This window comes from Mesorhizobium sp. M1307, assembly GCF_040318155.1.
GTDB lineage: Bacteria > Pseudomonadota > Alphaproteobacteria > Rhizobiales > Rhizobiaceae > Mesorhizobium.
The window spans coordinates 57212-170444 of the sequence record NZ_JAMYLR010000006.1 but is presented as its reverse complement, the minus strand read 5'-3'; the positions used below and the strand labels follow the sequence as shown (position 1 = coordinate 170444).

The window sequence follows — 113233 nt, the reverse complement described above, 5'->3', positions numbered from 1 at the left end:
GGTGATGCGGCCATAGTCGGGGATGAAATTATGCTCGGGATCTTCCGTGGTGATGCGGCACTGCAGCGCGTGACCGTTGAGCCTGATGTCCTTCTGCGCCGGCACGCCCGATTCCGCCGTGCCGATGGCAAAGCCGTCGAGGATATGGATCTGCGCCTTGACGATGTCGATGCCGGTCACCTGTTCGGTGACGGTGTGCTCGACCTGGATGCGCGGATTGACCTCGATGAAATAGAATTTTTCGGTATCGGCATCCTGCAGGAACTCGACCGTGCCGGCGCCGATATAGCTGGTCTCGCGCGCGATCCTCAGCGCGTAGCCGCAAAGCTCCTCGCGCTGTGACATTTCGAGGTAAGGCGCCGGCGCCCGCTCGACCACTTTCTGGTTGCGGCGCTGGATCGAACAATCGCGCTCGAACAGGTGCACGGCGTTGCCATGCGTGTCGCCCAGCACCTGCACCTCGACATGGCGCGCGCGCTCGATCAGCTTTTCGAGATAGACCTCGTCCTTGCCGAAAGCCGCCTTCGCCTCACGCTTGCCTTCCATCACCTCGCGCGCGAGATCGGCCTCGGAGCGGATGGCGCGCATGCCGCGGCCGCCGCCGCCCCAGGATGCCTTGAGCATCACCGGGTAGCCGATCGTCTTGGCGAGTTCTTTCACCGCCGCCATGTCATCCGGCAAGGGATCGGTAGCGGGAATTACCGGCACACCGACTTCGATTGCGAGATTGCGGGCGGCGACCTTGTTGCCCAGCCTGCGCATCGTATCCGGCTTTGGCCCGATGAAGATGATGCCGGCCTTGGCGCAGGCTTCGGCGAATTCCGGGCTTTCCGACAGCAGGCCGTACCCTGGATGTATGGCATCGGCGCCCGATAGCCTGGCGACGCGGATAACCTCCTCGATCGACAGATAGCTTTCGATCGGCCCCATATCCCTGGCCAAATGCGGCCCGCGCCCGACCTGGTAGCTTTCGTCGGCCTTGAAGCGATGCAGGGAGTATTTGTCCTCCTCTGCCCAGATCGCCACGGTTTTGAGGCCGAGCTCGTTTGCCGCGCGGAAGACGCGGATGGCTATTTCGGAGCGGTTGGCGACAAGGATCTTCGAGATTGCCAAGGACAGGGCTCCGGACGCGGGGAAGGGAACTGCCGGACATGATTAGCGCGAAAATGCTGCAGTGCAAACAAAAATGGATACGTCACTAAACCGATTTAAAATCTTGCGCCCATGCGATGAAGCAAAAGACAAATGAAAAATGCCCGGCGCGAGGCGCCGGGCATTTTTTGGGCTGCAGGCGTTTGCCGGCTTATTGTTCGAAGTAGGTGTACTTGCCGTCGTCACCCTTCTTCCAAGTGTAGATGACGTAGTCGGGACGGGTGATGTCGCCCTTTGCGTCATAGCCGATGTCGCCGATGGCGGTCTTCCACGGGCCACTCTTCTTGATCTCTTCCGCAACCTTCTGCGCGTCGTCGGAAGAGCCGACCTTGTTGGCGGCGGCGGCGACGATCTGCAGCGCGGCGTAGGAGTAGAGCGTATAGGCTTCAGGCTCGAAACCGGCGGCGCGGAACTTCTCCACGAGTTCCTTGGCGTTCGGGTTCTTGCGCGGATCGGGAGCGAACGTCATCAGCGTGCCGTCGACGGCATCGCCGGCGATGGAGGCCAATTCGTTCGACACGATGCCGTCGCCGGACATGAACTGGGCCTTGAGACCCTGATCGGCGAGCTGGCGCATAATCAGGCCGGCCTCGGTGTGCAGGCCGCCATAGTAGACGACGTTGACGCCGGCATCCTTCATCTTGGCGATCAACGCCGAGAAGTCCTTGTCGCCGACATTGATGCCCTCATACATGGCTTCGGTCACGCCATCAGCATTGAGTGCCTTCTTGGTTTCGTCGGCGAGACCCTGGCCGTAAGGCGTCTTGTCGTGGACGACGGCGATCTTGCCGTCCTTAAAGTGCGCGGCGAGGTAGTCGCCGGCAACCTTGCCCTGCTGATCGTCGCGTCCGCAGGTACGGAACGTGTTCCACAGGCCCCGCTCGGTCAGCTTCGGGTTGGTAGCGGAAGGCGTGATGACGAGAATGCCGTTCTCGGCATAGACCTCTGACGCCGGAATGGTGACGCCCGAATTGAAGTGGCCGACGACATATTTGACGCCATCGGCGACAAACTTGTTGGCGACCGAGATGCCCTGCTTCGGATCCGACACGTCGTCGCCGACCTCGATCTTGATCTGCTCGCCGTTAATGCCGCCAGCCGCGTTGATATCGGCGGCAGCCTGTTCGGCGCCCTTCTGCAACTGCGCGCCGAATGCTGCGTTCGGGCCAGTGATCGGACCGGCAACGCCGATCAGGATGTCAGCCCACGCGCTGCCGCTGAACGCGACAAGCGCGATCACGGCGACGGCGGACAAGAGTGACTTTTTCATGTAAAACGCTCCCATTTACCGAGTGGGCGTGGATGTTTCTTTCATGCGATGCCCACTCTTACTCGCAGAAAAGGTACTTTGCCGATTTTCAGGCACTTGTCACGCCGATTCATCCCCGAGACGACGTTAATGATGAACGTCACCTTTTGGTTTCCAGCTCAAAAGCGATGCTCTTTCATAGAGCCAATTATACTGCGTTACCATCTGATTGGTGCGCGTGTATTGATAACCGACGAAACCCAATATCATCAGCACTATGGTGTCGACGACATAATAATGCAGCGAGAACATCGTGCCGCCGAACAGCGCGTGGTGAATGAACCTGACGGCGATGCCCAGGCCTAGGATATAGGCGAACAAATGCCCAAAGCCGCGCCATGTCTGGGCACTGGCCTTGCCCGTCATCCACACTGCCCACCCGCCAAGCAGGCAGGTGACGAAGAAGAATTGCCAGATCGAGGGTTCCTCATAGAGAATGCCCTGCATGATTGATGTCTCCTGAACTCAGTGGTGACCGCCTTCGAGATAGGCGGCGCGCACTTCCGGATTGGCAAGCAGTTGCTTGCCGGTGCCGCTCATCGTCACATTGCCGTTGACCATGACATAGCCGCGCGTGGCGAGCTTTAGCGCCCCGAAGGCGTTCTGCTCGACCAGGAACACGGTCAGCCCCTGCGTGCGGTTCAGCTCGCGAATGGCGTCGAAGATCTGCTTGACGATCAGCGGCGCCAGGCCAAGCGACGGCTCATCCAGCAAGAGCAGCTTCGGCCGGGCCATCAGCGCGCGGCCGATCGACAGCATCTGCTGCTCGCCGCCGGATAGCGTGCCGCCACGCTGGGCAGTGCGTTCCTTGAGGCGTGGGAACAGCGTGAACACCTTCTCGACGTCCTCGTCATAATGCTCGAGGTTGTCGAGGCTGGCGCCCATTTGCAGGTTTTCCATCACCGTCATGCGCGGGAAGATGCGCCGACCCTCCGGCGACTGGGCGATGCGCATGCGCGCGATCTCATGCGTCGGCAGTTGGGTGATGTCGGTACCGGCGAATGTGATGGTACCCGCGCGGGCGCGGGGAGCACCGAAGATGGTCATCATCAGCGTCGACTTGCCGGCGCCGTTGGCGCCGATCAGCGCCACGATCTCGCCCTGGTTGACGGTGACGTCGACGCCGTTCAGCGCCCTGATATTGCCGTAGTAGGTCTGGACGCCCTTGATATCGAGCAGCGTTGTGCCGGCCATCATTTACGCCCTCCACGCCGATTGGAGGTGCCGGGAGTTTTCGACTTCGCCGGAGCCTTGCCCGGCTTTGCCGTGGAAGATTTCGCGGCCAATTTGGCTTTGGCCGGCGATCCGGACTTTGCAGCAGCGCTCGACCTTGCATCGATCTGGCCGGCCTTCGAAGCGCCCTTTGACACGGTGACGCGCTCGCCCTCGCTGTGGCCGACCGTGTCGGTAACCGGTCCGGCGAGATACGAAGACGATGTGCCTGGGCCGTGGGCGGCATCCGGACCCGTATCCAATTGCTCGATGACGTCTTCGTCGCCGACTTCGCTCAGCACTGTCTCGACCTCCTCGTCGTCAACACCGAGATAGGCGGCGATGACGCGCGGATCGGTCCGCACCGATTGCGGACTGCCGTCGGAGATCTTGCGCCCATATTCGAGCACCACAACGTGGTCGGAAATCTGCATCACCACGGACATGTCGTGCTCGATCAAAAGGATCGACGTGTTTTTCTTGATGTCCATCAGCAGCGCATTGAGCGCCGCCGATTCCTTCGGATTGAGGCCGGCGGCCGGCTCGTCGAGACACAGAAGTTCGGGGCCGGTACACATGGCGCGCGCAATTTCGAGGCGCCGCTGTGCGCCATAGGGCAGATCGCCGGCCGGATCGTCGGCGCGTTCGACAAGATCGGCCTTCTCCAGCCAGTGCCTGGCCAGTTCGACCGACTCCGCCGAGGCCTGCCTATAGCCGCTGAAGCCGAACAGGCCGAGAATGGTATAGCCGGACGCCTTCATCAGCTTGTTGTGCTGGGCGACGAGAAGGTTCTCCAGCAGCGTCATGCCCGAGAACAAGCGGATGTTCTGGAACGTGCGCGCCACCTTGGCGCGCGCCGGGATCTCATGGTTCGGCAGACGTTCGAGCAGGAAGCTGGAGCCGTCGCGCCGGTTGAGCGTGATCATGCCTTCGGACGGTTTGTAGAAACCGGTGATGCAATTGAACACAGTGGTCTTGCCGGCGCCGTTCGGACCGATCAGCGCGGTGATCTCGCCGCGCTTGGCCTGGAAGGACAGGTCGCCGATGGCGACGAGACCGCCGAACTTCATCGACAGATGCTCGACCTGGAGGATGGCGTCGGTCACGGAGGGGCTCGCGTTCATCAGCCGTGCCCCTCCTTGGTGAAGGACCCCGACACGGCCCTGCGAACCTTGAGGAAGGCTGTCGGTTCACGGCTGCCGACGAAGCCGCGCGGCTTCCACAGCATGACGATGACCATCGCCATGCCGAACAACAGCATGCGATAGAGTTCCGGGGTGAAATCGGGGCCGAATATCCGCTTCAGAAAATCGAGTTCACGCAGCGCTTCGGTGCCGCCGATCATCACCAGCGCGGCGACGGCGATACCGACCAGCGAGCCCATGCCGCCGAGCACGACGATGGCGAGGATAATCGCCGATTCCAGGAAGACGAAGGATTCCGGGCTGACGAAGCCTTGCCGTGCGGCGAAGAACGAGCCGGCGAAGCCGCCGAACATGGCGCCCGTGGCAAAGGCGGTGAGCTTGGTGGTGGTGGTGTTGATGCCGAGCGAGCGGCACGCGATCTCGTCCTCGCGCAGCGCTTCCCAGGCGCGGCCGACCGGCATGCGCCTCAGCCTTATTGTGACGAAGGCGGTCAGCAGGCAGAGCCCGAGGATCAGGTAATAGAGGAAGATCTTGTAATAGGCGCCCGATTGGGCAATGCCGAACACCTTGGCGATGTAGTTGGGGTCCGAGACATTGAACGATATCAGGCCGAAGAATGAAACCTTCGGGATGCCGGATATGCCGGCCGAACCGTTGGTCACTTCGCGCCAGTTGATGATCACCAGCCGGATGATCTCGCCGAAGGCGAGCGTCACGATGGCCAGATAGTCGCCGCGCAGGCGCAGCACCGGGAAGCCGAGCATGACGCCCCAGAACGCAGCCATCAGGCCGGCGGCGGGCAGCAGGATCCAGAACGACAGGCCGAAATGCGTGCCGAGCAACGCGTAGGCGTAAGCACCGACCGCGTAGAAAGCGACATAGCCGAGATCGAGCAGGCCGGCGAGGCCGATGACGATGTTCAGTCCCCAGGCCAGCATCACGTAGATCAGGATCTGGATGCCGAAATTGTCGACCCATTTCAGCGAGCCCTGGAAGCCGCCCACCATCGAACCCGTATAGAGAGCAAGCACCAGCACGACGATGATCGGATAGAGCGCCAGCGCGGTTATGCCGAGCGCCGAAAAATGGGCATGGATGAAGGCACGGAAATAGTAGATCACCCAAGCCAGCGCATAGATGATCGCTAGCGCTCGCACGAAACGTGCATAACCTGCAAGATCCGGCCCCACCAGCCCGTCAAGGGAGCTGGCCAGAAGAATCAGAACGACCGCAATACCGATCGCCGCGAAGAAATATGGTAACCGGAAGAACCGCGTCGCCACACTGTCTGGCAGCAGGCCGGTGGCGACATCGGCGATCTTCTGGTTGGCCATGAAAGGCTGGCCATAGGCGACGTAGAGGAACCGGCCGATCATGGTGGCGATCACCACGGCGGCGAGCAGGCCCCAGCGCTGCACCAGGATCAACTCGTTGGAGATGTTCTGGTCGGTCTTCAGGCCGATGAACAGCACGAACAGGCCAAGCGCGACGGCGCCGGCATAGAGCGCTTCGCGAAAAGCGCGCTGGACCGGGGTGGCGACGACGGTGCTTTCCGGAGACACGGTAACCGCCATGATCTCAGACCTTTTCGACTTCTGGCCGGCCGAGAATGCCGGAAGGCAGGAAGATCAGCACGATCGCCAGGATCGAGAACGCCGCGACATCCTTGTAGTCGATCGAGAAATAAGCCGACCACATGCTCTCGATGAAGCCGATCATCAGCCCGCCGAGCACGGCGCCGGGCAGCGAGCCGATGCCGCCGAGCACCGCGGCGGTGAACGCCTTCACACCGGGCGTAAAACCGTCGGAAAACACCACCACGCCGTAATACATCAGGAACAGCGTGCCGGCGACGGCGGCAAGCGCGGCGCCCATGATGAAGGTGATCGAGATGGTGCGGTCGACGTCGACGCCGAGCAGTGCCGCCATCTTGCGGTCCTGCTCGCAGGCGCGCTGCGCCCGGCCGAGCGAGGTCTTGTTGACCAGATACCAAAACAGCGCCAGCAGGACTATGGTGACCAGGACGATGATGATCTGCTTCAGCGACACGCTGATGCCCGCGATCGAATAAACCTTGGAGACCATCGGCGGGACGGGCTTGTTGCGCGGCCCTTGCGTGACCTGGACGAAATTGGACAGGGCAATCGACATGCCGATGGCGGTGATCAGCGGCGCCAGCCGGAACGAACCGCGCAGCGGCCGGTAAGCCACTTTCTCGATAGTCCAGTTGTAGAGGCCGGTCAAAAGCATCGCCACGATCATCATGATCAGCAGCGCAACGACGATCGGCACCGAATAGAACAACGCACCGAGGATAAGGAAAACGATGAGGGCGGTGAAAGCGCCGACCATGAAGATGTCGCCATGGGCGAAATTGATCATGCCGATGATGCCGTACACCATCGTGTAGCCGATCGCAATCAACCCATAGATCGATCCCAGCGTCAGCCCATTGATAAGCTGCTGGACAAAATACTGCATGCTGTCGTGGCTCCCCTGGAATGTCGCCCATGCAGACGCATTCCTTTTCGTATTGCCCCTAGTCGTAAAGTTTCGAGCCCGGATTGCAACGTGATTTTTCAATCGCCATGGGTGTTTTCGTCGCACGCCATCGGATTGCCCGTTTTTTCCTATCCGGCCCCTGGACCATCGCGGACCCTACCATTGGCCTAACGCAATGTCTTTGACGATTCAATCGCAGCATGCGCTCCATTTCGAAGAAATCGCCGTCAAAATAAGTTGATGAGCGGGATCGTTGCGCCGTCGAAGGCAATCCGTTTGCGCTCTCTTTCTTTCCCCTGCGTCAGCGTTTTCTCTATTTGACGACGAAGCCGTGCGCGAACGGGTCGCGGTCGTCGATGAAGATCGTGTTCAATCCGGTCATCCGCGCCCACCCGCCGATCGACGGAATGATTGCCGGCTTGCCGGCGACGGTGACCTCTTTCTCGACCCTGCCCTTGAACAACGAACCGATGATCGATTCATGGACGAAGTCGTCGCCGACCCCAAGCTTGCCCTTGGCGTGAAGCTGCGCCATCCGCGCCGAGGTGCCGGTGCCGCAGGGCGACCGGTCGATTGCCTTGTCGCCGTAGAAGACGGCGTTGCGGGCATCGGCTTGCGGGTTGGTCGGCGCGCCGGTCCACAATATGTGCGACAGCGTGTTGATGCCGGGATTCTCCGGATGCACGAAAGTATATTTTTCGTTGAGCCGCTGCCGCACCACCGGGCTCCAGGCGATCAGTTCGCCGGCCGAATGGTCGGCCATGTCGCGATAGGTCTTTTGCGGTTCGACGATGGCGTAGAAATTGCCGCCATAGGCGACATCGACGCTGATCTCGCCGAGCCCGGGGCATTCGACCGTCAGTGCCTCGGCATAGAGGAAGGAAGGCACATTGGTGATGCGCACCTCCTCGACATAGTCGCCGACTTGGCTGTACTCCGCTACGACCAGGCCCGCCGGCGTATCCAGCCTGAGCACGCCCGGTGTCTTCGGCTTGATCAGCCCATGCTCGACGGCAAAAGTTACCGTGCCGATGGTGCCGTGGCCGCACATCGGCAAGCAGCCCGAGGTTTCGATGAACAGGATGGCGATGTCGCAATCTTCACGCGTCGGCGGATAGAGGATCGAGCCGGACATCACGTCATGGCCGCGCGGCTCGAACATCAGCCCGGTGCGGATCCAGTCATATTCGGCCAGGAAATACGCTCGCCGCTCCATCATCGTTGAGCCCTTGAGCAAAGGCCCACCGCCGGCGACCAGCCGCACCGGATTGCCGCAGGTGTGGCCGTCTATGCAGAAGAAGGAATTCTTGGCCATGCCGGCTCCCAACTGAATGTCTTCGAACTCAAAACCGTTGCGGGCTGAACGGGCCGAGATCGAGCGATGGATTCTGCCCGAGAACGAGCTCGCGGATCAAGCGCCCGGTCGCCGCAGCCTGGGTCAGGCCGAGGTGACCGTGGCCGAAACCATACACCACCGACGGCGTTTGTTGCGACCGCCCGATCACCGGCAGCGAATCCGGCAGCGACGGCCGGAACCCCATCCATTCGCGTCCATTGGCCGGATCCAGTCCCGGCAGGAATTTCTGCGCCTTTTCGAGCAGCGCTTTCGAGCGCGCATAATTGGGCGGCCTCTCAAGGCCGCCGAGTTCGACCGCGCCGCCGACGCGCAGGCCCGTCTCGAGCGGCGTGATGACGAAGCCATGCCCGGAGAAGATCAATTGCCGCTTTACGTCGAAGGCAGTCTTCGGCAACGTCGTGTTGTAGCCACGCTCGGTCTCCAGCGGGATTCCGTCGCCGAGATGTCTCGCCAGCAGATGCGACCAGGCCCCGGCAGCGATGACGACGTGCTTCGCCCGTCGCCGCGTGCCGTCGGCCGTTGTCAAGATCGCGCCGTCCTGTCCCGCCTTGACACGCTCGATCCGGGCCCTTTCGAACCCGGCGCCCAACCTCTCGGCATAGGCCCACAAGGCCTTTCCAAGCAGCTTGGGATCGGCAACGGTTTTCCACCCCGGCACGAACGTTCCCTTGACGAAGCGCGGCGACAGACCGGGCTGCAGGGCTGTGAGAGCGCTCCCCTCGACATGGCTGAAGCCGATGCCGAAGCGCTGCCTTGCCGCCCAGCCGGTCAGCGAGGCCTTGAACTCGGCCTCGCTGTCGTAGAGTTCGAGCGAGCCGTCCTCATGCAGCATCGGCCGTGTGCCGGAACGGTCGAGCAAGCCCATCCATTCCGCCTCGGCGAGCTTCATCATCCCGGCCTGCGCGGCAAGGCCGGCTTCAAAGCGGTCGCTTCGGCCGGCGCGCCAGAAGCGGACCAGCCAGGGCAGCAGCTTCGGCAGATACGCGGGTGGGATGCTGAGCGGGCCGAGCGGGTCGGCGAGCCATTTCGGCAACTGCTTGATCATGCCCTTGTGGGCGAGCGGCAGCACATCGGAGAAGGCAAAGGCAGCGGCATTGCCGGAGCTGGTTTCCTCACAGATCCCCGTCCGATCGAAGATCGTGACGTTTCGCCCCGCCTCGGCCAGAAAGGCGGCGGCGCAGATGCCGATGATGCCGCCACCAATGATGGCGACATCGAGCGTAGCATTATCATTCATTGCCATGCGCCGCGCTGCACATCTGCAAATGCCTTCAAAGCGACCGGATCAGAATGTCGGCAGCTCTGGCCGCACCACCAGCGCATCCCTGACGATCTTTTCGACTGCCTTGCGCCGCTCGCCCGACAATGGCTGGCGCGGCATGCGCACGCGGTCGTTGGTGTTGATCGCCAACACTTCGGCGAGCTTGATGTTCTGCACCAGATAGGTCGAGACGTCGAGGTCGAGCAGCGGCCGGAACCAGCGGTAAATCTTCAACGCCTCCTCGCGGCGGCCCTGTCTCATCAGCTGGTAGATGGCGACGGTCTCGCGCGGGAACGCGGTGACCAGGCCCGCCACCCAGCCGATGGCGCCGACCGACAGCGCCTCGAAGGCGAGATTGTCTACGCCGGTGAACAGGTCGTAGCGGTCGCCGAGGCGGTTGATGATCTCGGTCGAGCGGCGGATGTCGTCGGAGGACTCTTTTATGGCGACGAAGCGTTGGTCCTTCGCCAACTCCTCCATCTGGTCGACGGTGACGTCGACGCGGTAGGCAAGCCGGTTGGAGTAGATCATCACCGGCAGGTCGCCGGCCGCGGCGACGGCGCTGAGTGCCGCGACCGTCTCCTCGGCATTGGTATGGTAGATCGGGCTCGGCACCACCATCAAACCATTGGCGCCTTCCTTGGCGGCGCGGCGCGCGATCGCCGCCGCCTCGCGTGTACCGGCCTCGTTGACCGTCAACAGCACCGGTTTGTTGCCGGCGATCTTCTGCGCGGTCTTCAGCACCGCGATCTTCTCGTCGTGCGACAGCATCGGGCCTTCGCCGAGCGACCCGCAGACGATGATGCCGTCACAGCCGGCCTCCATCTGCAGCGCAAAGCAGCGCTCCATCTCGGCATGGTCGAGGCCGTCGTCCTCGGTGAATTTGGTCGTAACGGCGGGGAAGACTCCGGCCCACATGTCGATCGCTCCATCTGATATATCAGCCGTATATTTCTTAAGAAGCCGGCTGTCAACGTTGAATCTGATGTGATATATCAACAATATATCAGGAGATGTTCGCATTGGTATATGACAGACCTGGCTCCGAGCCGGCGACCGCGAAGGCCTACCGCAGGCTCGAGCACATGATCGTAACTCTCGAACTGGCGCCGGCGAGCTTCATCACCGAGGGGGCGCTGATCGACAGGCTCGGCCTCGGCCGCACCCCGGTGCGCGAAGCGATCCAGCGGCTGGCCTGGGAGGGGCTGCTCGAGGTCCGGCCGCGTGCCGGCATTGCCATTGCCCCGCTTCACCCTGGCGACTGGCTGCGTGTCCTCGACGCCCGCCGTGGCGTCGAGGTGGTGCTTGCCCGCTCGGCCGCCCGCTTCGTCACCCGCGAGGCCGCCGACCTGTTTCATGACGCAGCGTTGGCCATGCAGAAAGCGGTGATTTCGGAAAATGTGTTTTACTTCATCCAGGCCGACAAGGCGCTCGACGAGGCGCTGGCGCTGGCTGCCGACAACCCGTTCGCCGCGCGCCTGGCGGCACCCTTGCAAACCCATAGCCGTCGCTTCTGGTTCCGCTACAAGGCCGATACCGGATTGGCCGAATCCGCCGAGCATCATGTCGCGCTGATCCGTTCGATCCTCGCCAGCGACGAAGAGGCCGCGGCCAAGGACGCCAAGCGGCTGATGGCGCTTTTGCGCGGCCATGCCGAGGCGGCTGCTACGCGCTGAGCCTGCCATTTCGTCATGCGCCCTGGCCGGGCAGGGGCATCACGTTTTCCCAATTGTCGCCGGCCGCGACGATGCAGCTTCTGCCGGCGATATCGGTGACGACGATGGTCCAGGTTCCGGTCTCGGCGACAAAGACTTCCATGACCGCCTCATGACCGATCAGCCCCAAAGCAAACTGCCTTTCCTGGAACTTCTCGCTCAAATGGGCGACGAGCTCGCCATGTTCAACGCAGTATTGATATTGCGCGCCTGCGGTGTTCGTACCCACCGCCAATGCGCCAGCAAGAACCAGGGTTTTCACCCATCTCAACAGCGATTTGCGTGCCATAGGGCACCTCCTTTGCCATCACGTTCCGGCAAAGGAGGGGTTTGACGGCCTCATTTTGCCGGAGCGATTCAGGCCGGTTCCGACGTCATCATCATCGCGTCGTTCCTTTCTGTGTTCCGGTCTGCCATTGGTGGGAACGATTCCAGATGTTCCCATTATGTTCTCGATATATGGTATCGGCAATGGAAAAGCGCAAGCAGGCGCCCAAGCGGGCGCCTGCAGATCCGTTTTACGGCTGTCGCCGAAAAGAATGGGCCACAGGCTGCGCGGCCATGCCGAGGCGCGCAGACCCGTGATAAATCGTTCAGGTGCCTGGCAGCGCCGCTATCGTCATCGCGCTTTCCCAGCCTTCGCCGACTGAAATCACGCAGCTTTGACCTTTTGTGTCGCTGGCGAGGATGGTCCAGGTGCCCTTGTCGGAAACGAAGACTTCAAGCACCACATTCGGATTGACGACGCCGACCGCGCTTGGGTTTTCATGAAACTTCTCGCCGAGCGCCTTGACCATATCGGCGCGAGCCGCGCATTGCTCGGCAGCCATTGCCGGGACGGCGGAAAGGGCCATCGCAGCGCAAGCTATAGTCGCCATGAGACGTGTCATCTGACACCTCCTTTGCGCCGGACATATCCCCCGGAGCCGTCACCAGCGCCGTTGGTTGATCTGCCAGCGTCTCCTTCGCGGCAGGACTGCAACCTAAGAAGATTGCTGCCTTCTTGGTTCCATCACATTAGTGTTCATGCCGATGAAGACCGCGACAAAAAGGCCCGAGCTTGGTGCCCGGGCCTTTTCTTGCTTTCTGCGATTTGGATCAGTTCATCGTCGGAATGCCGAATTCGGCGCCATCCTTCACGCCGGCCCGCGCGCCCAAGCCGAAGGCGAGGACGCGCAGACAGAAAACCGTCCGGCTAATTCATCGTCGGGATGACGAACTCGGCGCCATCCTTCACGCCGGCCCGCGCGCCCCAAGCCGAAGGCGAGGACGCGCAGACAGAAAACCGTCCGGCTAATTCATCGTCGGGATGACGAACTCGGCACCATCCTTCACGCCGGACGGCCAGCGCGACGTTACCGTCTTGGTCTTGGTGTAGAAGCGGAACGCGTCCGGCCCGTGCTGGTTGAGGTCGCCGAAGGAGGACGCCTTCCAGCCGCCAAAGGTGTAGTAGGCGATCGGCACCGGGATCGGCACGTTGATGCCGACCATGCCGACCTGAACCCGCGAGGCGAAGTCGCGCGCCGCGTCGCCGTCGCGGGTGAAGATGGCGACGCCATTGCCCATCTCGTGCTCGTTGGCGAGCTTGATTGCGTTCTCGTAGGTCGGTGCGCGAACGACCGAGAGCACCGGCCCGAAGATCTCTTCCTTGTAGATGCGCATGTCGGCGGTCACATTGTCGAACAGGCAGCCGCCCATATAGTAGCCGTTCTCGTAGCCCTGCATGGAAAAGCCGCGGCCGTCGACGACCAGCTTGGCGCCTTCCTTGACGCCGGTGTCGACATAGGACTTGACCCGCTCCAGCGCCTGCGCCGTCACCAGCGGGCCGAAATCGGCGGAAGAATCCGTCGACGGACCGACCTTCAGGCTCTCGACGCGCGGCACCAGTCTTTCCATCAGCCGGTTGGCGGTGTCGTTGCCGACCGGGACGGCCACCGAGATCGCCATGCAGCGCTCGCCGGCCGAGCCGTAGCCGGCGCCGATCAGCGCGTCGACGGTCTGGTCCATGTCGGCATCGGGCATGATGATCATGTGGTTCTTGGCGCCGCCGAAGCACTGCACGCGCTTGCCGGCCGCGCAGCCGCGCGAATAGATGTAGTGGGCGATCGGTGTCGAGCCGACGAAACCGATGGCCTTGATGTCGGGATCGTCGAGGATGGCGTCGACCACTTCCTTGTCGCCGTTGACGACATTGAGGATGCCCGCCGGCAGACCGGCCTCGATGAACAGTTCGGCAATCCGCATCGGCACGCCCGGATCGCGCTCCGACGGCTTGAGGATGTAGGCATTGCCGCAGGCGATGGCCGGCGCGATCTTCCACAACGGGATCATCGCCGGAAAATTGAACGGCGTGATGCCGGCGACGACGCCGAGCGGCTGGCGCATCGAATAGACGTCGATGCCGGGGCCGGCGCCATCGGTGAACTCGCCCTTCATCATATGCGGCGCACCGATGCAGACCTCGACCACTTCGAGGCCGCGCTGGATGTCGCCCTTGGCGTCGGCAATGGTCTTGCCGTGTTCGCGCGCCAATATCTCGGCCAGCGCGTCATACTCCTTGGCGACCAGCTCGAGGAACCGCATCAGGACGCGTACGCGTCGCTGCGGATTGGTCGCCGCCCAGCCGGGCTGTGCGGCCTTGGCGTTTTCGACCGCCGCGCGCAATTCCGCCTGCGAAGCCAGCGCCACCGTGCCGCGCACCGTGCCGTCCATCGGCTGCATGACGTCCTGCTTGCGGCCGCTGGTTCCGGCGACGCGCTTGCCGCCGATGAAATGACCGTATTCGATCATGGTCTCTCTCCCTGGTTCGTGATGAGGCATTGTCCGCCTTTGCGGGAGCGATGGCAACGCGAGCGAAAACGCAACCGTTGTGCGGAGAATAGATAGCGGTTGACGGCAGAGCATCAATTCTCGCAAATAGGAAGAATGCAGGTCCCCAGCAGCAAGGATTGAGATTGAGTTCCTTCACCGCCCCCCTCTGTGCTGCCGGACATCTCCCCCTCAAGGGGGGAGATTGGCTGTCACGCCCGCCTTCGGAAATCTTCACCGCGGCAAGAAAGACGCCTGCGGCGAAACTGCCAATCTCCCCCCTTGAGGGGGAGATGTCCGGCAGGACAGAGGGGGGCACGAAGGAACGCGGTTTTGATCGTTATCGCCAGGACCACCCTCATGAACTGGGATGATGCCCGTATCTTCCTTGCCGTAGCGCGGGCCGGCCAGATCCTCGGCGCCGCCAGGCGGCTGGAGCTTAATCACGCGACCGTCTCGCGCCGCATTGCCGCCCTCGAGGATGCGCTCAGGACAAAACTGTTTCGCCGGCTTACCACCGGCAGCGAGCTGACGCCGGCGGGCGAGCGTTTCCTCGAGATTGCCGAACGCATGGAGGGCGACATGATCGCCGCGCGCTCGACCGTTTCAGGCGAAGGCGACGACGTCTCGGGCACCGTTCGCATCGGCGCGCCGGACGGCTTTGGCGTCGCCTTCTTGGCCAGGCGCCTCGGCGCGTTGACCGCTCTGCACCGTGAGCTCACCATCCAGCTGGTGCCGGTGCCACGCTCCTTCTCTTTGTCCCGGCGCGAGGCCGACATTGCCATCACCGTCGAACGGCCGACGGAAGGCCGCCTGGTGGCGGGAAAGCTGGTCGACTACACGCTCGGCCTGTTCGCGTCGCGGGCCTACGTCGACACCCATGGCCTGCCCGGAACCGCCGCCGAGCTAGGCCAGCATACGCTGATCGGCTACGTGCCGGACCTGATCGTCAGTCGCTCGCTCGACTACGCGGCCGAATTCAGCGCTGACTGGCGCACCAGCTTCGCTATTTCCTCCGCGCTCGGCCAGGCCGAAGCAGTGCGTTCCGGCGCCGGCATCGGCATCCTGCACACCTTCGTTGCCCGCTCGATGCCGGAGCTGGTGCCTCTCGATATCGTCGCACCCATACGCCGCGCCTACTGGCTGGTCTATCATGAATCGGTCAGGCCGCTGCGCCGCGTTCAGGTCGTCGCGAGCTTCATTACCAAGGCCGTCGAACGGGACAGGGGTTTGTTCGCGTGAGCCTGCCGGCCGCTGGCTGTCTTAGCTGGTGGGCGTCTTACTTGGCGTATCGTCCGGGCCCGAGATCGCCGACGTCGATCTCGGGCACCCGGCTGGAGATGATGTCGGCCAGAACTTTGGCCGAGCCGCAGGCCATGGTCCAGCCGAGTGTGCCATGGCCGGTGTTGAGATAGAGATTGGAGAAATCGGTGCGGCCGATCAGCGGCGGCCCGTCCGGTGTCATCGGCCGCAGTCCGCACCAGAAGGTCGCCGATCGCATGTCGCCGCTGCCCGGAAACAGGTCGCCGACCGAATGTTCGAGCGTGCGCCGCCGCGATTCGTGCAGCCGCAGGTCGAAGCCGGAAATCTCCGCCGTGCCGCCGACCCGGATACGGTCGCCGAGCCGGGTGATCGCTACTTTGTAGCTCTCGTCCATCACGGTCGAGACCGGTGCGGCGGCGGCGTCCTTGATCGGCAGGGTGATCGAATAGCCCTTGACCGGGTAGACCGGGATGGGCCGCTTCAGCATGCGCATGAACCGTGCCGAATAGCTGCCCATCGCCATCACATAGGCATCGGCGACCATCCAGCCCTTGCTGGTGCTGACGTTGGTGATGCGATCGCGCTTCTTGACGACGCGCCGTATCTCCGTGTCGTATTCGAAGGTGACGCCGCGTGCCGCGCAAAGCTCGGCAAGCCTGTCGGTGAACATCTTGCAGTCGCCGGTTTCGTCGCCGGGCAACCGCAGGCCACCGACGAATTTTTCGCGCACGCCGGCCAGCCCAGGCTCGGCCGCAATGCAGCCGTCGGGGTCGAGGACCTCGTAGGGGACGCCATAGGCCTTCAGCACCTTGACATCGCCGCCGACGCCGTCGAGCTGCTTTTGCGTTCGGAAGAGCTGCAGCGTGCCCTTGGCGCGCTCTTCATAGGCGATGCCGGTCGCCTCGCGCAGCGCCTTCAGCGTGTCGCGGCTGTACTCGGCCAGCGGCACCATGCGCGCCTTGTTCAGCGCGTAGCGTTCAGCCGTGCAATTGCGCAGCATCTTGACCAGCCATATCCACATATGCGGATCGAGGGCCGGTCGCACCACCAGTGGACCGTGCTTCATCAAAAGCCATTTGATGGCCTTCAACGGAACGCCGGGCCCGGCCCAGGGCGAGGCATAGCCGGGCGAGATCTCGCCGGCATTGGCAAAGCTGGTTTCCAGCGCCGGGCCTTTCTGGCGATCGATCACCGTCACCTGATGACCGGCCTCGGCAAGAAAATAGGCGGTGGTGACCCCGATCACGCCGCCGCCCAGCACGAAGATCTTCATCGTTTGGTTCTCCGCGGCGGCATCTCGTCGGGATTCGAGACCGGGATCATCGCCGCCTCATGTCTGCCGGATTCTGTGGCGTCAGCCAAGTGCCGATGCTTAGGGAAAAGACATGCGTGAGGACAACAACCTTGCGTCCTAGCCATTCACATATCGCCGGTGGAAACGGTGGCCGAGGCTGGTCAAGACCTCATAGCCGATGGTGCCGGCTTGGCCGGCTACCTGGTCCACCGTCTGCGACGACGGTCCGATGAGTTCGACGAGGTCGCCGGCCTTCAGCCTGCCGGGCGGCAATGCGGAAATGTCGAGGATGATCGAATCCATCGAAACCCGGCCGACGAAGGGCAGCCGCACATTTTCGAGCCAGGCGGAGGAAGCGGCCAGTCGATGCCAGCCATCGCCATAGCCGAGCGAAATCGTCGCCGCGGCAAGCGGAGCCTTGGTGTGGAAAGTGTGACCGTAGCCGACACCGGCGCCGGCCTCCAATATCCGCGTCTGGATGACCTTGGCTTGCAATCGCACCACCGGCAGCATCGGATTGTCCTTCGCCGGCGTCGGATTGACGCCATAGAGAGCGGCACCCGGACGAACGAGGTCGTAGTGATAGCGCTGCCCGAGAAAAATGCCTGATGAATTGGCAAAGGAAGCCGGCGCTTCCGGCAGCATCCGGCGCAGCCGTTCGAATTCCAGCCGCTGCCGCTCGTTGGCCGGCTGCTCGGGTTCATCGGCGCAGGCGAGATGGCTCATCACGAACGTCAGTTGGACACCGTCGAAAGCCTGCGGATCCTGCGCGACTGCCTGCACCTCGGATGGCGTCATGCCGAGCCGCGACATGCCGCTGTCGACCTGGAGGGCGGCCGGCAACTTACGGCCCACCCGCCCGGCCATCTCGCGCCATGCCGCGAGTTGGCTGACGCTGTTGAGTACGGTGCAAAGCCCTGCCGCAACCGCTTCCCTTTCCGCACCCGGCGGAATGCCGTTCAGCACATAAATGGCCGGGTCTGAGCCGAGCGCCTTACGCAGCAAGATGCCGCCGGCCAAATGCGCAACAAAGAAAGTATTACAGCCCTCACCCATCAGCGCCGCCGCCACCGGCGCCGCGCCAATCCCGTAACCGTCGGCCTTGACCACTCCAGCACAGCCGACGCCGCCCAGCCGCGCCTTCAGCCGCCGGTAGTTCTCACGGACGGCGCCGAGATCGATGGTCAGGATCGCCCCTGCCGCGGCTTCGCTGATCGGTTCGCCCAGGGTGACGGTCGGCGGAAGAGATTTGCTGGAGATGTTGTTCATGCCGACCTGTTTTAACGGAAGGCCGGCGGCTACGCCACCAGGTGCCGGAACGCCGCCACCACGTCTTCGTAGACCTTGCGCTTGAACGGCACGATCAGGCCCGGCAATTCCAGCATCGGCCGCCACGCCCACCGGTCGAACTCGGCCTTGTGGCCACCCGGCGGCGGAAAGATCGCGATCTCGCTTTCGTCGCCGTGGAAACGGAAGGCAAACCATTTCTGCGTCTGGCCGCGATATCGTCCCTTGAAGGCGACGCCGACCAGATGCGCCGGCAGGTCGTATTTGATCCAGTGCGGCGCCTCGGCCAGCAGCGACACCGAGCGCATGCCGGTCTCTTCGTAAAGTTCACGCGCCGCCGCGGGCAGCGGCTCCTCGCCATCATCGATGCCGCCCTGCGGCATCTGCCAGAGCTGCGTCGTTCCAGCGAATTCGCTGTCCGGCTCGGCAATGCGACGGCCGACCCAAACCAGGCCGGCTTCATTGAGGACCATCACCCCTACGCAGGGCCGGTAGGGCAGCGTCTCGGGCTCAACGAGCTTGTTCTTTGCCATCTCAGCCTTTTTCCGGATCTATGGCCACCGCCGAAACCGGCACGATCTCGATGCCACGCTTCTTGGCCTCGGTCACCCAGGAAGACACGGTATCCACCGTCAGGTCGAAAGCCGAGCCGATGCCGACGGCAAACCCTTTCGCCCGTGCCGTCGCTTCCAGCCCATCCAGTTTCTTCAATATGGCGCCGCGGTCCTGCACCGCATCGATCGCCGTATCGCCGCCGACGAACGGCACGCCGTCCTTCAGCGCCAGTTCGGGTGCCAGGCTGCGCGCCGACGAACCGTCGTCGACATAGGCCAGACCACGCTTGCCAAGCTCGGCCATCAACGGCCCCATCGCCGTCGCGTCGGCCGAAAAGCGGGCGCCCATATAGTTCATGACGCCGGTGTAGTTGGTCGTTCGCGACAGCGCCCAGCGTAAATTCTTCAAATTCTCGTCCGGCGTTGCAGCCACGGTCAGCGTGTTACGGCCGGGATTGACGTTCGGATAGTCGAACGGCTCAAGCGGTACCTGCATGATGACCTCATGGCCGCTCTGCCGCGCCACCTGCATCCAGCGGCCGATGCTGTTGCCTTGCGGCGCGAAGGCCAGCGTCACTTCCGCCGGCAGCTTGGCTATGGCTGCCTGCGTGCCGGTCTGCGACACGGCAAGCCCGCCGATGACGAGCGCGACGCGTGCACCGCGAGCCCCGGACCACGGCCGCGCATAGACATCGAACGGGCGCCTGCCGTCGGCGGCGCGGATCGGCAACGGACCGGTTTCGCTGGCCTCGACCAGCGCCTTGTCGGGAATGTGCGCGATCCTGAGGTTCTGGCCGATCGTCGAAGGGTCGCGAATGACTATGGCCGCCTCGGGTGGACCGTCGCCCCCCTCGGTCTGGACATGGATGATCTGCGGACCGCCCGTCTTCGGCCCGCTTATGTTGGCCCCGCTTGCGTTGCCTGGCGCAGCCATTTCGGGCGTCGCCTTGGCGGGCGCGGCGGCGGTATCCGCCGCCGGCGTCTTCGGCGTCAAAACGGCTACTTCTTGCAGCTTCCGGAACGGCTTGTCTCGCAAGGCGATCGCGCTGGAGACGCCGACCACGGACAGCACGACAAGCGCGGCCGCGACCGCACCGGCGCTGATCCCGCTGCCTGAGCGCGGCAGCCGGATCGCCTGTCCGAGAGGTCGTTCTATGTCCTTGCCGATATCAGCCAAGCCCGCACCCCCCGGCGCGCATCCCCGAAGTAAACCTTCTCCGGAGGCGCAAAATCCAAAATGTCGGCGCGTCCCCTTGCTTCACTGGACGCGCAGCATGCCGGCCGCGGCCCCCGAATCAAACTGCCGGAGCCTCGCGGCCCCGGCAGCATCGCATCGCTTCGCTCAGGCAGCCAGACCTGTTTGGCCCGGCTTGCCCGCCCTTACTGGTTCAACACGGCCTTTTGCGGATTCGGCGGGAACGCCGGATCCGTCTTCTGGCCGCGCAGCAGCTGCTCGGCATAGATGAGCTGCAAATCGTCCTTCGGTTCCGGCGGCACATAGGCTGCCGAACCCGAACCGGTCGTGCTTTCGTCGGCGCCCTTGATATGGCCCTTGAGGTCCGATTCGCCGCGCGTCAGGTCCCTGCCCTGCAGTTCGGCCGGCAGCGGCTGGTCGACCTTGATGTCGGGCGTGATGCCCTTGCCCTGGATCGACTTGCCGGACGGCGTGTAATAGAGCGCCGTCGTCAGCCGCAGCGCCCCGTTCTCGCCAAGCGGAATGATGGTCTGCACTGAACCCTTGCCGAAGGACTGCGTGCCGACCACCGTGGCGCGGCGCAGATCCTGCAGCGCGCCGGCGACGATTTCCGAGGCACTGGCCGAGCCGCCATTGACGAGCACGATCAGCGGCTTGCCGCCGATGTCGTCGCCGGCCCGCGCGTCGAAGCGGGTGACGTCCTTCGGGTCGCGGCCGCGCGTCGAGACGATCTCGCCACGGTCGAGGAAGGCATCCGACACGCTCACCGCCTGGTCGAGCAAACCGCCCGGATTGAGGCGCAGGTCGAGCACGTAGCCCTTGAGCTTGTCGTTCGGCACCTGCTTCTTGATGGTGTCGATGGCATTCTCGAGGTCGTCATAGGTTTTTTCGGTAAAGGAGGTGATCTTCATGTAGCCGATGTCGTTTTCGACCCGGAACTTGACGGCCTTGACCTTGATGATATCGCGCACGACGGTCAGTTCGATCGGCTTGTCGGCGCCCTGGCGCAGGATGGTGAGCTTGATCGGCGTATTGACCAGCCCGCGCATCTTCTCGACAGCGTCGTTGAGCGTCAGGCCGCGGACCTCCTCGCCGTCGATCTTGGCGATATAGTCGCCGGCGAGCACGCCTGCCTTGGCGGCCGGCGTATCGTCGATCGGCGTGATCACCTTGACCAGGTCGTTCTCCATGGTGACCTCGATGCCGAGGCCGCCGAATTCGCCCTTGGTCTGCACGCGCATGTCCTGCGCTTCTTCGGCATTCATGTAGGAGGAGTGTGGGTCGAGCGACGACAGCATGCCGTTGATGGCATTTTCAACCAGCGACTTGTCGTCGGGCGGCGTCACATAATTCGCCCGTACCCGTTCGAAGATATCGCCGAAGATCGCCAGTTGCTTATAGGTCTCGGAGCCCGCAGCCTTCGCTGTCGAGCCGGGCGCGCCATAGACCAGGCTCATCGCCGATGCACCCATCAGCGCACCGGCAAACAGAAGCGACAGTTTCCGCATCATTCACGTCCTTCCAGAAAAACGGTCCGCCCACCATGGGGCCGGATCGACGGGTTTTCCATCCTTGCGGAACTCGACATAGAGCTCCGGCGTGGCATTTCCATTCTTCGATGCCGAGGTGCTCGCCACCCGGGCCTCTCCCATCGCGCCGACCGGCTCACCTGCGAGCACCGACTGGCCAGACGCGACGCTGATTCTGCTCATCCCCGCCAGGACGACATGATAGCCGTCACCCGCATTCAGGATCAAGAGTTGACCGTAAGAGCGGAAAGGCCCCGCATAAAGCACATTTCCATCCGCCGGCGCTGTGACGATGGCTCCCGATTGTGTCGCAACCATGTCACCGAGCATCACCGCGCCGTTACCGTCGTCGGCCCCGAAGCGCCGCTTGATCCTGCCGGTGACCGGCAGCGCGATTTGCCCTTGAAGCGCGGAAAACGGCGCGGCAGCGGTGAGCCTGTTGCTCTCCGGCACCGGCAGCGAGGCCAATTCCGTCGGCGCCGCAGCCGATACCGGGCCCTTGTCGGCGTCGGCCGTCTTTTGCTCGGCTGCCTTGGCCGCATCCGCCGCCTTGCGGGCTCTGTCGGCCTCGAGCGAGGCGATCAGTTCTTTCAGGCTGCCGGCCTTGGCCGCCAGCGTCGCGGACCGCTGCTTTTCGGCGGTCAGCGCGGTTTGCGTATCGGCGGCGAGCTTCTGCTTGGCTTCGAGCAGCATGCCGAGCCGCTTTTTTTCCGCCGCCTGCTCGCCGACAGCTGCCGTCAGCCGCGCCCGCTCGGCCTCGATCGAGGCCGTCACCCGCGACTGCTCCTTGAGGTCGGCCAGCAACATGTCGGTCTGCTGGCGCAGTTCCGGCACCACGGCACCGAGCAGGATGGCGCTGCGCACCGACGACAATGCGTCCTCCGGCTTGACCAGGATCGCCGGCGGCGGATTGAGCCCCATGCGCTGCAGCGCGCCGAGCACTTCGGCCAGAACGTCGCGTCTGGCGGCCAGTGAGGCGCGGATCTTCTGCCCCTGCGCCTTCAGCCCTTCCAGCTTGCCGCCAATGTCCTCGATGTCCTGGCCGAGCTTCTGCTCGGTCATCGCCGACTGGATCAGCGCCGCGGTGATCGAGGCGTGGTCCTTCTTGACAGCCGCTATGTCGGCGGCGAGCTTGGCCAGCCGCTCGGACGACAGCGTGATCTCTTTCGATACTTTTTCGTATTCGGCGCGGCTCTGGTCCGGGTCGGGCGCCAGGTCGAGCGTGTTCTCGGCCCGCGCGACGCCGAGCGAAAGCGCGATCGTCGCCACGGCGATGCCGTAGCGCACGCGCCAGGAGCCCGTTCGTGATTTCCAGTCTTCAGACATTGAAGCCCAACTCTATGCGCGGCTTCGTTAACGAACCATCAACCATGTTCGAGCCCCGGCCGTCATCGACAAACCCCATGAGGCCAAACTGTCGATGAGCATTGGGGCAAAAATCCGGGCGGCTGGCATCAATTCGCCGACGGAGCCGACTTCATGAACGATGGTAGGGGTGACCGGAAAGGATCGTGGCCGCCCGGTAAAGCTGCTCGCCCAGCATCACGCGGACCAGCTGATGCGGCCAGGTCAGCGCGCCGAGCGACACCGTCAGATCAGCCAGGTCGCGCAGTGACTGGTCATGGCCGTCGGCGCCGCCAATGGCGATCACCAGCGCCTTGCGCCCGCCATCGCGCAGCGAACCTATGCGGCCGGCGAAATCCTCGGAGGAAAGGTTCTTGCCGCGCTCATCCAGCAGCATCAGCGCCGTGCCCGGTTGCAAGTGCGTCTGCAGCTTCTGGCCTTCCTCGCGCCGGCGCTCATTGGCCGTCTGCGCGCGACCTTCGGCAATCTCGACGATCCCGGCGAATTCGAGGCCTACGGCAGGACCGCTCCTGGCAAAACGCTCGAAATAGCGGTCGGCCAACTGCTTCTCGGGGCCGGCTTTCATTCGGCCCACGGCATGAACCGTAATCTTCATCCCTGCCTCGAAGAGCCGCTGATGCATGTCGGACAACGACATGCATCAAGACGAATACGGCTCAGTGGAGGGTCTCCTCCTCGAGATCGGGCGCCTGCCACATCTTTTCGAGATTGTAGAAGTCGCGGACCTCGGGACGGAAGACATGGACGATGATGTCGCCCGAATCGATCAGGACCCAGTCGGCGCCAGCCAGCCCCTCGACGCGCGCAGTGCCGAGCCCGGCATCCTTGAGCGCCTTAAGGAGATGATCGGCAACAGCCGAGACATGACGGTGCGATCGGCCAGACGCGACGACCATGTAGTCGCCGAGGCTCGATTTCCCCTGAATGTCGATTGAGACGATGTTTTCGGCCTTGGAGTCTTCCAGACTGGCAAGGACTGTCTTGATGGCGCGGGACACGGCGTCGTTTACGCTGATCCCGGCCGGCGAAGGCACGATGTCGGCCTTCTTCCGCAGTGCTGTTCTCAGTGTATTTCCTTTCGCAGCAAGAACAACCAAATCACCTCTGAAATCAGGTGACACTGCTTAGATAGGCAGAGTTAGGTTGCAGTTTCAAGACACCGCTCGCAAGCAGGCACCCGGCAGCGGCCGAATATCCGGCTTTTCGGGCCAGAAAATCGGAACCGCCTCGCCCCGCAGCGGTTATCGGCTCATCCACGAACCGGAATCCCGACATGCCGATCGATCCCCACAACGCCCTCCTCACCGTGCAATCCGGCCTGGCGCAACTCAGCACGCTGATCGTCTCCTACTCGCTTTCGGCGGTCGGCGCCGTCATCCTGCTGGTCATCGGCTACATCGTCGCCGGCCTCGCCGAGCGTTCGATCTATGCCGGCCTCGGCCATATCAGCGGCTTCGACGAAACGCTCCGCCATTTCTTCTCGCAGGTCGTCCGCTACGCCATCCTGGGACTGGTCGTGATCATGGTTCTCGGCCAGTTCGGCGTGCAGACGGCTTCGATCATTGCCGCTATCGGTGCCGCCGGCCTGGCCATCGGCCTGGCGCTGCAAGGCACGCTGCAGAACATTGCCGCCGGCATCATGCTCCTGGCGCTGCGGCCGTTCCGCATCGGCGAATATGTCGAAGTCGGCGCGATATCCGGCACCGTCGAGGAGATCGGGCTGTTTGCCACAACGCTGAGGACGGTCGAAGGCGTCTACGTGCTTGCACCCAACTCGACCCTGTGGAACCAGCCGGTCCGCAACTTCACCCGCAACGGTGTGCGCCGCGGCGACATCACGCTCAGCATCGGCTCCTGGAACGACATCGATTTTGCGCAGAAGACCATGCTCGGTGTCGCCGCCGCCGACCGGCGCGTCAGGCGGCAGCCGGCGCCGATCGCCTTTGTCGCGACTGTCGGCGACAGCACCGTCGCCATCACCTTGCGCTACTGGACGGCGGCTGCCGATTTCTTCGCCGCCCAGATCGACCTCACCAAGAGCGTCAAGCAGGCGTTCGATGCCGAGGGCCTTTCGGTCCCGGCGCCGGCACCGAAAGCGCCTCAGCCGGATGCCTCGGCCACGCGGCAATAGAGCATTTGAAACCAGCTGGAGGGTGTTCAAAGTCCTTCGCGCCGGCGCTGATCTTCGGGCGCGAAGGCGAGATCGACAGGCAGCGGCGCCTGCGCCGTCATTGGCGCGAAACTGCCGGTCTCGGTGGCGGGCACCGGCCGGACCATGACGACGCGCCAGAGAACGAACAGGCAGTAGGCGGTGGCAATGACGATTGCCACATAGATGAAGGCCTGCGTGCCGTAGACGGCGGAAAGTCCGGTCACAATGCCGGGTACGACGAAGCCGGACAGCGACCAGGCAAACAAAAGCGAGCTCGACAGCGCCACCATGTCGTCCTTGCCGGCGCGGTCGCCGGCATGGGCGCTGGCAAGCGAATAGATCGATTCCGAGGCGCCGTCCCAGACCACATAGATGACGAGCAGCGCCGCCAGCGCGCCGCCGTCGAAACCGAGGGCAAACAGGCCCGCCGCGGCGGCAAGCGCAGACGCCGCGATCAGCACAAAGCGCCGGTCGGTGCGGTCGGAAATCCAGCCGAGCGGGATCTGCAGGATCAGCGTGCCGACTGGCATTGCCGAAAGCAGCAAGGCGACGTCGGCCTGGCTGTAGCCCTTGGCTGTGGCATGGATCGGCGCAAAGCCCGAGATCGTCATCGACAGGCCGCCGACGGCAAGCATGCCGGCAACGCCGACCGGGGAGATCCGCCAGGCGCGGCTAAGCGCCACGGAAGCCGCTTGCGGCGCCGGTGGCTGCGCGAGCCGCGTCAGCCCGACGGGAAGGATCGACAGCGCGGTGAAGGCAATGCCGATCAGCGGCGCGTCGGCCGCGCGGATATCGATCAACGCCAGCGTCGAGTAGCCGACGCCGAGTCCGGCGACATAGGCAACGTAGAAGATAGCCATGACCCGGCCGCGGATGGCGTTGGCGACGACATCGTTCAGCCAGCTCTGCGCGACAATGAACAGGCCGCATATGGCAAAGCCGTAGAGCGCTCGTGCAGCGATCCATGGCAATGGGTGCGGCCCGGCGCCGACCGCGGCGTTGGACAGCACGATCAGTGCCGACAGCACCATGAACACGCGGGCATGGCCGACACGCCGCACCAGCGGCCCGGTCAGGATGCAGCCGGCAAGGCCGCCAGCCGAAAGGCCGGTGACGATCAGCCCCGCCCATGTCGGATCGAAGCCCTCGGCGCCGAGCCGGACTGGGATATAGGCGAACATCAGCCCATTGCCGACGGCGATCAGCGCCATCGACAAGAGGATGCTGGCAATGGCGATCGACGGCGCCGGCTGCCGTAGACCGTTCTTGTCCTGGTCGCGCTCGAGAATCGTCATGACCGAGGATCGCCCATCAAGCAGGTCAAGGCAGCGGCAAAAGCGACATCACCGGACTTGCCTTCTCCCCTTGTACAGGGGAAAAGGAGGCTCCTATCCCTTTGCCACCTTGCGGATCGCGCTCGACGACAGCGACGAACGCGGGCCGTGGATGAAGGTCCAGGCCGGCGCCGTCATGCGGGCGAGCCGCGGTGCGTCGCCCTCGTCGACGCGAGCATAGTCGAAGGTCTTGGCGACCACCGACGACAGGAACGACAGCGTCGCACCTGGCCGGTCGACCACCGCGATCGGGAACGTCATGACGATGCGGCGCCAGCGCTGCCAGCGGTGGAAGTCGCGAAGCGAGTCGGCGCCCATGATCCAGACAAAATCGACGCCCGGGTTACGCGCCTTGACCAGCGCCAGCGTGTCGGCGGTGAAGCGGACGCGGTGGGCCGCCTCGAATGCGGTGACCTTGATCTTCGGGTTCTTCGCGATCTTTTCGGATAGCTGCAGCCGCTCGGCCAGCGGCGCCAGGTCTCCGGCATTCTTGAGCGGATTGCCGGGCGTCACCATCCACCACAGCTGATCGAGCGCAAGGCGTCTGAGTGCGATCTCGGCGACCAGCGCATGGCCGGCATGCGGCGGGTTGAACGAACCGCCGAACAGCCCGACCGCCACGCCTTTCCCGGCATGCGGCATGTGCAGATAGTGGGAGGATACGGATTCCTTACCCTCCCCCTTGTGGGGAGGGTCGATCCGCGAAGCGGAGCGGGGTGGGGGTGTTGCAGAGTTCAGCGTCGCACCCCCACCCGGCTCGCGATGCTCGCCACCCTCCCCACAAGGGGGAGGGTAAGACCGGCGCTCAAGGCCTCACCTGTCCCGACCCGCGTACGCGGTATTTGAACGAGGTCAGTTGCTCGACGCCGACCGGCCCGCGTGCATGCATCTTGCCGGTGGCGATGCCGATCTCGGCGCCCATGCCGAACTCGCCGCCATCGGCAAACTGGGTCGAGGCGTTGTGCAGAAGGATCGCCGAATCGACCTCGTTGAAGAACCGGTCGACCGCTGTGGCGTCCTCGGCGATGATCGCCTCGGTGTGATGCGAGGAAAACGTCTCGATATGCTCGATGGCGCCGCCAATGCCGTCGACCAGCTTCACCGCAATGATGGCATCGAGATACTCGGTCACCCAGTCTGCATCGGTCGCGGGCTGGGCATCGGCATATAGCCTCAGCGCCTCGGCATCGGCATGGATCTCGCAGCCTGCCGCCCGCAAGGCCTCGAGGATCGGCACCAGGTGCGTGCCGGCGGCGGCACGGTCGACCAGCAGCGTCTCGGTAGCACCGCACACCCCGGTGCGCCGCATCTTGGCATTGACCGCGATCTTGACCGCCATGTCGAGATCAGCCGATCGGTCGATATAGAGATGGCAGATGCCCTCGAGATGCGCGAAGACCGGCACCCGTGCCTCGTTCTGCACACGCTCGACCAGGCTGCGGCCGCCGCGCGGAATGATGACCTCGAGATTGCCGGAAAGTCCTTTCAGCATTTCGCCGACGGCGGCGCGATCGGTGGTCGGCACCAATTGTATGGCATCCTCCGGCAGCCCGGCTGCCTTCAGCCCCTCGACCAGGCAGGCATGGATAGCGGCGGAAGAATTCGCCGAATCCGAGCCGCCGCGCAGGATCACCGGATTGCCCGCCTTGAGGCAGAGCGCGCCGGCATCGGCGGTCACGTTAGGCCGGCTCTCATAGATGACGCCGACGACGCCGAGCGGCGTGCGCACCCGTTCGATATGCAACCCGTTCGGCCGGTCCCATGCGGCAATGACATCGCCGACCGGATCGCGTAACCCGGCGATCTCGCTGATACCGTCTGCCATGGCGCGGATGCGGGCGGGATCGAGCTTCAGCCGATCCATCGACGCTGCCGATAGGCCAGCCTCCCTGCCATTTCTGATGTCGATGGCATTGGCGTCGAGGATGTCCTGCTCATGCCGAAGGATCGCCTGAGCCATGCCGAACAGCGCCGCGTGCTTGCGCTCGGCCGCAGCTATGGCCAGCGGGCGGGCCGCGGCACGCGCGCGGCGGCCGATATCGGCCATCAGCGCCACGGTATCATCCCGGGATTTTTCATGCAGCGTCAGCATGGCTCATCCTCCGCTATGTAACCTGGTCACCGACTACTTGCTCGCCACCGGCATGGCTCACCACAAGATCGTCGCGGTGGATCATCGCCGAACGCGCCTCGTAGCCGAGCACGGTTTCGATCTCGGCCGTCTTCAGGCCAGCGATCCTTACGGCATCGGCGGCATCATAGGCAACCAGCCCGCGCGCGATCTCGCGGCCCTCGGGCGACAGGATCGCCACCGTGTCGCCACGCGCAAAATTGCCGCTGACCAGTTTGACGCCGGCCGGCAGCAGCGACTTGCCGGAGAGCAGCGCGCCGATGGCGCCGGCATCGACGGTCAGCCGTCCTGCAGGTTCGAGCTGCCCGGCGATCCAGGTCTTGTAGCCCTTGACCGGATTGGCGCTCGGCCGGAAGAAGGTGGCACGCTCGCCGCGCTCGATTGCCAGCAGCGGCGACAGCCGCGTGCCCGATGTGATGATCATGGCGGTGCCGGCGGCGGTCGCGATCTTGCCGGCGTCGAGCTTGGTGCGCATGCCGCCGCGCGACAATTCCGAAGCAGCGGCACCCGCCATCGCTTCGATGTCGGGAGTGATGCGGTCGACGACCTGAATGAATCGAGCTTGCGGGTCACGCGCCGGCGGTGCCGTGTAGAGCCCGTCAACGTCGGAGAGCAGCACCAAAAGGTCGGCGCCCATCATAGTGGCGACGCGCGCCGCCAGCCGGTCGTTATCGCCATAGCGGATTTCGGAGGTGGCCACCGTATCGTTCTCGTTGATGACCGGCACCGCCTTCATCTTGAGCAGTGTCGAGATCGTCGCCCGCGCGTTGAGATAGCGGCGGCGCTCTTCGGTGTCGCCGAGCGTCAGCAGGATCTGGCCCGATTTCAAGCCATTCTTGCCGAGCGCATCCGACCAGGCGCCGGCTAAGGCGATCTGCCCGACGGCAGCAGCAGCCTGGCTCTCCTCGAGCTTCAGCGCCCGCTTGCCGAGGCCGAGGATGGTGCGGCCGAGTGCAATCGCCCCGGAAGACACGACGAGAATTTCGGCGCCGCCACTGGCCAGCACGGCGATGTCGTCGGCAAGCGAGGCCAGCCAGTCGCGCTTCAGGCCCGTCGTGCGGTCGACAAGCAGCGCCGAGCCGATCTTGACGGCAATGCGCCGATAATTTTTCAGCGATTGCGCGGCCATGGCTATGCGTTCCAGCGCGTCTCGACCGGCGCGGCGACGGCTTCGCGTGCCTCCGCCACCACCCCCATCAGCGCGCGCAGCACCGCCTCGACGCCCTCGCCGGTGACGGCGGAAAGCAGCATCGGCGCGCGGCCGGCGGCGCGTTTCAGCGAGGCGGCTTTCGCCTTGCGCGCGGCGGCATCGAGTATGTCGACCTGGGAAAGCGCGACGATCTCGACCTTGTCGGTCAACCCGTTTCCATAGGCGCCGAGTTCGGCGCGCACGGTCTTGTAGGCCTTGCCCGGATTTTCTTCCTGCGCCGAGACGAGGTGCAGAAGGACGCGCGTGCGCTCGACATGGCCAAGGAAGCGGTCGCCGATGCCGACACCTTCATGCGCGCCTTCGATCAGGCCCGGAATATCGGCAATGACGAATTCGCGACCGTCGATGCGGGCCACGCCAAGGCCCGGATGCAGCGTGGTGAAGGGATAGTCGGCGATCTTCGGCTTGGCCGCGGTGACCGCCGCCAGGAAGGTCGACTTGCCGGCGTTGGGCAGCCCGACAAGGCCGGCATCGGCGATCAGCTTCAGCCTGAGCCAGATGTTGAGCTCTTGGCCCGGCAGTCCGGGATTGGCGCGGCGCGGCGCCTGGTTGGTCGAGGTCTTGAAGTGCTGGTTGCCGAAACCGCCATTGCCGCCCTTGGCCAACAGAAAGCGCTGGCCGACGACCGTCAGATCGCAGATCAGCGTCTCATTGTCCTCGGCAAAGACCTGTGTTCCGGCCGGCACTTTCAGCGTTACGTCGGCACCCTTGGCGCCGGTCATGTTGCGGCCCATGCCGTGCGTCCCGGTCTTGGCCTTGAAATGCTGCTGGTAGCGATAGTCGATCAGCGTGTTCAGCCCATCGACCGCCTCGACCCAGACATCGCCGCCGCGACCGCCGTCGCCGCCGTCCGGGCCGCCGAACTCGATGAACTTTTCGCGCCGGAACGACACCGAACCGGCGCCGCCGTCGCCGGAGCGGATGTAGACCTTGGCTTGATCGAGAAATTTCATCGGATTGTATGGTTTCTGCTATTGGCTTTGCGGGATTGCTCTAAACCAAGGCGGGTCGAAGGGCGAGGGCCGTTTTTGCTACTGTAACGTCGCGCGTAGCTCTGGACGCGTACCATTTGGTTGACCCTTGCCGAAAAATCGATCCTCGGCTTTCCAAGCGCGAGATGTCGGAATGAAGCTGGTAACTTACAATATCCACTACGGCGTCGGCCTCGACGCCCGCTATGATATCGGCCGTATCGCCGATGCCGTGCGCGGCGCCGACGTGATCGCGCTGCAGGAGGTCACCCGCGCTAACCCGAAGAATGGCGGCCGCGACATGGTGGCCGACCTCGGCGAGGCGCTGCCCGACTATTTTGCCGTCTACGGCAGCAATTTCGAAGCCGACGCTGGCTCGCGCCTGGAGAACGGCCGCGCCATCACGACCACCTTCCAGCTCGGCAACATGGTGCTGTCGAGGACGCCGATCCATCTGTCGCGCAATCTCCTTTTGCCGCGCAGCCGCAGTGTCGAGGCGATGAACTTCCAGCGCGGCGCGCTGGAGGCGCTGATCGAAACGCCGCTTGGTCCGATCCGCTTCTATTCCACCCATCTCGACCACCGCAGCCCGGTTGAACGCCTGAGCCAGATCCGCTTTCTGCGCCAGCGTCTGTTGAAATACCCGCTCGAGGGCGGCGGGCTCTCCGGCGTCGCCGAGATCGGCTTGCCGGACCTGCCTTGTCCCGACGCCTTCGTCGTCATGGGCGACTTCAACATGCTGGCTGGATCGCCGGAACATGTCGAACTCGCCGGCCAGCCTGACCATGAATTCGGCATGCCGGTGACCGCCGACCTCGCCATCGATGCTGCCACGCGCCTCGGCGCCGCCGGCGCCGATCTCGTCACCTGGGTCGACCCCAAGCGGCCGGGCGATACCAGCCGCTACAAGCGCATCGACTACGTCTTCACCAGCGCCTCGCTTGCCAAATCGCTGAGGCGCCTGTGGGTCGACCGGCAAGCGGCCGGTTCGGATCACTTGCCGGTCTGGCTCGAGATGACGTGAGCCGCATCCATCAAAAATGCACCCAGTTCCGCAGGCTGGTCCAGGTCTTGCGATCGAGACGGTAGCGCTCGACCGGCACCTGACCGGCAACGATCGAGTTCAGCATGCCCTGGCCGGCATACTGGAAGCCGCATTTGTGGATGACCCGGCGCGAGGCCGGATTGATAACCCGCGTCGAGGCGTGCAGCACCTGGATCGTGGTTCTCTGGAAGGCAAGGTCGACCAGTGCGTGCGCTGCCTCCGTCGCGTAGCCGCGTTTCCAGTACGGCTCGCCGATCCAGTAGCCGAGCTCCAGCCCACGATCCGTGGTGTTGAGCCCGGCACAGCCGACGAAGGTCTCGGTGCCGGCCAGCGTCAACGCATAGGCGATTCCGGCCCGGCGCGATGCAGTCATGGCCAGGAAAGCGCGTGCCTCCGCCTCGCCATAGGGATGCGGCATGCGAGCCAGCATTTCCGCGACATGGCGGTTGTCGGCGAGCGCCACCAATTGCTCGATGTCGCTCTCACGCGGGGGCCGCATGACTAGCCGCTCGGTGATCAGGACCGGGCAATCTATCGCGTAACTTTCGTCGTCTGTCGCTTCCGCTTCGGCAACCATATCAAAGTCCTCCAGGCACAAGAAAAAGGGGAGATGGAAACCCATCTCCCCTGATCCATTTCCTGGCTTGGCCAGACACCGGTTCCCGAGATGGGTGCCGGTGTTCTCGTGCGGAACCGGCTACTCCGCTGCCTTCGTCATCGGGTTCACCGATACGTAGGTTCGGCCATTGGCTTTTTTGTTGAAGGTGACTGCGCCAGCTTCGAGCGCAAACAGCGTGTGGTCCGTGCCAATGCCGACATTGGTGCCGGGATGCCACGTCGTGCCACGCTGACGAATGATGATGTTGCCCGGAATCACGGCTTCGCCGCCGAACTTCTTCACGCCGAGCCGCTTGGAATGGGAGTCGCGACCATTGCGCGACGATCCGCCAGCTTTCTTGTGTGCCATCTAACTACTCCGATGCGCCGCGAGGCGCCTAAACGATCTTATGAACGCGTTCGCGTTCCGTTTCAAGTCCGATCCGGCGACGATTGCGCCGGTTCGTTCTACTTCTTCGCCAATTCCTTGGCCTGCTCGCGCCAGTCCTTGATCTGGTCGGCGCTGAACGGCATGTGCTCGTCGATCTTGGCGACGTCCTTGTCGGACAGCTTGGCGATCTGGGCAAAGGTGGTGATGCCCTGTTCGTTGAGCTGGCCGGCGGCGACCGGGCCGATGCCCTTGATCACGGTCAGGTCGTCCGGCTCGCCTTTCGGCGCCTTGAACAACGGCGCGGCGGCTTCGGCAGCCTTGTCCTCGGTCGTCTCGGCTTTGGCTTCCTTCTTCGGCGCAGCCTCTGCCTTCGCTGCTGCCTTCGGCGCGGCTTCAGCCTTCGCCTCGGTCTTGGCGGCGACCTCGGCCTTGGCTTCGGTCTTGGCGGCGGCCTTCTTCGCCGGCTTGGCGCCACCCAGCAGGATTTCGGCGATCCTGACGGTGGTCAAAAGCTGGCGATGGCCGATCTTGCGGCGCGAATTCTGCCGACGGCGCTTCTTGAAGGCGATGACGGTGCGGTTCTTGCCTTGCTCGACGACTTCGGCGGTGACCATCGCACCATCCACGAACGGCGCACCGAACGTGACGTTTTCGCCTTCGCCATGCGCGAGCACATTACCGATCTCGACGATGTCGCCGACATTGGCTTCGAGTTTTTCGATCTTCAGGAGATCGTTGGCGGCAACGCGATACTGCTTGCCGCCCGTTTTGATGACTGCGAACATTTTTTGCCTTTCGCTGTTCGGTCGGCCTTGATGAACCGCTTCAGGCGGTTCGGCCGTCTTTTTGTCAGTCTGCGGGTTCAAAAAACAAGCGGCGCGGAAGACCCCTCCACGCCGATTGCGCGCTGTCCCTAACCGAAGGTCCGGCTTGAGTCAAGGCAAGCGCCGCGGGCAAGCTGCGAATGGGTTAAGCCCAGACCTTGCAAATATCGAGCAACGGCCACCGGAGCCTCGAAGAAGCATGGACAGAAGCTGCGGCGCCGGGGCAGATTGGCCCTTGTAACCTGCCTGTCCAGCCGTTATCTAGTGCGCCGCGCCGGCAACGGCGGACCATGACCGCGGAGAGGTGGCAGAGTGGTCGAATGCACCGCACTCGAAATGCGGCATGGGTGCAAGCCCATCGGGGGTTCGAATCCCTCCCTCTCCGCCACTTCGGAATGTGTCCATTCCGGACCCATAGGTAACAGCATCTCTCATCGCGCCGGTAATGGCTTAAGATGGCACGCTATGCAGCCTTCCGCCGCAATTGGCTCACGCTCAGCCACACCGCCGAAACCAGGAAATACAGGGCGCCTACTGCGGCATAGCCGGCCACGTTGGAGATCGATGGCGGCATCGGCATCCGCGTCTGCGCGATGAAAAACGTGCCTGCCAGTGCTGATTGCCCTCCGCTCAGGATCATCGCCCACTGCGCACCAGAGCTCTTCCAACGGCGGACGGCGGTGCCGAGTTGAAGCAGGCCGGACAGGATCGCCCATAGGCCGAACACGCCGAGCACCCAATTCATGCTCATCTTCAGCGCAACAATGACCGCGAGCGTTGTCGCCACACTGACCACGACGTTGATGGTCTGGGTGCGATTCTGTCCCAATCCTCCGCTGCGCGATGCGTCGACAAAATTGGCCAGGGCATCCCATGCAGGATAAGCCACGAGCAAAACCGCCGCGACCACCCCGGAATGCTGTCCCACCATAAAGGCAGCCGCCACCCAGACAGCCGAGAATGCCGTCCGAGCGAAGTAATAGAGCTTGAGCCATTGTTCCTGGCTGGCGCGGGAAAGATCGCCATCGTGAATCGTCATTGGATCATCCTTTCGACTAGTAGGTAGGGCTCTCGACGAATGTCGCAGAGTGATTGCTATTATGGTTAGTTGAGATCTAGGCCCGCATCCGGGGGGAAGCGCGGAGCCGCTCCAGGAGCGGGCCTGTCACGACGCCGAATATCTTCGGATCGCCATAGGCCCGTGCTGAAAGCATCGCGCCGTGAACGGTCGCCATGAACGCTTCAGCCTCGGCACGAGGGGTGCTCATCAGTCGAAATTGGCCGTGCCGCACGCCGCGCTCCATCACCGATGTAAGCCACCCTGACAGCGAGCGGAAATGCGCCCGGACCTCAAGGCTAACTTCCTCGGGCAGCACGGGGAGCTCGCTTGCCAACAGCGCGCAGATACAAAACGGGGCGCTGGCGTTCGCGATGCAGGCTTCCCAATACCCGGCATAGATCCGCAACTGTTCGAGCGGATCGGATTCGTGAAGTTCGACATTTGCCATCCCCGCTTCAGTTTCTTCGCGATACCGCGCAACCAGCGTCCGAACCAGATCGACCTTGCTTGGGAAATGGTGATGAATGCTCGCCTTACGGATCCCGACCACTTCAGCAATGTCGGCATAACTGAAACCGTTGTAGCCGCCAGCCACGATCAGTGAACGTGCACAAGCCAGGATGTCGTCAGAGGTGGTAGACAAGTTGCTCATGCTTTTACCTACCTTCTGGTAGGATGGCAGTCAAGCCTCCTTGCACCGCGAGTAGCGTGAATTGCGTGGCTATGGCGTAGACCTCATTCGATCTTCATTGTTTTCGGCCCGCCATCAATTCAAAAAGCTCCGGGTGTTTGTCGATCGAGGTAGCCATCCCACTTCGAGGACGAGGCAACACCCTCCGGCCGACCGGACCACCGCTAATAGCCGTGCGGCACTAGGCGTCTGCACCGACTGCGCTATCTCCCCATCGTTAGCTTGTTCTATCGCTGGTTGAAGACTGGGAGGTTTCCATGGATCGGCGACTATTTTTGACAGGAATGTTTGGCATTGCCGGGGCCGCGGCCCTTGCAAGCACAGTTCGGCCAATCAACGCAGTGGCCGGCGTTCCAACTGCCAGAAGCGGCATTCTCGATGAACTCGAGGCGCCGGATGTCGAGACCTTCGACGACGACGAAACTCAAGCAGAGTTGCAACCAGTCTATCATCGCCGGTGGCACCGGCCGCGCCGGCGCCGCCGGCGCGCTTGGAGAAGGGTCTGTCGCGTTTACTGGCGAAACGGCTATCGGCGCAGGCGGTGCTTCCGCAGGCGCGTCTGGGTCTGGTTTCGATTCTAGCAACTGGCCGGCTTGAACCCTGGCCATCGCGGCCGGGGTTTTCGCCTCAGGCGGCCGTTAGCGCCCTTAGGGAGCTTTCCTAAGGGCGCGGAGAAAGCTGACGGTGTTTGCAGGTTTCAGAGCCACCAGCCTACGACTGGACGATACGACGATTTTCGCAAGGGTCGGAGGCACCGGTCCGCCGCTGCTGCTTCTTCACGGTTTTCCAGAAACGCATCTGATGTGGAGGGATATCGCCGCAGCCTTGGCGCCCCGCTTCACGGTGGTCGCCGCCGACCTTCGAGGCTATGGGCAAAGCGGATGTCCGATTTCCTCTGCCGATCATAGCCCATACGCCAAGCGCGCCATGGCCGGCGACATGGTTCAAGCCATGAAGCAACTAGGGTTTGAGCGGTTCATGATTGCCGGGCATGATCGCGGCGGGCGGGTTGCCTATCGCCTGGCGCTGGACCATCCCGACAAAGTGCTCAAAATCGCCGTCCTCGACATCATCCCCACCGCCGCAACATGGGATCGGGCGGATGCCAGACTGGCGCTTGGCTTCTGGCCCTGGAACCTTCTTGCCCAGCCGGAGCCCCTGCCGGAGCGTCTGATCGGCGCGGCTCCCGATGCTGTCGTCGACGATGCAATAACGCAGTGGGGATCGTCAGCGAAAATGGTCTCCAAAGAGGTCCGGAACGCCTATGTTGATGCGCTTCGCGATCCCGCGCATATTCATGCCATCTGCGAAGAGTATCGCGCCGCTGCGACGATCGATCGTGAACATGACGCGTTGGACCGCGCAAACGGTCGTCGCATCGACTGTCCGCTACTGGCGCTATGGAGTGGCGAAGGCGCCCTGGAGAACTGGTATGCGCGAGAAGGCGGGCCGCTGGCCATCTGGAGGAAATGGGCCGACAGAGTGGCAGGACGCGCTGTCCAAGGCGGGCACTTTTTCCCGGAAGAGCACCCCGACAAGACGGCAGCGGCTCTCTCGGAATTCTTTGAAGACAAACAGGTCGGTCAGCACAGAGTATTGTAGAGGTCACATGCTTCAGTTACGCGGAACCTCGCGAGTGCTTCGCGGCCCTAGATCGAGAACCCTCCGAAAATCCGCCCGTCCGGCATCAATGTGCTTGATAAGGGAATGAAGGCGATCTCCACGGCCACGCCTCTGATATGCAGCCTCATGTTTGTCGGAAGTTGCGCATCGCCTTTGCCGGCATCCTTTGATGCTGCGAAATACGACAAGATGAGTTGCGTCGAGCTCAACGTGGCGATCGGCGCTGTCGCCGACGAAATGTCGGCGACAGCCATCGCTCGTGGCAAAGTCGTCCACACCAACATTCCGGGCTGGCTGTTGGGAGGGCAGCGTGTCGCCTCGACCGTAGCTGCCCGCCAGAGTGCGAAGATCGAGCACTTGCGGCAGCAGGAGGCTGCGATTGCAGCGGCGAGACGAAGCCGGTGCTAATCGTCTCTTAGCCGTTCGATAAAACGCCTCTTATGGATATGCCGATCGCGGACCGCCTGCAGCCTGCGAGCAAAATCGTGGGTCGTGCCACATTCCTCGGCAATTGCCTTGAGGTCGAGCAGAAGGCTGGCGGCCTCATCGTAGCCGGGAGGGTTGCGGCGTTCGATCTCGCTCTCCACCTCACGCCAGACGCTTTCGCCGCGCCGCGAGAGCGCATCGAGCCGAATACGGCGGGCGCGCGCCTCTTCCGCCGCCTGCCGTTTTCTTTCAGCCTCTCGTTGCTCCTCCTGCGCGCGCTCGCGGGCCTGACGGATCGCCTCGGCACGGGCTCGCAGTTCGACGGCCGAGCGCGGAGCGACGGCGGGTCGAGCCGCCGAGGTCTGCAACGCCTGGCGATCCTGAACGAGCGCCCGCAGCTCGCTTGCTACATGCGAATCGCCCTCCATGGGCCGATGATTCTCATAGCCTTCTCCGCTTCGGCCTTCGCCTTCATCTGGACCGCCTCGTTGCGAGGTTCAATTTGATTGACGGAGAGGCTTTCGTTTTGTAAGACTCACTCTTACAACTTGTTACTTTGGGTGTTGAGGAAGTCTGCCCATGAACGATTTGCCGAGACTATCGAACATCGAGCACGAGATTTTGGAACTGCTCCGATCCGGCGAGAAATACGGTCTGGAGATGGTGCGTGCCTCTGCTGTGCTGAAGCGCGGTACGGTCTATGTCACACTTGATCGCATGATGGCCAAAGGCTTCGTAACTTCGCGCGCAATCCGCAATCCTAATGAACCGGGAATGGCGCGTCGAGTCTACTCGATCACCGCTCTTGGTCAGCGCGTCTTGAGAGCTAGGCAGGCTGCTGAAGCTGCTTTTGCCTTGGGGGCACCGGCATGAGATGGATTAGGGGAATCGTCGCAGCCGTTGCAGTGGTCGCCTTCGCTATGGCCTTCGTTGTTTCGACTAATAGTGTGCCCTCAGTTCGAGTTGTGGAGGTCGCGCAGTTGGTATTGTTTGTGGTCGTGATGGGAGCGGCACTTGTCTCCGCTATCTTCCTAATTCGGGATCGACAAAGGATTGCAGCAGAAAACCTTGAGCTTCATATTCGCGTCAACGCTCTGAGCGCTTTACATCGGGACTTAAAGCCAGCCAATTTGCGACTAAAGGGTGGACGGCCTGACGAGATCACGTCAGTTGATTTTCACATTAACATTGCGACCGAATTCCTCGCCGAGCCTCGTATCAAACTCGATCGCGCTCCAGCCGAACGCCTAGTTGGCCTCTTGCGGGCTGTATTCTCCAGGCGAGCCTTCGAGGCAATCTTCTCGCAGATCGTTATTGACGGGCGAGAAGAGTATTTCGAAGCGTTGTCGATGGGTCGCACACACTTGGCTCGCTGGCGTTTGACGCAAATCTATCTGATTGTGATATTCACCGCTCTTACATGGACAAGCGTTTCAATAACCCAAAAGGCCATCCAAATTTGGCGTGTCGGCTGAGCAGGCTCGTGCACTGGAGAGCGCTGATCGCAAGCCTCCTCATCCCGATTATTGATCAAGTCGCTTTCTGGATCGGAAAATAACTATCAGCCATGTCAGCGGCCCCTTTGAGATGAGGTTCGAGGTTTTTTAGGATGATATGGCCGCAGAGAGCCACCGCTCGATTGGCGAAGGCGGAGTATTCAGCGTTCGGTCCAACTCTCCCCTCGTGAAATATCACGCTGGGATATCCATAAACGTCGTCCCACTCCTTTTTCAAATCTGAGAGACCCGACTTTTCCAGCACTCTAAGTACACCTTGGCGAAGGCTTAGACGATGCGAGTGGTTCATGATCGTTTTCACGACTTCCTCTGTTTCAGTCTGCGATAGTTTTGTGTCCCTTTTAGCCACCTCAGCCGCATGCGTGATAAGTTGCTTTTGTCCAAGGCTCCATTCCTCTTGTTGGCCAAGGCCCTCAACGGTCGAGAGTGCCAAAACCAATTGCGCGAGAGGCTCCGGATTCATAAATGCCGCATTCAACAAGAGGACAGCCTTTTCAAAGGAGTCTGGCAGCTTTAAAGACTGATCGATAATCAGTTGGCCAATGTTAGGCAGAAAGGGATCGGGCTGCGTGCGCACAACGCCTGTCGCAGACACTTTGAACAGGCCCACTGTCCCGTCATCCACATAAACGTCAATTCCATGGACATCAGAGCGACGGTCCTTTCCATCTACTGCTTTCATTGCGGCGAGAATGTCTGCACTCATCTGACCCGAACCGCGGTCGTGCCCAACATCTATGCCTAATCTTACAAACAGGGACGAAATTGAGGTGGCTATCTTAAGCTTTTGCCCAAATTCCTTGGCTTCCTCCTCAGATTTAAAACCACTCACTCCGACGACCAACCAATAGCTTTCGGAGATAAGCTCCTCCTTGTTAAGGCCCGTCAGCGTGGCAGTCCTTCCACTGATCTCAAACTCATGTTCGACCTTCTCAAGGGCAAGCATCTTGGCAACACGAAAACGGAATCGCACCTTAATACCGGGCTTCCACTCAATTGCACCTCCCTGAATGCCGTCCAAGACTATAACTATAACTATAACTATAACTATAACTGGAACTTGGCCGGCACCAGCAAGGTAGTCTGCTGTTCCAGCAAAACGTTGGCGAAGAGCGACATATCTTCAGATCGATCCAGCGGATTGATGCGCAGCGATCGCGCCGAGGAATATCTCGCCGAAATCCTTGAGCTTGGCGGCGCCGACGCCGTTGACCGCGGCGAAGGCGTTCAGGTCACGCGGGCAGCGTTCGGCCATATCGATCAGTGTACGATCCGAAAAGATCACGAAGGCCGGCACCTGGCGTTCCCGGGCAAGACGCAGCCGTACAGCCTTGAGCGCGGCCAGCAGCGCCGAATCCAGACCTTCCGTGCCTGCTGCGGTATGCTCAGGACGTATCTTGCCTCGCGACGACTGGCGCGCGTCCACGCGATACCGGAACGAGGCCTCGCCCCGGGCCAGCGCACGGCCCTTCTCGGCAATGGCGAGGCCGCCATGGCCGGCTGAGTCCAATGTCAGGAACCCTCCCGCTACGAGCTGGCGGAGCAGCGACAGCAAGAAACTCTTTTTATGCGCCACACCGGTGCGGAAGCTGGCAAGCCTGTGGTGGTTCCTGTCCAGGACCTTCTCGGTCTCATGGCCGAGCAGGACATCGACGACATGGGCGACGCCGAAGCGCTCGCCGGTCTGTGCGATCGCCGCCAGGATGATCCGCGCCTCCGCCTCGCCATCCGCATGCGGCGCCTGATCAAGGCAATTATCGCAATTGCCGCAAGGCGAGGCGTTTTCGCCGAAATAGCCAAGCAGAATCTGGCGGCGGCACTGCGTCGTCTCGCAATAACCGATCAGCGTTTCGAGCCGGCCATGCGCGCGCCTTTTGTGCTCAGCCGGTGCGTCCTCGTCTTCGATGAAAAGCCGGCGCATGCGGATATCGCCGAGACCGAACAGCATATGTGCCTCGGCCGCCCGCCCGTCGCGGCCCGCGCGCCCGATTTCCTGGTAATAAGCCTCCAAGCTGCCCGGCAGGTCGGTGTGGAAGACATAGGCGACGTCCGGCTTGTCGATCCCCATGCCGAAGGCGATGGTCGCCACCATCACCACGCCGGACAAGGTCATGAAAGCGTTTTGATTCGCTTCACGCGCGTCCTTGCTCATGCCGGCATGATAGGCGAGCGCGCGTACGCCGCTGCGCTCGAGGAACGCCGCCATCTCTTCGGTCTTTTTGCGTGACAGGCAATAGACGATCCCGCTGCGGCCCGCATGGCGCTGCACGAAGCCGAGCAGTTGGCGCTTGCTGTCCTGCTTGGGCTCAATGCCTAGCTTGATGTTCGGCCGGTCGAAGCCGAGCACCACGGTATCGACGCGCCCGTCGAACAGTTGCGCGGCAATGTCGGTGCGCGTCGCCTCGTCCGCCGTCGCCGTTAGTGCAATGATCGGCACATCGGGGAAGATGCCGCGCAGCCGTGACAATTCTTCGTATTCGCGCCGGAACGCCGGTCCCCATTGCGAGATGCAATGTGCCTCGTCGATGGCGATCAGCCGGACATCGAGCTTGGTCAATGCCTCGAGCATTCGCACCGTCATGAGCCGCTCCGGTGCAAGATAGAGCAAGCGCGTCTGGCCTGCCGCGACGCGGCGCCATGCAGCGACATTGGCATCGCGGTCGAGCGAGGAATTGATCGTATCGGCCGCCACACCGGCAAGGCGCAATGCGGCGACCTGATCCTGCATCAGGGCCACCAGCGGCGAAACGACAATGGTGAGCCCGCCCAGCACCAGCGCCGGGACCTGGTAGCAGAGCGATTTGCCGGCGCCGGTCGGCATGACAGCCAGCACATGATGCCCGGCCAGTAGCGCCTCCATCACGGCCGCCTGGCCGAGACGAAAGTCATCGAAGCCGAATACATCCCTGAGGACGCGCCGCTTGGAATCCTCTGTCGGGATGCTCGCTGCTACCTGCATTACAGAACTTTCGGGGATACGACCTGCCGAAATTCCCCGGCGAATCGCCAGGTGATTGCCTGGACAGCAGATTCGAACATTTATCGACCCCTCTGATCCTGTCCGCGGCACCGCCTGAGGCGAACTTCTCACTCATTGGCCGATATGAGGCCGTCGTTCCAGCCCCTATTCGCTTTGACTGTGAATATCGCACCGCTTCGGAGCGGTTAATCCTATCTTCACCATCATTCGGCAGGTTCAGGTTCTGCGGTGATGTTTTGAGTACCGCGGCGCCACAAGCGCCCAGGCAACACGCCCGCGTCTCTCCGGAGGCGCGGGTTTTTTCGTTCCGAGAACCGGCTACCTGATCTTCAGGCCCGCAGCTCAGTCGAGGAAATCGGCGCGGTGCGGCGTAAAGCTGTCGACCAGCCGTCCCGCCTGCAGCGCCTTGACGCCATGGACAAGGTTGGAAGGAACGATGAAGCTGCTGCCGGTTTCCAGGATCTCGGTCCTGCCGTCGATGGTGACTTCGAAGCGGCCTTCGGCGACATAGCTCGCCTGGACGTGCGGGTGCGAGTGTAGCGCGCCGACGCCACCCTTGTCGAAACCGAATTCGACCATCATCAGCTCATCCGTGTGCAGGAGCACGCGCCTGCGGTTGCCATCCGGCGTCGGCGTCCACGCAGCCTCGCCGGCATGCGAGAAGATTTTGGTTCCGGTCATCGCCAAACTCTCACCTTTTGTTATTCATCGTGCCAGCCAGCCGCCGTCCACCGGCACCACCGCGCCGTGCATGTAGTTGGACGCCGGCGCCAGCAGGAAGACGGCTGCGTCGCCGATGTCTTCCGGCGCGCCCCAGCGGCCGGCCGGAATGCGCGCCAGGATCGAAGCGCTGCGGTCGGGATCGGTGCGCAGCGCCTCGGTGTTGTTGGTCTCGATATAGCCCGGCGCAATGCCGTTGACGTTGATGCCCTTTGCCGCCCATTCACATGCCAGCAGGCGGGTGATGCCGAGCACGCCGTGTTTGGAGGCGGTGTAGGAGGCGACGCGAATGCCGCCCTGAAAGCTCAGCACCGAAGCGATGTTGACGATCTTGCCACGCCGTCCAGATTCGGCAAGCACGCGCCTGGCAAAACTCTGGCTGAGGAAGAACACCGTCTTGAGATTGACGCCCATGACGCCGTCCCAGTCGGCTTCGGTGAGGTCGACCGCGTCGGCACGCCGGATGATGCCGGCATTGTTGACCAGGCCATCGAGCGGCCCCGTATCCGCCCAGACGCGGTCAAGCATCGCCTGGGCGGCGGCATCGTCGCCAAGGTCGCAGAGGACCGCCTCGAAGCGGCCGCCGACAGCCGCAATCTTCTCCGCCGTCTCGTCCATCGCCGACCGGCCGACGCCGGCGACCGCGCCGCCTGCGCGCGCGATCGACACGGCGATGCCTTGGCCGATGCCGGTATTGGCGCCGGTGACGAGGATGCGCTTGCCGGCAAGGCTGAAGGCCGAGAGATCGCTCACTTGAGCTCCTCCATCGCCACCAGGTCGACATCGGTATAGTCGACATTATCGCCGGCCATCGCCCAGATGAAGGCGTAGTTGGAGGTGCCGGCGCCCGAATGGATCGACCATCCCGGCGACAGCACCGCCTCCTCGTTGCGCATGACGAGATGGCGCGTTTCGTCCGGCTCGCCCATGAAATGAAACACCCGCGCCGCCTCCGGCAGATCGAAATAAAGATAGGCTTCCATGCGCCGGTCATGCACATGGCATGGCATGGTGTTCCAGACCGAACCGGAGGCAAGCTGCGTCATGCCGACGACAAGCTGACAGGTCTTTACCCCATCGGCATGGATGAACTGGAAGATCGAGCGCTCGTTGGAGGTTGCCTGGCTGCCGAGATCGAGCCGCTTGGCATCGCCGATGCGGATCAGCCGGTTGGGATGGCTCTGATGCGCCGGCGCGCTGAGCAGGTAGAACTTAACCGGCTCAGCCAGATTGGTCGCAGCGAACGACACCTCATCGGTGCCCATGCCGAGATAGAGCATGTCGCGTGCCTGCAGCTCGTAGGATTGACCGCCGGCTTGCACGACGCCTGCCCCGGCGATGTTGACGATGATCATCTCACGGCGGTCGAGAAAATTCTTGGTCCCGGTCGGCTTGATCGCCTGCAGCGGCAGCGGTGTGCCGGCGGGCATGGCGCCGCCGACGATCATGCGGTCGTAATGGGTGTAGGTCAGGCTGATGCTGCCGGGCCGGAACAGGCCTTCGATGAGAAAATTGTGTCGCAGCTCGTCCGTGCCCATCACCGCGGCAGAAACAGGGTCGATGGCGAAGCGGGAGGTGAAATCGGTATGATTGTCGGTGTGATTCATTGCTGTCCCATGGGGCTGCCTCAATTGCTCATTCGGTTGCCGCGGCCTTGACCGAGTCGGCATAAAAAATCTGGCGCGCGTGCAGGCGCTCGCGATAGCGCTGCTGGCTGGCACCGAGATGCGCGCGCATCGCCTCCCGCGCCGCTTCGGCATCGCCTGCCGAGATAGCGTTGAGGATCATCAGGTGTTCGCGCTGCAGGCCGCGCTGGTAGGCGTCGGACTGTGCGAACTCGGTCGACCAGGGCGAGGTCACATCGCAAGGAATGGCGCGCCGGCCGAGCACGTCGAGCATCTCGACATAGAACGGATTGTTGGTGGCGCTGGCGATTGCGCGGTGGAAGGCAAGGTCGGCCGGTCCAGTCGGCTCGCTGTTGAGGAGCAGCCGTTCGAACTCGAAAAAGGCTTCCTGGATTGCCGCTTCCTGCGCGGCGTTGCGCCGGATGGCGGCGAGCCCGGCGGATTCGATCTCGATCGCCAACCTGACTTCGAGCACGTTGAGGGCAATCGAATCCTTGCTGCCCATCTCCGCTGCCAGAGCACCGAACGCTGTCGAGATATGTTCGGTGACGAAAACGCCGGCGCCCTGGCGCGGCTCGACCAGGCCGTCCGCGGCAAGCTTGGCCAGCGCCTCGCGTATCACGGTGCGGCTGACCCCGAAGGTTTCCGTCAGCTGGCCCTCGGTCGGCAGCTTTTGCCCAGGCTGGATCTCGCCCGCCTGCAGCTGCTTGCGGATCGCCGCGACGACGGTTTCCGAAAGCTTCGGTCTTCGTTCGACGCGGAGCCCGACGGCAGTGTCCGATGCCATGTCGCACCTCCTATTTGAAGACGCTCGGCAGCCATAGCGAAATGGCCGGAATGTAAGTGACGAGCGCCAGCACCACGAGGCCTGCGCCATAGAATGGCCAGATCGAGCGCATCGATTCCCAGACCGATATCTTGCCCACGGCACACGCCACGAACTGCACTGCGCCCACCGGCGGCGTGTTCAGCCCGATGCCAAAATTGAGGATCATGATGACGCCGAAATGCACCGGATCGACACCGTAGGCCTGCGCCACGGGCAGGAAGATCGGCGTGCAAATGATGATCGTCGGCCCCATGTCCATGAACGTGCCGAGGAACAGCATCAAGAGGTTGAGCAGCAGAAGCACGACCAGCGGATCGTCCGAGATCGCATTCATGGAGGCGATGAGCGCTGCCGGCACTTTCAGGAAGGCCATCAGCCACGAGAACGCCGCCGCCATGCCGATGATGAGCAGCACCATGGCCGTGGTGCGCACGGCGCCATGGGTGGCATGAACGAACCCTTCCCAGGTCATCTGCCGGTAAACGAAGACGGTCACGAGCAGCGCATAGATGACGGCGATACAGGAACTCTCGGTGGCGGTGAAGACGCCCGATCGCACGCCGCCGAAGATGATCGCGATCAGCAGCAGGCCGGGCACGGCGACGGCGAAAAGATGCGCGACCGCGCTGAAGCCCGGAAACGCCTCGGTCGGATAGCCGCGGGAGCGCGCGACGATATAGGCGGTGACCATCAGCGACAGGGCCAGCAGCAGGCCCGGGATGATGCCGGCCGTGAACAGGTCGGCGATGGAGATCTTTCCGCCTGCCGAGATCGAGTAGATGATCATGTTGTGCGACGGCGGCAGCAGCAGCGCGATCAGTGCCGCCATCGACGTGACGTTGACTGCGTAGTCCGCTCCATATCCACGCGCCTTCATCTGCGGGATCATCAGGCCGCCTACCGCCGCTGCCTCCGCAACCGCTGAGCCGGAAATGCCGCCGAACAGTGTAGCGGTTGCAATGTTGACCTGGCCGAGGCCGCCGCGCAAATGGCCGACGAGCGAGCCGGCGAAGGCAACGATCTTGCTGGCGATGCCGCCGCGCACCATCAAGTCGCCGGCGTAGATGAAAAACGGAATGGCCAGCAGCGAAAAGACGCTCATGCCGGAATTCAGGCGCTGGAACACGATGAGCGGCGGCAGGCCCATATAGAGGACGGTGGCGAGGCTTGCAACGCCGAGGCAGAAAGCGATCGGCGTGCCGATAAGCATCAGCAGGGTGAAGACGCCGAAGAGAATCCACAGTTCCATGGCGTCAGACCTTCACGTTGGCGGTGTCGAGTTCGGCCGCGACTTCGGCCGGCGGCAGTTCATCGAGGGCATCGTCGATCGGCGCGCCGGAGAGGCGAAGCACGATGCGCTCCAGCGTGAAGAGCACGATGAGCGCGCCTCCCGCGACAAGCGGGACGTAGTCCCAGCCCCCCGATATGCCGAGTGACGGCAAGACGGAGCCCCAGGTCAATGCGACCAGCTGGCTGCCATACCAGATCATGCCGATGCCGAAGGCGAGCGCGACAATATCCGAAATCATCCGCAGCCAGCGCTTGCCGCCTTTCGGCAGCACGTAGAGCAGTACGTCGAAGCCAAGATGGTAGTTCTCGCGCACGCCGACGGCAGCGCCGAGGAAAATGAACCAGCTCATCAGCATCACCGAGCCCGGCTCGGTCCAGCTCGGCGAGCGGTTCAGAACATAGCGGCCGAACACCTGCCAGGCGACGAAGGCGGTCATCAGCACCAGCCCGATGCCGGCGATCGACAGCGCCGCCGTGCTGACGCGCGACATCACTTGCGCGACGCCGGACAGGAGCGGTGTTGGTCTTGGGCTGGAAGTCACCGGTTTTCTCCCCAGGAGGATGGCGGCGCGGAATGTCCGCGCCGCCGCTTGATCACTGCACGGCCTTGATGGCTTCGACCATCGCCTTCAGCTTGTCGTCCTTGACGTGCTTCTCATAGACCGGCCCCATCGCGTCGATGAAGGGCTGCTTGTCCGGCGTCGTGATCTGCGAACCGGCCGCCTCGACCTTGGCGCGCGATTCCTTGACCTTGGCGGTCCACAGCTCGCGCTGCTTGGCGACGCTCTCCTTGGCGGCCGCCTTGAAGATCGCCTGGTCTTCCGGCGTCAGCTTGTCCCAGCTCGACTTCGCCATGACGAAGGCTTCCGGCACCATCGTGTGCTCGTCGAGCGAATAGTACTTGGCGACTTCCGCATGCTTGGCAGTGTCGTAGCTCGGAAAATTGTTCTCCGCGCCGTCGATCACCCCGGTCTCGATCGCGGAATACACCTCGCCATACGGCATCGGCGTCGCGTTGGCGCCGAGTGCCGCCACCATGTCGACGAAGATGTCGGACTGGATGACGCGGAACTTCATCCCGGCCATGTCGGCTACGGTGTTGATCGGCTTCTTCGAATTGTAGAAGGAGCGCGAGCCGCCGTCGTAAAAGGCGAGCAGCACCAGCCCGACCTGGTCGAACGCCGCCGCGATCTGGTCGCCGATCGCCCCGTCCATGACCTTGTGCATATGCTCTTCCGAACGGAAGATGTAGGGCAGCGAGGGCACGGTGGTCTCCGGGATGAGCCCGTTGAACGGCGCCATCGAGACGCGGTTGAGATCGATCACGCCGGTACGCACCTGCTCGATCGTGTCCTTTTCCTCGCCGAGTTGCGCGGAAGGATAGATCTCGATCACATAGCGGCCGGCCGTGCGCTCCTTCACCAGCTCGCCGAAATATTTGACCGCCTCGACCGTCGGATAGCCATCCGGGTGGGTGTCGGACGAGCGCAGGACCGTCTGGGCGCTTGCCGTTCCGGCCAGCAGTGCGGCGGCAACTAGCGTAGCTCCCGCCAGTCTTGAAAAATGCAGCATTGGTTTCCTCCCGTTTGAACGATGGCGGCAAGCGCCGTTAGAGCCGGTACGCCTTTTTCGCGAGCGTATAGGCAAGTTCCTGCGCCAGCTCGTGCGCCTCGTGCTCGCCGAGCCGATGCTCGGCGACGAGACGCGCCAGATATGCGCAATCGACCCGGCGCGCCACATCATGGCGGGCCGGTATGGATGGAAAGGCGCGGGTGTCGTCGTTGAAACCGACGGTGTTGTAGAAACCGGCCGTTTCGGTGGTCATCTCACGGAACCGGCGCATGCCTTCGGGGCTGTCGTGGAACCACCAGGCCGGCCCGAGCTTCAATGCCGGGTAGACGCCGGCGAGCGGCGCCAGCTCGCGCGCATAGCTGGTCTCGTCGAGGGTGAAGAGGATGATGGTGAGGTCGCGCTCCAGCCCGACGCAGTCGAGCAGCGGCTTCAGCGCCGTCACATAGTCGGTTCGCGTCGGAATATCGAAGCCTTTGTCCCTGCCGAACTTCCGAAAGATAGCCGGCGAATGATTGCGCCAGGAGCCGGGATGGATCTGCAGGACCAGCCCGTCGTCGCGGCTCATCTTGGCCATCTCGGTCAGCATCTGGGCGCGGAACAGCTTTCGCTCGCGCTCGTCGTCCGAGCCCCGGCGGATGCGGTTGAACAGCTCCTGCGCGGCGGCATCCGAGAGATTGGCGGTTTCGGCCGTCGGATGGCCGTGATCGGAGGAAGTCGCGCCAAAGCTCTTGAAGAAGGCGCGCCGCTGGCGATGCGCATCGAGATAGCCGGCCCAATTGCCGGTGTCGCAGCCGGTGATCTCGCCAAGCCGGTCGAGATTGGCCGAGAACCCTTCGAAGTCGGGATCGACGATCGCATCCGGCCGATAGGCGGTGACGACGCGGCCCTCCCAGCCGCTGTCGCGGATCATCTGGTGCCATCTGAGATCGTCGAGCGCGCCTTCGGTCGTTGCGATGACTTCAATGTTGAAGCGCTCGAACAGCGCTCGCGGGCGAAAATTCTCCCACTGCAGCAAGGTCGAGATCATGTCGTAATGGCGGTCGGCGGTTGCGGCCGTCAACGGCTCGTCGATGCCGAACAGGTGGGCAAGCACATGGTCGAACCACAGCCGGGTCGGCGTACCCCGGAACAGGTAATAATGCTCGGCGAAGCGCCGCCAGATCGTTCTGCCGTCGGTTTCCACCGGCGAGCCGTCAAGCGTCGGCACACCAAGCTCCTCAAGCCGAACGCCCTGGCTGAACAGCATGCGGAAAATGTAGTGGTCCGGCACGATCAGCAACTGCGCCGGATCGGGAAACGCCTCGTTGAGCGCATACCAGCGCGGATCGGTGTGGCCGTGCGGGCTGACGATCGGCAGGTCCTTGACCGTGGCGTAGAGATCGCGGGCCAGCGAAAGCGGGCGCGCCTCGTCGGCGGCAAACAGCAAATCCGGATCCGTCAATGCGGCCACGCAAATCCTCCCAATCCGGACATCGGTAGGGTTGAAAAGAAATAATGTCAACATACAAAAACTGGGTTGTTGTATGATGACTTTTCGACGGCCATTGCCCATTGTGCGTGACGGCATCGGGTGTTACGCCGCCTGCCAGCAGTGACCCAACAATCTCGATCAGACACGTGGCGCAATGACCAATAGACGCCTTTCCAACAGCACGCTGAAGGCACTGCCGGCTTCGGTCGCGGCCCCGCGCTACGACCGCGGCGGCGTCGCACCTGGCATCGTCCATCTCGGCGTCGGTGCCTTCCATCGCGCCCACCAGGCGGCCTATGTCGACGACTGCCTGGCGGCGGGCGAGGCGGACTGGGGCATTGTCGGCGTGTCCTTGCGCAGTCCAGACACGCGCGACGCACTGGCGCCGCAGGATGGCCTCTACGCGCTGGCGATCAGGAGCAGCATCGGCGAAGAGCTACGCGTCATCGGTTCGATCCTGTCGCTGCTGGTGGCGCCGGAAGATCCGGCTGCGGTGCTCGCCGCTCTGACAGATCAGCGCACCCGCATCGTCACGCTCACGATCACCGAAAAGGCTTATCTGAGAGCAGCCGGCGGCGGTCTGGACAGCACCCATCCGGACATCGCCCATGATTTGGCTAACCCGCAAATGCCACGGACGGCGCATGGTTTCCTGACCGAGGCGCTGTCGCGCCGCCGTGCCGCCGGCATCCAGCCTTTCACCGTGCTCTGCTGCGACAACCTTCCGGCCAATGGCGCCACGCTGCACCGCCTGCTGGTCGAATTCGCCGCACTGCGCGATGCCAGGCTCGCCACTTCAGGCGATGCCAGGCTCGCCACTTCAGGCGATGCCAGGCTCGCCGCACACATCGCCGACGGCGTCGCCTTCCCGTCGAGCATGGTCGACCGCATCGTGCCGGCGACCACCGATGCCGACCGGGCGCGTATCGCCGTCGAGCTCGGCGTCGAGGATGCCTGGCCGGTGATGACCGAGCCGTTCTGCCAATGGGTGGTCGAGGATGATTTCCCGGCAGGCAGGCCGGCCTGGGAAAAGTTCGGCGTCACCATGGTCGGCGACGTCGGGCCCTTCGAGGACATGAAGCTGCGGCTGCTCAACGGTTCGCATTCGGCAATCGCCTATCTCGGCCTGCTCAGCGGCTACGACACGGTCGACCGCGCCTTTGCCGATCCGGCGATCCGGCAATTCGTCGACGGACTATGGGCCGAGGCCATCCCGACGCTGCCGCAGGACGCCGGGCTCGATACGGCCGGCTACACGGCCCAGCTCGCCGAACGCTATTCGAACACCGCGCTCGCCCATCGCACGGCGCAGATCGCCAATGACGGCAGCCAGAAGCTGCCGCAGCGCATCGTCGCCTCGGCCCTCGATCGACTGGGCGCCGGTGACCCGCCCGCGCATCTCATGCTGGTGGTGGCGGCCTGGATCGCCGCTTGCGAGGCGCGCGGCAAAACCTTGCCGGAAGCCCATTTTGCCGACCCGATCGACGCTCGGCTTACGGCGCTCGGCAGCCGGCCGGCTGATGAAACGGTGACAGCGATATTCGATCTCGCCGGCTTCGCCAAGGACCATGCCCACCGCATGACACTGATCGATCTGACGGCAGCCCATCTCGAGCGCCTGCGGCGGGGCGGCACTGCCGCAGCTTTGGCGGCGCTTGGCATAGGGAGTGAGAAGCCATGAGACAGACCTGGCGCTGGTTCGGGCCGGACGATCCGGTGACGCTTGCCCATGTCCGTCAGGCCGGCGCCGTCGGCATCGTCAGCGCGCTGCACCACCTCAACGACGGCCGCGCCTGGCCGGCAGACGAGATCGCCAGGCGCAAGGCCGAGATCGAGGCAGCAGGGCTGACCTGGGACGTGGTCGAGAGCATCGTCGTGCACGAGGACATCAAGACCCGCAGCGGCGACTGGCGCAGCCTGATCGACAATTACAAGGCCTCGATCCGCGCCGTCGCCGCCGCCGGTATCAACACCGTCTGCTATAATTTCATGGCGATCACCGACTGGACGCGGACGGACCTCGATTACCCGATGCCGCATGGCGGCACGGCGCTGCGCTTCGATGTCGTCGAGCTCTGCGCCTATGACGTCTTCATCCTTGAGCGAGAAGGGGCGGAGGCCGATCACCCACCGGCCCGTATCGAGGCCGCGCGTGTGCGACTGCAAGGGATGAGCGACAGCGACAAGGCAAGGCTGGAGCGCAACCTGATCGGCTGGGTCCCGGCGCGCGAATTCATCTTCGATCGGGCAAGCTTCCGCCGCGCCCTCGACCTCTACAAGGACGTCTCCACCGAAGGCCTGCGCGAAAACCTGTTTGCCTTCCTGCGCGAGATCGTGCCGGTGGCCGAAGAGGCCGGCGTCAGGATGGCGATCCACCCCGACGATCCGCCCTTTTCGCTGTTCGGCCTGCCGCGCATCGTTTCCAACGCCAATGATGCCCGCGCGCTGCTCGACGCGGTCGCTTCGCCGGCCAACGGGCTGACGCTGTGCACCGGCTCGTACGGCGCGGGCGCGCAGAACGATCTGCCGGCAATGGCCAAGGCCTTCGCCGAAAACATCCATTTCGCCCATCTGCGCAACGTCACCAAGGAGCCAGACGGCTCCTTCCACGAAGCCGAGCACCTCGACGGCGACACCGACATGGTGGCGGTCGTGTCGGCGCTGATTGGCGAAGAGCGGCGGCGCAAGGCGGCAGGCAGGGCGGACTGGCAGGTGCCGATGCGTCCCGACCATGGCCACGCCATCGTCGACGACATCGGCAAGAAGGTGAACCCCGGCTATTCCTGCATCGGCCGCCTGAAGGGCCTCGCCGAACTGCGCGGCGTGATGCGCGCAGTAGAGGCACTGGCGGTGTGACCAGCCCCCTTCTCCCCTTGTCTTGTGGGAGAAGGCAAGGGGCGCCTGTTAAGCCGGCAACAGCGCACCTTCGAGCGTGGTGAGCTGGTTGAGGAACTGCTCGGCCTTGCTGCGGGTCTGATCGTCCTTGGCGTCGGCGGCGTCTTCCCTGGCCTCCTGGATGCGGCGGGCAAGGTCGGCGCGGTCGATGTCGCCGACGGCCACAGCCGATTCGGCGAGCAGCGTGCAGCCGGCCGGAACGATGTCGGCAAAGCCGCCGAACACCACATAGCGCTCTTCCTTGCCTTGCGCGGTCTTCAGCGTAACGACGCCCGGCTTGATTGTGGTCATGACCGGCGCGTGATGCGCCATGACAGTCATTTCGCCTTCGGCGCCCGGAATGATGACGGATTCGACCTGCTCGGAAACCAAGAGGCGCTCCGGCGAGACCAGTTCGAATTTGAAAGCTTCAGGCATGATCAGTTTAGCGACTGGTGAATGGTGAATGGTGAACGGTCAGAAAGAATGACCTTCACTCAGCCCCGATTTCCTGTCCGCTACTCCCCATTCACAATTCACTATTGACCATTCACCATCAGGCCGCTTCGGCGGCCAGGCGCTGTGCCTTCTCGACCGCTTCCTCGATGCCGCCGACCATGTAGAAGGCGGCCTCCGGCAGATGGTCGTAATCGCCGTTGCAAAGGCCCTTGAAGCCCTTGATGGTGTCGGCGAGGTCGACCAGCTTGCCCGGTGCGCCGGTGAACACTTCGGCGACGAAGAAGGGCTGCGACAGGAAGCGCTCGATCTTGCGGGCGCGGGCCACGGTCTGCTTATCCTCTTCCGACAGCTCGTCCATGCCAAGGATGGCGATAATGTCCTGCAGCGACTTGTAACGCTGAAGGATCGACTGCACCTGGCGGGCGACCTGGTAATGCTCTTCGCCGACAACCATCGGGTCGAGCATGCGCGAGGTCGAATCGAGCGGATCGACGGCCGGATAGATGCCCTTTTCCGAAATCGCGCGGTTGAGCACGGTCGTCGCGTCGAGGTGGGCGAACGAGGTCGCCGGTGCCGGGTCGGTCAGGTCGTCGGCCGGCACATAGATCGCCTGCACCGAGGTGATCGAACCCTTGGTCGTCGTGGTGATACGCTCCTGCAGCGCGCCCATGTCGGTAGCCAGCGTCGGCTGGTAGCCCACGGCCGAAGGAATGCGGCCGAGCAGCGCCGACACTTCCGAGCCCGCCTGCGTGAAACGGAAGATGTTGTCTACGAAGAACAGCACGTCCTGGCCCTGGTCGCGGAAATATTCGGCGACCGTCAGCCCGGTCAGGCCGACGCGGGCACGGGCGCCCGGCGGCTCGTTCATCTGGCCATAGACGAGCGCGGCCTTGGAGCCTTCGCCGCCGCCCTTCTTGTTGACGCCGGACTCGATGAACTCGTGATAGAGATCGTTGCCTTCGCGGGTGCGCTCGCCGACGCCGGCGAACACCGAGAAGCCGCCATGCGCCTTGGCGACGTTGTTGATCAGTTCCTGGATCAGCACCGTTTTGCCGACGCCGGCGCCGCCGAACAGGCCGATCTTGCCGCCGCGGGCATAGGGGGCCAGCAGGTCGAGCACCTTGATGCCGGTGACCAGGATCTGCGCTTCCGTCGACTGCTCGACATAGGTCGGCGCCGGCTGGTGGATCGAGCGCATCTCGATGCCGTCGACCGGGCCTGCCTCGTCGACCGGCTCGCCGATGACGTTGATGATGCGGCCGAGCATGCCCGGGCCGACCGGCACGGTAATCGGTGCACCGGTGTCATAGACGTCCTGGCCGCGGACCAGACCTTCGGTCGAGTCCATGGCGATGCAGCGCACGGTGTTTTCGCCCAGATGCTGGGCCACCTCTAGCACCAGGCGATTGCCGACATTGATCGTCTCAAGCGCGTTCAGGATCGCCGGCAGATGTTCGCCGAACTGGACGTCGACAACGGCGCCGATGACCTGGCGAACCTTGCCTGCCAGGCCGGTTTTCTTGATGGTGGCGGCCGGCGTATTCACAGCGGCGGCCTTGGTTGCTGCCGCCTTCTTGGCCGGAGCGGCCTTTGCTGCTGCCGGAGCCTTCGCTGGTGCCGCGGCCTTAGAGGCTGCCGTCTTGGGGGTCGCTGCTTTCGCCATCGTCTTTACCCTTTTCGTCTCTTTGTTTCTCACACGCTTGAGGTCGATGACCTCCTTGTGGGCGTGCCTAGAGCGCCTCGGCGCCCGAAATGATTTCGATCAATTCCTTGGTGATCTGCGCCTGCCGCTGGCGATTGTAGGTGATCGACAATTTGTTGATCATGTCGCCGGCGTTGCGCGTCGCATTGTCCATGGCGCTCATCTTGGCGCCCATCTCGCCGGCAGCATTCTCGAGCAACGCGCGAAAAACCTGCACGGAAATGTTGCGCGGGATGAGATCGGAGAGGATCTCGCCCGGCTCCGGCTCGTATTCGTAGACGGCGCTGCCGCCGTCCTTCACTTCCGCGCCAGCCGCAGGCGCGCCCGCCGGGACAATTTGCTGCGCCGTCGGGATCTGGCTGATCACCGACTTGAACTGCGAATAGAACAGCGTGCAGATGTCGAAGCCGCCTTCGTTGAACAGGTGGATCACCTTCTTGGCGATGGCATCGGCATTGACGAAGCCCAGCGTCTTGACCTCGCGCAGGTCGACACGCTCGATGATCAGCGCCCCGTAGTCGCGGCGCAATATGTCGAACCCCTTCTTGCCGACGCAGATGATCTTGACCTGCTTGCCGTCGGCCAGAAGCTTGCGGATGTGGTCGCGGGCAAAGCGGGCGATCTGCGAATTGAAACCGCCGCACAGACCGCGTTCGGCCGTGCAGACGACAAGCAGATGCACGTCGTCCTTGCCGGTGCCGGTCATCAGCGCCGGGGCATCGCCGCCGCCGCCGATCGCCTGGGTGATATTGGCCAGCACCGCGCCCATGCGCTCCGAATAGGGACGCGCCGCTTCCGCCGCTTCCTGCGCGCGACGCAGCTTCGCCGCGGCGACCATCTGCATCGCCTTGGTGATCTTCTGCGTCGCCTTGACCGAGGCGATACGGTTACGAAGGTCTTTTAACGAAGGCATGCTTCAAACCTGATCCCGTCCGTCCTGCTCAAGCAAAGGTCTTGGCGAAGGCGTCGATTTCTGCCTTCAGCCTGGCGCGCAGATCGTCGGACAACGCCTTCTCCTTGCGGATGCCGTCGAGCACGTCCTTGCCGGCCGAGCGCATATGCGACAACAGACCATGCTCGAACTTGCCGACCTGGTTGATCGTCAGCTTGTCGAGATAGCCGTTGACGCCGGCGAAGATCACCGCGACCTGCTCCTCGACTTTGAGAGGCGAGAATTGCGGCTGCTTCAACAGCTCGGTCAGGCGCGAGCCGCGGTTGAGCAGGCGTTGCGTGGCGGCATCGAGGTCGGAGCCGAACTGCGCGAAAGCAGCCATTTCGCGGTACTGCGCGAGCTCGCCCTTGATCGACCCGGCAACCTGCTTCATCGCCTTGATCTGCGCCGAGGAGCCGACGCGCGACACCGACAGGCCGACATTGACCGCCGGACGGACGCCCTGGAAGAACAGATTGGTTTCCAGGAAGATCTGGCCGTCGGTGATCGAGATGACGTTGGTCGGGATATAGGCCGAAACGTCGTTGGCCTGCGTTTCGATGATCGGCAGCGCCGTCAGCGACCCGCCGCCGTTTTCGTCGTTGAGCTTGGCGGCGCGCTCGAGCAGGCGCGAGTGCAGGTAGAAGACGTCGCCGGGATAGGCCTCGCGGCCCGGAGGACGGCGCAGCAGCAGCGACATCTGGCGATAGGCGACGGCCTGCTTCGACAGGTCGTCGTAGCTGATCAGCGCGTGCATGCCGTTGTCACGGAAATATTCGCCCATGGTGCAGGCGGTGAACGGCGCCAGGAACTGCATCGGCGCCGGATCGGAGGCGGTCGCGGCGATGATGATCGAATAGTCGAGCGCGCCGCGCTCTTCCAGGACCTTGACGAACTGCGCCACCGTCGAGCGCTTCTGGCCGACGGCGACATAGACGCAGTACAGCTTTTCCTTCTCAGGGCCGTTGTCGTGCACCGATTTCTGGTTGAGCATGGTGTCGAGGATGATCGCGGTCTTGCCGGTCTGGCGGTCGCCGATGACCAGCTCGCGCTGGCCGCGGCCGACCGGGATCAGCGCGTCGATGGCCTTGAGGCCGGTCGACATCGGCTCGTTCACCGATTTGCGCGGGATGATGCCGGGCGCCTTGACGTCGACGCGCTTGCGTTCGGTGGCCTGGATCGGGCCTTTGCCGTCGATCGGGTTGCCGAGCGCGTCGACGACGCGGCCGAGCAGGCCCATGCCGACGGGCGCATCGACGATGGCGCCGGTGCGCTTGACGGTGTCGCCTTCCTTGATGTCGCGGTCGGCGCCGAAGATGACGACGCCGACATTGTCGGCTTCGAGGTTGAGCGCCATGCCGCGGATGCCGCCGGGGAACTCGACCATCTCGCCGGCCTGGACATTGTCGAGGCCGTAGACGCGGGCGATACCGTCACCGACGGACAGCACCTGGCCGACTTCGGAGACCTCGGCCTCCTTGCCGAAATTCTTGATCTGGTCTTTCAGAATTGCGGAAATTTCCGCGGCGCGGATGTCCATCAGCCGACCTCTTTCAGTGCAAGCTTGAGCGAATTGAGTTTGGTTTTGAGCGACGTATCGATCTGGCGCGAGCCGATCTTGACCACCAGTCCGCCGAGCAGCGACGGATCGACGGTGACCGTGATCGCCACATCCTTGCCGGCGACGCTTTTCAGCGCTGCTTTCAGCTCGGTTTCCTGGGCAGGCGTCAGCGCATGCGCCGAGGTGACCTCGGCGGCGGTCTCGCCGCGGTGTTCGGCGGCGATCTGGCGGAACGCCTTGATCATACCGGGCACGGCAAACAGCCGGCGATTCTGGGCAACGACGCGCAGGAAATTGCCGGTGAGGCCGGCGATCCCCGCTTTGTCGGCGATCGCGGCGATCGCCTTGGCCTGGTCCTCGCTGGAGAAGACAGGGCTCCTGATCAGCCGCGAAAGGTCAGCGCTGCCTTCGAGCATCGCTTCGAAACTGTTGAGGTCGGCCTCGACGCTGGCGACCGAATTGGTCTGCAGCGCGAGTTCGAACAGCGAACCCGCATAGCGTTCTGCGACACCTGAGATTGGCGATGACGATTGGGCCACGGACCGTCTTTTCTCTTGTCTGACAGGCCGCAGATTGTTGGCGCGAGCAAAAACTCTGGCTAAATCTTTGACCTTACTGCATTTTTCCAAGCACGGAGGCGCGGCTTCCGCTATCCCCGATCGAAAGTCGATTGCCGTCTAGCACAGGCATTTTCAGACCGCAATGCGTCGTCCGGCATGGTTTTCAGGCACTATTGTCGCATCCGCCGGGCGAGTTCAGCAACCAACCCCGGATTGATCCCTGATTCAGGGCAAAAAGCCGAAGGCGAAGGCCAGAGGCAGCGCCGCCAGCACCAGCTCGACGACGATGGATGCCCAGTTGAACGGCGTGTTGGCGCCGTCCGACATCATCGACAGCAGCCGGCCGAAGGCGGTGAACAGCCAGGAGAAGCCGAGCGCCATATAGAGCAGCGGCTGCGCCAGGAGGATGCAGCACAGGCTGAGGCCGAGATAGAAGCCCGACATCCGGCCGCGCCCCTCGGCGATCGCCGCTGCCTTCTCCGGTCTGACCTGCAGCCGCAGGATCCGGAAGGCCAACCCTGGCGCCAGGAACAGCAGCAGGCCGAACAGCAAGGTCACCACGGCACTCGACCATGCCAGCCACTCGCCCTGGCTCATCGGCCACGGAAACGCAAATTCCATGTTGTCCCCTCGTAAATGGATATTCAAAATTTCGGGCATTCTAACGAAGCAAGAGACATACGCCAGATGGGCATCGGCAATTTACGGAAGCCTATCCTCTGAGCCCCTTCACAAAAAGCTCTGCGGGTCGATGTCGACCTGGACGCGTACCGAACCCCGTATCTTCGGTCCCTCAGCCAGCATGGTGCGGATGAATCCTTGCATGTCGGCGCGCCGTTCGCCCTGGATCAGCAGGCGAAAGCGATGGCGCCCGCCGATCAATGATAGCGGCGCCTCGGCCGGGCCGAGCACGAACAGGTCGCTGGCCTGCGGCGCGGCGCGGCGCAGGCCGCGGGCGTGCCCTTCGGCTTCCGCCCGGGTCGCGGCGCTGACGATGACGCCGGCCAGCCGACCGAAGGGCGGCAGCCCCGCCCGCTCGCGTTCGGCGATCTCACGTTCGTAGAAGGCCTCGGCATCGCCGGAGACGATCGCCCGCATTACGGGATGGTCGGGCTGGAAAGTCTGCAGCAGGCCAAGGCTCTTCTTGCCGGTGCGGCCGGCGCGGCCGGTCACCTGGCTGAGCAGTTGGAAGGTGCGCTCGGCGGCGCGCGGGTCGCCATTGGCAAGGCCGAGATCGACATCGACCACACCGACCAGCGTCATGTTGGGAAAATTATGGCCCTTGGCGACGAGTTGCGTGCCGATGACGATGTCGGCCTCGCCATTGGCGATGGCTTCAAGCTCGAGCCGCAGCCGGCGCACGCCGCCCATCAGGTCGGACGACAGTACGATGGTGCGGGCATCGGGGAAATGCGCGACGACCTCCTCGGCGATGCGCTCGACGCCTGGCCCGCAGGCGACCAGATGATCGAGCGTGCCGCATTCCGGACAGGCTTCGGGCCGGCGTTCATTGTGCCCGCAGTGGTGGCAGACGAGCTGGCCGCGAAAGCGGTGCTCGACCAGCCAGGCCGAGCAGACCGGACAGCCAAAGCGGTGGCCGCAGACGCGGCAGAGCGTCAGCGGCGCATAACCGCGCCGGTTGAGGAACAGCAGCGACTGTTCCTGTTTTGCCAGTGTCTGCCGCATTTGTCCAAGCAACACCGGCGACAGGAAACCGCCGCGTGCCGGCGGCGCGCGGCGCATGTCGATCGTCTTGAGATCGGGAAGTGCCGCCTCGGCAAAGCGCGCCGAAAGCACCGCCCTGCTGTAGCGGCCCCGGCTGGCATTGACCCGGCTTTCGACCGACGGTGTCGCCGAGGCGAGCACGACCGGAAAGCCGCCGATATGGCCGCGCACCACGGCCATGTCGCGCGCATTGTAAAAGACGCGATCCTCCTGCTTGTAGGCGGGGTCGTGCTCTTCGTCGACGACGATCAATCCAAGCTCCCTGAACGGCAGGAACAGCGCCGAGCGCGCGCCGGCGACGACCCGCACGCCGCCTTCCGCTACCTGCCGCCAGACCTTTTCGCGCATCCTTGGCGGCAGGTCCGAGTGCCATTCCGCCGGCTTGGCACCGAACCGCTCCTGGAAGCGTTCGAGGAAGGCATGGGTCAGCGCAATTTCCGGCAGCAGGATCAGCACCTGCTTGCCGCGATCGAGCGCGGCCGCAACCGCCTCGAAATAGACCTCCGTCTTGCCGGATCCGGTTACACCATCGAGCAGGGTGACGCCGAATGTGCCGGTCGCGACATTGGCGCGCAGCATCTCGGCGGCATCGCTCTGGTCAGGCATCAGTGAAGGCACGGTGTAGCCGGGATCGGGTGCTGCGACCACCGGCCGCGGGGGTATCATCACCGTCTCGAATACGCCCTGCGCCCTCAGCCCGTCCACCACCGTCGACGACACGCCTGCCGCATGCGCCAGGCCGGATCGCGTCCAGGCAAGTCCGCCTTCGGCCGTCTCCAGCACGCGCGTCCTCGCCTCCGTCATCCGGTCGGGCTTGGCGAAGGTGCGCTGCAGCCCTTCGATCCACGGCTCCGGGTCGAACGCCTCCGGCGCCCTGAGCAGCATGCGCGCCACCATGCCGGGCGGCGACAGCGTGTACTGCGCCACCCAATCGACAAAACGCCGCATCGCGCGGTCGATCGGCGGGCAGTCGAAAACCTGCTCGATCGGCCGCAATTTCTTCGCGTCGACCTTTTCGACGGCGCCGTCCCAGACGATGCCGGCGACCTGGCGGGGCCCAAGCGGAACGCGCACGATCGAGCCCGGCACCACGCGCATGCCAGCCGGCACGGCATAGGTGTAGGGGCGCTCGGCGGGCATCGGCACCAGCACCGGTGCGGCCGCGACAAAGGGCGAATCTTCGATCATGAGGCGTGACCTTGCCCCGACTTTGGTCTAGATCAAAGTCCGACCCCGAATGTGCATGACGTGCACATGAAAAATCTTCAGGAGACCGCCATGAAATTTTTTGTCGACACCGCCGATGTCAAGGAAATCCGCGAGCTGAACGATTTGGGGCTGCTCGACGGCGTAACCACCAATCCGTCGCTGATCCTGAAATCCGGCGGCAAGATCGCCGACGTCACAAGAGAGATCTGCGAGATCGTCAAGGGCCCGGTCTCGGCCGAAGTCGTCGCCACCGAATACAAGGACATGATGGCGGAGGCCAAGATCCTGGCCAGGATCGCCGACAATGTCTGCATCAAGGTGCCGCTGACGCTCGACGGCCTGCGAGCCTGCAAGGACATCCGGTCGGACGGCCGCATGGTCAACGTCACGCTGTGCTTCTCGGCCACCCAGGCGCTGCTCGCCGCCAAGGCCGGCGCCTCCTTCATCTCGCCCTTCGTCGGCCGCATCGACGACAGCGGCTGGGACGGCATGGAGCTGATTGCCGATATCCGCACCATCTACGACAATTATGACTTCCAGACCGAGATCCTGACCGCTTCTGTGCGCACCGTGAACCATGTCAAGCAGGCGGCGCTGATCGGTGCCGATGTCATCACCGCGCCGCCGGCGACGCTCAAGGCACTGGTCAAACACCCGCTGACCGACAAGGGCCTGGAACTGTTCCTCGCCGACTGGGCAAAGACCGGGCAGAAGATCGGCTGAAGCGACTATCCTACGAACAAAAAAAAGCCGAGCAATCGGCCTTTTTTTGCAGATTGCGCACTCCGGAAAGACCTAGCTTGCCGCCGGCTTGCCGTGCTTGATCAGATCCTGGGCGATCGACAGCCGCAGCACATCTGCCAGCTCGCGCGCCGCACGGTTCTCGGCGTCGATCTGGGCCCGGTATGACGCGAATTCCTGGCGCGGCCTGTCGTATGACGACGGAATCGAGCGCTTGCCCCTCGCTATGACCGTGCCCGTCTTGGCATCGCTGAGCACATAGTTGGCGGTCAGCGTTACAGTGCCGGCGGTCGGCTCGTCCTCGTCGGTCGTGACCTGCTCGATTGCCGCCGATTCGACGAGTTCGGAGACGCCGAGATCAAGCGAATAGACCGGCGAAGCCGGCTCGCCGGCGCCCTGGCCGAGCGCGAAGATCAAATTGTTGCGGACCTGCTGGGCGTAGCGGGTCTTGACCGGCTTGACCGAGATCGATGCCAGCTCGGCAGCGGCGCCGACCTGCGAGCCGGCGATCAGCGGCGCGCTCGAATAGAGCGGCCGCACCGTGCAGGCGGAAACCAGCGCCACCGAGGCGAGCAGCCCGCAAAGCACGACACGGCGCAGCGTCAGCTCTGTCTTTCGCGGCTCAGGCAACGACATTGACGATCCTCTGCGGCACAATGATCACCTTGCGCGGCGCCTTACCTTCGAGCGCTTTCTGCACGAAGTCGAGAGCCAGAACCGCTTTTTCGACCGCACCTTGGTCCGCGTCGCGGGCAATTGTCAAATCGCCGCGCTTCTTGCCGTTGACCTGGACCGGCAGCACGATCTCGGCGTCGACGACAAGCGAGGCATCGTAGTCCGGCCAGGGCCGTTCGGCGACAAGGTCGGTGCCGCCGAGCGTCTGCCAGCACTCCTCGGCCAGATGCGGCATGACCGGCGCGATCAGGTGCACCAGGATCTCGACGGCCTCACGGCAGGCCGCTTGCAGCGCCGGACCGGCTTTGCCCTCTGCCGCCTCGTTGAGCGGCACGGTCAAGGCATTGGCGAGCTCGTAGACGCGGGCGATGGCGCGGTTGAAGGCGAGCTTTTCGATATCCTCGCCGACCGACTTCAGGATCTTGTGCGCGGCCTTGGACACTGTCCCGGCCTCGCCGTCCTTCGCCGCCTCTGGCCGGACTCCGGCGAGCGATTCGGCAGCCGTCGACACCAGGCGCCAGATGCGCTGGATGAAGCGATGCGCGCCGGCCGCACCCTCGTCGGTCCATTCGACATCGCGCTCGGGCGGCGAGTCCGACAGCATGAACCAGCGCGCCGTATCGGCGCCGTAGCCGTCGGTGATCTCTTCCGGATTCACCGTATTCTTCTTCGACTTCGACATTTTTTCGAGCGGACCGATCACCGCCTCTTCGCCGGTGGCGATTTCGAAGGCGCGGCGCTTGCCGTCGGCGTCTTCCAGCCTGACCTCGCTTGGCGCAAGCCAGCGGCCGTTCGAGGCGCCGCCAACCCGATAGGTCTCGTGCACCACCATGCCTTGCGTGAACAGGCCCCTGAACGGCTCGGCGAGATCGACATGGCCGGTCTCGCGCATGGCGCGGGTGAAAAAGCGCGAATAGAGCAAATGCAGGATCGCATGCTCAATACCGCCAATATACTGGTCGACCGGCAGCCATTCAGTCGCGGCCTCGGGGTCGGTCGGATTGTTTGCCCACGGCGCCGTGAAGCGCGCGAAATACCACGAAGAATCGACAAATGTGTCCATCGTGTCGGTTTCGCGCCGCGCATCCTTGCCGCAACGCGGGCATTTGACGTGCCGCCATGTCGGATGGCGATCGAGCGGATTGCCCGGCCGGTCGAACTCGATGTCGTCCGGCAGCTTGACCGGCAGGTCGGCCTTCGGCACCGGCACCACGCCGCAATCCTCGCAATGGATCATCGGGATCGGGCAGCCCCAATAGCGCTGGCGCGAAATGCCCCAGTCGCGCAGGCGGAAATTCACCTTGCGCTCTGCCATCGGCCGGTTGCCGATGGTCCTTTGTTCCAGCAGCTTTGCCACCTCGTCGAATGCCTGATCCGGCTTCATGCCGTCGAGGAAGCGCGAATTGATCATCGCGCCATCATCGACATAAGCCTCGTCGATGACCTGGAAGCTTCCTTGATTCTCGCCTTCCGGCATCACCACCGGGATGACCGGAAGGCCGTATCTGTTGGCGAAGTCGAGGTCGCGCTGGTCATGTGCCGGGCAGCCGAAGATGGCGCCGGTGCCATAGTCCATCAGCACGAAATTGGCGACGTAGACGGGTAGCGTCCACCTCTCGTCGAACGGATGGACGACGCGAATGCCGGTATCGAAACCCTTCTTCTCGGCCGTCTCCAATGCCGCCACCGAAGTGCCCATATGGCGGACTTCGTCGATGAACTTTGCCACCGCCGGATTGTCCTCGGCGGCCTTTTTGGCCAGCGGATGGTCGGCCGCAATCGCCATGAAGGACGCGCCGAAGATGGTGTCGGGCCTGGTCGTATAGACTTCGAGCTCATGCTCGCCGCCGACTGTCTTGGCCAGCGGCCAGCGGATCAGCAGCCCTTCCGAACGGCCGATCCAGTTCGCCTGCATCAGCTTTACTTTTTCCGGCCAGTCGTCGAGCTGATCGAGCGAATCCAGCAGATCCTGCGCGTAATCGGTGATCTTGAAGAACCACTGCGTCAGCTCGCGCTGTTCCACCAGCGCGCCTGAGCGCCAGCCGCGTCCGTCGATGACCTGCTCGTTGGCAAGCACCGTCATGTCCTCCGGATCCCAGTTGACCTTGGAGGATTTGCGCGTCACCAGCCCCTTCTCGACGAAATCGAGGAACAGCATCTGCTGGCGGTGATAGTAGTCGACATCGCAGGTGGCGAACTCGCGCGCCCAATCGAGCGACAGGCCCATGACCTTGAGCTGCTCGCGCATGGCGGCAATGTTCTGATAGGTCCAGTCCTTGGGATGGACCTTGTTCTGCATCGCCGCGTTTTCGGCTGGCATGCCAAAGGCGTCCCAGCCCATCGGGTGCAGCACGTTGAAACCCTTGGCCCGCTTGTAGCGCGCCACCACGTCGCCCATCGTATAGTTGCGGGTATGGCCGATATGGATGCGCCCCGACGGATACGGGAACATCTCCAGCACGTAGTATTTCGGGCGCGGGTCGTCATTGTCGGCTTCGAACAGCTTCTTGGCGTCCCAGGCCTTCTGCCATTTGGGCTCTGACGCGCGCGGATTGTATCGTTCGGTTGCCATCGGGTGTTTTTCACTTAAAAGCATGCGCGAGCCGCCGGACAATGCCCGGGCGGCTCAGGAAATGTCGTCGCGGTGTTCACCATGGATTGCCGGACCCGTCAACTGCGGCGATCCGGCGAAAAGCCAAACACAGGCAGGATATAGGCATGGCGAGCGCCGTCGAACAGCTTTTCACGGTCAAGGCAAGGATCGCTGCCGCCGAGCGCGAGGCAGGCCGCGAGGCCGGAGCGGTGACGCTGGTCGCAGTCTCGAAAACCTTCGACGCCGCCGACATCCGCCCGATTATCGAGGCCGGCCAGCGCGTCTTCGGCGAAAACCGCGTCCAGGAAGCACAAGCCAAATGGCCGGTGCTGAAGGAGGCATTTTCCGACATCGAGCTGCATCTGATCGGTCCGCTGCAATCGAACAAGGCCAAGGAAGCGGTGGCATTGTTCGACGTCATCGAAACCGTCGACCGTGAAAAGATCGCCGCAGAGCTGGCCAAGGAGATCGCCAGGCAAGGCCGGTCACCAAGGCTCTATGTCCAGGTCAACACCGGCTCCGAGCCGCAAAAGGCCGGCATCGAGCCGCGCGAGGCTGTCGCCTTCGTGGCCCGTTGCCGCTCGGTTCACGCCCTCGCCATCGAAGGGCTGATGTGCATTCCGCCGGCCGACGAGAACCCCGGTCCGCATTTCGCGCTGCTGGAAAAGCTTGGGCTCGAGGCCGGCGTCGACAAGCTCTCCATGGGCATGTCCGGCGACTACGAAATCGCGATCGCCTTCGGCGCGACCAGTGTCAGGGTTGGATCGGCGATTTTCGGCGCCAGATGAGGCGCAGCCGACCTTAGGCCACAGGCTGACATTGACTAAGCCAGCGTATAGAAACGGAACGTTTCGTTCCTATATCGGTCGAGTTATTCTCAACCCGTTTGGAGCCACCATGCGTTACAATCAACTTGGAAATACGGGGATGTTCGTCTCCGAACTTTGCCTCGGCACGATGACGTTCGGCGCGGCCGGCGAGAATGCCCAATGGGGCCTGATCGCCAGCCTCGACCAGAAGGGCGTCGACGAGATCGTTGCCCGCTCGCTCGCCGCCGGCGTCAATTTCTTCGACACGGCGGATGTCTATTCCTTCGGCGCCTCGGAACGGCTTCTCGGCCAGTCGCTCAGGAACCTTGGCGTCAACCGTCAGGACGTGATCATCGCCACCAAGGTTCATGGCGCCATGGGCGGCGGCCCGAACCAGCGCGGTTCCTCGCGCGGCCACATCATGGATTCGGTCGAAGGCAGCCTCGAGCGGCTGCAGCTCGATCACATCGATCTCTACCAGCTGCACGGCACCGACACGGTGACGCCGATCGACGAAACGCTGCGGGCGCTCGACGACCTGGTTGCCGCCGGCAAGGTCCGCTATGTCGGCGTCTCGAACTGGCAGGCTTGGCGCATCGCCAAGGCGCTGGGTATTGCCGAGCGCAAGGGCTTTGCCCGCTTCGAGACCGTGCAGTCGTATTACTCGATCGCCGGCCGCGATCTCGAGCGCGAAATCGTGCCGCTGCTCAACGAGGAGAAGCTCGGGCTGATGGTCTGGTCGCCGATGGCTGGCGGCCTGCTCTCCGGCAAATACGGACCGGGCGCCCCCGGCAATGGCGAGGGCCGCCGCGCCAGCTTCAATTTCCCGCCGGTCAATGAGGACCGTGCCTGGGCAGCGGTCGCTGTCATGCGCGAGATCGCCGTCAAGCACGGCGTCAGCGTCGCCACGGTGGCGCTCGGCTATGTCCTGGCCAAGCCATTCGTGATGAGCGTCATCATCGGCGCCAGCCGCATCGAGCAGCTGGAACAGAACCTTGCAGCCACCGAGTTGCAGCTCGATGCCGATGATCTTGTTCGCCTCGACGAAGTCAGTGCCCTGCCCGCCGAATACCCCGGCTGGATGCTGGAGCGTCAGGCGGCCGGCCGGCGGCCGGCGCCCTTTGTGCCGAAAAAGTAGTTCAATTTACCTTCGATTCGATGCTTCGGGAGCCGGCAGGCTCCCGATCTTTTTTTGGGCTCAAGTCAGCCGGACAGTCTCGACCAAAAAGTCCAAAAACGCCCGCACCCGCGCCGGCAAATACTTGCCTTGGCCGACATAGACGGCGTGGGTGAGTTCCTCGTCGCCGGGATTGAACTCTTCCAGCAGCGGCAGCAGCCGGCCGGCGGCAATGTCGGCCTCCACATGCCAGCGTGCCAGCCGGGCGATGCCCGCCCCCGAGAGCGCCATCAGCCGCATCGCCTCGCCGTCGCTGACCAGCGTATTTCCGATGATCGACAGGGTGATCGGTTTGCCGGCCGCGTCGATAAAAGGCCAGCCCTCGAGGTGACGAACGAAACGGAAGCCCATCCGGTTGTGACGATCGAGGTCGGCGGGCGTCTTGGGCGTGCCACGCGCTTCGAGATACGATGGCGCCGCAACGACGACCACCCGGCTCTGCCCGAGCTTGCGCGCCACCAGCCGTGATTCGCCGAGCGGCCCGGCGCGGATGGCGACGTCAGCGCGCTCCTCCATCAGGTCGATGACATCGTCGGTCAACACCAGATCGACCGAGATTTCGGGGTAGCGCTCTAGGAAACGCGGCAAAAGCGGGATCAGCCGATGCTGCCCGAAAGGCACGTAGCTGTTGATCCGCAGCCGGCCACGCGGCGCGGCACCCGCCGCTGCCTCGCGCTCGGCCGCCGCCATGTCGGCCAGGACGCGCACGCCGCTGTCGAAGAATGCCGCCCCCTCCGGCGTCAGTTGCAGCTTGCGCGTCGAACGGCTGACCAGCCGCGTACCAAGCCGCGCCTCCAGCCGCGCGATCAGCTTGCTCACCGCCGACGGCGTCATCCGCAACGCGCGGGCAGCGGCTGAAAAGCTGCCCGCCTCGACGACGCGGACGAACACTTCGATCTCGCCGGAGCGATTGATGTCGGGCCTGGCCATTGGTGAATCTATTTCACAGACGATGTGCCCGATGCAAGGCTGGTTCACAGCACATCGCGGCACGATCTTCCGGATCGGGGCGTGGGAGGACACGGCGCCCGTCGTCAAAACTGGTCGTCATCGAAGTGGGAACCGCCATGCCCCTTGCTCTTTACGCTCTTGCCGCCGGTGCCTTTGGCATCGGCGTCACCGAATTCGTCATCATGGGCCTGCTGCTCGACGTCAGCACTGATCTCGGCGTCTCGATCTCGGCTTCCGGCCAGCTGATTTCCGGCTATGCGCTGGGCGTCGTCATCGGCGCGCCGCTGCTGACGATCGCGACCGGCCGTTGGCCGCGCAAGACCGTGCTTCTGGCGCTGATGGCGATCTTCACGCTGGGCAACCTCGCTTGTGCGCTTGCCCCAGACTACTGGACGCTGATGGGTGCGCGCGTACTGACCGCCTTCGCCCACGGCACCTTCTTCGGCGTCGGCTCGGTCGTGGCGACCGGACTGGTGGCGCCCAACAAGAAAGCCTCGGCGATCGCCCTGATGTTCACCGGCCTGACCATCGCCAACATCCTCGGCGTGCCCTTCGGCACATGGCTCGGCCAAGCCTTCGGCTGGCGCGCGACCTTCTGGGCGGTGACCCTGGTCGGCATCGCCGCCTTTGCCATCATTCTGCTGCTGGTGCCGCGCAGCCGAACAGAGCCTGAGAAGAGCAATTTGCGCGCCGATCTCGCCTTGCTCGGCCGCACGCCGGTCCTGCTTGGCTTTGCTACCACCGTGCTTGGCTATGCCGGCGTCTTCGCCGTCTTCACCTACATCGCCCCGTTGCTGACCGAGATCACCGGTTTTGACGAGGCAGCGGTGTCGCCGATCCTGCTGGTCTTCGGCGGCGGCCTCATCGCCGGCAACCTCGCCGGCGGCAAGTTCGCCGACCGCTGGTTGGTACCGTCCGTTCTCGGCAGTCTCGTCGTGCTGGCGCTGGTGCTCGGCACCATGACCTTCGCCCTGCACAGCCAGGTCATGGCCGTTATCTATGTCGGCCTGCTCGGCGCCGCCGCCTTCGCCACCGTCGCGCCGCTACAGTTATGGGTGTTGCAGAAAGCGCAAGGCGCCGGCCAGAGCCTAGCTTCATCCTTCAACATCGCCGCCTTCAACCTCGGCAATGCGGCCGGCGCCTGGCTCGGCGGCGTGGTCATCGCCCATGGTCCCGGCCTCGGTGCCGTCACCTGGGTCGCGGCGCTGTTGCCACTTTCAGCGCTTGCCGTGGCGGCGTTTGCGCTGCGTCTCGACCGAGATCCTGTCCTCGCTACACCGGAAATCGCGCGGTCATAGAACGCAAACCTCAACCAATCTTTGAAACAGCCATCCTTCCACAAGGAGCAAACCCATGGATTATCGAAATCTTGGCGCATCAGGCCTGAAGGTCCCGGCGCTCTCGTTCGGCGCTGGAACCTTCGGCGGTTCAGGCCCGCTGTTCGGCGCCTGGGGCAACAGCGATGCGACGGAAGCACGGCGGCTGGTCGACATCTGCCTTGAGGCCGGCGTCTACCTGTTCGACACCGCCGACGTCTATTCGAATGGCGCTTCCGAACAAGTGCTCGGCGCTGCCATCAAGGGCCGCCGCGACGCCGTGCTGATCTCGACCAAGACCTCGCTGCCGATGGGCGACGGTCCCAACGATGCCGGATCGTCACGTTCACGCCTGATCAAGGCCGTCGAAGACGCGCTGGGGCGCCTTGGCACCGACTACATCGACCTGCTGCAACTGCACGCCTTCGACGCAGCAACACCGATCGAGGAGGTGCTGTCGACACTGGACAGTCTCGTGCGCGCCGGCAAACTGCGTTATGTCGGCGTCTCCAATTTTTCCGGCTGGCAAGTGATGAAATCGCTCGGCCTGGCGGGCAGATACGGCTATCCCCGATACGTCGCCCATCAGGTCTTTTACTCGCTGGTCGGACGCGACTATGAATGGGAGTTGATGCCGCTCGGCCTCGACCAGGGTGTCGGTGCGCTGGTGTGGAGCCCGCTCGGCTGGGGCCGCCTGACCGGCAAGATCCGCCGTGGCCAGAAGCTGCCTGAGAAAAGCCGGCTGCACGACACGGCAAGCTTCGGACCGCCCGTCGAGGATGAGCATCTCTATCGGGTCGTCGACGCGCTTGATGTTGTCGCCGAGGAAGCCGGCAAGACCATACCGCAGATCGCCATCAATTGGCTGCTGCAGCGGCCGACCGTCGCCTCCGTCATCGTCGGCGCGCGCAACGAGGAGCAGTTGCGCCAGAATCTCGGCGCCGTCGGCTGGTCGTTGACAGCCGAGCAGATGAAGAAGCTCGACACGGCAAGTGAGGTCACCGCACCCTATCCGTATTTTCCCTATCGCCGGCAGGAGGGTTTTGCCCGGCTGAACCCGCCCGCAGTCTGACGCTCCAAAAGCTGGGCGGCGGCTCCCAGGCTGCCGCCCGCCCGGCTAATGCAGAACGAACTCGCCGTCGACCTTGCGCCATTCGTTCGGCGCGATCAGCTTCTGGTGCGTGTAGCTGACCGAATGCAGCGGGCCTTCGAGCTTGGCCTTCCAGAACTCGATGAAACGGATCAGCACGGGAAATTTCGGGGCGATGTCGTAATCCTGCCAGATGAAGCTCTGCAGCAGATGCGGATGATCTGGAAAATGATAAAGAATCTTGGCCGTGGTCAAGCCATAGCCCTTGAGCATCAGGTCCATTTCGGAATGGTCGCGCATTGCGGTCCCCTGGTTGATTCTCCTTCCTCCCAGGCTGAAATTGTGCACCCCATTTGCTTAATCGTCTATTGATATTTCTATGATCGAACCAGATTCCTCCCGCAAAAACATGCGCTTAGCAGCCGCCTCACGAGAGTGCTGACACGACCCGGCAAAGCACCTGCGGCATCCCGCCGCGCGAATCCAACGTCTAATGTTGCCGTCGCGGCCGAACTGTTAATAATGCGCGCGAATTCGCGGCCGCATCGCCGCGATCCTGCCGGCAGTCAAGCCGGCGGTTTGGTTTTGGGGAGGAAGGCGAAGAAATGTCCGATGTTCATGTCCATCGCGTCCAGCCGGCGTGGAAGAAGAACGCGCTGATTGACAACGACACCTACCTGAAATGGTACGCCGACAGTGTCAAGAACCCGGACAAGTTCTGGGGCAAGCACGGCAAGCGCATCGACTGGTTCAAGCCCTACAGCAAGGTCAAGAACACGTCCTTCGACGGCCAGGTCTCAATCAAATGGTTCGAGGATGGCCAGACCAACGTTTCCTGGAACTGCATCGACCGGCATCTGAAGAAGCGCGGCGAACAGACCGCCATCATCTGGGAAGGCGACAATCCCTACGACGACAGGAAGATCACCTATAACGAGCTTCACGCGCATGTCTGCCGCCTCGCCAATGTGATGAAAAAGCACGGCATCAAGAAGGGCGACCGCGTCACCATCTACATGCCGATGATCCCGGAGGCCGCTTATGCGATGCTCGCCTGCACGCGCATCGGCGCCATTCATTCGGTCGTCTTCGGCGGCTTTTCGCCGGATGCGCTGGCCGGACGCATCGACGACTGCAAGTCGACCTTCGTCATCACCGCCGACGAAGGCCTGCGGGGCGGCAAGCCTATCCCGCTGAAGGAGAACACCGACAAGGCGATCGAGATCGCCGCCAAGGCCGGAACGAAAGTCGAAAAGGTCTTGGTCGTGCGCCGCACCGGCGGCAAGACCGGCTGGGCCGCCGGGCGCGACGTCTGGTACCATGACGAGGTCGCCACGGTTAAGGCCGAATGCAAGCCCGAGAAGATGAACGCCGAGGACCCGCTGTTCATCCTCTACACATCCGGCTCGACCGGCAAGCCGAAGGGCGTGCTGCACACCACCGCCGGCTATCTCGTCTATGTCTCGATGACCCACCAATATGTCTTCGACTATCATGACGGCGATATCTACTGGTGCACCGCCGATGTCGGCTGGGTCACCGGCCACAGCTATATCGTCTACGGGCCGCTCGCCAACGGCGCCACCACGCTGATGTTCGAAGGCGTGCCGAACTACCCGTCGCAGTCGCGTTTCTGGGACGTGATCGACAAGCACAAGGTCAACATCTTCTACACGGCGCCGACGGCGCTGCGCGCGCTGATGGGCGCCGGCGATGCCCATGTCACCAAAACGTCGCGCAAGTCGCTGCGCGTGCTCGGCACCGTCGGCGAGCCGATCAATCCGGAAGCCTGGGAGTGGTATTTCAACGTCGTCGGCAACGGCAAGGTGCCGATCGTCGATACCTGGTGGCAGACCGAGACCGGCGGCATCATGATCACGCCGGTTCCGGGCGCCACCGACCTCAAGGCGGGTTCGGCGACGCGGCCCTTCTTTGGCGTCAAGCCGCTGCTGGTCGATACCGACGGCAAGGTGCTCGAAGGCGAAGCCAGCGGCAATCTTTGTATTGCCGACTCATGGCCGGGCCAGACGCGCACCGTCTATGGCGATCACGACCGCTTCGTGCAGACCTATTTCTCGACCTACAAGGGCAGATACTTCACCGGCGACGGCTGCCGCCGCGATGCTGACGGCTACTACTGGATCACCGGCCGCGTCGACGACGTCATCAACGTCTCCGGCCACCGCATGGGCACCGCCGAGGTCGAATCGGCGCTGGTTTCGCATGGGAAGGTCTCGGAGGCCGCCGTCGTCGGCTACCCGCACGATATCAAGGGCCAGGGCATCTACTGCTATGTCACGCTGATGGCCGGCGAAACGCCAAGCGAGGAATTGCGCCAGGAGCTCGTCGCCCATGTCCGCAAGGAGATCGGCGCCATCGCTTCGCCCGACAAGATCCAGTTCGCGCCCGGCCTGCCGAAGACGCGTTCCGGCAAGATCATGCGGCGCATCCTGCGCAAGATCGCCGAGGATGATTTTGCCGCGCTCGGCGATACCTCGACGCTGGCCGATCCGGCGGTCGTCGACGACCTTATCGCCAACCGGCAAAACAAGAAGGGCTGATGCAACCCGCATTGGGCGCCGTCACCGAGCTTTGGCGCTATCCCGCGAGCTCGCTCGCCGGCGAGTTTCAGCAGGCGATCTCCGTCGACTGGCATACCGTCGAAGGCGACCGCCTGTTTGGTCTTGTCGATACCTCGACCGATGAAATCGCACGGCCCGACCGCGAAGCGAAATGGCACAAGGTGCCCCGCATCCGCACCCGGCTGTCGCAGGCCGGCAGGCTGGAGGTCGCCATCCCCGACGGACGCTGGCTTTCGGCACCTGGCGCGCAAAGTGACCGCGCCATTTGCGCCTATCTCGGCTTTGCGGCTTCCATCCGGCCGTTCCGTCGGGAAAATGCGGCTCCGGATTACGCCGGCCCTCTGCTGACGGAACGCTACGTCAAAGCCCCTATTCATCTGCTGACCACCGCCTCACTGGCGCGTTTGAAAGTGCTGCATCCAGAGGGCACCGCCGACGCGCGCCGCTTCCGCCCCAACATCGTCGTCGATATGCCGGAGGTCGAGGGATCGTTCCCCGAGACGGAATGGATCGGGCGCAAGCTGGCAATCGGCGACCTGCTCCTGACCATCTCCGAGCCGTGCCGCCGCTGCGGCTTCACCATCATTGGCCAGGACGGGTTCGACCACGACCCGGCAATCCTGCGCAGCCTGGTCCGCCACAACGCCCATAACCTCGGCGTCTACTGCACCGTCGATCGACCGGGCCGCGTCGAGATCGGCGCCACGATGCGCCTCCTGTAGCTATCGGTACAAATCCGCCCGCGTCGGCGGCAGGCCGCTCGGCCCACGCGCGCGCCTTGTGGCGACGGTCTGGAAAACCTGCGCCGATGCGCGTTCGAAGGTAATCGAGCAGCCGGTGAGATAAAGCAGCCAGAGCCGCGCCTTGGCTTCGCCGACCTCGGCGATAGCTTCGTCGAAGCGTGCGTGGAGGCGCTCGGCCCATAGCCTGCAGGTGCGCGCATAGTGCTCGCGCAAATTTTCGACGTCGTAGACGAGGAAGCCGTGCGCCTCGAGATTGCCCAGCGTCATGCCGATCGTATCGAGTTCGCCGCCCGGAAAAATGTATTTGATCAGCGCCTTGAATTCCGGCCCCTTGCGCAGCGTCTTCTTCAAGCTGCCCTTGTCGCGCCGGGTGATGGCGTGGTGCAGATAGATGCCGCCCGGCTTGAGCAGGCGATGGATCCTCGAGAAATAGGCCGCATGGTTGGCAAGCCCCAGATGCTCGAACATGCCGATCGACGAGATCTTGTCGAAGGAGCCGGACAGCTCGGCATAGGACTTTATCTCGATGGTGATGCGGTCCTCCAGCCCCTCGGCGCGGATGCGTTCACGGGCGAGCTCGGTCTGTGCTTCCGATAGCGAGACGCCGTGGCCGACGACGCCATAATTCTTCACCGCATGGATGAGCATCGCTCCCCAGCCGCAGCCGATGTCGAGCAATCTATCGCCGGGCTTCAGCCGAAGCTTGCGGCAGATATGGTCGAGCTTGTCTCTCTGGGCCTGATCGATATCGTTGGCGAAATCCTTGAAGTAGCCGCAGCTATAGACCATGCGCTCGTCGAGGAAGAGCCGGTAGAATGCGTTGGAAATGTCGTAATGATGCTGGATCGCCTCCTTGCTCGAACCGCTGACGAAAGGATTGCGGCCGGAAAGATCGGTTCGCGTCGTCATCTGTTTTCGCGAAAACAGCACCGCCGGCAGGTCGCGCAGGATCGCCAGCTTCGGCAATGTCTTGAGCTTCGTCCTGAGCTTGCCCTGCGTGGGCAAGGCGTAGAAATCGAACAGCGATCCGTCTTCGACGTCGACCGCCTTGGCAATCCACATCTCGATCAGCGTCGATAAAGAGGGCCGACGTACGATCTGCCAGACGATGTCCTGGTCGTTGATGGTGAGCACCGGGCCGGCAGCCGGGCCGATCCGCTCGCCTGTCCACAGCCTCACCGCAAAACCCGGCTTCAGCGTCTCGATGACCGTCCGAACAATCCGGGCCGCTCTCTCGGCTGCCTCCATCCCCGTCCTCCCTTACCCGGCAAAATAGTGGCCCGGAACAATAGCGGCTCGATCTTGCCTGCCCGATCGGCCGGCCGCAAGCCGCTTGGGTGCGCAAGCACGGTTGTTCAGGATTTTCGGGTGCCGCGCCTTGCCATTTGCCGGATGACACCCCATCATGAGGAAGTGTTCAACAAATCGAAAGGAGGTGATCCGATGTCGAGTGATTTCGTTTTCCAGAACGTGGCCTCAGCGGATCGCACTTTCGGGAAGCAGTCTTCCCGCTAAGGCGCGAGATGCGCGGCTGGCGACCAGGGTCGCCGCCAGGAGCCGCGCCATGGACGGAAACACGGAAGGTCGCCGGCTTCGCGAGAAGCGGCGGCCTTTTCCTTTTTGGGCTGTTGTCCCCTATTTGGTTACGGTTAACATCTCGACGTTGCGCGCTATATCCTGGAAAGCCTGGTTGAGTTCCGTTCCATTGGCCGCCTGATAAAAGTGCTTGATCTTGGCGGTGTCCGGGCTCGCGCAATCCTGGAGCGTCGCCTTGGCATTCGTTTCGTTTAGGTCAAAGCCAATGGTGAAGACCTCGATGCCCTTGTCGCGCATGGCAGCGCAAAGTGTCTTGGCGGCCGTGCGGGTCGGCTCCTTGCCGGCGTCATTGTAGACGTCGCTCACCGTGCTCGCATCGAAGTAGGACAGGTTGAATTCGCCGTCGGTCATCAGGATCGCAATCTTGGCAACCTTCTTTGGATCCATCTTGGCCGGCCGCTGCGAAGTCCTCATGATGCCCCCCCAGTTCTCCGAGAGCATGTACCAGGTCCACTGCACGCCGATATGGCCGGCGGTGCCGCCGGAGGCGACGAAATTCTTGATGACCGTCTTGAGCGCCGTCGCATCCGCTGTCAGCGGCATCAGCGCGGCGCTCGGGCAGGCGGCGGTGCCGGTTTGCCACGCGAAGGACGACAGCAGGTAGTCGCGGTTGACCATGCTGGCGTCGGGGCCCGCGTCCGAATATTGATAAATCCCCTTGCGCTCGGTGGCGCAATTATCGGGACGGATAAAGCCCGAGACATACTGCACGGCGTCATTGGCCGGCGCCTGTTTGCGTTGACTGGCGGTGGTTTCCACATAGACGCTGGTGGCGGCAAGTGTACCGGCATTCACCGAATTGGCATAAGGCACGATGGCAACCCGCACACGTGGCTTGGCAGGGTCCTGGCCGCCCAGGAAACTGTCGACGGCATTCGCCGCGGCCGCCCGTAGATCGATGATTTTCTGGCCGGCCATCGACCCGGTCACGTCCAGCATCATCGCGACTTCGATCTGCTTGTCCGAATAGAGCGCCGTCGTCGATGCGGGGACGCGTTGCATGCCACCCGTGCTGAAAAGCGGGAAATAGTAGTTGACGTTGACATGGACGTCCGCCTGGACAGTCTTGGCTGTCCTGTCGACAACCAGATTGTCGAGGACGATCTGGTTGTCCTGGAGGATACCCGCCGTGCTGTTGGCATCGAGAAAGGCCTGCACCGATTTGCCGGCGTCGGCCTCGCTGATGACGCCGGTTGTCAGGTCGCGGGCCGTCGAGGTGACCGCTGCATCGACCACGCCTTGCAGGCTCGATTTTACATTGTAGAGTTGGGACACGTTGACCGCAAAGCCGACACTCAGTGCCAGCACTGAGCCGATTATCCCAAACAGGACCGCGAAATTTCCGCTGCGATCCCCGGCAAAGCCGCCGATCGTCTGAACAAGACCCCCGAAACGCCGCATTCCTTCCGCCTCCATTCGCTACAGCCTGCAGCTGTCCGAACGCGCATTGCAGGAATCCGGCCGGATCGCGCCGCCAGGCCCGGGAAAGCGACCGGCCCGCGATCAGGTCATTGTTTCCAAACGGTTTCGAGCGGCGGCAGGGTAAACAGCGGGTAAACGAAAGCTGCGCCGGCACGGCTTTGTTGACAAAGCGCTTACCACGAACAGGCTCGCAATTCAGGACGACTGGACTGCGTCCCAATCCGGTACAGACGAGATGTATCGAACCGGTTCAGCACGATCGCGGTGGCGGGAAATGGAAATACGGACTGTGAATGTGTCCCGAAAGACTAGGCCAGCATCCGTGCGCTGACCGTCTTGTCGACGCCACGATAAGGCGGCTTGAACAGATTACCTTCCTGCTCGTGCGTCCAGACCTTGAACAGGGTGAGCCGATGCGGGCCAAAACTGTGCAGCAGCGGCACGTCGGTGGCATCGCGGCCGCGGGCGATGACGACGCGGCCGATCCTCGGCACATTGTGGCGAGGATCGAAAGTGTACCACCTGCCGTCGAGGAACACTTCCACCCACGCCGAGAAATCCATCGGCGCCGGATCGGCGGGCACGCCGATATCGCCGAGATAGCCGTTCACGTAGCGGGCCGGGATGTTCATGCAGCGGCAGAGCGTGATCGCCAGATGGGCAAAGTCGCGGCAGACGCCGACGCGTTCCTCATGCGCCTGCGCCGCCGTGCGGGTCGAGCGCGCATAGCCGTAGCCGAAGGACAGGCGGTTGTGGACATAGTCGACGATGGCCTGCACCCGCGCCCAGCCCGGCGGAAGCTGGCCGAAAAGTTGCCAGGCCAGGTCGCCGAGATGGTCGGTCTCGCAGTAACGGCTGCCGAGCAGATAGCCGAGCACCTCGTCCGGCAATTCGGCAACCGGGACTTCCCTGGCCAGCGTGTTGACTTCGTCCGTCTCGCCGCTGTCCTCGACCACCGCGTCATAGAGGATGCGAAAGCTTCCGGCCGGTGCCGTGAAGCGGCGGCAGCTATTGCCGAAAAGGTCGTGGTAGACCCTGGTCGGGACCGACGGCGAGGTCAGCACGCGCGTCTGCCGCTTGATGTCGGCCTGGCGATCCCTGTGGATATCGAGCAATGAAACGACCGGCGTTGCTGCAACGCATTCAATGGCAATTTCATAGCCGAGCCGAATCAGCATCGCCCTCCCCTACGATCGTCATGGAAGATAGTGCCGATCAACGCGGGACAGTGCGTGGCGGTTCCTTGTGGTCGTCAAAAACGACGCCTCGCGGCTTCCCATACGGACGCGGCAACGTTACGGTCGATTGACACGCGTCTTTCGAAATAATCCCTCCAAGATGACCCCGGGAAACCGATGTTTGCAGGCAGAAAATTCGCGGCCTTCCTGTTCGATATGGACGGCACGATTCTCAATTCGATCGCCGCGGCGGAAAGGGTCTGGGCAGCGTGGGCGCATCGGCAAGGTCTTGACGTCGCCGCATTCCTGCCGACCATCCACGGCGTGCGGGCGATCGAGACCATCGGCCGGCTGGCGCTCCCAGGCGTCGATCCTGCCCGCGAAGCCGATTCGCTTTTGCAGGCCGAGGCGGCCGATGTCGAGGGCATTCGCCCGATTGCCGGCGCCGCGGCCTTCCTGGCGTCGCTGCCGCCTGGAAGCTGGGCGATCGCCACTTCGGCACCGCGCGAGCTCGCCCTGCTGCGCCTGCAGGCCGCGGGTATTCCGGCTCCCGCCGTGATTGTTGCGGCGGAGGATGTATCGCGCGGCAAGCCGGCGCCCGACTGCTTCCGGCTGGCGGCCGAACGGCTCGGCGTCGATGTGGGCGACTGCCTCGTCTTCGAGGACGCGCCGGCCGGCATAGCGGCGGCCGAAGCCGCGGGCGCTGCAATCGTGGTGATCAGCGCCACGCACCGGCATCCGTTGGAGACGCCGCATGCCACCATCGCCGGCTATGACGCGATCGGCATCGCCGTCGATTCCAGCGGCTGGATTGCCATCGGAGTGGAGCGGGCCGCGCTGCCTGTTTGACTAGCACCCTGCTTGCGCTAAAAGTCGCTGGTCAGGCCCTTGACCTCCCAGTCGCCATAGCGGCCAGGCTCCTTGCCGCCGCGCCCGCCGATCTCCCTCGGCAGCGTGGCTTCCTGCTCGCGATATTTCTCCCGCCGGGCCTCGGCCTCGACTAAGGCGCGCCTGGCTGCCGGGGTCAGCGGCTTTTGCGGCGAGCCGTTAGCATGCGTTTGGCTGGTTTTGTCGATCATGCGATCTTCCGCTAGATTGAAACAGGCCCCGATTGAAACGGGAACCGCTGTTTCCCATCATATAGCGATGGGCCCACAAGGATCGATCCCTTTGTTGGGCCAAAATGGAGCAGACGATGAACACCCTTCGCACCGCCATGCTTTTGGCCGCAATGACGGCCCTGTTCATGGGCGTCGGCTATCTGGTCGCCGGATCCGGCGGCATGATGATTGCCTTGCTGATCGCCGCCGGCACCAATTTGTTCAGCTATTGGAACGCCGACAAGATGGTGCTGTCGATGCACCGTGCGATCGAAGTCGACGAACGCAACGCGCCTGAATATTACGCCATCGTGAAGGGTCTCGCGCAACGTGCCGGCCTGCCGATGCCGAGAACCTATCTCATCGACAATCCGCAGCCCAATGCCTTCGCCACCGGCCGCAATCCGCAAAATGCCGCTGTCGCCGCCAGCACCGGCCTGCTCGAGCGGCTATCGCATGAAGAAGTCGCGGCGGTGATGGCACACGAGCTCGCCCATGTGCAGCACCGCGATACGCTGACCATGACGATCGTCGCCACCTTTGCCGGCGCAATTTCGATGCTCGGCAATTTCGCCTTCTTTTTCGGCGGCAACCGCGACAATAACAATTCCTTTGGCATCGTCGGCGTGCTGGTGGCGATGATAGTCGCGCCCCTGGCCGCCATGATCGTGCAGATGGCGGTGAGCCGCACCCGCGAATATGAGGCCGACCGGCGCGGTGCCGAAATCTGTGGACACCCGCTGTGGCTCGCCTCGGCACTTGACAAGATCGCGCGGGGCGCCGAACGCATCCGCAACCCGGATGCCGAGCGCAATCCGGCAACCGCCCATCTCTTCATCATCAATCCTCTTTCCGGCGAGCGCATGGACAGTTTGTTTTCCACTCACCCGAGCACAGAAAACCGCATCGCCGCGTTGCAGAGGATGGCGAGCGAAATGGCCGGCGCACCCGAAGCGGCCACGACGTCAAGGCCGGCGCCGGAAGGGACCGGGCAGCAGCCGTCTGGTCCGTGGGACAGGGCCGCGCGGCCCGAGAGGCCGCCTGAGCCGGCCAAGCCGAGACCCAATCCCTGGGGACGCAATCCGACCGGACCCAAAGGTCCGTGGTCGTGACGAGCGCGACAGACAAAAAAGGCGGGATCTCGCTGGCGGAAATGCGCGATCTTTGTGCAAGGCACTGGAACCCTATCGGCATACCGATGGCGAGCATAGCAACATCAAGTGATCTGGGCTTTCGCCCACTTCCTGAAGATGAATATGACACCTATCTCCGCCACATCGTCCGACTTGTCGGGGATGGTGCATCTCCAAAGCAAGTCGCGGACTATGTCGGCACGGTTGAAAAAGACTACATTCAGGTGATCTCCCCCCTAGGAAGCAAAGAAGATTTTGTCAGCGCCATATTTAAACTAGTCAACCGATCGCCGACACAATGAGGCCAACTCACAGTGAGGCTTCAGAAGCTCGCGGTCTCGCCGCGCGCAAGGCAGCCGCGCGCCTGCTTGCCGCCGTCATTGACGCGAAAACGCCGCTCGACGGGCTGACCGACCATGAAAACGGCCATCCACAATACAAGGCGCTCGACCTGCGCGACCGCGCTTTGGTGCGCGCCATTCTGGTCACCGCCCTGCGCTACCGCATGACCATATCAGGCCTTTTGGCCCGTCGCCTGGAAAAGCCGCTGCCGCCCAACGCCACGGCGCTTTCGCACATTTTGCATGTGGCGGCAGCGCAGATCCTGTTCCTCGATGTTCCCGACAGCGCCGCCGTCGACCTCGCCGTGACACACGCCAAGTCCGATCCGCGCACGGCGCGCTTTTCCGGCCTCGTCAACGGCGTGCTGCGCACGCTGGCGCGGGCCAAGCAGGACGAGCTCGCCGCAGCATTTGCCGCTACCGACGAGGCGCCAAAATGGTTTTCCGACCGTTTGAAAACAGTCTACGGCCTCGACAAGGCCCGGCAGATACTGCTCGCCCATCGCCATGAGGCACCGGTCGATTTCTCGGTCAAGTCGGACCCGGCGCTGTGGGCCGAACGGCTCGGCGGCTTTGTCTTGCCGACCGGCACGGTGCGGGTGGAAAAGCTCAGCGCTTCCGTGACCGAACTGCCCGGCTTTGGGGAAGGCGCCTGGTGGGTTCAGGATGCAGCGGCCAGCCTGCCGGCCCGGCTGTTCGGCGACATCAATGGTTTGCGAATCGCCGACCTCTGCGCCGCGCCGGGCGGCAAGACCGCCCAGCTGATCCTCGCCGGCGCCCACGTCACCGCGCTCGACATGTCCAAAACGCGGCTGGCACGGCTGACGCAGAACCTCGAACGGCTCGGTCTGGCCGCCGAGATCGTCCAGGCCGATCTGCTCAAATACGAGCCGAAGGACCTCTTCGACGCCGTCCTCCTCGACGCACCTTGCTCTTCGACCGGCACGGTGCGGCGGCATCCCGACGTCCCCTGGACGAAGACGGTGGCCGACGTCGAAAAACTGGCCGACCTGCAACGCCGGCTGCTTGCCCGCGCCGTCACCCTGGTCAAGCCTGGTGGACGCATCGTCTTTTCCAACTGTTCGCTCGATCCGCTGGAAGGCGAAGAGCTCTATCGCGACTTTCTCGCCGGCAATGCGGAGATTGTCGACGACCCGCTTCGGCCGGGTGAGATCGCCGGCATCGACCCGTTTCTGACGCCGCAAGGCACGTTGCGCACCACGCCTGCCGATCTGGAGCTAGGCTCGCCGGGCCGCTCCGGGCTGGACGGCTTCTTCGCCGCCCGCATGCGCAGAGCCGGCTAAGGGCCGATCCTGAAGCGCCGTCCGGCTTCTTGGGGCGAGGAGGCATGGAAAACAGGCTGAACGGCCCCACTGCCGCGGAATTCGCCTTCGCACAAGTTCTTGAATCATATAAACTTGTGCTTGGGTGAGGACGATCAGGAGGGGTTTTGGCAATCGCTGCCGGTAACACGACGCGTCTGTGGACGCTTGTCGCGAGGGAGTTCTGGCGCAAGACGCGCCGGCGCTTGCGCGCCGGGCCACTCTATCGCTGGCGCTACTCAGGCCGCACGCCGGAGCGCGTCCTGATCGCCCCACCGGACCTGCGGCTCGCCGATCCTCAGATCGCGCTCGAGATCTATTACGGCCGCTATCCGCTTTCGGGGCATCTGGTCGAGACCGGCGGCAAATCGCCCTTCCAGATCGACGTGCCCAATCCCGGCTGGCAAAAAACGCTGCATGGCTTTCGCTGGCTGCGCCATATGCGTGCCGCCGGTACCGAGCTCGCCGCCGCCAACGCCCGGGCGTTGGTTTCCGACTGGATTGCAATCCATGGCAGCCATATTTCCGGCGTCGCGTGGGAGCCCGGCACGACGGCCAAGCGTGTCATTGCCTGGCTGCAGCATTCCTCGATCGTGTTGCAGGGCGCCGAATTTCCGTTCTACCGCGCGTTCTTGAAATCGCTCGCCGTCCAGATCCGCTATCTGCGCGCCATGGTGCGCGAGATGCCGGACGGCAAGGACAGGCTGCGCGCCCGCATTGCGCTGGCCTTTGCCGCTTTGTCGCTGCCGGCGCCGGCCTCGGCGCTACGCGGTGCTACCCGCAATCTCGCCGAGGAGCTCGACCGCCAGATCCTGCCTGACGGCGGCCATATCTCGCGTAATCCGATGACCGTGCTTGAAATCCTCGCCGACCTTCTCCCGTTGCGCCAGACATACGCCAATCAGGCCGAGACGCCGCCGGCCGCCCTGATCGGCGCCATCGACCGGATGCTGCCGGCACTGCGCTTCTTTCGCCATCAGGACGGCAGCCTTGCCCGCTTCAACGGCATGGGCGCCACCATTCACGACCGTATCGCCAGCATCCTGCATCACGACGACACCGCCGGCGCACCGTTGCTGCACGCGCCGCATTCGGGTTATGAGCGCCTGTCGATGGGCGGTGTCACTGTGATCGCCGATACCGGCCCGCCGCCCCCCGTCGACGTATCCAATGCCGCTCACGCCGGATGCCTCGCCTTCGAATTGTCGTCGGGCCGCCAGCACTATATCGTCAACGCCGGAATAGACACTTATGGCGCCGCCGAGTTCCGGCCGCTTGCCCGAGCCACCGCCGCCCACTCGACCGCCACCATCAACGACACGTCGTCGGCGCGCTTCAATCACTCCTTGCGCGTCAACGACCTGCTCGGCACGCCTTTGATCGGCGGGCCTCAGCATGTGCCTTGCAAGCGCACCGACCAGAAGGGCAGCCAGGGCTTCATCGCCCGCCATGACGGCTATGTGGCGCGCTTCGGCTTCCTGCATGAGCGCGAGCTGAAATTATCGACCGAAGGCAATGTGCTTGCCGGCAGGGACCGTTTCCTGCGCCCGGGCGGCGCTTCTATCCGCAACAATGGCCGTGACTTCGTCACGGTGCGTTTCCATGTCCATCCCGATATAAGCCTGCTCCAGGATGAGCATGACCGTCTGGTGCTGGCCGCCGACCATGCCGACACCTGGGTGTTTACCTCTACCGAAGTGGTGCCCGAGGTCGAGGAATCGATCTATTTCGCAGGGCTTGGCGGCCCGCGCCGCAGCCGCCAGATCGTGCTTGCGTTCAAGGCCTCGGAAATTGCCGAGGTCCACTGGCAATTGACGCGCACCATCATCGCCGGCCGTCCGGAAAAAGCTGAAGCCGGTGGCAACGGCAGACACTGATCAAGTCTTGCGGCTTGATTTCCGGGCCTCATATGCTACGGCCCGCGGACGCTCTCCAACCAGAACTGGAAAGGCCGCCAGCCCATGGCCGTCGCCGCCAAGAACATTCCCGCGCCCGACCTTGTACCCATCCGTCGCGCGCTCCTTTCCGTCTTTGATAAGACCGGCCTGATTGATTTCGCCAGGGCGCTGGCTTCGGCCGGCGTCGAGCTAGTCTCGACCGGCGGCACCGCAAGGGCCCTTGCCGAGGCAGGCATGGCGGTGCGCGACGTGTCCGAGCTCACCGGCTTTCCCGAGATCATGGACGGCCGCGTCAAGACGCTGCACCCGTCGGTGCACGGCGCACTGCTTGGCGTGCGCGACGATCCCGAGCACGCCGCAGCGATGCGCGACCACGGCATCGAGCCGATCGATCTCGTCGTCTCCAATCTCTATCCGTTCGAAGAGGTGCGTCGCTCCGGCGCCGACTACGCGGCGATCGTCGAGAACATCGACATCGGCGGCCCGGCGATGATCCGTGCCTCGGCCAAGAACCACGCCTATGTCGGCATCGTCACCGATCCCGATGACTATGCCTCGGTGCTCAACGCGCTGGAGATGAATTTCGGGTCGTTGTCGCTGGATTTCCGCAAGAAGCTGGCAGCCAAGGCCTTTGCCCGCACCGCCACCTACGATGCGGCGATTTCGGGATGGTTCGCCGAGGCGCTTGAGATCGAGCATCCGACATGGCGCGCCTTCGGCGGCAAGCTGCAGTCGGTGATGCGCTATGGCGAAAACCCGCATCAGGGCGCCGGCTTCTATGTCAACGGCGACAGGCGGCCGGGCGTCGCCACGGCGCGCCAGCTTCAGGGCAAGCAGCTTTCCTACAACAACATCAACGACACCGACGCTGCCTTCGAGCTGGTCGGCGAGTTCGACCCGTCGCGCTCCGCAGCAATTGCCATCATCAAGCACGCCAACCCGTGCGGCGTCGCTGAGGACGCTTCGCTGCAGGCGGCCTATGCCAAGGCGCTGGCCTGCGACCCGGTCTCGGCCTTCGGCGGCATCGTCGCCATGAACCGCATCCTCGATGCCGGAACCGCCGAAGAGATCGTCAAGACCTTTACCGAAGTGATCATCGCACCGGAGGCGTCCGAAGAAGCAGTCCGCATCATTGCCGCCAAGAAGAACCTACGCCTGCTGGTCACCGGCGGTCTGCCCGACCCGCGCGCGGCGCGCCTTGGCTTGAAATCGGTGGCTGGCGGTTTGCTGGTCCAGGGCCGCGACAACGCGGTGGTGGATGACCTCGAGCTGAAAGTGGTGACCAGGCGCGCTCCGACACCGGCCGAATTGGCCGATCTGAAATTCGCTTTTCGCGTGGCAAAGCACGTCAAGTCGAACGCCATCGTCTATGCCAGGGATGGCGCTACAGTCGGCATCGGCGCCGGCCAGATGAGCCGGGTCGATTCCTCGCGCATCGCGGCGCGCAAGGCGCTCGACGCGGCCGAGGCTGCCGGCCTGACGGAGCCTTTGACCAGGGGCTCGGTCGTCGCCTCGGATGCCTTTTTCCCGTTCGCGGATGGGCTTTTGTCGGCAATCGAAGCCGGCGCCACAGCCGTCATCCAGCCCGGCGGCTCGATGCGCGACGATGATGTCATCGCCGCCGCCGACGCTCACGGCATTGCCATGGTCTTCACCGGAGTGAGGCATTTCCGGCATTGAACGCGTTACCCTCCCGCTGTGGGAGAAGGCAAGAGCAGCTCACTCCGCCGGCCGATCCGCCGGATAGGGCGTGCCGATCAGGATCGCCATGCCGGCGCCAAGGAACAGCACGATCGCCGCCATGCCGAGCCGCGCCGAGCCGCTGGCCAGGGTGATCGTGGCCACCATGAAGGGTGCGGCAAAACTGGTTGCCCGGCCGGCCAGCGCATAGATGCCGAAATAGCGGCCCGATTCGGCAGCGGAGACGCTGCGCGCCATGTAGGAGCGCGACGATGCCTGCACCGGCCCGAAGGCAAGCCCGATCAGCAGGCCGTAGAAAATGTAGGCTTTTTCCGCCGCCGTGCCGAACAATCCGCCACCATCCAGTCCGGGCATCACCCAGGCGCCGAACAGCGTATAGCCCGGTCCGGTCGAAACGATGCCGATCGTGGCAATGCTCAGCATGACCAGCGAAATCATCACTATGGTCTTGGAACCCAGCGCTGTGTCGAGGCGTGCGGCAACCAGGCAGCCGACGATGGCAACGACGTTGAGGATGATGCCGAACAGGCCGATCTCGGTAATCGACCAATGGAACATTGCCGCCGCAAACGTTCCGCCCAGCGCCAGCAGTGCGTTGACGCCGTCCTGATAGATCATACGGGCGACGAGAAAGCGAAAAATGCCGCTGCGCTTGCGCACTTCGGCCAGCGTCGACTTCAGTTCCGATAGTCCCTCGCGCACCGCCGGCCCGATTGGAATGCCTTTGATCGCATCAGGCGTGAAGAAGAACATCGGCAGGATGAACAGGAAATACCAGGCGGCCGATAACGGCCCGGTAGCGCGCGCGTCCTCGCCGAGCCTGGGGTCGAGGCCGAAGATCGGATCGAGCCCAACGACGGTCTTGCCGGTTTCAGGCGAGCCGGCCATGACGGTAACGACGAAGATCAGTGCGATCATGCCGCCGAGATAGCCGAGTCCCCAGGCCATGTTAGAGATCCTGCCGATGTCGCTCTTCGGCACCAGGCGGGGCATCATCGAATCATTGAACACGGTCGAGAATTCCGCCGCGACCGACGCCAGCGAGAACAACGCCACGACCAGAAAAAGATTAGAGCCGGGCGCGGCGAACCACAGCAGGGTGAGGCAGGTGATTTTAACCGCGGCGAAGAAGGCTATCCAGGGTTTGCGTGGTCCGGTCTGATCGGCGATCGAGCCGAGGACCGGCGACAAAACGGCAATGACGAGGCCGGCGGCGGCAATGCCGTAGCCCCAGGCCGCTTGCCCGGTCTCCGGATTGCTGGCCATGCGCGAGACGAAATAAGGACCGAAGATGAAGGTGGTAACGACCGTGAAAAACGGCTGTGCCGCCCAGTCGAACAGCATCCATCCCCAGATGCCGCGTCCCGATGCCCGCTGCACTGCCATCTCAGCCATGTCCCCTCCACTGGAGCTTGCTCCATGCCGATCGAATCGGAATGACGCTCCGTCTTCTGTTGAGCACGATCTTGTCCAAAAGCCGATCGTCACTTTTTGGGATCATGCTCCGGCGCCCCCCAAAGCAGGGCGCCGTTCGCTCAATAGCGCAGTTCTTCCCGGCAATCCCGCGCGATATGGAAGACGTCTCACAGCTGCGTCAGATCACTCATCAGGCCGGATGCCACCGACAGCCGCGACACGGTGATGTCGCCGCCCTCGGTCAGCGCCTGCAACCGCTCGCGGATGCGTCCGACCCGTTCGCCGCCGGCCTCCAACCATGCCGACACCGGATCCGCCGCCTCGGCATGGCCGGTCAGCGCCGCCACCGCGATGCCGCGCCTGGCCGCGCCGATCGTGTCGGTGGCGCGGGAAAGCGCCAGTTGATCGTAATAATCCGAGGGCGTGATCGAGCGCGCCGCATCTTCGACGCGCGGGATGCGGAAGACATCGCTGACTGCAAAAAACGCCTTGGCGGCAGCGACGATGCCGGCATTTGCCGTCCGCGCCGTCAGCGCTATGTCGGGGATGAGTTCCGCCACATCGGTCAACGCCAGTTGCTCGGCAAGGCTCTCGGGCGCGCCGCCCTTCGACAGGCTGTGCCGCCGCTCCTCGATCCGCTCGCGCGAGAAGGCCGGCAGCAGCGAAACGAGCTTCGGCTCCAGCGCCTTGCGCGCATCCTGCAACTCGGCAATCCGCTGCCCGAGCAGTGCAGTGTCGGCATCGTTCTTCAGGTACCAGCCGCTGGTCACATAGATCAGCCGGCTGACCGCCTGATAGAGGTCGAGCTGGATCTGCCCGTCGATCTGGTTATCGAGTGCATCGATCTGGCGATAGAGCGCCGGCAGTGCAAAGCCATCCCGCACCACGGCGAAGGTGCGCACGACATCGGCGGCACTGCGCCCGGTCGCTTCCTGCAGCCTGTTGACGAAGGACGGGCCGCCGCGATTGACCAGATCATTGGCGACGACACGGGCGATGATCTCGCGGCGCAGGCGATGGCCGTGGATTTCCGCCGCATATTTCTTTGCCATGCGGTCGGGAAAGTAACCCATCAGGTCGCGGTCGAAATGCGGATCGTCCGGCACGTCGCTGGCGACGATATCGGAAAACAGCACGATCTTGGCATAGGCAAGCAGCACGCCGAGCTCGGCCCGGGTGAGCGGCTCGCCGCGCGCTTAGCGCGCGGCAAGAGCCGCCGGCGACGGCAGCGTCTCGACGGCACGGTCGAGCAGCCCGCGCGCCTCGAGCGCCTCCATGAAGCGGCTCTGATGGGCAATGTCGGCAAGGCCGCGCTTGCGAGCAAGGGACAGCGCCAGCGTCTGCTGGTAATTGTTGGACAGCACCAGGGCGCTGACCTCGTCGGTCATCTCGGCCAGCAATTTGTTGCGCGACGGCCGCGTCAGCGATCCCTTCCGCATGGCGGAAGCCAGCGCGATCTTGATGTTGACCTCGACGTCTGAGCAGTTCACGCCGCCCGAATTGTCGATCGCATCTGAGTTGCAGCGGCCGCCATTCAATCCGAATTCGATGCGCGCCCGCTGCGTGACGCCGAGATTGGCGCCTTCACCGATGACCTTGGCACGCAGGTCGAGCGCGGTGATGCGGATCGCGTCATTGGCACGGTCGCCGACGTCCTGGTTGGTCTCGCCCGATGCCCTGACATAGGTGCCGATGCCGCCGAACCACAAAAGATCTGCCGGCGCCTTGAGGATGGCACTCATGATCTCGACCGGCGTGGCCGTTGTCTTGCCGAGGCCGATAGCTGCGGCCGCGGCGGCCGGCAAGGTGATCGACTTCTGGCTGCGCGAGACGACGATGCCGCCTTCGGACAGCTTCGTCTTGTCGTAATCCTGCCAGCTTGAGCGGGCGAGAGCGAACATACGCCGGCGCTCGGCCATCGAAGCCGCCATGTCGGGATTGGGATCGATGAAGATGTCGCGATGATCGAAGGCGGCGATCAGCCGGGTCTGCTCCGACAGCAGCATGCCGTTGCCGAACACGTCGCCCGACATGTCGCCAACGCCGACGACGGTGAACGGCGTGGTTTGGATGTTGCGGTTCATCTCGCGGAAATGCCGCTTGACCGCTTCCCAGGCGCCCTTGGCGGTGATGCCCATCTTCTTGTGGTCGTAGCCGGCCGAACCGCCGCTGGCGAAAGCGTCGTCGAGCCAGAAGCCGTGCCTTTCGCTGATGGCGTTGGCGATGTCCGAGAAGGTCGCCGTGCCCTTGTCCGCGGCGACGACGAAATACGGATCATCCTGATCGCGCCGCACGACGCCGGCTGGCGGGATGACGCCGTCCAGCCCGATATTGTCGGTGATCGACAACAGGCTGGAAACGTAATTCTTGTAGGCGGCCGTGCCGGCCTCGAAAATTGCGTCGCGCCCGGCGCTCATCGGCAGCTTTTTCGGGTAGAAGCCGCCCTTGGCGCCAACCGGCACGATCACCGCATTCTTGACCTGCTGTGCCTTGACCAGGCCGAGCACCTCGGTGCGATAGTCCTGCGCACGGTCCGACCAGCGCAGGCCGCCGCGCGCGACCGGGCCGAAGCGCAGATGCACACCCTCGACCTCGGAGCCGTAGACGAAGATCTCTCGCCATGGCCGCGGCGCCGGCAGCCCGTCGACCGATTGCGAATCGAGCTTGATCGCCAGCGATTGGCCTTTCTGTTTCGTATCGGCAACGAAATGATTGGTGCGCAGCGAGGCTTCGATCAGGTTCAGATAACGGCGGATGATGGTGTCGTCGTCAATGTTGGGAACGTCTTCCAGCGCATCCGTGATCTTGGCTTTCAGATGTTTGGCCTGAACGACGCCTTCCGTCTCGGCCGTCGGGCTGAGGCGGGCGACAAACAGCGCATGCAGGCCGCGGGCGATCTCGGGATAACGTTTGAGCGCGGCGGCGATGAAATCCTGGCTCTGCGGGATGCCGGCCTGCTGCAGATAGCGGCCATAGGCGCGCAGGACAGTGATCTCGCCCGACCACAGGCCGGCGGTCTGGGCAAGGCCGTTATAGCCGTCATTGTCGACATCGCCGCGCCAGACGGAAAGGAACGCATCCTGGAACAGCGCGCCGCCATTGCCGAGGTCGATCGGCCTGCCGTAGCTGTTCTCGAGTTCCATGTCGTGGATGAAGACCATGCCGGATTGAATGTCGCCGACCTCGAAAGTGCGCTCGCTGATGACGCGGAAACCGATGTTTTCCAGCACGGGCACGCGCCGCGACAGCGCCACCGGGCTGCCATGGTGATAGATCTTCAGCGCAGCCTGATGCGGCTTCTGGACGGTGTGACGGTAATAGTCGATGGCGATCGGATTTGACGTATCGAGCTTGGCGATGCGCCCGGCGTCGGCCAGCGCCACGGCCGGCGGAAAACTGTCGCGATAACTTTCCGAAAAACGCGAGGCGATGGCCGTGAGTCTCGCATCGGCGCCGGTCTCTGTCGCGGTCTCGCGCAGTGCATCGTCCCAGGTCCGTACGATGTCGCGGATCGCCGCCTCGATCGTCGCCTGCTCGACCTTCGGCGTCTTGCCGCCGGAGCGGCCGATGATGAAATGGACGCGCGCCAGCCCGCCTTCCGGGAAGGCCGGATAATAGGCCGACAGCCGGCCTTCGAAGACGGTCTTCAGATAGGTGCCGATCTTCTCGCGCACGACGCTGTCGTAGCGGTCGCGCGGCACGAAGACGAGCACGGAGACGAAGCGGTCGAACTGGTCGACACGCACCAATGCCCTGACGCGCGGTCGCTCGATCAAGCCCAGTATGGCTTCGGCATGCTTGCGCAGGATCGGCACCGGAACCTGGAACAGCTCGTCGCGCGGATAGCTCTCCAGCACGTTGATCAAAGCTTTGCCGGAATGGTCGCTTGGATTGAAGCCGGATTTGGCAATGACGGTTTCCGCCTTCGAGCGCAGGTAGGGGATTTTCATCACCGAGCGCGTATAGGCAGTCGAGGTGAACAGGCCGACGATACGGAGCTCGCCTGAAAGCACGCCTTTGCCGGTGTAGGTCTTGACGCCGATGTAGTCGAGGTAGATGCGGCGGTGCACCGATGACTTGGCGTTGGCCTTGGTGACGATCAGCGGTTCCGGCCCATGCAGGAAGGCACGGATTTCCGGCGTCGTGCTCACCGCTTCGGTGCCGCGCCTGAGCACCAGCACGTCGGGATCGGAAAGGATGCCGAGGCCGGGCTTTTCGGCGCGCTCGAGCATGCCGCTCGTCTCGCCGCCGGTGTAGTTGAATTCGCGCATGCCGAGAAAGGTGAAATTGTCGTCGCGCAGCCATTCGAGGAAGGCGATCGCTTCGGTGACATGGGCCTTGTCGAGCGGCACTGGCGAGTAGCGGAATTCCGAGATCGCCTGGTCGAGGCGGGCAAGCATCGGCTTCCAGTCGGTGACGGCGGCTCGCACCTGGCCGAGCAGCTTGGTCAGGCGTGCGGCCAGGCCTTCGGCCTGCTCGGCCGAAAGGCGGCCGATATGGACATGGATGACGCTCAGTCGGTCATGGCTGTGGTCGCCCTTGGCATAACCGCCATCGCCGAGGATTTCCTCGACGCCGTCCTTGCCGTGCCTGACGACTATGACCGGATGGGTAACCAGCAGCGGCTCGCCAGCGCTTTCTGTAATCTCGCCGAGGACGGAATCGAATAGGAACGGCATGTTGTCGTTGACGACGGTGATCACCGTCATCGGCCGGCCCTGGCGGACGACACCGGAATCGACGTCTATGGCAACGACGCAGTCGTCCTTCTTGTGCCTGGCCACTGCGCGGCCGGCGAGTTCGGCAGCGCGTTCGAGATCGATGACGTCATAGGCGGCGACATCTTCGGCCGGAGCTCGGGCCAGCAAGTAGTCGGCAAGCCTGCCGGGCTTTTCGCCACCCGCGGCTTCACCCCTCGTCACGCCGGCTTTTTTCAACCGGCTCGCTGACTTTACGCTGGCCATGAGTCCCTCCCGTCACATGTTTTTGCGGCTATGCTAACAGATGACGGGTATTTGGCGACAAAGGTTTGACGGCTTGCGACGAAATGTCGGAATTCACCGGCAGCCTGGCGAAAACGAGGAGAAATCCGCCATGACGGAGAAAATTACCGCGCTTGACCTGGCACCAGCGGAGCTGAGCGACGCGACCAAGGCCTATTTCGCCAAGTGCCGGGAGAAGCTCGGCCTCGTTCCCAATGTGCTGCTCGCCTATGCCTTCGACGAGAAGAAGCTGCGCGCTTTCACCGACATGTACAATGATTTGATGCTGGGTGAATCCGGCCTGTCGAAACTCGAGCGCGAGATGATCGCGGTGGCCGTCTCGTCGGTCAACCATTGCTACTATTGCCTGGTCGCGCATGGCGCGGCGGTGCGCCAGCTTTCCGGCGACCCGGCCTTCGGCGAGATGATGGTGATGAATTTTCGCGCCGCCGAGCTTTCGGACAGGCAACGCGCCATGCTCGAATTCGCGGTGAAGCTGACCGGGCAGCCGGCAAAGATCGTCGAAGCGGACCGGGCGGCGCTGCGGCAAGTCGGCTTTTCCGACCGCGACATCTGGGACGTCGCCTCGACCGCGGCGTTCTTCAACATGTCGAACCGGCTGGCATCGGCAATCGATATGCGGCCGAACGATGAATACCATGCGATGGCGCGATAGGGCACCGCCGTTGCGAGCCAACCGCACATTATATTAGCTACTTCGCATTCTCGTTGCTTGTTTGCCGGTTTGGTCCGATGATCGGCATGCGGCATGACCGCATGCCGGTTCGATGCCGCCGATCAAAGGAGGAGAACATGGCGAAATTTCTCTACGTCTATCACGGCTCGGGCAAGATGCCGACCGAGGAGGCCGAACGGAAGGCAGCGATGGATGCCTGGAACGGCTGGTACGGCAAGCTTGGCTCAGCGGTGGTCGACGGTGGCAATCCAGTCGGCATGTCGAAGACCCTGCTGCCCGGCGGCAAGGTCGAGAACAATGGCGGTAGCAATCCGACCGCCGGTTACACCATCATCGAAGCGAAAGACATCGACGATGCCGTCGGCAAAGCCAAGGATTGTCCTATCCTGACGGACCCGGGTTTCAGCGTCGAGATTGCGCCGATAATCGAAATGGGTTGACGCGCCGGCTCAGGACCGCGCCGCGATAGCCGCCGCAGCGCCGGCCATGGTTCCGGCGCTGACGCGGTTGGCGATCTTCATCGCCCGCTTGCTTTTGAGCAGCTTGCGCGCCTGTGATGCGGCGAGCACCCAGGTCAAATCGATAGCGACCAGGACAACGGCCATGGTCGCGGTCAGCTCGACCCAGCCGATCATGCTGACCGAACCGAGGTCGATGATGGTCGGCAGCAGCGCCAGATAGAACATCATGATCTTGGGGTTGCCGAGCGTCACCGCCATGCCGGCAAAGAACAGTCTGACGGGCGAATCTTCGCGCGGCAGCGCGCCTTCCTTGGTCTCGACCGGTGCCGTCCACATCTTCCAGGCAAGCCAGCCGAGATAGGCGACGCCGACCCACTTCACGACGACAAAGGCTAAATGGAACGTCTGCGCCACCACGGCGAGGCCAAACACCGCCAGGGACAGCCAGATCGCTTCGCCGATCCACATGGCAAGCAGGAACGGAAACACGTCGCGAAACCCTTTCGAGATGACCCGCGCCACAAGAGCGGCGATCGATGGGCCGGGCGAGCCGGCTGCAACTAGCAGGGCGCCGGCAAAAATCAGCAGCGACGTGAAATGCATAACGCGGTCTCGTTTGAAATGTTTGGGTCGTTCAACATAACCCAACTGTTCCGGCGACGGTAGCGTCTACCGAAAGAAGGCTTGTCGGCCAGGCACCTCACGGCTAGAGATGTCGTTCCGAAATCCTTTCCGAGCTTCACTTTGCCTACGTAACCGCCGGTCTCGTCAACTCCCCCAACACAGAGCAGGGCGTCGCAGTCGCGATGCCTGTTTTCACATCATGTGTTCCTCGGGTGGCGGTTCGAGACCGGTTTGGCACTGCTGAACCGCTGTCGCGCATAACCACCCGCGACACCTGATTTCCAACTACCGCAGTCTCTCGCCACGCCGTGCCCGCAAGGGTTCTCGATATCGCCGATCTGACGAACTTCCCGACGGGAAGGGCTTTTCGGCATGCCTTCGATACTGCGTATCCGCTGGGCGATCACACCCAAGACCGCACCTCGACCTCACCTCAACTGCAATCGCTGCGGCGGCCTGAAAGCCTATCGCTGCAGCGGCAAATTCCGGGTCAATGCCAACGGCAAGCGCATTCACGCCTGGTTGATCTACCGCTGCATCGACTGCGACAATTCCTGGAATTTCGGCATTCTGGAGCGCTGCAGCCGCCGCGATATCGAACCGGCAATATTGCAGGCGCTCGAAAGCAATGATCCGGTCCTGGCGCGGCGCCATGCTTTCGATGTTGCCGCATTGCGAAGCAGTATCGGGCGCGTCGAGGAGTTTCCCGAAGCCATCGTTCATAAGCAGGTGCTCGGGGACAGGCCGGAAAATACCAGCGCTCTCGAACTTCAGCTCTGGCTCGAAATGCCGACAACGCTGCGGCTCGACCGGTTGCTGGCCAGCGAACTCGGTGTCCCGCGATCGCGGCTACAGGTTTGGGAAGAGAAGCGATTGCAGGTGGTTGGTCCGGACGGGGCCAAAGCCTTGCGCCGGCCGGCGCGGGCGGGAACGGCGATCCGGATCCACCTGTCTGGCGAACCAGACCGGGACGAAATCATTTCGGCTGCAGGTGGATGAGGCGACGGCAAGGGCACCCGTAATCAGAGACAGTTACGGCCAGGGGTCAGTCGCCCTCTTTGGAGGCCGAGCCAATCAAACCCTTGGCCGTATCGAGATCGCTGTCGGCGACTTGCACATGGATCAAGCCAAGCCTGCCCGTGTCGAGAAGATAATTCGCGAGAGCATAAATTCCATAAGCGTCGAGCATCGACACGCAAACTTCGGCCTCGGGTCGATTGTCGTATATGACAGCCATGACGAGTTTACCGCTCATTGCGCGGTATTGCCCTTTATGCCGCGCCGACCACTTTCGCCGACTTCTCAAAACGCTTGCGCTCGTTCGGATCGAGATAGAGCTTGCGCAGGCGGATGGTCTTCGGCGTCACTTCGACCAGCTCGTCGTCCTGGATCCAGGCCAGCGCGCGTTCCAGCGTCATGCGGATCGGCGGTGTCAGCTTCACCGCCTCGTCCTTGCCGGCGGCGCGGATGTTGGTCAGCTTCTTGCCCTTGAGCACGTTGACTTCGAGGTCGTTGTCCCTGGAATGGATGCCGATGATCATGCCCTGATAGACCTTGACGCCGGGGTCGATGACCATCGGGCCGCGGTCTTCCAGGTTCCACATGGCGTAGGCCACCGATTCACCCTGTTCGTTGGAGATCAGCACGCCGTTGGTACGGCCCGGCAGCTCACCCTTGTAAGGTTCATAGGCATGGAACAGCCGGTTCATCACAGCGGTGCCGCGCGTGTCGGTCAACAGTTCCGACTGGTAGCCGATCAACCCGCGCGTCGGTGCGTGAAAGACGATGCGCTGGCGATTGCCGCCCGAAGGGCGAAGCTCGACCATCTCGGCCTTGCGCTCCGACATCTTCTGCACGACGACGCCGGCATGCTCCTCGTCGACGTCGATGACGACTTCCTCGACCGGCTCCAGCAATTCTCCGCTGTCGCCCTTCTGCATGACGACGCGCGGCCGCGACACGGCGATCTCAAAACCTTCGCGGCGCATCGTCTCGATCAGCACGGCCAGCTGCAATTCGCCGCGGCCGGAAACGAAGAACGAATCCTTGTCAGGTGATTCCTCGATCTTCAGCGCGACATTGCCTTCTGCCTCGCGCAGCAGGCGGTCGCGGATGACGCGGCTGGTCACCTTGTCGCCTTCGGTACCGGCCAGCGGCGAATCGTTGACCAGGAAAGACATCGTCACGGTCGGCGGATCGATCGGCTGCGCGTGCAGCGGCTCGGTCACCGACAGGTCGCAGAACGTGTCGGCGACGGTGCCCTTCGACAGGCCGGCAATAGCGACGATGTCGCCCGCCTGCGCCTCGTCGATGGGCTGGCGCTCCAGCCCGCGGAAAGCAAGGATTTTCGAGATTCGGCCGGTTTCGACCTGGGTGCCGTCATGGTGCAGCACCTTGACCGCCTGGTTGGATTTCAGCGTGCCGGATTCGATACGGCCGGTGATGATGCGGCCGAGGAACGGATTGGCTTCCAGGATGGTGCCGATCATGCGGAACGGGCCGGGATGAACGGTCGGCGCCGGCACGTGCTTGATGACGAGGTCGAACAGCGGCGCCAGAGCCTGGTCCTTCGGACCTTCGGGGTTTTCCGAGACCCAGCCGTCGCGGCCTGAACCATAAAGGATAGGGAAGTCGAGCTGCTCGTCGGTGGCGTCAAGTGCTGCAAAAAGATCGAACACCTCGTTGACCACTTCGACGTGGCGGGCATCTGGCCGGTCGATCTTGTTGATGACGACGATCGGCTTCAGTCCAACCTTGAGTGCCTTGCCGACCACGAATTTGGTCTGCGGCATCGGCCCCTCGGCGGCGTCGACCAGCACGATGGCCGAATCCACCATCGACAGAATGCGCTCGACCTCGCCGCCGAAGTCGGCGTGGCCGGGCGTGTCGACGATGTTGATGCGGGTGTCCTTCCAGTCGACCGAGGTCGCCTTGGCCAGGATGGTGATGCCGCGTTCCTTTTCGAGGTCGTTCGAATCCATGGCGCGCTCGGCGACGCGCTGGTTGTCGCGGAACGAGCCGGACTGTTTCAGAAGCTGGTCGACGAGGGTGGTTTTTCCATGGTCGACGTGCGCGATGATCGCGATATTGCGGATTTTCATGTTTCGGTCTCGGGAGCGTTGCAGGCAGCAGGCCAAAAGGCGCTGCCTCTTTCGGTTGGGCGGCTCATACAGGGTTTTTCGCAATTGCGAAAGAGGAGGCGAGCCACCAAATAAAGTCACCAAATCTTAAATGTCTTGGTGTGAAGTGGAATTATTAACCAAGGCGGAACCTTTCATGGTCCGGACAGTTCGAATTTCATGATCGAGATAGGCATCAAACTCCGGCCGATTTTGGCATGTACCGCGCTCGCCGTCCTCCTCGCGGCCGGCGCGGCGCAGTCGGCGGCGTCGTTCAAGGAGACGCGGTCTGCTTTGCCGTCCGACAAGCCGTCGGCGGAGCAGCTTTTTGCCGATGCTCCCGATGGCGTCGATCCGGTGGTGACCGGGCCGGTCAGCGCCGCCTTCAAGCAGCGGCAGCAAAATGCCGGATGCGACAGCGCCGTCTGGCCCAACATTCCCGTCGTCTGCTATCCCGATTGATATACGTCCTACCCTCGGGCTGGCCCGAGGGTAGTGACGCCGTCGCTCACGCCGACCGCACCGGATCGAGCGTGACCTTGTAGAGTTCGCTGTCGTCGCGATCCATCAGCCGCACCGTCAACTGCTCGGTGGCGCCATCGATTTCGACGAGCCCGAAGAACTGCAGGCCGGCCGAAGGCGGCAGGTTTTGACCCTGTTCGGCAGTTGGTGCCTTTATGAACTTCAGCTCCGGGCCGAATGTCATATCGAAACCATTAGGCCCGAACGTGCCGGAATGGATCGGACCCGAAACGAATTCCCAAAACGGATTGAAGTCCTGGAACTGCGCCTTGTCCGGATTGTAGTAATGCGCGGCTGTGTAATGCACGTCTGCGGTGAGCCAGACAGTGTTGCTGATACCCGCATTCTTTATATAGCGAAGAAGGTCGGCAATTTCCAGCTCACGCCCTTTGGCCGGGCCATTGTCGCCATTGCTGACCGCCTCGGCCCCTACCTTCTTGGTGCCGTCGTTCCAGACGACGAGGCCGAGCGGCATGTCGGCGGCGATGATTTTCCAGGTTGCGTTGGAATTCGCCAGTTCACGCTTCAGCCACTTGATCTGCTGTTCACCGAGGATGCGCGATTGCGGCGTCATCGTCTCCTGCATATCCGGACCGTTGGGGCCGCGGTAGGAACGCATGTCGAGGAAGAACACGTCGAGCAGCGGACCATAGGCGATCTTGCGGTAGACGCGGCCGGGCTCCGACGGCTCGTAACGGATCGTCGTCATTTCGTGGAAGGCGCGCGCCGCACGTGCCGCCAGCACATGGATGGATTTTTCAGTGTAGCGATCGTCGGCGCTCAGGTCCTTCGAGTCCGACCAGTTGTTCAGCACCTCGTGGTCATCCCACTGATAGAAGGTCGGACAGATGGCGCTGAGCGCCAGCACATGCCTGTCCATCATGTTGTATTTCCACTGCGCCCGGTATTCGTCCAACGTTTCGGCAACCTTGCGCTTCTCGTCGATCAGCACTTTGTTTTTCCACTTGCCGCCGTTGGGCAGGTCGACCTCGTCCTTCATCGCACCATCGGCATAGATCGTATCGCCCGAATGCAGGAAGAAGTCGGGCGTGTGCTTGGCAATGGTGGCGTAGGTCTTCATGCCGGTCTCGTCGATGCCCCAGCCTTGGCCGGCGGTGTCGCCCGACCAGGCAAAGCGAATGTCGCGCTTCGAGGCAGGTGCCGTGCGGAAGCGGCCGACGACCGGCTCGGAAACGGCGTTGATGTCGGCAAGATCGGCCGCGACCATGCGGTAGAAGATGTCCTGGTCGGAGGCGAGATCGGTAAGCAGCCGCTTCACCGTATAATCGCTGGCCGGCGAGGTATCGAGCGGCGCCAGGCGGACGGCATTGGTGAAGCTTTCGGTCGACGACACCTCGAACATGACGCGCGACGGCCGGTCGGTGCGTGTCCAGACCATGCCGCTGGTGGCATCGACGTCGCCGGATTGGATGCCATGGGTGAACGCCGGGCGCTGATTGGCGCGCGAGTAATAGGGAAGGGCGAGGCCCGAGGCGCCGACCAGGCCAACGGCGCTGGCCGACGTGACGAAAGCGCGCCGCGTCATCGAAATCTTGTTCATGGCTGTCTCCTGGATGGCATTGAACGTCGCCGCCAAGCTCCAGCTTCAATGTTTCAGGCACATTTCGAAACGATGAAGGTTTGATAACAGTGAACAGGCTGGCGAATCTCCCTCGTTGAGGGGGAGATGTCGCCGAAGGCGACAGAAGGGGGTCGTCTCGCGCGGAGCGCCGGCCTCCTGCATCGGCGATAAGGGGCCGAGCCCAGTCGGACCGACCCCCTCTGGCCGCTTCGCGGCCATCTCCCCCTCAAGGGGGGAGATTAGCACGGCCGATTGCGCCCTATGCCGCCTGCGGTTCCGGATCAAACGCCGGGCGGGTGGTATTGATCAGCAGCGAGATGCAGGCGGCGGCTATTGCCGTCATACCGGCGATCAGGAAGGCAAGCTCGTAATTGCCTTGCAGCTCGCGCATGGTGCCGCCGAAGAAGGCCGCTGTCGCGGCGCCAACCTGATGGCCGGCGACGATCCAGCCGAAGACGATCGGTCCGCTGCGGTCGCCGAACGCCTCGTTGGAAAGCCTGAGCGTCGGCGGCACCGTGGCGATCCAGTCCAGTCCGTAAAACACGGCGAAGATGATCAGGCTGGTTGCCGAAAAGCCGGAATAGGGCAGATAGATCAGCGACAGGCCGCGAATACCGTAATAGACGCCGAGCAGCTTGCGCGGGTCGAAACGGTCGGTGAGCCAGCCCGACAGCGTCGTGCCGATAAGATCGAAGATGCCCATCATCGACAGCAGGCCGGCGGCTTGCACTTCGCCTATGCCCATGTCGCCGCAAAAGGCGATCAGGTGCGTGCCGACCAACCCGTTGGTGGTGAAGCCGCAGACGAAGAAAGTGGCGAACAGATACCAGAAGACGCGCGTGCCGGCGGCGCGGCGCAGCGTGCTCATCGTATGCGCGAGGAAATTGCCTTGCGCGGCAGGTGGTGACGGCGGCACGTCGTCGAGCTCGGCGCCATAGCGCACCATGCCGATGGAGGCCGGCCGCTCCGGCACCAGCAGCCAGACCAGCGGCAGCAGGCAGGCGGTGGCAACCGAGACCGCGATGACAACCGGCCTCCAGCCGCCCGACTGGGCGAGCGAGGCGAGCAGCGGCAGGAAGACCAGCAGCCCGGTGGCACTGGACGCCGACATCAGTCCCATCACCAAGCCGCGATTGGTCTTGAACCAGCGGTTGACGATGGTCGCGCCGAGCACGGTGGCGACGGCGCCCGAGCTGACGCCGGAAAACACGCCCCAGGTGAGGAGCAGATGCCACGGTTTGGTCATCAACAGGCTGAGCGCGGTCGATCCCGACATCAACAGCAGCGCGGCAAGCAAGGTGCGGCGCAGCCCGATCCGCTCCATCAACGCCGCGGCAAACGGCCCGGTCAGGCCATAGAGGAAGATGCCGGTGGCCGCCGCCAGCGACACCACGTCGCGCCGCCAGCCGAAACTGTTCTCCAGCGGCAGCATCATGACTGCCGGCGCCGAACGCAGGCCCGCTGCGATCAGCAGGCAGAGGAAGATGACGGCGACCACGACGAAAGCGTAGCGCTGGCCAAACGGGCGGGATTGAGTTATCATGTTACTGACCGGTACGTTGCAGGAGCGCGAAACATACGTACCGACCGGTAACATTGTCAACCAGCTAATCGGCAGACCAGGCATGAAAAGCATTGAACCAACGATCAAGGCCAATGACGCACCGCCGCCTCGCGCCGCCGAACGGATTCTCCAGGTGGCGCGCGATCTGTTCTACCGGCAAGGCATCAGGGCGATCGGCGTCGACGAGATCGTGCGGCGTGCCGGCGTCACCAAGCCCAGCCTCTACCGCAGCTTTCCGTCCAAGGACGAGCTGGCCGCATCCTACCTTCGGCACTATGACCTCGAATTCTGGGAGCGCTTCGACGAGGCGGTGAATGCCCATCCGGGCGATCCGCGCGCGCAGATCGTCGCCTTCCTGACGCGTGTCGGCAAGCGTACGCAAAGGCCCGATTATCGTGGCTGCGGCATGACCAATGCCGCGGTCGAATATCCCGAACATGGCCATCCGGCCCGCGTCGTGAGCGAGGCCAACAAGCAGGAATTGCGCCGCCGCCTGCGTGCCATGGCGGCGGCGATGGGCGCCGGCGACGCCGAGACGCTGGGCGACGGGCTGCTGCTGCTGATCGAGGGCGCCTATATTAGCGGTCAGTTGTTCGGTGCCGGCGGACCGGCGCAGTCGGTGGCCCGCAACGCCGATCTTCTCATAGAGGCAAGCTTGAAGAAATAGTGGTCCGTTTTACCAGACCACTGTGCGCAGCCTGACTTCCTCTAGGCTGCTGCTAAATTTGACGGTACGCTGCGCCCCCCGAACTGAGTTGTTCCGCCATGCGCGCTCTCTTGATCCCGCTTGCCCTCGCCGGTTTCTGCCAGGCGGCCCGGGCCGGCGACATATCCAGCGTCTATACCGATCTCGATTGGGAGAAGGACTGCGTCATCTATGCCCAAGCGGAAGAAGGCGACGGCGACTGGGCCGATCTCGCCTGTTCGGGCTATCGCGGCTACCCGGTGCTGGTTTCCTACGACGACGCGCGGGAATCGCTGTTCTACGGCTTTCCACCCGGCGATATGACCACTGTCTGGGAAAGCTTTTCGGGCCTCAATTCGGCTGGACCCAAAGTCGAGTGGCGGATCGAAACCAACGGCAAAACTACCATTCCGTTCGCCGTCATTCAACGTCGCTCGATCAGCGATACCGAGGGCGGGAACAAGTCGACGGAAGTGCTGATCGTCGCCAAGGTTGCCCAGCCTGACGCCCACGAAGGCTGCACGATCGGCCTTGTGCTCGCCACCGGCAATCCCGCCGCCAACGATCAGGCGCGCAAGCTTGCCGACGAGAAGGCACGCACCTTCGCCTGCGGCAAGGACAAGCGTGAGGTGCTTGGCGACGCGCCCGCTTTCGGCCGCGTCGACAACTGATTATTTGCGCCCGATAATTACTTGCGCCTGGCCCGCTCGATTGCCTCGACGATCATCTTCTTGGCATAGGCCGCATCGTACCAGCCTTCGATCTTGACCCATTTGCCGGGTTCGAGATCCTTGTAGTGCTCGAAGAAATGCTGCACTTGCTGGCGGGTAATGTCAGGCAATTGCGTGTATTCGTGGACGTCCTCGTAACGCAAGGTCAGCTTGGGTGAAGGCACCGCGATCACCTTCTCGTCCTGGCCGGCATTGTCCTCCATCACCAGCACGCCGATCGGCCGCACATTGATAACGCAGCCTGGCACCAGCGCGCGCGTGTTGCAGACTAGCACGTCGATCGGGTCGCCGTCGCCCGATAGCGTGTGTGGTACGAAACCGTAATTGCCGGGATAGCGCATCGAGGTGTGCAGAAAGCGGTCGACGAACAGCGTGCCGGCCTCCTTGTCCATCTCGTACTTGATCGGCTCGCCGCCGATCGGCACCTCGATAATGACGTTAACGTCCTCGGGCGGGTTCTTTCCGCTGGCAATCGCTTCGATACGCATCGCTTTATCCCTCTCTCGATTGGAGATCGATAGCGGGCGACGGCGAATGGTGCAATGCGGCGAATGGTACGGGGAGATCGTCCGAACCGAAAACCGGCCGGATCATACGCTGGCCGTCATTCCCAGACGAAAGCGACCTTCTTCAGCGCCTTCTGCTCGAATATCTCGACGCCTTCGGCGACATCGCGGCCACCGGCGCCGGCATAGAAGGCAAGTGCGTTCTGATTGTCTTCCAGCGCCCAGACCACCATGCCTTTCAGGCCATGGTCGGCCAGCCGTGCCCGCGCGGCCGAGAACAGCCGGCTGCCGAGCCCGATGCCTTGATATTCCGGCCGCAGGTAAAGTTCGTAGATCTCGCCCTGCTGCCTGAGTTCGCGGGCGCGGTTCTTGCCGATCGTCGCATAGCCGGCAATTTTGCCGCCGATTTCGACGACCAGGACGGTGGCAGCGCGGCGAATGGCATTCGCCCACCAGTCGGCGCCGCGGCGGTTGATCATCGATGTCAGCGTGCGGTGCGGGATGATGCCCGAATAGGCGCCGCGCCAGGCCTCGAGATGCACGTCGGCGATGGCGGCTGCATCGCGCGGTTCGGCTTTCCTGATGTCGATGCTCAGCGTATTCATGATTGGTTAACCATAAACCCGCTGCGCCCGATTGCAAGAGTCCGGTCAACCGCCGCGATGCTTTCACACAGCCGGACGGTGCGTCCTTGAGACGCTGCGAAACCGCTTTTGGCGAGATCAAATCTCGACCAGATGGTCGTCCAGTTCGTTGCTGTCGCCGGTCGAGACCGGAAAATGCTCGGCCAGTACCGCACCGACTGCTTGGATCGCCTTGACGAACCCCTCGGCAAGCCGATCGTCGCCGGCATGCGCCGTAAGGTCGCGGACGACACCGTCCCAGACATGCTGGCCGACACGAGAATCGATCCCGCTGTCGGCGACCACCTCGGCGTAGCGCTCGGCAATCGAGACGAACACCAGCACGCCAGTGCGCGCCGTGGTGCGGTGGACGTTGCGGGCGAGGAACTGCTTCATCGCATTGGCGTGGGCGGCCTGGTAGCGCAGCCGCCTCGGCACCAAATGGATGCGCAATGCCGGCAATGCCCACAACAGGATGAGCACACTGGCAAGCGCCAGAAGCTCGGCGATGACGAAATGCGGCAAGCGGATCGACAGCCACCAGGCTTCCAGCCCATAACCGACGGCGAGGCTGGCGACGAGCATGCCGAGCGTCGCCATGAAGGCGGCCGGGAAGAAATAGCCGTCGCTGGCATACGCCACGACGCAGTAGATCTCGCCGTCGGTCTTTGATTCGGCAGCGCGGATCGCACCGGCGATGTGCTCATGATCCTCGGGGCTGATCGGTCGTGTTGCCATGATTGATGTCTCACCAGCTTCCTGAAGAACCGCCGCCGCCGGACGAACCGCCGCCGCCTGAAAACCCGCCGCCCGAACTTCCGGACGACCAACCGCTGCCGGAACTTCCAGACGACCAGCCACTGCCGGACGAGGTCCCCGACGTCCAGCCACCGCCAGCGGAGGATGACGAAGCTGGCCCACGGCCGTAGCGGAACGTCATGCCCAGCCACTTGTACACGCCCGGCGACAGTTTCGTGCCGAAGATCGGCGGCAGGAACGCCATTGCCAAGCCGCCGAAGAACATCGTCGCCCACAAGACAATGAACAGCATGAAGATGGGATCGACAGGATTGTCATTCGCCGGATTGCGTTCGCCGCGCGCCTCCAGTTCTTCGGGATTGCCTTCCAGCACCATGATCATGTCGTCGACGGCCTTGCTGATGCCGCCTGAGAAATCGCCGGCACGGAAGGCCGGCACCATGTCGTTTTCGATGATCAGCTTGGTGTGCAGGTCGGTCAGCGTGCCTTCCAGCCCATAGCCGACTTCGATGCGCATCTTGCGATCGTTCGGCGCCACCAGAAGCAGGACGCCGTTGTTCTCCTTCGCCTGGCCCAGTTTCCAGGCGCGGAACAGCCGGTTGGCGTAAGGCTCGATCTCCTCGCCGTCGAGGCTGGGGACGGTCGCGACGACGATCTGGTCGGACCCTTTGGTCTCGAACTCGGCAAGCCTCCGCGTCAGCGCCGCCTCGGTCGCGGCATCGATGATGCCGGCATTGTCGACGACCCGTCCGGTCAGCGCCGGCAGTGCGGCGGCGAAGGCCGCGAAGCCGACCAGCAGCACCGCCATGGCCAACAGTGCGGTGCCGATTATTTTGATGAAACGGCCGGATTCCACCGGGCTGATGGCGTGTCTTGTCATCTCGTCACCAACTTCCCGAGGAGCCGCCGCCGCCGGACGAACCGCCGCCGCCGGAAAACCCGCCACCGCTTGAACCCGACGACCATCCCCCGCCGGAACCTCCCGACCAGCCGCCGGACGACCGCCGGTTTGGCTCGAAGGTCATGCCCAGCCAGCGATAGCGGCCGGGACCGATCTTCTGGCCGAAGATCGGCGGCAGGATGGAGGCTGCGAGGCCGCCGAAAAAGATGATTGCCCAGATGGCTATGAAAATCGTGAAGAACAGATCGTCGCTGTTGAACGGCGGCTGCTGGTTGCGTTCGCCGCGCGCCTCCAGTTCTTCGGGATTGCCTTCCAGCACCATGATCATGTCGTCGACGGCCTTGCTGATGCCGCCTGAGAAATCGCCGGCACGGAAGGCCGGCACCATGTCGTTTTCGATGATCAGCTTGGTGTGCAGGTCGGTCAGCGTGCCTTCCAGCCCATAGCCGACTTCGATGCGCATCTTGCGATCGTTCGGCGCCACCAGAAGCAGGACGCCGTTGTTCTCCTTCGCCTGGCCCAGTTTCCAGGCGCGGAACAGCCGGTTGGCGTAAGGCTCGATCTCCTCGCCGTCGAGGCTGGGGATGGTCGCGACGACGATCTGGTCGGACCCTTTGGTCTCGAACTCGGCAAGCCTCCGCGTCAGCGCCGCCTTGGTCGCGGCATCGATGATGCCGGCATTGTCGACGACCCGTCCGGTGAGGGTTGGCAGGTCGGCGGCGAAGGCGATGAGAGGGAGGAGGAGAAGGCTTTGGAAGACGAGCAGGAAGGCCAGGCTGGCGTTCTGTCGCGCCCCCCTCTGTCCTGCCGGACATCTCCCCCTCAAGGGGGGAGATCGGCTGTCACGGCTGTTTTCGCCAATCTCCAACGTTGCAGGATGGGCGGTGAGGCCAAAGCTGCCAATCTCCCCCCTTGAGGGGGAGATGCCCGGTAGGGCAGAGGGGGGCGCTACGGAGTGCAAGGCCAATAGGGACCACGCTCACCGGCTGTTCTTCACCCGCCCTGCTGCGTGCCGAAATCGACCTTCGGCGGCTGCATCTTATCCTCCTCGATGGTGAAATTCGCAAACGGCTGGTTGCCGCGGAACCACAAGGTCGCCCAGATCACCGACGGGAAGGTCCTCAGCGTCAGATTGTACTCTCTCACTGCCTGGATATAGTCGCGGCGGGCGACCGTGATCCGGTTCTCGGTGCCTTCGAGTTGTGCTTGCAGCGCCAGAAAGTTCTGGTTGGCCTTGAGATCGGGATAGTTCTCCACCACCGCCAGCAGGCGCGACAGCGCGCTGGTCAGGCCGGCCTGGCTGTCCTGGAATTTCTTGAAGGCTTCCGGATTGTTCAGCGTTTCCGGCGTCACGGTCACCTGCGTCGCCTTGGCGCGCGCTTCGACCACGGCATCGAGCGTGTCCTTCTCGTGCGCCGCGTAGCCCTTGACCGTGTTGACCAGATTGGGGATGAGATCGGCGCGGCGCTGGTAGTGATTCAACACCTCGCTCCATGCGGCCTTGGCGTTTTCCTCAGCTGTTGGAATGGTGTTGTAGCCGCAGCCGGCAAGCAGCGGCAGCATGACGGCCATAACCAGGAACGCAGCTAAATTACGGAAGATTGGCGGCGAAGAAAGGCGCTGGGCAAGCATGATAAGTCCCCTCGATAGCATTGGCAGGCGAAGCATTAGCACAATCCTTGCGTAAGAAAATGACTTCGGCCGAGAAGTGTTACTGGTTTCTGCCATTCGCCGTCGGGCCCTGTGACAGACGAGGCGAACGGGTTAAGCTCGGCATAAAACGGGACATCACCATGGCGAAACGCCACGACAGCGACGCGGAATCGCGCCGCATCATCGAACGGGTGGCGCGCGAGACCGACCCGGGGGGCACCTCGTTCCTTGCACGAACCACTAAAGGCGCGCGCGACCACGTCACCGCGGCCGATGCCGACCGGTCGGACCCGATCGAATATTGGGGCACCCGCATCGGTCGGGCAGCGGGCTTGCTTATTGCCATCGGCCTGTTGATCTGGCTCGTGTTTTTCGTCACCAGGGGCAGTTAGGAAAATCAATGAGTGCCGAAAAAACCGAGGCGCCGCGCGCGGTCATCGTCGTCTCCAGCCATGTCGCCCGTGGCTCGGTCGGCAACCGTGCCGCCGTCTTTGCGCTGGAGACGCTCGGCTTTCCGGTTTGGGCGGTACCGACCGTCATCCTGCCCTGGCATCCGGGCCATGGCCGGGCCACCCGCATCGTGCCGCCGCTGGACCAGTTCAAGGCGCTGATGGCCGACCTCGAGCGCGCGCCGTGGCTGGGCGAGGTCGGCGCCGTGCTGTCCGGCTATCTCGGCGAGGCTGGCCAGGCCGAAGCCGTCGCTTCGCTGGTCGGCGCAGTGAAGGCGAAGACGCCGGACGCCCTCTATATCTGCGATCCGGTGATGGGCGATTCGGGCGGGCTCTACGTACCTGAGCCGACCGCAATCGCCATGCGCGACCGGCTGATGCCGATCGCCGATATCGCCACGCCCAACCGCTACGAGCTGGAATGGATGGCCGGAGCGCCGCTGCCCGACTTGAAATCGGCAATGGCTGCAGCCCTGCAGGCTGGCCCACCGGCCATGCTGGTCACATCGGCGCCGGCGATGATGGCCGGCGGCACCGGCAATTTACTGCTCGCCGGCAGAGAGGCACTGCTTGCCGAACACCGGCTCATCGACAAGCCGCCGAATGGGCTCGGCGACCTAACGGCGGCCGTCTACCTGGCGCGGATCCTGTCCGGCCAGGCGGCCGCCAAGGCGCTGCAATCGACCACGGCGGCGGTCTACGAGATCCTGGCGCGGACCGCCAAGCGCGGCGGCGACGAGTTGCAGCTCGAGACCGATGCCCAGAGCCTGTCGCACCCGATGGCGATGGTGCAGCTTCGCCATCTCCTGCATCCGGAACGGGACCGCCGGGCGTGACGCAGGCCGAAGACGCCGTGCCCCAGGATGGTGCGCCCAAGGACGTTGCGCCCGACGATGTTATGCCCTGGGGTGTTGTGCTTGTCGGCGTCGACGGTTGCAAGGCCGGCTGGATAGCCGTCCGCCGCGATCCCGGTGCGGCACCGTCGACAGCCGTTTTCCCAAGCTTCGCGGCGTTGCTCGACCGACTGCCCGCCGACTCGTTGGTAGCGGTCGATATGCCAATCGGCCTGCCCGATTTCTCCCAAAGAGGCGGTCGCGGCCCGGAGGCGCTGGTGCGGCCGCTGCTTGGGGCCCGGCAGTCCAGTGTCTTTGCCACCCCCTCCCGCGCCGCGCTCTACGCGGAGATCGAAGCCTTCACCACGGTCGACGCCTGGTACGCCGCACATCGCAAGGCAAGTGAGGTAGCCAAGACGACCTCAGATCCGCCGCGCGGTGTCTCGATCCAGGCCTTCGGCATCTTCGCCAAGATCCGTGAGATCGATTCGCTGCTGATCGCGCGCCCCGAACTACGCAGCCGCGTGTTCGAATCGCATCCGGAAGTTGCCTTCTGCAAACTGAACGGCGACCGGGCGATGCGCCTGCCAAAGAAGATCAGGGGCAACATCAATCCGGCCGGCATGGCCGAACGCAAGGCGCTGCTTGCCCGGCATGGTTATAGCCAGGATTTTCTCGACCAGACGCCGCCGCGCGGCGCGGCCGCCGACGATTTCCTCGATGCCGCGGCGATGATGGTGGTTGCCGGACGCATCGTCAGAGGCGAGGCAATGCCGTTTCCGGATCCGCCGCTCGCCGATCGTTTCGGCATTCCGGTCGCCATTTGGGCCTGAGGACCGGGGGCGTCAGGAGCGTGATCTGAGCGCCTCGTTGAGTGCCCACATATCCTTCTCCTCGGGCGCGGTCTCCAATCCGAGCACGGGAACTTGCTTACGCAAATGGTCGTGGTGGGTGCGCACGCCATATTCGAGATCGGAGAGGTAAAAACCTCCGAAGGCTTCGGACAGCATGGATTCGTTGGACCATATCGAAAGCTGCACGTCCTCGGCCAGCGTGTCGCGGTCGATGCGGTAGGATAGGTAGCGGGCTGCCGCCTGTTCCCTGGTCTCGTCGCGATAGCGGTAGATGGCGCCGCGCAGCAGCGTCTCACCCGTCGACAGCGGAAATTCCTGATAGAACTGCACCGATTCCGGCATGATCGACAGCACGTTGTTCGGGAAGATGCCGTAGTAGATCCAGGCCTTGCGCAGGTGTTCCGGCAGGTGCTTCGCCTCGGGTGCGAGCTTGATGTACTGCGCGACGCTCCAGCGCCGTCCGGCATGCGGATTGTAGGTGGCGAACGAGCGCGACACGCCGTTGACGAACGGCTCGTCGAAATAGGTCGCACCGTAAAGGTCCTGCAGCGCCGGATGCGCCATGGCGACGTGGTAGCCTTCATTGTCGACATCGCGCACCGACTTCCAGTTGACCGGCGTCTTTTGGGTCCAGATGCCCCAGGACGGCACCATCTCGGCGACGCCGTAATGGGCAATCTCGGCTTCGATCGGCTTCAACAGCTCGGCCACCGATGGCTGCGGCCCACCCTTGCGGAAACGGATGAAGATGAAGCCCATCCAGATTTCGAGCTCGAGCGGCATCAGGCCGAAATCGGTCTTGTCGAGGTCGGGGAAGGAACGGGGGCGGGCAGCACCGCGCAGCGTGCCGTCGAGATTGTAGACCCAGCCATGAAAGGGGCAGACCAGCGCATTCTTGCAAGTGCCTTGGCTGTCGGCAACGACGCGACTGCCGCGGTGGCGGCACATATTGTTGAAGGCGCGCACAACGCCATCCTTGCCGCGCACGATCAGCGCCCGCTCGCCGACCACATCCATCGTGAGATAGTCGCCGGCGTTCGGCACGTCGCAGACATGGCCGGCGATCTGCCAATGGTTGCGGAAGACGTGCTCTTTCTCGAGTTCGAACAAGGCGTCGGAATGATAGCTCCAGCCCGGCAGCCCCCGCCGATCCCAATCGTTGGGGATTGCCACGTCACGCAGATGCGGGTTCATAAAAGGCTCTTCATTTATTGAATGATCGTTCAATAAAAGCATATTTTCCGTTGAAATGCAATGGCTTGGAAAAACGGGGCGAATTCTTGACGGGAAATCGAGCGGGATTCGAGAGCCCAGTCCGAACGATCGAAGCCGGGAAAATCCCGGGAATTCCAGACGTTAATCCCCTTACGCTTGTTGAGCGCCCGACGCTCTGTGGGCCTGGAAAGGCGACGTGGATCTGGTGCCGTGGGTAGCGGAAAACGAGAATGCCACCGGTGCTGCCAGCTACGCCGGATCGGTTTGCCCAGGAATGGCCGCGGGCTTGGTTTCATGCCGGTTACACAATCGTTAATCCATCACCGTTAGCCGGTTACAAGGTGCGATTAAGTTCGTTTCAACAGGGAAAAGAAGAAGACCGAAGGAAACGACGATGCGTACGAAAATCCAGATCACCGATACCGACCTTCGCCAGCAGGGTCCCCAGCGTAACGACCGACGCCCGAAGCTGGCGCTGCGCCAGCGCGCCAGTGATCATCCGATGGCGATGTTCATGCTGCTGGCGGCTGCCGCATTTGCCGGCATGGCGTTGACGCCGACCGTCGGTCCGGCCTTCGCCTCACTGAACCCGCCGGCCAACCTCATCGATGGCGCGACAACCACCACCAAGACGGCGCGCCTGCCGATGCCGGAGATCGATTTTGCCTGCAAGGGGCAGGCCTGGGGCGCCGAGAGCCTGGATTGCCTGCGTGTCATCGCTGCCCAGTCGGGCAAGGCACGACCGGTCCGCATGATCGCCAATACCGCCCCGTTGGCTGATACGCCGAACGTTTTTTGATTTTTTTGCGAGCGCCCTCCAGCACTCCAGTCAGGCTCCCGCCGCAATGTCGGCCGGGAGCCTTTTTCTTCCGGGGCGAGATCGCGGAGTCTAGCCGCCCAGAGCGGCCTGCTCGGCAATGGCCGAGAGCACGCCGCGCACATCCAGCGTGCTGAACGGTTTTTCGAGGATCGGCGGTCGCTGCTGCGCCGGCAGCGCTTCGATCTCGCCTTTCGCGCCGATCAGATCGCCGGTGACAAGCACGAAGCGCCGCGCCAGACCCGGCATTTCGGCGAGTAGCTCGCGATAGGCGGCTATGCCGCTGCTGCCGGGCATGCGCAAATCGGAAAACACGATGTCCGGCGGCACATGGCCGCTCAGCGTCGCGGCGGCCGAGATCCAGGCCGGCACGACCCGCGACTTGATGCCCATCAGCTCCAGAATATCGGACAGCGACGCGGCGACATCCGGCTCATCGTCTATGATCAGCGCGTGACGCAAGCCGCTGGACCGCGACGGAGCTTCGCCGGCGGCGGCCGCGCCGGCAGCGATCGCCGGCAGCTGCACGACAAAACGCACACCTCTCGGCGAAACCTCCTCGAACCAGATATTGCCATTGTGCCGCTCGATGATCGATTTCGAGATCGACAGGCCGATGCCGGTACCGACACCGACCGGCTTGGTGGTGAAATAGGATTCGAATATGCGTGAGCGTATCGCTTCCGGCACGCCTGGCCCGTTGTCCTCGACCGAGAATCCGGGATTGCCGCGGTCGCTGCGAAACGTCCGGACCTTGATCCTGCGGTCGCCGGCAACGCCGGCCAAGGCGTGCTGGCTGTTGATGAGGAAGTTGGCGGCCACCTGCGTCACGTGATCGGCATCGGCCATGGCCAGCAACGGGCCGCCGGCGAAATCGGTGTCGATGATGATGCCGCTCGACCGTGCACCATAGGCGGTCACTTCGAGTGCGGCGCGGATCACCTGGTTGAGGTCGGTTTCGGCTTGTGCGGCCGGGTGCAGGCGGACCATCGACAGGAAGCTCTTGACGATACGGCCGCAGCGCTCGGCAGCGGCGCGCACCTTTTCGGCGCGCACCTTGGTCTGGGGATCGGCGGCGAATTCGTGCAGCAGCGTCGACTGGGCGACAACCACGGCCAGCGGATTGTTGAGCTCGTGCGAAACGCCGGCAAGCAGCGAGCCCATTGCCGCCATCTTCTCGTTCTGGTGCAGTTTTTCGCGCTGGCGGTTGATTTCCTCCTCGGCCCGCAATCTGTCGCGCAGGTCGCGGATGGAGCCGAAGATCAGCTGGCGATCGGCGACCCGCATCTCGGTTGCCGTCAGCTCGATCGGAAAAACCTCGCCGGCGGCATTCTGGGTGACCGTTTCAAGCCGTTGGCCGACCATCGGCGCGCCGCGGCCCGACATGTATTCGGCACCCGACGCATAGCCCTTGCGGTAATATTCCGGCACGACCGTATCGAGCAGGTCCTTGCCGAGGATATCGCTGCGCCGATAGCCGAACATCTTCTCGGCGGCCGGATTGAATTCGATGATCGAGCCGGTCTCGTCGATGACGATGATGGCGTCGAGAGAGGCCTGCAGCATGGTGCGGCGAATGACGTCGCTGGCATGCGCGTCGGAGGGCGACCGTTCGATGGCATCGCCGATGGCGAGTGCCACCATGTGCAGCGCCGCCTCTTCCTGGTCGGTCCATTCGCGTTCGTGGATGCAGTCGTTGACCGCCAGCGTGCCCCACAAATTGCCGTGCGAAAAGACCGACACCGACAGGAATGACTTGATGTTCTGCTTTTCGAAATCGGTCCGCAGAAAGCCTTCGAGATCGCGTGTGTGCCCGGCGAAGATCTTGCCTTGACGCTCGTCCTCCGCCAGCCGTTCCAGCAATGGGTCCGAATCGACGACCGACTGCATGATGACGGTCGGTGACGCCAGTTCGCCGCCAAACCGGGGGGCGATCCAATAAGCGGCGACCGACTGGGCGAAGCCCTGGCCGGGCAGTTCGCGCAGGCGAAACAGGATGCCGCGGTGACAATCCATGGCTTCGCAAAGCGTTTGGAGAATACCTTCCATCTCGCGCTGCCAATCGCCGGCTTCGCGCAGCCGGCGAACCACATGCACGGCCACCATCGCCGCGCCCTGCCTGGCGCCCTGCATGTCCGCGCGTGTTGTTTCAGCCGTCATGGTCAGCCGTCATTTCCTGGCCGTGGCTTGCTCAAGCCGCCGGGCCTTAGTTGTTCTCCCCGACTGGCAGTGAGAAGATATAGCCTTCGCCGCGCACCGTGCGCAGGAATTTCGGATTGGCCGGATCCGCCTCGATCTTCTTTCTCAGCCGCATGATGCGGATGTCGACGGCGCGGGACGACTCCGGGTCCTCGACGAAACCGATCGCCTCGGAGATCGCCGCCCGCGTCAACAGCCGGTTGGCGCGCGTCAGGAACACCTCCAGCACGTCGAACTCGCTCTTGGCCATGTCGATGACCGCGCCGTTGGCGCCGGTGACGAGCCTGCCGTCGAGATCGGCGTGAAAGGGTCCGAAGCTCACGGACCGGCGGCCGGATGTTTCAGCCTTGGCCTTTTGTGGCTCCGTCGGCTCCGGAACGCGGCGCAGCACGCTGCGCACCCTGGCCAGCACTTCGCGCAATTCGTAAGGCTTGACGATGTAGTCGTCAGCGCCGAGCTCCAGTCCGACGATGCGGTCCAGCGCGGTACCGGCCGCCGTCGCATAGATGATGCCGATCGGCATTTTCGACCGCATCCAGCGGCCGAGCGACAGGCCGTCCTCGCCCGGCATGGCGATGTCGAGAATGGCCAGATGGAAGGACTGGGTTTTCAAAAGGTCGCGCGCCGCCGCCGCACTTTCGGCCGTGGCCACATCATAGCCGCTGGCGCCGAGATACTCGGCGACCGCATCCCTCAGGTCGGGCTCGTCCTCGACAATAACAATTCGTGCCCGCACGATGCTTTCGCTCCCGCTTTCAGCGGAAAGTAGATTGGGTATAAACATGATGTCCAGCACTCTTCTTGGGTTGCCGTATGCGGGGTAGAAAAACATGGCTGCACGATCCGTTATCGCGCTTGTTTCCGTCGCTGAAGTAATTGCGACCGATCTCGCCGATCATCTCGAGCGGCGCGGTCATGACGTCCGCGCGGCGCGACAGCCGTGGGAGGCCGAATCGCTGCTTTCGGAAAAGGGTATCGATGTCGTGGTTGTCGGCGACAGCGTCAGCCAGGCAGAGGGGCGCGACCTGCTCAGGCGACATGGCGGCGAAGGTGGACCGGATTTCATCCTGATCTGCCGCCCGGCCGATCTGGTCGACAAGGTTCTGGCGCTCGAACTCGGCGCCGCCGATGTCGTCGAAAGCCCGCTCAATGTCAGGGAGCTTGCCGCTCGCGTAGGCGGCCTTCTGGCTCGGCGCGGCAGGAGCGCCGGGGAACTGATCGTGCTGGAGAACGCGACGGTCGATC

Annotated in this window: 105 protein-coding genes, 1 tRNA gene and 2 pseudogenes (2 of these 108 cut by a window edge); 36 read left to right on the top strand and 72 right to left on the bottom strand. The window is 63.2% G+C overall.

The features are described from left to right. The 10 genes and pseudogenes from pyc to NKH16_RS10450 form a co-directional block, all read right to left on the bottom strand. On the bottom strand, window positions 1-1113 hold the start of the coding sequence (gene pyc / locus NKH16_RS10500) for a pyruvate carboxylase (protein WP_352742945.1). 2346 nt of this gene lie to the left of the window's left edge; only the first 1113 of its 3459 coding nucleotides appear in the window; the start codon lies at window positions 1111-1113; its stop codon lies off the left edge, out of view. 190 nt (window positions 1114-1303) lie between these two features. Continuing rightward, a complete protein-coding gene (locus NKH16_RS10495; RefSeq protein ID WP_352450862.1) occupies window positions 1304-2422 on the bottom strand; it encodes a branched-chain amino acid ABC transporter substrate-binding protein in 1119 nt (372 codons plus the stop codon). Window positions 2423-2548: 126 nt separating this feature from the next. Then, window positions 2549-2908, bottom strand: coding sequence for a DUF6867 family protein (locus NKH16_RS10490; RefSeq protein WP_352450863.1), 360 nt, complete (start codon window positions 2906-2908; stop codon window positions 2549-2551). An 18-nt stretch (window positions 2909-2926) separates the two neighbouring features. Then, the gene (locus NKH16_RS10485; RefSeq protein ID WP_352743009.1) at window positions 2927-3655 is read right to left on the bottom strand and encodes an ABC transporter ATP-binding protein; all 729 of its coding nucleotides are present in this window, start codon (window positions 3653-3655) and stop codon (window positions 2927-2929) included. Beyond that, window positions 3655-4797, bottom strand: coding sequence for an ATP-binding cassette domain-containing protein (locus tag NKH16_RS10480; RefSeq protein WP_352742941.1), 1143 nt, complete (start codon window positions 4795-4797; stop codon window positions 3655-3657). Before NKH16_RS10480 ends, NKH16_RS10485 begins: the two co-directional genes overlap by 1 nt. After that, window positions 4797-6314: pseudogene (livM, locus tag NKH16_RS10475) on the bottom strand (high-affinity branched-chain amino acid ABC transporter permease LivM); the annotation flags it as partial. The gene NKH16_RS10480 and the pseudogene livM, both read right to left, overlap by 1 nt. A gap of 82 nt (window positions 6315-6396) precedes the next feature. After that, entirely contained in the window at window positions 6397-7299 is a 903-nt protein-coding gene (locus NKH16_RS10465; RefSeq protein WP_352450865.1) for a branched-chain amino acid ABC transporter permease, read from the bottom strand. Between the two features lie 334 nt (window positions 7300-7633). Continuing rightward, window positions 7634-8635: a 4-hydroxyproline epimerase gene (locus tag NKH16_RS10460; protein WP_352742939.1), complete on the bottom strand. Its 1002-nt coding sequence runs from the start codon at window positions 8633-8635 to the stop codon at window positions 7634-7636. Window positions 8636-8663: 28 nt separating this feature from the next. Continuing rightward, window positions 8664-9914 carry an NAD(P)/FAD-dependent oxidoreductase gene (locus NKH16_RS10455; protein WP_352742937.1) on the bottom strand — a complete coding sequence of 417 codons (1251 nt, stop codon included), beginning with the start codon at window positions 9912-9914 and terminating at the stop codon, window positions 8664-8666. A gap of 48 nt (window positions 9915-9962) precedes the next feature. Beyond that, window positions 9963-10856, bottom strand: coding sequence for a dihydrodipicolinate synthase family protein (locus NKH16_RS10450; RefSeq protein WP_352450868.1), 894 nt, complete (start codon window positions 10854-10856; stop codon window positions 9963-9965). Window positions 10857-10951: 95 nt separating this feature from the next. Here NKH16_RS10450 and NKH16_RS10445 point away from each other — a divergent pair, with 95 nt between their 5' ends. Further along, window positions 10952-11614, top strand: a complete 663-nt coding sequence (locus NKH16_RS10445) for a GntR family transcriptional regulator (RefSeq protein WP_352742936.1) — start codon at window positions 10952-10954, stop codon at window positions 11612-11614. A gap of 13 nt (window positions 11615-11627) precedes the next feature. Here NKH16_RS10445 and NKH16_RS10440 read toward each other — a convergent pair whose 3' ends face one another. The 3 genes from NKH16_RS10440 to NKH16_RS10430 all read right to left on the bottom strand — a co-directional run bounded on the left by NKH16_RS10440 (window position 11628) and on the right by NKH16_RS10430 (window position 14443). Then, a complete protein-coding gene (locus tag NKH16_RS10440; RefSeq protein WP_352450870.1) occupies window positions 11628-11942 on the bottom strand; it encodes a hypothetical protein in 315 nt (104 codons plus the stop codon). A gap of 304 nt (window positions 11943-12246) precedes the next feature. After that, on the bottom strand, window positions 12247-12543 hold the full coding sequence (locus NKH16_RS10435; protein WP_352450871.1) for a hypothetical protein: 297 nt from the start codon (window positions 12541-12543) through the stop codon (window positions 12247-12249). Between the two features lie 403 nt (window positions 12544-12946). Beyond that, on the bottom strand, window positions 12947-14443 hold the full coding sequence (locus tag NKH16_RS10430; protein ID WP_352704739.1) for a CoA-acylating methylmalonate-semialdehyde dehydrogenase: 1497 nt from the start codon (window positions 14441-14443) through the stop codon (window positions 12947-12949). A gap of 378 nt (window positions 14444-14821) precedes the next feature. On the opposite strand from NKH16_RS10430, the gene NKH16_RS10425 reads away from it, so the two are divergent. Further along, the gene (locus NKH16_RS10425; RefSeq protein ID WP_352742934.1) at window positions 14822-15703 is read left to right on the top strand and encodes a LysR family transcriptional regulator; all 882 of its coding nucleotides are present in this window, start codon (window positions 14822-14824) and stop codon (window positions 15701-15703) included. A 37-nt stretch (window positions 15704-15740) separates the two neighbouring features. Here NKH16_RS10425 and NKH16_RS10420 read toward each other — a convergent pair whose 3' ends face one another. The 8 genes from NKH16_RS10420 to rsfS all read right to left on the bottom strand — a co-directional run bounded on the left by NKH16_RS10420 (window position 15741) and on the right by rsfS (window position 23982). After that, window positions 15741-16997 carry a D-amino acid dehydrogenase gene (locus NKH16_RS10420; protein ID WP_502894785.1) on the bottom strand — a complete coding sequence of 419 codons (1257 nt, stop codon included), beginning with the start codon at window positions 16995-16997 and terminating at the stop codon, window positions 15741-15743. 138 nt (window positions 16998-17135) lie between these two features. Further along, entirely contained in the window at window positions 17136-18287 is a 1152-nt protein-coding gene (gene alr / locus NKH16_RS10415; RefSeq protein ID WP_352742932.1) for an alanine racemase, read from the bottom strand. A gap of 29 nt (window positions 18288-18316) precedes the next feature. Beyond that, a complete protein-coding gene (locus NKH16_RS10410; protein WP_352742931.1) occupies window positions 18317-18838 on the bottom strand; it encodes an RNA pyrophosphohydrolase in 522 nt (173 codons plus the stop codon). A 1-nt stretch (window position 18839) separates the two neighbouring features. After that, a complete protein-coding gene (locus tag NKH16_RS10405) occupies window positions 18840-20036 on the bottom strand; it encodes a divergent polysaccharide deacetylase family protein (RefSeq protein ID WP_352742930.1) in 1197 nt (398 codons plus the stop codon). Window positions 20037-20239: 203 nt separating this feature from the next. Further along, window positions 20240-21565: a S41 family peptidase gene (locus tag NKH16_RS10400; protein WP_023678065.1), complete on the bottom strand. Its 1326-nt coding sequence runs from the start codon at window positions 21563-21565 to the stop codon at window positions 20240-20242. Then, window positions 21566-22909 (bottom strand): murein hydrolase activator EnvC family protein, encoded by a 1344-nt coding sequence (locus NKH16_RS10395; protein WP_352742929.1) that lies wholly within the window; start codon window positions 22907-22909, stop codon window positions 21566-21568. A 151-nt stretch (window positions 22910-23060) separates the two neighbouring features. Next, window positions 23061-23543: a 23S rRNA (pseudouridine(1915)-N(3))-methyltransferase RlmH gene (gene rlmH / locus NKH16_RS10390; protein WP_023678067.1), complete on the bottom strand. Its 483-nt coding sequence runs from the start codon at window positions 23541-23543 to the stop codon at window positions 23061-23063. A 61-nt stretch (window positions 23544-23604) separates the two neighbouring features. After that, window positions 23605-23982, bottom strand: a complete 378-nt coding sequence (gene rsfS / locus NKH16_RS10385; protein WP_023678068.1) for a ribosome silencing factor — start codon at window positions 23980-23982, stop codon at window positions 23605-23607. Between the two features lie 239 nt (window positions 23983-24221). Here rsfS and NKH16_RS10380 point away from each other — a divergent pair, with 239 nt between their 5' ends. Further along, on the top strand, window positions 24222-25079 hold the full coding sequence (locus NKH16_RS10380; RefSeq protein ID WP_352742928.1) for a mechanosensitive ion channel family protein: 858 nt from the start codon (window positions 24222-24224) through the stop codon (window positions 25077-25079). A gap of 26 nt (window positions 25080-25105) precedes the next feature. Here NKH16_RS10380 and NKH16_RS10375 read toward each other — a convergent pair whose 3' ends face one another. From NKH16_RS10375 to obgE, 5 genes are all read right to left on the bottom strand, one after another. Further along, window positions 25106-26395 carry an MFS transporter gene (locus tag NKH16_RS10375; protein WP_352742927.1) on the bottom strand — a complete coding sequence of 430 codons (1290 nt, stop codon included), beginning with the start codon at window positions 26393-26395 and terminating at the stop codon, window positions 25106-25108. 93 nt (window positions 26396-26488) lie between these two features. Then, window positions 26489-27076: a nicotinate-nucleotide adenylyltransferase gene (locus NKH16_RS10370; RefSeq protein WP_031212055.1), complete on the bottom strand. Its 588-nt coding sequence runs from the start codon at window positions 27074-27076 to the stop codon at window positions 26489-26491. Between the two features lie 163 nt (window positions 27077-27239). After that, window positions 27240-28526: a glutamate-5-semialdehyde dehydrogenase gene (locus NKH16_RS10365; protein ID WP_352899213.1), complete on the bottom strand. Its 1287-nt coding sequence runs from the start codon at window positions 28524-28526 to the stop codon at window positions 27240-27242. A 13-nt stretch (window positions 28527-28539) separates the two neighbouring features. Then, window positions 28540-29694, bottom strand: a complete 1155-nt coding sequence (gene proB / locus NKH16_RS10360; protein ID WP_352504903.1) for a glutamate 5-kinase — start codon at window positions 29692-29694, stop codon at window positions 28540-28542. A 2-nt stretch (window positions 29695-29696) separates the two neighbouring features. After that, window positions 29697-30728: a GTPase ObgE gene (gene obgE / locus NKH16_RS10355; protein ID WP_352742925.1), complete on the bottom strand. Its 1032-nt coding sequence runs from the start codon at window positions 30726-30728 to the stop codon at window positions 29697-29699. Between the two features lie 172 nt (window positions 30729-30900). On the opposite strand from obgE, the gene NKH16_RS10350 reads away from it, so the two are divergent. Then, the gene (locus NKH16_RS10350) at window positions 30901-31770 is read left to right on the top strand and encodes an endonuclease/exonuclease/phosphatase family protein (RefSeq protein ID WP_352683292.1); all 870 of its coding nucleotides are present in this window, start codon (window positions 30901-30903) and stop codon (window positions 31768-31770) included. A gap of 10 nt (window positions 31771-31780) precedes the next feature. Here NKH16_RS10350 and NKH16_RS10345 read toward each other — a convergent pair whose 3' ends face one another. The 3 genes from NKH16_RS10345 to NKH16_RS10335 form a co-directional block, all read right to left on the bottom strand. Beyond that, entirely contained in the window at window positions 31781-32368 is a 588-nt protein-coding gene (locus NKH16_RS10345) for a GNAT family N-acetyltransferase (protein WP_352613307.1), read from the bottom strand. A gap of 120 nt (window positions 32369-32488) precedes the next feature. Further along, window positions 32489-32758, bottom strand: a complete 270-nt coding sequence (gene rpmA / locus NKH16_RS10340) for a 50S ribosomal protein L27 (protein ID WP_023678077.1) — start codon at window positions 32756-32758, stop codon at window positions 32489-32491. Between the two features lie 98 nt (window positions 32759-32856). Then, the gene (locus NKH16_RS10335) at window positions 32857-33564 is read right to left on the bottom strand and encodes a 50S ribosomal protein L21 (protein ID WP_352450883.1); all 708 of its coding nucleotides are present in this window, start codon (window positions 33562-33564) and stop codon (window positions 32857-32859) included. 337 nt (window positions 33565-33901) lie between these two features. Between NKH16_RS10335 and NKH16_RS10330 the strand changes: the two genes are divergently transcribed. After that, window positions 33902-33991 (top strand) — tRNA-Ser (locus tag NKH16_RS10330). A 75-nt stretch (window positions 33992-34066) separates the two neighbouring features. On the opposite strand, the gene NKH16_RS10325 is transcribed toward NKH16_RS10330, so the two are convergent. Together NKH16_RS10325 and NKH16_RS10320 are read right to left on the bottom strand one after the other, a co-directional pair. Then, the gene (locus tag NKH16_RS10325; protein WP_352742924.1) at window positions 34067-34642 is read right to left on the bottom strand and encodes a DUF308 domain-containing protein; all 576 of its coding nucleotides are present in this window, start codon (window positions 34640-34642) and stop codon (window positions 34067-34069) included. 76 nt (window positions 34643-34718) lie between these two features. Further along, window positions 34719-35315: a TetR/AcrR family transcriptional regulator gene (locus NKH16_RS10320; RefSeq protein WP_352742923.1), complete on the bottom strand. Its 597-nt coding sequence runs from the start codon at window positions 35313-35315 to the stop codon at window positions 34719-34721. A 723-nt stretch (window positions 35316-36038) separates the two neighbouring features. Between NKH16_RS10320 and NKH16_RS10315 the strand changes: the two genes are divergently transcribed. The 5 genes from NKH16_RS10315 (at window position 36039) to NKH16_RS10295 (ending at window position 38878) form a co-directional block, all read left to right on the top strand. Next, on the top strand, window positions 36039-36956 hold the full coding sequence (locus NKH16_RS10315; RefSeq protein ID WP_352742921.1) for an alpha/beta fold hydrolase: 918 nt from the start codon (window positions 36039-36041) through the stop codon (window positions 36954-36956). Between the two features lie 174 nt (window positions 36957-37130). After that, on the top strand, window positions 37131-37385 hold the full coding sequence (locus NKH16_RS10310; RefSeq protein ID WP_352742919.1) for a hypothetical protein: 255 nt from the start codon (window positions 37131-37133) through the stop codon (window positions 37383-37385). 32 nt (window positions 37386-37417) lie between these two features. Next, the gene (locus NKH16_RS10305; RefSeq protein ID WP_352742917.1) at window positions 37418-37909 is read left to right on the top strand and encodes a hypothetical protein; all 492 of its coding nucleotides are present in this window, start codon (window positions 37418-37420) and stop codon (window positions 37907-37909) included. 73 nt (window positions 37910-37982) lie between these two features. Next, window positions 37983-38276 (top strand): PadR family transcriptional regulator, encoded by a 294-nt coding sequence (locus tag NKH16_RS10300; protein WP_352742916.1) that lies wholly within the window; start codon window positions 37983-37985, stop codon window positions 38274-38276. Continuing rightward, complete coding sequence (locus NKH16_RS10295; RefSeq protein WP_352743013.1) at window positions 38273-38878, top strand: hypothetical protein; 606 nt, start codon at window positions 38273-38275, stop codon at window positions 38876-38878. Before NKH16_RS10300 ends, NKH16_RS10295 begins: the two co-directional genes overlap by 4 nt. A 55-nt stretch (window positions 38879-38933) precedes the next feature. On the opposite strand, the gene NKH16_RS10290 is transcribed toward NKH16_RS10295, so the two are convergent. The 10 genes from NKH16_RS10290 to uxaC all read right to left on the bottom strand — a co-directional run bounded on the left by NKH16_RS10290 (window position 38934) and on the right by uxaC (window position 49386). Next, window positions 38934-39941, bottom strand: a complete 1008-nt coding sequence (locus NKH16_RS10290; RefSeq protein WP_352899204.1) for a hypothetical protein — start codon at window positions 39939-39941, stop codon at window positions 38934-38936. Window positions 39942-40043: 102 nt separating this feature from the next. Further along, on the bottom strand, window positions 40044-41879 hold the full coding sequence (gene recQ / locus NKH16_RS10285; RefSeq protein ID WP_352742912.1) for a DNA helicase RecQ: 1836 nt from the start codon (window positions 41877-41879) through the stop codon (window positions 40044-40046). Between the two features lie 363 nt (window positions 41880-42242). After that, window positions 42243-42581, bottom strand: coding sequence for a cupin domain-containing protein (locus NKH16_RS10280; protein ID WP_352450889.1), 339 nt, complete (start codon window positions 42579-42581; stop codon window positions 42243-42245). Window positions 42582-42605: 24 nt separating this feature from the next. Continuing rightward, complete coding sequence (gene kduD / locus NKH16_RS10275) at window positions 42606-43373, bottom strand: 2-dehydro-3-deoxy-D-gluconate 5-dehydrogenase KduD (protein WP_352742910.1); 768 nt, start codon at window positions 43371-43373, stop codon at window positions 42606-42608. Next, window positions 43370-44227, bottom strand: a complete 858-nt coding sequence (gene kduI / locus NKH16_RS10270; protein WP_352742909.1) for a 5-dehydro-4-deoxy-D-glucuronate isomerase — start codon at window positions 44225-44227, stop codon at window positions 43370-43372. Before kduI ends, kduD begins: the two co-directional genes overlap by 4 nt. A gap of 28 nt (window positions 44228-44255) precedes the next feature. Next, on the bottom strand, window positions 44256-45032 hold the full coding sequence (locus tag NKH16_RS10265; protein ID WP_352618125.1) for a FadR/GntR family transcriptional regulator: 777 nt from the start codon (window positions 45030-45032) through the stop codon (window positions 44256-44258). A gap of 10 nt (window positions 45033-45042) precedes the next feature. After that, entirely contained in the window at window positions 45043-46323 is a 1281-nt protein-coding gene (locus NKH16_RS10260) for a TRAP transporter large permease (protein ID WP_352742907.1), read from the bottom strand. A gap of 4 nt (window positions 46324-46327) precedes the next feature. Continuing rightward, window positions 46328-46855, bottom strand: a complete 528-nt coding sequence (locus NKH16_RS10255) for a TRAP transporter small permease (protein WP_023678090.1) — start codon at window positions 46853-46855, stop codon at window positions 46328-46330. 103 nt (window positions 46856-46958) lie between these two features. Beyond that, window positions 46959-47936, bottom strand: coding sequence for a TRAP transporter substrate-binding protein (locus tag NKH16_RS10250; RefSeq protein WP_352742905.1), 978 nt, complete (start codon window positions 47934-47936; stop codon window positions 46959-46961). 37 nt (window positions 47937-47973) lie between these two features. Beyond that, entirely contained in the window at window positions 47974-49386 is a 1413-nt protein-coding gene (gene uxaC / locus NKH16_RS10245) for a glucuronate isomerase (RefSeq protein WP_352742903.1), read from the bottom strand. 175 nt (window positions 49387-49561) lie between these two features. On the opposite strand from uxaC, the gene NKH16_RS10240 reads away from it, so the two are divergent. Continuing rightward, a complete protein-coding gene (locus NKH16_RS10240) occupies window positions 49562-51088 on the top strand; it encodes a mannitol dehydrogenase family protein (protein ID WP_352874464.1) in 1527 nt (508 codons plus the stop codon). Continuing rightward, the gene (uxuA, locus tag NKH16_RS10235) at window positions 51085-52263 is read left to right on the top strand and encodes a mannonate dehydratase (protein ID WP_352742899.1); all 1179 of its coding nucleotides are present in this window, start codon (window positions 51085-51087) and stop codon (window positions 52261-52263) included. Before NKH16_RS10240 ends, uxuA begins: the two co-directional genes overlap by 4 nt. Before the next feature lie 48 nt (window positions 52264-52311). On the opposite strand, the gene NKH16_RS10230 is transcribed toward uxuA, so the two are convergent. The 7 genes from NKH16_RS10230 to NKH16_RS10200 form a co-directional block, all read right to left on the bottom strand. Further along, window positions 52312-52719: a F0F1 ATP synthase subunit epsilon gene (locus NKH16_RS10230; protein WP_352742897.1), complete on the bottom strand. Its 408-nt coding sequence runs from the start codon at window positions 52717-52719 to the stop codon at window positions 52312-52314. 118 nt (window positions 52720-52837) lie between these two features. Continuing rightward, the gene (gene atpD / locus NKH16_RS10225) at window positions 52838-54403 is read right to left on the bottom strand and encodes a F0F1 ATP synthase subunit beta (RefSeq protein WP_352742896.1); all 1566 of its coding nucleotides are present in this window, start codon (window positions 54401-54403) and stop codon (window positions 52838-52840) included. A 67-nt stretch (window positions 54404-54470) separates the two neighbouring features. Further along, the gene (locus tag NKH16_RS10220; RefSeq protein WP_023678098.1) at window positions 54471-55355 is read right to left on the bottom strand and encodes a F0F1 ATP synthase subunit gamma; all 885 of its coding nucleotides are present in this window, start codon (window positions 55353-55355) and stop codon (window positions 54471-54473) included. Window positions 55356-55383: 28 nt separating this feature from the next. Further along, the gene (gene atpA, locus NKH16_RS10215; protein WP_352471281.1) at window positions 55384-56913 is read right to left on the bottom strand and encodes a F0F1 ATP synthase subunit alpha; all 1530 of its coding nucleotides are present in this window, start codon (window positions 56911-56913) and stop codon (window positions 55384-55386) included. Further along, complete coding sequence (locus tag NKH16_RS10210) at window positions 56913-57473, bottom strand: F0F1 ATP synthase subunit delta (RefSeq protein WP_352742894.1); 561 nt, start codon at window positions 57471-57473, stop codon at window positions 56913-56915. Before NKH16_RS10210 ends, atpA begins: the two co-directional genes overlap by 1 nt. Window positions 57474-57719: 246 nt before the next feature. Then, window positions 57720-58115, bottom strand: coding sequence for an AGROH133_08824 family phage infection protein (locus NKH16_RS10205; protein ID WP_023678101.1), 396 nt, complete (start codon window positions 58113-58115; stop codon window positions 57720-57722). A gap of 108 nt (window positions 58116-58223) precedes the next feature. Beyond that, entirely contained in the window at window positions 58224-60407 is a 2184-nt protein-coding gene (locus NKH16_RS10200) for a primosomal protein N' (RefSeq protein WP_352742892.1), read from the bottom strand. A 90-nt stretch (window positions 60408-60497) separates the two neighbouring features. Here NKH16_RS10200 and fsa point away from each other — a divergent pair, with 90 nt between their 5' ends. Beyond that, complete coding sequence (gene fsa / locus NKH16_RS10195) at window positions 60498-61151, top strand: fructose-6-phosphate aldolase (protein WP_023678103.1); 654 nt, start codon at window positions 60498-60500, stop codon at window positions 61149-61151. A gap of 72 nt (window positions 61152-61223) precedes the next feature. Here fsa and NKH16_RS10190 read toward each other — a convergent pair whose 3' ends face one another. After that, window positions 61224-61805, bottom strand: a complete 582-nt coding sequence (locus tag NKH16_RS10190) for an LPS assembly lipoprotein LptE (RefSeq protein ID WP_352742891.1) — start codon at window positions 61803-61805, stop codon at window positions 61224-61226. Continuing rightward, entirely contained in the window at window positions 61792-64416 is a 2625-nt protein-coding gene (leuS, locus tag NKH16_RS10185) for a leucine--tRNA ligase (RefSeq protein ID WP_352899192.1), read from the bottom strand. Before leuS ends, NKH16_RS10190 begins: the two co-directional genes overlap by 14 nt. A gap of 146 nt (window positions 64417-64562) precedes the next feature. Between leuS and NKH16_RS10180 the strand changes: the two genes are divergently transcribed. Together NKH16_RS10180 and NKH16_RS10175 are read left to right on the top strand one after the other, a co-directional pair. Continuing rightward, entirely contained in the window at window positions 64563-65225 is a 663-nt protein-coding gene (locus tag NKH16_RS10180) for a YggS family pyridoxal phosphate-dependent enzyme (protein ID WP_352450904.1), read from the top strand. A gap of 109 nt (window positions 65226-65334) precedes the next feature. Beyond that, on the top strand, window positions 65335-66384 hold the full coding sequence (locus NKH16_RS10175) for an aldo/keto reductase (protein WP_352450905.1): 1050 nt from the start codon (window positions 65335-65337) through the stop codon (window positions 66382-66384). A gap of 60 nt (window positions 66385-66444) precedes the next feature. On the opposite strand, the gene NKH16_RS10170 is transcribed toward NKH16_RS10175, so the two are convergent. Continuing rightward, window positions 66445-67353 (bottom strand): LysR family transcriptional regulator, encoded by a 909-nt coding sequence (locus NKH16_RS10170; protein ID WP_352450906.1) that lies wholly within the window; start codon window positions 67351-67353, stop codon window positions 66445-66447. Window positions 67354-67490: 137 nt separating this feature from the next. On the opposite strand from NKH16_RS10170, the gene NKH16_RS10165 reads away from it, so the two are divergent. Beyond that, window positions 67491-68672: an MFS transporter gene (locus NKH16_RS10165; protein WP_352742886.1), complete on the top strand. Its 1182-nt coding sequence runs from the start codon at window positions 67491-67493 to the stop codon at window positions 68670-68672. A gap of 55 nt (window positions 68673-68727) precedes the next feature. Continuing rightward, a complete protein-coding gene (locus NKH16_RS10160; RefSeq protein ID WP_352742885.1) occupies window positions 68728-69762 on the top strand; it encodes an aldo/keto reductase in 1035 nt (344 codons plus the stop codon). A gap of 45 nt (window positions 69763-69807) precedes the next feature. Here NKH16_RS10160 and NKH16_RS10155 read toward each other — a convergent pair whose 3' ends face one another. After that, window positions 69808-70080, bottom strand: a complete 273-nt coding sequence (locus NKH16_RS10155; RefSeq protein WP_023678111.1) for an usg protein — start codon at window positions 70078-70080, stop codon at window positions 69808-69810. Between the two features lie 305 nt (window positions 70081-70385). Here NKH16_RS10155 and acs point away from each other — a divergent pair, with 305 nt between their 5' ends. Further along, complete coding sequence (acs, locus tag NKH16_RS10150) at window positions 70386-72341, top strand: acetate--CoA ligase (protein WP_352821274.1); 1956 nt, start codon at window positions 70386-70388, stop codon at window positions 72339-72341. Next, entirely contained in the window at window positions 72341-73084 is a 744-nt protein-coding gene (locus NKH16_RS10145; protein WP_352742881.1) for an MOSC domain-containing protein, read from the top strand. The genes acs and NKH16_RS10145 overlap by 1 nt, the downstream gene beginning before the upstream one ends. Here the strand turns inward: NKH16_RS10145 and NKH16_RS10140 are convergent, their stop codons facing one another. The 3 genes from NKH16_RS10140 to NKH16_RS10130 form a co-directional block, all read right to left on the bottom strand. Continuing rightward, window positions 73085-74353 (bottom strand): class I SAM-dependent methyltransferase, encoded by a 1269-nt coding sequence (locus tag NKH16_RS10140; RefSeq protein WP_352742879.1) that lies wholly within the window; start codon window positions 74351-74353, stop codon window positions 73085-73087. It abuts the gene before it with no gap. 387 nt (window positions 74354-74740) lie between these two features. Further along, complete coding sequence (locus tag NKH16_RS10135) at window positions 74741-76102, bottom strand: pilus assembly protein TadG-related protein (RefSeq protein WP_352742877.1); 1362 nt, start codon at window positions 76100-76102, stop codon at window positions 74741-74743. Window positions 76103-76431: 329 nt separating this feature from the next. Continuing rightward, window positions 76432-77301, bottom strand: coding sequence for a transglutaminase-like domain-containing protein (locus tag NKH16_RS10130; RefSeq protein ID WP_352742876.1), 870 nt, complete (start codon window positions 77299-77301; stop codon window positions 76432-76434). A gap of 177 nt (window positions 77302-77478) precedes the next feature. Here NKH16_RS10130 and NKH16_RS10125 point away from each other — a divergent pair, with 177 nt between their 5' ends. After that, entirely contained in the window at window positions 77479-78150 is a 672-nt protein-coding gene (locus NKH16_RS10125) for an HAD-IA family hydrolase (protein WP_352742875.1), read from the top strand. Window positions 78151-78167: 17 nt separating this feature from the next. On the opposite strand, the gene NKH16_RS10120 is transcribed toward NKH16_RS10125, so the two are convergent. Next, window positions 78168-78380 carry a DUF1674 domain-containing protein gene (locus NKH16_RS10120; RefSeq protein ID WP_352451229.1) on the bottom strand — a complete coding sequence of 71 codons (213 nt, stop codon included), beginning with the start codon at window positions 78378-78380 and terminating at the stop codon, window positions 78168-78170. Between the two features lie 116 nt (window positions 78381-78496). Between NKH16_RS10120 and htpX the strand changes: the two genes are divergently transcribed. From htpX to purH, 5 genes are all read left to right on the top strand, one after another. Next, entirely contained in the window at window positions 78497-79513 is a 1017-nt protein-coding gene (gene htpX, locus NKH16_RS10115) for a zinc metalloprotease HtpX (RefSeq protein WP_352742873.1), read from the top strand. Next, window positions 79510-79836 carry a hypothetical protein gene (locus NKH16_RS10110; protein ID WP_352451231.1) on the top strand — a complete coding sequence of 109 codons (327 nt, stop codon included), beginning with the start codon at window positions 79510-79512 and terminating at the stop codon, window positions 79834-79836. Before htpX ends, NKH16_RS10110 begins: the two co-directional genes overlap by 4 nt. Next, window positions 79833-81179, top strand: a complete 1347-nt coding sequence (locus NKH16_RS10105) for an RsmB/NOP family class I SAM-dependent RNA methyltransferase (RefSeq protein WP_352683673.1) — start codon at window positions 79833-79835, stop codon at window positions 81177-81179. Before NKH16_RS10110 ends, NKH16_RS10105 begins: the two co-directional genes overlap by 4 nt. A 146-nt stretch (window positions 81180-81325) precedes the next feature. Next, window positions 81326-83074, top strand: coding sequence for a heparinase II/III family protein (locus NKH16_RS10100; protein WP_352742871.1), 1749 nt, complete (start codon window positions 81326-81328; stop codon window positions 83072-83074). A gap of 84 nt (window positions 83075-83158) precedes the next feature. After that, window positions 83159-84775: a bifunctional phosphoribosylaminoimidazolecarboxamide formyltransferase/IMP cyclohydrolase gene (gene purH / locus NKH16_RS10095; RefSeq protein ID WP_352742869.1), complete on the top strand. Its 1617-nt coding sequence runs from the start codon at window positions 83159-83161 to the stop codon at window positions 84773-84775. 39 nt (window positions 84776-84814) lie between these two features. On the opposite strand, the gene NKH16_RS10090 is transcribed toward purH, so the two are convergent. Together NKH16_RS10090 and NKH16_RS10085 are read right to left on the bottom strand one after the other, a co-directional pair. Continuing rightward, window positions 84815-86191, bottom strand: coding sequence for an MFS transporter (locus NKH16_RS10090; protein ID WP_352451235.1), 1377 nt, complete (start codon window positions 86189-86191; stop codon window positions 84815-84817). Window positions 86192-86379: 188 nt separating this feature from the next. Continuing rightward, a pseudogene (locus NKH16_RS10085) lies at window positions 86380-91176 on the bottom strand (NAD-glutamate dehydrogenase). Window positions 91177-91306: 130 nt separating this feature from the next. Here NKH16_RS10085 and NKH16_RS10080 point away from each other — a divergent pair. Together NKH16_RS10080 and NKH16_RS10075 are read left to right on the top strand one after the other, a co-directional pair. After that, window positions 91307-91870 (top strand): peroxidase-related enzyme, encoded by a 564-nt coding sequence (locus NKH16_RS10080; RefSeq protein ID WP_352681815.1) that lies wholly within the window; start codon window positions 91307-91309, stop codon window positions 91868-91870. A 137-nt stretch (window positions 91871-92007) separates the two neighbouring features. Further along, window positions 92008-92331, top strand: coding sequence for a YciI family protein (locus NKH16_RS10075; protein WP_023678126.1), 324 nt, complete (start codon window positions 92008-92010; stop codon window positions 92329-92331). 9 nt (window positions 92332-92340) lie between these two features. Here NKH16_RS10075 and NKH16_RS10070 read toward each other — a convergent pair whose 3' ends face one another. After that, window positions 92341-92955: a LysE family translocator gene (locus NKH16_RS10070; RefSeq protein WP_352451238.1), complete on the bottom strand. Its 615-nt coding sequence runs from the start codon at window positions 92953-92955 to the stop codon at window positions 92341-92343. 393 nt (window positions 92956-93348) lie between these two features. On the opposite strand from NKH16_RS10070, the gene NKH16_RS10065 reads away from it, so the two are divergent. After that, window positions 93349-93975, top strand: a complete 627-nt coding sequence (locus NKH16_RS10065; RefSeq protein ID WP_352451239.1) for a DUF1062 domain-containing protein — start codon at window positions 93349-93351, stop codon at window positions 93973-93975. Window positions 93976-94021: 46 nt separating this feature from the next. Here NKH16_RS10065 and NKH16_RS10060 read toward each other — a convergent pair whose 3' ends face one another. Then, a complete protein-coding gene (locus NKH16_RS10060; protein WP_352821278.1) occupies window positions 94022-94231 on the bottom strand; it encodes a hypothetical protein in 210 nt (69 codons plus the stop codon). A gap of 16 nt (window positions 94232-94247) precedes the next feature. Beyond that, window positions 94248-96077 carry a translational GTPase TypA gene (typA, locus tag NKH16_RS10055; protein WP_352451241.1) on the bottom strand — a complete coding sequence of 610 codons (1830 nt, stop codon included), beginning with the start codon at window positions 96075-96077 and terminating at the stop codon, window positions 94248-94250. Window positions 96078-96275: 198 nt separating this feature from the next. Here typA and NKH16_RS10050 point away from each other — a divergent pair, with 198 nt between their 5' ends. Then, a complete protein-coding gene (locus NKH16_RS10050; protein ID WP_352451242.1) occupies window positions 96276-96557 on the top strand; it encodes a hypothetical protein in 282 nt (93 codons plus the stop codon). A gap of 46 nt (window positions 96558-96603) precedes the next feature. Here NKH16_RS10050 and NKH16_RS10045 read toward each other — a convergent pair whose 3' ends face one another. Beyond that, window positions 96604-98178 (bottom strand): alkaline phosphatase D family protein, encoded by a 1575-nt coding sequence (locus NKH16_RS10045; RefSeq protein ID WP_352742862.1) that lies wholly within the window; start codon window positions 98176-98178, stop codon window positions 96604-96606. 280 nt (window positions 98179-98458) lie between these two features. Then, on the bottom strand, window positions 98459-99742 hold the full coding sequence (locus NKH16_RS10040; protein WP_352451243.1) for an MFS transporter: 1284 nt from the start codon (window positions 99740-99742) through the stop codon (window positions 98459-98461). An 82-nt stretch (window positions 99743-99824) separates the two neighbouring features. On the opposite strand from NKH16_RS10040, the gene NKH16_RS10035 reads away from it, so the two are divergent. Together NKH16_RS10035 and NKH16_RS10030 are read left to right on the top strand one after the other, a co-directional pair. Then, the gene (locus NKH16_RS10035) at window positions 99825-100430 is read left to right on the top strand and encodes a TetR/AcrR family transcriptional regulator (protein ID WP_292664336.1); all 606 of its coding nucleotides are present in this window, start codon (window positions 99825-99827) and stop codon (window positions 100428-100430) included. 98 nt (window positions 100431-100528) lie between these two features. Continuing rightward, window positions 100529-101119, top strand: a complete 591-nt coding sequence (locus tag NKH16_RS10030; protein WP_352742860.1) for a hypothetical protein — start codon at window positions 100529-100531, stop codon at window positions 101117-101119. 17 nt (window positions 101120-101136) lie between these two features. On the opposite strand, the gene ppa is transcribed toward NKH16_RS10030, so the two are convergent. The 6 genes from ppa to NKH16_RS10000 form a co-directional block, all read right to left on the bottom strand. Then, window positions 101137-101667 (bottom strand): inorganic diphosphatase, encoded by a 531-nt coding sequence (ppa, locus tag NKH16_RS10025; protein ID WP_352451245.1) that lies wholly within the window; start codon window positions 101665-101667, stop codon window positions 101137-101139. 116 nt (window positions 101668-101783) lie between these two features. Then, window positions 101784-102290, bottom strand: a complete 507-nt coding sequence (locus NKH16_RS10020) for a GNAT family N-acetyltransferase (protein WP_023678138.1) — start codon at window positions 102288-102290, stop codon at window positions 101784-101786. Between the two features lie 117 nt (window positions 102291-102407). Next, on the bottom strand, window positions 102408-103046 hold the full coding sequence (locus NKH16_RS10015; protein WP_352742858.1) for a TPM domain-containing protein: 639 nt from the start codon (window positions 103044-103046) through the stop codon (window positions 102408-102410). A gap of 10 nt (window positions 103047-103056) precedes the next feature. Beyond that, entirely contained in the window at window positions 103057-103875 is an 819-nt protein-coding gene (locus NKH16_RS10010; RefSeq protein ID WP_502911686.1) for a TPM domain-containing protein, read from the bottom strand. A 76-nt stretch (window positions 103876-103951) separates the two neighbouring features. Then, entirely contained in the window at window positions 103952-104794 is an 843-nt protein-coding gene (locus NKH16_RS10005) for a TPM domain-containing protein (RefSeq protein ID WP_352742855.1), read from the bottom strand. Between the two features lie 167 nt (window positions 104795-104961). After that, window positions 104962-105600: a LemA family protein gene (locus NKH16_RS10000; protein ID WP_352742853.1), complete on the bottom strand. Its 639-nt coding sequence runs from the start codon at window positions 105598-105600 to the stop codon at window positions 104962-104964. A 161-nt stretch (window positions 105601-105761) separates the two neighbouring features. Between NKH16_RS10000 and NKH16_RS09995 the strand changes: the two genes are divergently transcribed. The 3 genes from NKH16_RS09995 (at window position 105762) to NKH16_RS09985 (ending at window position 107736) form a co-directional block, all read left to right on the top strand. Then, window positions 105762-106013: a hypothetical protein gene (locus tag NKH16_RS09995; protein ID WP_352742851.1), complete on the top strand. Its 252-nt coding sequence runs from the start codon at window positions 105762-105764 to the stop codon at window positions 106011-106013. Window positions 106014-106021: 8 nt separating this feature from the next. After that, window positions 106022-106906, top strand: coding sequence for a pyridoxal kinase PdxY (gene pdxY / locus NKH16_RS09990; protein WP_352742850.1), 885 nt, complete (start codon window positions 106022-106024; stop codon window positions 106904-106906). Between the two features lie 62 nt (window positions 106907-106968). Next, window positions 106969-107736: a DUF429 domain-containing protein gene (locus NKH16_RS09985; protein WP_352743007.1), complete on the top strand. Its 768-nt coding sequence runs from the start codon at window positions 106969-106971 to the stop codon at window positions 107734-107736. Between the two features lie 12 nt (window positions 107737-107748). Here NKH16_RS09985 and NKH16_RS09980 read toward each other — a convergent pair whose 3' ends face one another. Then, on the bottom strand, window positions 107749-108951 hold the full coding sequence (locus tag NKH16_RS09980; protein ID WP_352742848.1) for an aromatic ring-hydroxylating oxygenase subunit alpha: 1203 nt from the start codon (window positions 108949-108951) through the stop codon (window positions 107749-107751). 415 nt (window positions 108952-109366) lie between these two features. Here NKH16_RS09980 and NKH16_RS09975 point away from each other — a divergent pair, with 415 nt between their 5' ends. Further along, window positions 109367-109771 (top strand): hypothetical protein, encoded by a 405-nt coding sequence (locus tag NKH16_RS09975; RefSeq protein ID WP_352681843.1) that lies wholly within the window; start codon window positions 109367-109369, stop codon window positions 109769-109771. 90 nt (window positions 109772-109861) lie between these two features. Here the strand turns inward: NKH16_RS09975 and NKH16_RS09970 are convergent, their stop codons facing one another. Next, window positions 109862-111949 (bottom strand): PAS domain S-box protein, encoded by a 2088-nt coding sequence (locus NKH16_RS09970; RefSeq protein ID WP_352681844.1) that lies wholly within the window; start codon window positions 111947-111949, stop codon window positions 109862-109864. Between the two features lie 46 nt (window positions 111950-111995). Then, window positions 111996-112772, bottom strand: a complete 777-nt coding sequence (locus NKH16_RS09965; protein WP_352681923.1) for a response regulator — start codon at window positions 112770-112772, stop codon at window positions 111996-111998. Window positions 112773-112818: 46 nt separating this feature from the next. Here NKH16_RS09965 and NKH16_RS09960 point away from each other — a divergent pair, with 46 nt between their 5' ends. After that, window positions 112819-113233 carry the 5' portion of a response regulator transcription factor gene (locus tag NKH16_RS09960; RefSeq protein WP_023678149.1) on the top strand. It continues 272 nt past the right edge of the window, so only the first 415 of its 687 coding nucleotides appear in the window; it begins with the start codon at window positions 112819-112821; the stop codon falls past the right edge of the window.

Excerpts from the sequence above, each read along its gene's own strand:
- NKH16_RS10495 (WP_352450862.1), bottom strand. The coding sequence starts at position 2,422 with ATGAAAAAGTCACTCTTGTCCGCCGTCGCCGTGATCGCGCTTGTCGCG.
- NKH16_RS10490 (WP_352450863.1), bottom strand. The coding sequence starts at position 2,908 with ATGCAGGGCATTCTCTATGAGGAACCCTCGATCTGGCAATTCTTCTTC.
- NKH16_RS10485 (WP_352743009.1), bottom strand. The coding sequence starts at position 3,655 with ATGGCCGGCACAACGCTGCTCGATATCAAGGGCGTCCAGACCTACTAC.
- NKH16_RS10480 (WP_352742941.1), bottom strand. The coding sequence starts at position 4,797 with ATGAACGCGAGCCCCTCCGTGACCGACGCCATCCTCCAGGTCGAGCAT.
- NKH16_RS10465 (WP_352450865.1), bottom strand. The coding sequence starts at position 7,299 with ATGCAGTATTTTGTCCAGCAGCTTATCAATGGGCTGACGCTGGGATCG.
- NKH16_RS10460 (WP_352742939.1), bottom strand. The coding sequence starts at position 8,635 with ATGGCCAAGAATTCCTTCTTCTGCATAGACGGCCACACCTGCGGCAAT.
- NKH16_RS10455 (WP_352742937.1), bottom strand. The coding sequence starts at position 9,914 with ATGAATGATAATGCTACGCTCGATGTCGCCATCATTGGTGGCGGCATC.
- NKH16_RS10450 (WP_352450868.1), bottom strand. The coding sequence starts at position 10,856 with ATGTGGGCCGGAGTCTTCCCCGCCGTTACGACCAAATTCACCGAGGAC.
- NKH16_RS10445 (WP_352742936.1), top strand. The coding sequence starts at position 10,952 with ATGTTCGCATTGGTATATGACAGACCTGGCTCCGAGCCGGCGACCGCG.
- NKH16_RS10440 (WP_352450870.1), bottom strand. The coding sequence starts at position 11,942 with ATGGCACGCAAATCGCTGTTGAGATGGGTGAAAACCCTGGTTCTTGCT.
- NKH16_RS10435 (WP_352450871.1), bottom strand. The coding sequence starts at position 12,543 with ATGACACGTCTCATGGCGACTATAGCTTGCGCTGCGATGGCCCTTTCC.
- NKH16_RS10430 (WP_352704739.1), bottom strand. The coding sequence starts at position 14,443 with ATGATCGAATACGGTCATTTCATCGGCGGCAAGCGCGTCGCCGGAACC.
- NKH16_RS10425 (WP_352742934.1), top strand. The coding sequence starts at position 14,822 with ATGAACTGGGATGATGCCCGTATCTTCCTTGCCGTAGCGCGGGCCGGC.
- NKH16_RS10420 (WP_502894785.1), bottom strand. The coding sequence starts at position 16,997 with ATGAAGATCTTCGTGCTGGGCGGCGGCGTGATCGGGGTCACCACCGCC.
- alr (WP_352742932.1), bottom strand. The coding sequence starts at position 18,287 with ATGAACAACATCTCCAGCAAATCTCTTCCGCCGACCGTCACCCTGGGC.
- NKH16_RS10410 (WP_352742931.1), bottom strand. The coding sequence starts at position 18,838 with ATGGCAAAGAACAAGCTCGTTGAGCCCGAGACGCTGCCCTACCGGCCC.
- NKH16_RS10400 (WP_023678065.1), bottom strand. The coding sequence starts at position 21,565 with ATGATGCGGAAACTGTCGCTTCTGTTTGCCGGTGCGCTGATGGGTGCA.
- NKH16_RS10395 (WP_352742929.1), bottom strand. The coding sequence starts at position 22,909 with ATGTCTGAAGACTGGAAATCACGAACGGGCTCCTGGCGCGTGCGCTAC.
- rlmH (WP_023678067.1), bottom strand. The coding sequence starts at position 23,543 with ATGAAGATTACGGTTCATGCCGTGGGCCGAATGAAAGCCGGCCCCGAG.
- NKH16_RS10380 (WP_352742928.1), top strand. The coding sequence starts at position 24,222 with ATGCCGATCGATCCCCACAACGCCCTCCTCACCGTGCAATCCGGCCTG.
- NKH16_RS10375 (WP_352742927.1), bottom strand. The coding sequence starts at position 26,395 with ATGACGATTCTCGAGCGCGACCAGGACAAGAACGGTCTACGGCAGCCG.
- NKH16_RS10370 (WP_031212055.1), bottom strand. The coding sequence starts at position 27,076 with ATGCCGCATGCCGGGAAAGGCGTGGCGGTCGGGCTGTTCGGCGGTTCG.
- NKH16_RS10365 (WP_352899213.1), bottom strand. The coding sequence starts at position 28,526 with ATGCTGACGCTGCATGAAAAATCCCGGGATGATACCGTGGCGCTGATG.
- proB (WP_352504903.1), bottom strand. The coding sequence starts at position 29,694 with ATGGCCGCGCAATCGCTGAAAAATTATCGGCGCATTGCCGTCAAGATC.
- obgE (WP_352742925.1), bottom strand. The coding sequence starts at position 30,728 with ATGAAATTTCTCGATCAAGCCAAGGTCTACATCCGCTCCGGCGACGGC.
- NKH16_RS10350 (WP_352683292.1), top strand. The coding sequence starts at position 30,901 with ATGAAGCTGGTAACTTACAATATCCACTACGGCGTCGGCCTCGACGCC.
- NKH16_RS10345 (WP_352613307.1), bottom strand. The coding sequence starts at position 32,368 with ATGGTTGCCGAAGCGGAAGCGACAGACGACGAAAGTTACGCGATAGAT.
- rpmA (WP_023678077.1), bottom strand. The coding sequence starts at position 32,758 with ATGGCACACAAGAAAGCTGGCGGATCGTCGCGCAATGGTCGCGACTCC.
- NKH16_RS10335 (WP_352450883.1), bottom strand. The coding sequence starts at position 33,564 with ATGTTCGCAGTCATCAAAACGGGCGGCAAGCAGTATCGCGTTGCCGCC.
- NKH16_RS10325 (WP_352742924.1), bottom strand. The coding sequence starts at position 34,642 with ATGACGATTCACGATGGCGATCTTTCCCGCGCCAGCCAGGAACAATGG.
- NKH16_RS10320 (WP_352742923.1), bottom strand. The coding sequence starts at position 35,315 with ATGAGCAACTTGTCTACCACCTCTGACGACATCCTGGCTTGTGCACGT.
- NKH16_RS10305 (WP_352742917.1), top strand. The coding sequence starts at position 37,418 with ATGGATATGCCGATCGCGGACCGCCTGCAGCCTGCGAGCAAAATCGTG.
- NKH16_RS10300 (WP_352742916.1), top strand. The coding sequence starts at position 37,983 with ATGAACGATTTGCCGAGACTATCGAACATCGAGCACGAGATTTTGGAA.
- NKH16_RS10295 (WP_352743013.1), top strand. The coding sequence starts at position 38,273 with ATGAGATGGATTAGGGGAATCGTCGCAGCCGTTGCAGTGGTCGCCTTC.
- recQ (WP_352742912.1), bottom strand. The coding sequence starts at position 41,879 with ATGCAGGTAGCAGCGAGCATCCCGACAGAGGATTCCAAGCGGCGCGTC.
- NKH16_RS10280 (WP_352450889.1), bottom strand. The coding sequence starts at position 42,581 with ATGACCGGAACCAAAATCTTCTCGCATGCCGGCGAGGCTGCGTGGACG.
- kduI (WP_352742909.1), bottom strand. The coding sequence starts at position 44,227 with ATGAATCACACCGACAATCATACCGATTTCACCTCCCGCTTCGCCATC.
- NKH16_RS10265 (WP_352618125.1), bottom strand. The coding sequence starts at position 45,032 with ATGGCATCGGACACTGCCGTCGGGCTCCGCGTCGAACGAAGACCGAAG.
- NKH16_RS10260 (WP_352742907.1), bottom strand. The coding sequence starts at position 46,323 with ATGGAACTGTGGATTCTCTTCGGCGTCTTCACCCTGCTGATGCTTATC.
- NKH16_RS10255 (WP_023678090.1), bottom strand. The coding sequence starts at position 46,855 with ATGTCGCGCGTCAGCACGGCGGCGCTGTCGATCGCCGGCATCGGGCTG.
- NKH16_RS10250 (WP_352742905.1), bottom strand. The coding sequence starts at position 47,936 with ATGCTGCATTTTTCAAGACTGGCGGGAGCTACGCTAGTTGCCGCCGCA.
- NKH16_RS10240 (WP_352874464.1), top strand. The coding sequence starts at position 49,562 with ATGACCAATAGACGCCTTTCCAACAGCACGCTGAAGGCACTGCCGGCT.
- uxuA (WP_352742899.1), top strand. The coding sequence starts at position 51,085 with ATGAGACAGACCTGGCGCTGGTTCGGGCCGGACGATCCGGTGACGCTT.
- NKH16_RS10230 (WP_352742897.1), bottom strand. The coding sequence starts at position 52,719 with ATGCCTGAAGCTTTCAAATTCGAACTGGTCTCGCCGGAGCGCCTCTTG.
- atpD (WP_352742896.1), bottom strand. The coding sequence starts at position 54,403 with ATGGCGAAAGCAGCGACCCCCAAGACGGCAGCCTCTAAGGCCGCGGCA.
- NKH16_RS10220 (WP_023678098.1), bottom strand. The coding sequence starts at position 55,355 with ATGCCTTCGTTAAAAGACCTTCGTAACCGTATCGCCTCGGTCAAGGCG.
- atpA (WP_352471281.1), bottom strand. The coding sequence starts at position 56,913 with ATGGACATCCGCGCCGCGGAAATTTCCGCAATTCTGAAAGACCAGATC.
- NKH16_RS10205 (WP_023678101.1), bottom strand. The coding sequence starts at position 58,115 with ATGGAATTTGCGTTTCCGTGGCCGATGAGCCAGGGCGAGTGGCTGGCA.
- NKH16_RS10200 (WP_352742892.1), bottom strand. The coding sequence starts at position 60,407 with ATGATCGAAGATTCGCCCTTTGTCGCGGCCGCACCGGTGCTGGTGCCG.
- fsa (WP_023678103.1), top strand. The coding sequence starts at position 60,498 with ATGAAATTTTTTGTCGACACCGCCGATGTCAAGGAAATCCGCGAGCTG.
- NKH16_RS10190 (WP_352742891.1), bottom strand. The coding sequence starts at position 61,805 with ATGTCGTTGCCTGAGCCGCGAAAGACAGAGCTGACGCTGCGCCGTGTC.
- leuS (WP_352899192.1), bottom strand. The coding sequence starts at position 64,416 with ATGGCAACCGAACGATACAATCCGCGCGCGTCAGAGCCCAAATGGCAG.
- NKH16_RS10180 (WP_352450904.1), top strand. The coding sequence starts at position 64,563 with ATGGCGAGCGCCGTCGAACAGCTTTTCACGGTCAAGGCAAGGATCGCT.
- NKH16_RS10175 (WP_352450905.1), top strand. The coding sequence starts at position 65,335 with ATGCGTTACAATCAACTTGGAAATACGGGGATGTTCGTCTCCGAACTT.
- NKH16_RS10170 (WP_352450906.1), bottom strand. The coding sequence starts at position 67,353 with ATGGCCAGGCCCGACATCAATCGCTCCGGCGAGATCGAAGTGTTCGTC.
- NKH16_RS10165 (WP_352742886.1), top strand. The coding sequence starts at position 67,491 with ATGCCCCTTGCTCTTTACGCTCTTGCCGCCGGTGCCTTTGGCATCGGC.
- NKH16_RS10160 (WP_352742885.1), top strand. The coding sequence starts at position 68,728 with ATGGATTATCGAAATCTTGGCGCATCAGGCCTGAAGGTCCCGGCGCTC.
- NKH16_RS10155 (WP_023678111.1), bottom strand. The coding sequence starts at position 70,080 with ATGCGCGACCATTCCGAAATGGACCTGATGCTCAAGGGCTATGGCTTG.
- acs (WP_352821274.1), top strand. The coding sequence starts at position 70,386 with ATGTCCGATGTTCATGTCCATCGCGTCCAGCCGGCGTGGAAGAAGAAC.
- NKH16_RS10145 (WP_352742881.1), top strand. The coding sequence starts at position 72,341 with ATGCAACCCGCATTGGGCGCCGTCACCGAGCTTTGGCGCTATCCCGCG.
- NKH16_RS10140 (WP_352742879.1), bottom strand. The coding sequence starts at position 74,353 with ATGGAGGCAGCCGAGAGAGCGGCCCGGATTGTTCGGACGGTCATCGAG.
- NKH16_RS10135 (WP_352742877.1), bottom strand. The coding sequence starts at position 76,102 with ATGCGGCGTTTCGGGGGTCTTGTTCAGACGATCGGCGGCTTTGCCGGG.
- NKH16_RS10130 (WP_352742876.1), bottom strand. The coding sequence starts at position 77,301 with ATGCTGATTCGGCTCGGCTATGAAATTGCCATTGAATGCGTTGCAGCA.
- NKH16_RS10125 (WP_352742875.1), top strand. The coding sequence starts at position 77,479 with ATGTTTGCAGGCAGAAAATTCGCGGCCTTCCTGTTCGATATGGACGGC.
- NKH16_RS10120 (WP_352451229.1), bottom strand. The coding sequence starts at position 78,380 with ATGATCGACAAAACCAGCCAAACGCATGCTAACGGCTCGCCGCAAAAG.
- htpX (WP_352742873.1), top strand. The coding sequence starts at position 78,497 with ATGAACACCCTTCGCACCGCCATGCTTTTGGCCGCAATGACGGCCCTG.
- NKH16_RS10105 (WP_352683673.1), top strand. The coding sequence starts at position 79,833 with ATGAGGCCAACTCACAGTGAGGCTTCAGAAGCTCGCGGTCTCGCCGCG.
- purH (WP_352742869.1), top strand. The coding sequence starts at position 83,159 with ATGGCCGTCGCCGCCAAGAACATTCCCGCGCCCGACCTTGTACCCATC.
- NKH16_RS10090 (WP_352451235.1), bottom strand. The coding sequence starts at position 86,191 with ATGGCTGAGATGGCAGTGCAGCGGGCATCGGGACGCGGCATCTGGGGA.
- NKH16_RS10080 (WP_352681815.1), top strand. The coding sequence starts at position 91,307 with ATGACGGAGAAAATTACCGCGCTTGACCTGGCACCAGCGGAGCTGAGC.
- NKH16_RS10075 (WP_023678126.1), top strand. The coding sequence starts at position 92,008 with ATGGCGAAATTTCTCTACGTCTATCACGGCTCGGGCAAGATGCCGACC.
- NKH16_RS10070 (WP_352451238.1), bottom strand. The coding sequence starts at position 92,955 with ATGCATTTCACGTCGCTGCTGATTTTTGCCGGCGCCCTGCTAGTTGCA.
- NKH16_RS10065 (WP_352451239.1), top strand. The coding sequence starts at position 93,349 with ATGCCTTCGATACTGCGTATCCGCTGGGCGATCACACCCAAGACCGCA.
- NKH16_RS10060 (WP_352821278.1), bottom strand. The coding sequence starts at position 94,231 with ATGAGCGGTAAACTCGTCATGGCTGTCATATACGACAATCGACCCGAG.
- typA (WP_352451241.1), bottom strand. The coding sequence starts at position 96,077 with ATGAAAATCCGCAATATCGCGATCATCGCGCACGTCGACCATGGAAAA.
- NKH16_RS10050 (WP_352451242.1), top strand. The coding sequence starts at position 96,276 with ATGATCGAGATAGGCATCAAACTCCGGCCGATTTTGGCATGTACCGCG.
- NKH16_RS10045 (WP_352742862.1), bottom strand. The coding sequence starts at position 98,178 with ATGAACAAGATTTCGATGACGCGGCGCGCTTTCGTCACGTCGGCCAGC.
- NKH16_RS10040 (WP_352451243.1), bottom strand. The coding sequence starts at position 99,742 with ATGATAACTCAATCCCGCCCGTTTGGCCAGCGCTACGCTTTCGTCGTG.
- NKH16_RS10035 (WP_292664336.1), top strand. The coding sequence starts at position 99,825 with ATGAAAAGCATTGAACCAACGATCAAGGCCAATGACGCACCGCCGCCT.
- NKH16_RS10030 (WP_352742860.1), top strand. The coding sequence starts at position 100,529 with ATGCGCGCTCTCTTGATCCCGCTTGCCCTCGCCGGTTTCTGCCAGGCG.
- ppa (WP_352451245.1), bottom strand. The coding sequence starts at position 101,667 with ATGCGTATCGAAGCGATTGCCAGCGGAAAGAACCCGCCCGAGGACGTT.
- NKH16_RS10020 (WP_023678138.1), bottom strand. The coding sequence starts at position 102,290 with ATGAATACGCTGAGCATCGACATCAGGAAAGCCGAACCGCGCGATGCA.
- NKH16_RS10015 (WP_352742858.1), bottom strand. The coding sequence starts at position 103,046 with ATGGCAACACGACCGATCAGCCCCGAGGATCATGAGCACATCGCCGGT.
- NKH16_RS10010 (WP_502911686.1), bottom strand. The coding sequence starts at position 103,875 with ATGGCGGTGCTGCTGGTCGGCTTCGCGGCCTTCGCCGCCGCACTGCCG.
- NKH16_RS10000 (WP_352742853.1), bottom strand. The coding sequence starts at position 105,600 with ATGCTTGCCCAGCGCCTTTCTTCGCCGCCAATCTTCCGTAATTTAGCT.
- NKH16_RS09995 (WP_352742851.1), top strand. The coding sequence starts at position 105,762 with ATGGCGAAACGCCACGACAGCGACGCGGAATCGCGCCGCATCATCGAA.
- pdxY (WP_352742850.1), top strand. The coding sequence starts at position 106,022 with ATGAGTGCCGAAAAAACCGAGGCGCCGCGCGCGGTCATCGTCGTCTCC.
- NKH16_RS09985 (WP_352743007.1), top strand. The coding sequence starts at position 106,969 with ATGCCCTGGGGTGTTGTGCTTGTCGGCGTCGACGGTTGCAAGGCCGGC.
- NKH16_RS09980 (WP_352742848.1), bottom strand. The coding sequence starts at position 108,951 with ATGAACCCGCATCTGCGTGACGTGGCAATCCCCAACGATTGGGATCGG.
- NKH16_RS09975 (WP_352681843.1), top strand. The coding sequence starts at position 109,367 with ATGCGTACGAAAATCCAGATCACCGATACCGACCTTCGCCAGCAGGGT.
- NKH16_RS09970 (WP_352681844.1), bottom strand. The coding sequence starts at position 111,949 with ATGACGGCTGAAACAACACGCGCGGACATGCAGGGCGCCAGGCAGGGC.
- NKH16_RS09965 (WP_352681923.1), bottom strand. The coding sequence starts at position 112,772 with ATGTTTATACCCAATCTACTTTCCGCTGAAAGCGGGAGCGAAAGCATC.